This is a genomic window from Streptomyces sp. NPDC056479, from assembly GCF_042795335.1.
Classification (GTDB): Bacteria; Actinomycetota; Actinomycetes; order Streptomycetales; family Streptomycetaceae; genus Streptomyces.
Genome location: NZ_JBHTRZ010000013.1, coordinates 248,704 through 330,006 on the forward strand (window position 1 = coordinate 248,704; position 81,303 = coordinate 330,006).

66 protein-coding genes (1 of these 66 only partly in view) are annotated in these 81,303 nt (G+C 71.1%); 47 read left to right on the forward strand and 19 right to left on the reverse strand.

Annotated elements, in window-relative coordinates; genetic code table 11:
• The 4 genes from ACFQ6S_RS40540 to ACFQ6S_RS40555 all read left to right on the forward strand — a co-directional run.
• Nucleotides 1–1,864, forward strand: the 3' portion of a protein-coding gene (locus tag ACFQ6S_RS40540) for a HAMP domain-containing protein (protein ID WP_383420816.1). It extends 404 nt beyond the left edge of the window; 1,864 of the gene's 2,268 nt are visible here — the last part of the coding sequence; its start codon lies off the left edge, out of view; it ends in the stop codon at nt 1,862–1,864.
• 6 nt (nt 1,865–1,870) lie between these two features.
• Nucleotides 1,871–3,574 (forward strand): poly-gamma-glutamate synthase PgsB, encoded by a 1,704-nt coding sequence (gene pgsB, locus ACFQ6S_RS40545; protein ID WP_383420683.1) that lies wholly within the window; start codon nt 1,871–1,873, stop codon nt 3,572–3,574.
• Nucleotides 3,575–3,692: 118 nt separating this feature from the next.
• On the forward strand, nt 3,693–4,175 hold the full coding sequence (locus ACFQ6S_RS40550) for a poly-gamma-glutamate biosynthesis protein PgsC/CapC (protein WP_383420685.1): 483 nt from the start codon (nt 3,693–3,695) through the stop codon (nt 4,173–4,175).
• A gap of 17 nt (nt 4,176–4,192) precedes the next feature.
• The gene (locus tag ACFQ6S_RS40555; protein ID WP_383420687.1) at nt 4,193–5,266 is read left to right on the forward strand and encodes a C40 family peptidase; all 1,074 of its coding nucleotides are present in this window, start codon (nt 4,193–4,195) and stop codon (nt 5,264–5,266) included.
• Between the two features lie 39 nt (nt 5,267–5,305).
• On the opposite strand, the gene ACFQ6S_RS40560 is transcribed toward ACFQ6S_RS40555, so the two are convergent.
• The gene (locus ACFQ6S_RS40560; RefSeq protein ID WP_383420689.1) at nt 5,306–6,190 is read right to left on the reverse strand and encodes a hypothetical protein; all 885 of its coding nucleotides are present in this window, start codon (nt 6,188–6,190) and stop codon (nt 5,306–5,308) included.
• A gap of 500 nt (nt 6,191–6,690) precedes the next feature.
• Between ACFQ6S_RS40560 and rplM the strand changes: the two genes are divergently transcribed.
• The 4 genes from rplM (at nt 6,691) to ACFQ6S_RS40580 (ending at nt 9,993) form a co-directional block, all read left to right on the forward strand.
• The gene (gene rplM, locus ACFQ6S_RS40565) at nt 6,691–7,134 is read left to right on the forward strand and encodes a 50S ribosomal protein L13 (protein ID WP_030046395.1); all 444 of its coding nucleotides are present in this window, start codon (nt 6,691–6,693) and stop codon (nt 7,132–7,134) included.
• A 42-nt stretch (nt 7,135–7,176) separates the two neighbouring features.
• Complete coding sequence (gene rpsI, locus ACFQ6S_RS40570) at nt 7,177–7,698, forward strand: 30S ribosomal protein S9 (RefSeq protein ID WP_030950653.1); 522 nt, start codon at nt 7,177–7,179, stop codon at nt 7,696–7,698.
• Nucleotides 7,699–7,933: 235 nt separating this feature from the next.
• The gene (glmM, locus tag ACFQ6S_RS40575) at nt 7,934–9,292 is read left to right on the forward strand and encodes a phosphoglucosamine mutase (RefSeq protein ID WP_383420692.1); all 1,359 of its coding nucleotides are present in this window, start codon (nt 7,934–7,936) and stop codon (nt 9,290–9,292) included.
• A gap of 173 nt (nt 9,293–9,465) precedes the next feature.
• On the forward strand, nt 9,466–9,993 hold the full coding sequence (locus tag ACFQ6S_RS40580) for a hypothetical protein (protein ID WP_383420694.1): 528 nt from the start codon (nt 9,466–9,468) through the stop codon (nt 9,991–9,993).
• On the opposite strand, the gene ACFQ6S_RS40585 is transcribed toward ACFQ6S_RS40580, so the two are convergent.
• Nucleotides 9,990–10,937: a DUF389 domain-containing protein gene (locus ACFQ6S_RS40585; RefSeq protein ID WP_383420696.1), complete on the reverse strand. Its 948-nt coding sequence runs from the start codon at nt 10,935–10,937 to the stop codon at nt 9,990–9,992. The genes ACFQ6S_RS40580 and ACFQ6S_RS40585 overlap by 4 nt on opposite strands.
• A 31-nt stretch (nt 10,938–10,968) precedes the next feature.
• A complete protein-coding gene (gene coaA, locus ACFQ6S_RS40590) occupies nt 10,969–11,958 on the reverse strand; it encodes a type I pantothenate kinase (RefSeq protein WP_383420698.1) in 990 nt (329 codons plus the stop codon).
• A gap of 169 nt (nt 11,959–12,127) precedes the next feature.
• Here coaA and ACFQ6S_RS40595 point away from each other — a divergent pair, with 169 nt between their 5' ends.
• The 3 genes from ACFQ6S_RS40595 (at nt 12,128) to glmS (ending at nt 15,911) form a co-directional block, all read left to right on the forward strand.
• The gene (locus ACFQ6S_RS40595; protein WP_383420700.1) at nt 12,128–13,141 is read left to right on the forward strand and encodes an ATP-binding cassette domain-containing protein; all 1,014 of its coding nucleotides are present in this window, start codon (nt 12,128–12,130) and stop codon (nt 13,139–13,141) included.
• The gene (locus ACFQ6S_RS40600) at nt 13,138–13,947 is read left to right on the forward strand and encodes an ABC transporter permease (RefSeq protein WP_383420702.1); all 810 of its coding nucleotides are present in this window, start codon (nt 13,138–13,140) and stop codon (nt 13,945–13,947) included. Before ACFQ6S_RS40595 ends, ACFQ6S_RS40600 begins: the two co-directional genes overlap by 4 nt.
• A gap of 116 nt (nt 13,948–14,063) precedes the next feature.
• Nucleotides 14,064–15,911, forward strand: a complete 1,848-nt coding sequence (gene glmS, locus ACFQ6S_RS40605) for a glutamine--fructose-6-phosphate transaminase (isomerizing) (RefSeq protein ID WP_383420704.1) — start codon at nt 14,064–14,066, stop codon at nt 15,909–15,911.
• Nucleotides 15,912–15,918: 7 nt separating this feature from the next.
• Here glmS and ACFQ6S_RS40610 read toward each other — a convergent pair whose 3' ends face one another.
• The 3 genes from ACFQ6S_RS40610 to ACFQ6S_RS40620 form a co-directional block, all read right to left on the reverse strand.
• On the reverse strand, nt 15,919–17,127 hold the full coding sequence (locus ACFQ6S_RS40610; protein WP_383420706.1) for an FAD-dependent monooxygenase: 1,209 nt from the start codon (nt 17,125–17,127) through the stop codon (nt 15,919–15,921).
• A 107-nt stretch (nt 17,128–17,234) separates the two neighbouring features.
• Entirely contained in the window at nt 17,235–18,671 is a 1,437-nt protein-coding gene (locus tag ACFQ6S_RS40615) for an NAD(P)H-hydrate dehydratase (RefSeq protein ID WP_383420708.1), read from the reverse strand.
• 83 nt (nt 18,672–18,754) lie between these two features.
• Nucleotides 18,755–19,126 carry a holo-ACP synthase gene (locus tag ACFQ6S_RS40620; protein ID WP_383420710.1) on the reverse strand — a complete coding sequence of 124 codons (372 nt, stop codon included), beginning with the start codon at nt 19,124–19,126 and terminating at the stop codon, nt 18,755–18,757.
• A 99-nt stretch (nt 19,127–19,225) separates the two neighbouring features.
• Here ACFQ6S_RS40620 and ACFQ6S_RS40625 point away from each other — a divergent pair, with 99 nt between their 5' ends.
• From ACFQ6S_RS40625 to ACFQ6S_RS40645, 5 genes are all read left to right on the forward strand, one after another.
• On the forward strand, nt 19,226–20,122 hold the full coding sequence (locus ACFQ6S_RS40625; protein ID WP_383420712.1) for a L,D-transpeptidase family protein: 897 nt from the start codon (nt 19,226–19,228) through the stop codon (nt 20,120–20,122).
• Between the two features lie 70 nt (nt 20,123–20,192).
• A complete protein-coding gene (alr, locus tag ACFQ6S_RS40630) occupies nt 20,193–21,359 on the forward strand; it encodes an alanine racemase (RefSeq protein ID WP_383420714.1) in 1,167 nt (388 codons plus the stop codon).
• A 240-nt stretch (nt 21,360–21,599) separates the two neighbouring features.
• Entirely contained in the window at nt 21,600–22,841 is a 1,242-nt protein-coding gene (locus tag ACFQ6S_RS40635) for an alpha/beta fold hydrolase (protein ID WP_383420716.1), read from the forward strand.
• Nucleotides 22,807–23,319: a tRNA (adenosine(37)-N6)-threonylcarbamoyltransferase complex ATPase subunit type 1 TsaE gene (gene tsaE / locus ACFQ6S_RS40640; protein WP_383420718.1), complete on the forward strand. Its 513-nt coding sequence runs from the start codon at nt 22,807–22,809 to the stop codon at nt 23,317–23,319. Before ACFQ6S_RS40635 ends, tsaE begins: the two co-directional genes overlap by 35 nt.
• Nucleotides 23,320–23,497: 178 nt before the next feature.
• Nucleotides 23,498–23,671 carry a hypothetical protein gene (locus ACFQ6S_RS40645; protein WP_383420720.1) on the forward strand — a complete coding sequence of 58 codons (174 nt, stop codon included), beginning with the start codon at nt 23,498–23,500 and terminating at the stop codon, nt 23,669–23,671.
• A gap of 104 nt (nt 23,672–23,775) precedes the next feature.
• Here ACFQ6S_RS40645 and ACFQ6S_RS40650 read toward each other — a convergent pair whose 3' ends face one another.
• Nucleotides 23,776–24,336: a hypothetical protein gene (locus ACFQ6S_RS40650; protein WP_383420722.1), complete on the reverse strand. Its 561-nt coding sequence runs from the start codon at nt 24,334–24,336 to the stop codon at nt 23,776–23,778.
• Nucleotides 24,337–24,450: 114 nt separating this feature from the next.
• On the opposite strand from ACFQ6S_RS40650, the gene tsaB reads away from it, so the two are divergent.
• Genes tsaB through ACFQ6S_RS40670 form a run of 4 tightly spaced genes read left to right on the forward strand, consistent with a single transcriptional unit; the run spans nt 24,451 to nt 27,029 of the window.
• The gene (gene tsaB / locus ACFQ6S_RS40655; RefSeq protein WP_383420724.1) at nt 24,451–25,107 is read left to right on the forward strand and encodes a tRNA (adenosine(37)-N6)-threonylcarbamoyltransferase complex dimerization subunit type 1 TsaB; all 657 of its coding nucleotides are present in this window, start codon (nt 24,451–24,453) and stop codon (nt 25,105–25,107) included.
• Between the two features lie 50 nt (nt 25,108–25,157).
• Nucleotides 25,158–25,631: a ribosomal protein S18-alanine N-acetyltransferase gene (gene rimI, locus ACFQ6S_RS40660; RefSeq protein ID WP_383420818.1), complete on the forward strand. Its 474-nt coding sequence runs from the start codon at nt 25,158–25,160 to the stop codon at nt 25,629–25,631.
• The gene (gene tsaD, locus ACFQ6S_RS40665) at nt 25,624–26,763 is read left to right on the forward strand and encodes a tRNA (adenosine(37)-N6)-threonylcarbamoyltransferase complex transferase subunit TsaD (protein WP_383420726.1); all 1,140 of its coding nucleotides are present in this window, start codon (nt 25,624–25,626) and stop codon (nt 26,761–26,763) included. The genes rimI and tsaD overlap by 8 nt, the downstream gene beginning before the upstream one ends.
• Nucleotides 26,760–27,029, forward strand: coding sequence for a hypothetical protein (locus ACFQ6S_RS40670; protein ID WP_383420728.1), 270 nt, complete (start codon nt 26,760–26,762; stop codon nt 27,027–27,029). Before tsaD ends, ACFQ6S_RS40670 begins: the two co-directional genes overlap by 4 nt.
• Before the next feature lie 35 nt (nt 27,030–27,064).
• Here the strand turns inward: ACFQ6S_RS40670 and ACFQ6S_RS40675 are convergent, their stop codons facing one another.
• On the reverse strand, nt 27,065–29,395 hold the full coding sequence (locus ACFQ6S_RS40675; RefSeq protein WP_383420729.1) for a glycoside hydrolase family 3 N-terminal domain-containing protein: 2,331 nt from the start codon (nt 29,393–29,395) through the stop codon (nt 27,065–27,067).
• A 121-nt stretch (nt 29,396–29,516) separates the two neighbouring features.
• Between ACFQ6S_RS40675 and ACFQ6S_RS40680 the strand changes: the two genes are divergently transcribed.
• From ACFQ6S_RS40680 to ACFQ6S_RS40695, 4 genes are all read left to right on the forward strand, one after another.
• Entirely contained in the window at nt 29,517–30,587 is a 1,071-nt protein-coding gene (locus ACFQ6S_RS40680) for a LacI family DNA-binding transcriptional regulator (RefSeq protein WP_383420731.1), read from the forward strand.
• A 232-nt stretch (nt 30,588–30,819) separates the two neighbouring features.
• Complete coding sequence (locus ACFQ6S_RS40685) at nt 30,820–31,878, forward strand: LCP family protein (RefSeq protein ID WP_383420733.1); 1,059 nt, start codon at nt 30,820–30,822, stop codon at nt 31,876–31,878.
• 110 nt (nt 31,879–31,988) lie between these two features.
• Nucleotides 31,989–32,345: a YciI family protein gene (locus ACFQ6S_RS40690; protein WP_383420735.1), complete on the forward strand. Its 357-nt coding sequence runs from the start codon at nt 31,989–31,991 to the stop codon at nt 32,343–32,345.
• Nucleotides 32,346–32,391: 46 nt separating this feature from the next.
• Nucleotides 32,392–33,702, forward strand: coding sequence for an RNA polymerase sigma factor (locus ACFQ6S_RS40695; RefSeq protein ID WP_383420737.1), 1,311 nt, complete (start codon nt 32,392–32,394; stop codon nt 33,700–33,702).
• Here ACFQ6S_RS40695 and ACFQ6S_RS40700 read toward each other — a convergent pair whose 3' ends face one another.
• Nucleotides 33,703–34,914, reverse strand: coding sequence for a methyltransferase domain-containing protein (locus ACFQ6S_RS40700; RefSeq protein WP_383420819.1), 1,212 nt, complete (start codon nt 34,912–34,914; stop codon nt 33,703–33,705).
• A 138-nt stretch (nt 34,915–35,052) separates the two neighbouring features.
• On the opposite strand from ACFQ6S_RS40700, the gene ACFQ6S_RS40705 reads away from it, so the two are divergent.
• The 4 genes from ACFQ6S_RS40705 (at nt 35,053) to groL (ending at nt 39,231) form a co-directional block, all read left to right on the forward strand.
• Nucleotides 35,053–36,075, forward strand: coding sequence for a polysaccharide deacetylase family protein (locus ACFQ6S_RS40705; protein ID WP_383420739.1), 1,023 nt, complete (start codon nt 35,053–35,055; stop codon nt 36,073–36,075).
• On the forward strand, nt 36,072–36,896 hold the full coding sequence (locus tag ACFQ6S_RS40710; RefSeq protein ID WP_383420741.1) for a polysaccharide deacetylase family protein: 825 nt from the start codon (nt 36,072–36,074) through the stop codon (nt 36,894–36,896). Before ACFQ6S_RS40705 ends, ACFQ6S_RS40710 begins: the two co-directional genes overlap by 4 nt.
• Nucleotides 36,897–37,178: 282 nt before the next feature.
• Entirely contained in the window at nt 37,179–37,487 is a 309-nt protein-coding gene (gene groES, locus ACFQ6S_RS40715; protein ID WP_003998759.1) for a co-chaperone GroES, read from the forward strand.
• A 121-nt stretch (nt 37,488–37,608) separates the two neighbouring features.
• Nucleotides 37,609–39,231 carry a chaperonin GroEL gene (gene groL / locus ACFQ6S_RS40720; RefSeq protein WP_383420743.1) on the forward strand — a complete coding sequence of 541 codons (1,623 nt, stop codon included), beginning with the start codon at nt 37,609–37,611 and terminating at the stop codon, nt 39,229–39,231.
• A gap of 72 nt (nt 39,232–39,303) precedes the next feature.
• Here groL and ACFQ6S_RS40725 read toward each other — a convergent pair whose 3' ends face one another.
• A complete protein-coding gene (locus ACFQ6S_RS40725) occupies nt 39,304–39,996 on the reverse strand; it encodes an ester cyclase (protein ID WP_383420745.1) in 693 nt (230 codons plus the stop codon).
• 97 nt (nt 39,997–40,093) lie between these two features.
• On the opposite strand from ACFQ6S_RS40725, the gene ACFQ6S_RS40730 reads away from it, so the two are divergent.
• Nucleotides 40,094–43,726 carry a hypothetical protein gene (locus ACFQ6S_RS40730; RefSeq protein ID WP_383420747.1) on the forward strand — a complete coding sequence of 1,211 codons (3,633 nt, stop codon included), beginning with the start codon at nt 40,094–40,096 and terminating at the stop codon, nt 43,724–43,726.
• Here the strand turns inward: ACFQ6S_RS40730 and ACFQ6S_RS40735 are convergent.
• Both ACFQ6S_RS40735 and ACFQ6S_RS40740 read right to left on the reverse strand, forming a co-directional pair.
• Nucleotides 43,689–44,462: an SDR family NAD(P)-dependent oxidoreductase gene (locus tag ACFQ6S_RS40735; RefSeq protein ID WP_383420749.1), complete on the reverse strand. Its 774-nt coding sequence runs from the start codon at nt 44,460–44,462 to the stop codon at nt 43,689–43,691. The two genes, ACFQ6S_RS40730 and ACFQ6S_RS40735, sit on opposite strands and share 38 nt — an antisense overlap.
• 122 nt (nt 44,463–44,584) lie before the next feature.
• Nucleotides 44,585–45,253, reverse strand: coding sequence for an MOSC domain-containing protein (locus ACFQ6S_RS40740; protein ID WP_383420751.1), 669 nt, complete (start codon nt 45,251–45,253; stop codon nt 44,585–44,587).
• An 80-nt stretch (nt 45,254–45,333) separates the two neighbouring features.
• On the opposite strand from ACFQ6S_RS40740, the gene ACFQ6S_RS40745 reads away from it, so the two are divergent.
• Nucleotides 45,334–46,230 (forward strand): LysR family transcriptional regulator, encoded by an 897-nt coding sequence (locus ACFQ6S_RS40745; RefSeq protein ID WP_383420753.1) that lies wholly within the window; start codon nt 45,334–45,336, stop codon nt 46,228–46,230.
• A 53-nt stretch (nt 46,231–46,283) separates the two neighbouring features.
• Here ACFQ6S_RS40745 and ACFQ6S_RS40750 read toward each other — a convergent pair whose 3' ends face one another.
• Nucleotides 46,284–46,613, reverse strand: a complete 330-nt coding sequence (locus ACFQ6S_RS40750) for a WhiB family transcriptional regulator (protein WP_370263259.1) — start codon at nt 46,611–46,613, stop codon at nt 46,284–46,286.
• A 381-nt stretch (nt 46,614–46,994) separates the two neighbouring features.
• Here ACFQ6S_RS40750 and ACFQ6S_RS40755 point away from each other — a divergent pair, with 381 nt between their 5' ends.
• The 4 genes from ACFQ6S_RS40755 to ACFQ6S_RS40770 all read left to right on the forward strand — a co-directional run bounded on the left by ACFQ6S_RS40755 (nt 46,995) and on the right by ACFQ6S_RS40770 (nt 51,390).
• Entirely contained in the window at nt 46,995–47,606 is a 612-nt protein-coding gene (locus tag ACFQ6S_RS40755) for a response regulator transcription factor (protein ID WP_003948568.1), read from the forward strand.
• Nucleotides 47,607–47,911: 305 nt separating this feature from the next.
• The gene (locus ACFQ6S_RS40760; protein WP_030946246.1) at nt 47,912–48,499 is read left to right on the forward strand and encodes a sigma-70 family RNA polymerase sigma factor; all 588 of its coding nucleotides are present in this window, start codon (nt 47,912–47,914) and stop codon (nt 48,497–48,499) included.
• A 153-nt stretch (nt 48,500–48,652) separates the two neighbouring features.
• A complete protein-coding gene (gene guaB / locus ACFQ6S_RS40765; protein WP_383420756.1) occupies nt 48,653–50,161 on the forward strand; it encodes an IMP dehydrogenase in 1,509 nt (502 codons plus the stop codon).
• A 104-nt stretch (nt 50,162–50,265) separates the two neighbouring features.
• Nucleotides 50,266–51,390 (forward strand): GuaB3 family IMP dehydrogenase-related protein, encoded by a 1,125-nt coding sequence (locus tag ACFQ6S_RS40770; RefSeq protein WP_383420758.1) that lies wholly within the window; start codon nt 50,266–50,268, stop codon nt 51,388–51,390.
• A 549-nt stretch (nt 51,391–51,939) separates the two neighbouring features.
• On the opposite strand, the gene ACFQ6S_RS40775 is transcribed toward ACFQ6S_RS40770, so the two are convergent.
• Nucleotides 51,940–53,148, reverse strand: coding sequence for a nucleotide sugar dehydrogenase (locus ACFQ6S_RS40775; protein ID WP_383420760.1), 1,209 nt, complete (start codon nt 53,146–53,148; stop codon nt 51,940–51,942).
• A gap of 263 nt (nt 53,149–53,411) precedes the next feature.
• Here ACFQ6S_RS40775 and ACFQ6S_RS40780 point away from each other — a divergent pair, with 263 nt between their 5' ends.
• A complete protein-coding gene (locus ACFQ6S_RS40780; RefSeq protein WP_383420761.1) occupies nt 53,412–55,118 on the forward strand; it encodes a glycerol-3-phosphate dehydrogenase/oxidase in 1,707 nt (568 codons plus the stop codon).
• A gap of 123 nt (nt 55,119–55,241) precedes the next feature.
• Here the strand turns inward: ACFQ6S_RS40780 and ACFQ6S_RS40785 are convergent, their stop codons facing one another.
• Nucleotides 55,242–56,342: a serine hydrolase domain-containing protein gene (locus tag ACFQ6S_RS40785; protein ID WP_383420762.1), complete on the reverse strand. Its 1,101-nt coding sequence runs from the start codon at nt 56,340–56,342 to the stop codon at nt 55,242–55,244.
• 193 nt (nt 56,343–56,535) lie between these two features.
• Between ACFQ6S_RS40785 and ACFQ6S_RS40790 the strand changes: the two genes are divergently transcribed.
• The 8 genes from ACFQ6S_RS40790 to ACFQ6S_RS40825 all read left to right on the forward strand — a co-directional run bounded on the left by ACFQ6S_RS40790 (nt 56,536) and on the right by ACFQ6S_RS40825 (nt 71,750).
• Complete coding sequence (locus ACFQ6S_RS40790; protein WP_383420764.1) at nt 56,536–58,659, forward strand: protein kinase; 2,124 nt, start codon at nt 56,536–56,538, stop codon at nt 58,657–58,659.
• Nucleotides 58,660–58,844: 185 nt separating this feature from the next.
• Nucleotides 58,845–61,493: a protein kinase gene (locus ACFQ6S_RS40795; RefSeq protein ID WP_383420766.1), complete on the forward strand. Its 2,649-nt coding sequence runs from the start codon at nt 58,845–58,847 to the stop codon at nt 61,491–61,493.
• A 152-nt stretch (nt 61,494–61,645) separates the two neighbouring features.
• On the forward strand, nt 61,646–63,325 hold the full coding sequence (locus tag ACFQ6S_RS40800; protein ID WP_383420768.1) for a serine/threonine-protein kinase: 1,680 nt from the start codon (nt 61,646–61,648) through the stop codon (nt 63,323–63,325).
• Nucleotides 63,326–63,431: 106 nt separating this feature from the next.
• Nucleotides 63,432–64,643 carry a serine/threonine-protein kinase gene (locus ACFQ6S_RS40805; protein WP_383420770.1) on the forward strand — a complete coding sequence of 404 codons (1,212 nt, stop codon included), beginning with the start codon at nt 63,432–63,434 and terminating at the stop codon, nt 64,641–64,643.
• Nucleotides 64,644–64,735: 92 nt separating this feature from the next.
• Nucleotides 64,736–66,406: a serine/threonine-protein kinase gene (locus ACFQ6S_RS40810; protein WP_383420772.1), complete on the forward strand. Its 1,671-nt coding sequence runs from the start codon at nt 64,736–64,738 to the stop codon at nt 66,404–66,406.
• A gap of 38 nt (nt 66,407–66,444) precedes the next feature.
• A complete protein-coding gene (locus ACFQ6S_RS40815) occupies nt 66,445–68,196 on the forward strand; it encodes a serine/threonine-protein kinase (protein WP_383420774.1) in 1,752 nt (583 codons plus the stop codon).
• A 136-nt stretch (nt 68,197–68,332) separates the two neighbouring features.
• The gene (locus tag ACFQ6S_RS40820; protein ID WP_383420776.1) at nt 68,333–69,946 is read left to right on the forward strand and encodes a succinic semialdehyde dehydrogenase; all 1,614 of its coding nucleotides are present in this window, start codon (nt 68,333–68,335) and stop codon (nt 69,944–69,946) included.
• Between the two features lie 28 nt (nt 69,947–69,974).
• Nucleotides 69,975–71,750, forward strand: coding sequence for a GMC family oxidoreductase N-terminal domain-containing protein (locus tag ACFQ6S_RS40825; RefSeq protein WP_383420778.1), 1,776 nt, complete (start codon nt 69,975–69,977; stop codon nt 71,748–71,750).
• A 96-nt stretch (nt 71,751–71,846) separates the two neighbouring features.
• Here the strand turns inward: ACFQ6S_RS40825 and ACFQ6S_RS40830 are convergent, their stop codons facing one another.
• Entirely contained in the window at nt 71,847–72,887 is a 1,041-nt protein-coding gene (locus ACFQ6S_RS40830) for an LPXTG cell wall anchor domain-containing protein (protein WP_383420780.1), read from the reverse strand.
• 243 nt (nt 72,888–73,130) lie between these two features.
• Here ACFQ6S_RS40830 and ACFQ6S_RS40835 point away from each other — a divergent pair, with 243 nt between their 5' ends.
• On the forward strand, nt 73,131–74,282 hold the full coding sequence (locus tag ACFQ6S_RS40835) for a hypothetical protein (RefSeq protein WP_383420782.1): 1,152 nt from the start codon (nt 73,131–73,133) through the stop codon (nt 74,280–74,282).
• 610 nt (nt 74,283–74,892) lie between these two features.
• Here the strand turns inward: ACFQ6S_RS40835 and ACFQ6S_RS40840 are convergent.
• Nucleotides 74,893–75,180, reverse strand: coding sequence for a chorismate mutase (locus ACFQ6S_RS40840; protein ID WP_383420784.1), 288 nt, complete (start codon nt 75,178–75,180; stop codon nt 74,893–74,895).
• A 316-nt stretch (nt 75,181–75,496) separates the two neighbouring features.
• Between ACFQ6S_RS40840 and guaA the strand changes: the two genes are divergently transcribed.
• Nucleotides 75,497–77,074, forward strand: a complete 1,578-nt coding sequence (guaA, locus tag ACFQ6S_RS40845) for a glutamine-hydrolyzing GMP synthase (RefSeq protein WP_383420786.1) — start codon at nt 75,497–75,499, stop codon at nt 77,072–77,074.
• A 21-nt stretch (nt 77,075–77,095) separates the two neighbouring features.
• Here the strand turns inward: guaA and ACFQ6S_RS40850 are convergent, their stop codons facing one another.
• The gene (locus tag ACFQ6S_RS40850; protein ID WP_383420788.1) at nt 77,096–77,569 is read right to left on the reverse strand and encodes a pyridoxamine 5'-phosphate oxidase family protein; all 474 of its coding nucleotides are present in this window, start codon (nt 77,567–77,569) and stop codon (nt 77,096–77,098) included.
• A 153-nt stretch (nt 77,570–77,722) separates the two neighbouring features.
• Between ACFQ6S_RS40850 and ACFQ6S_RS40855 the strand changes: the two genes are divergently transcribed.
• Complete coding sequence (locus tag ACFQ6S_RS40855) at nt 77,723–78,529, forward strand: class II aldolase/adducin family protein (protein ID WP_383420790.1); 807 nt, start codon at nt 77,723–77,725, stop codon at nt 78,527–78,529.
• Nucleotides 78,530–78,557: 28 nt separating this feature from the next.
• On the opposite strand, the gene ACFQ6S_RS40860 is transcribed toward ACFQ6S_RS40855, so the two are convergent.
• Nucleotides 78,558–79,442: a DUF4429 domain-containing protein gene (locus tag ACFQ6S_RS40860; RefSeq protein WP_383420792.1), complete on the reverse strand. Its 885-nt coding sequence runs from the start codon at nt 79,440–79,442 to the stop codon at nt 78,558–78,560.
• A 402-nt stretch (nt 79,443–79,844) separates the two neighbouring features.
• On the opposite strand from ACFQ6S_RS40860, the gene ACFQ6S_RS40865 reads away from it, so the two are divergent.
• The gene (locus ACFQ6S_RS40865) at nt 79,845–81,125 is read left to right on the forward strand and encodes a hypothetical protein (RefSeq protein WP_383420794.1); all 1,281 of its coding nucleotides are present in this window, start codon (nt 79,845–79,847) and stop codon (nt 81,123–81,125) included.
• Nucleotides 81,126–81,303: the final 178 nt, after the last annotated feature.

Below are 81,303 nucleotides of genomic sequence, written 5' to 3' on the forward strand. Positions count from 1 at the left end.
CCGCATGGTGCGCCTGGAGACCGGTGACGTACGGCTGATGACGATGGCCCTGCTGGACTGGAAGGACCGTCCGCAGCAGCTGCTCATCGCCTCCAACAGCCTCTCCGTGCCCGCCATCAACCTGGGCCCGTTCCGCGCGATGGCGGTCGTGGCCCGGGGCGGCGAGGTCCTCGCCACGGCCGGGTTCGAGCAGGCCGAGGCGCTGAACTCGGACGCGGAGCGCAGCGAGCTCTCCTTCCTGTCGAAGCAGATGACCCGGCTGTCCGAGCGGGCGGCGAAGGAGACCGAGCAGGACCCGGTCAGCGCCAGGGAGCCCGGCTCCCGCGGCTACCCGGGCGTCAGCGGGACCCTGCTCGGCGAGGCCTACAACGGCCGTATCGCCACCGCCGGATACGCCTCCCTCGCCTCCGCCGACCCGGAGCAGCGCCAGAGCGTCGGCGCGGGCCTCGGCCTGACGGTCGTGGCCATGCTGCCCGTGGTGCAGGAACACGCCGTCGGGCAGGAGCGGGAGCTGTACGGACTGGTGGCGGCGGGTGTCCTGGTGGTGTTCGGGCTGCTGGCGGCGGCCCTGCTGTGGATGGCGGTGCAGCGGCCCCTGCTGACGCTGTTCCTGGAGTCCCGCAGGCTCGCCCGCGGCGACCTGACCCGCCCCGTCGCCGTGCCCCGCTGGGGCGAGGCCGCCCGCGTGGGTGCCGCCCTGGAGCGGCTGCGCGGGCAGCTGTCCGGCGGGGGAGCGGAGTCCCGCTCCGGCGACGGCACCGGCCGCAGGGCCCGGCTCGGGCTGCGGGTGCCGCTGGCGCTGACCGCCGTACTGCTGTTGCTGTGGTGTGTGCCGGTCGGTCTGCTGCTCAACCGCACGGATGCCTCGGTGAGCGTGCCCAGCACCATGGTCAACGACCAGCGCGACCGCACCGACCTCGTCGCCGACCGGGTCCGCCGGGCCCTCAACGAGGCCCAGGCCGACCTCGTCTCTCTCACCGGGCTGATCGACGTGGACGATCCCGACGCCACCACGGGCGTGCTCGACGACGCCCTGCGCAAGCACTCCCGCTACGGCTCCCTGTACGTCGTCGACCAGGGCGGCGACGTCGTCGCCCGCGCCGGCAACGAGCCGAGCGCCGACTGGAGCGCGGACGAGAAGGCAGGGGAGCATGGCGCGTCGCTCATCCGGGTGTCCGGTGAGGGCGGCAAGAAGCCGGTGATCCAGGCCGGGGCCGCCGTACCGGAGCACAAGGGCATGACGCTCGTCGGCGAGGTACGCGTGGAGTTCCTCAACTCCCTCCTCGACCGGCCCGGCCTCGGCGAGGTCCGCGTGGTCGACACCAAGGTCAGGACCATCGCCGGCAGCGACGGCTTCCTCGCCTTCGAGGATCTGCCGCGTGAGTCGCTCACCGACCTCGTGCGGGCGGGCGGCGTCCACGTCGGCGCCGGTCCGGTGGAGAACGGGCTGCTCATCCGCGAGGGACGCTCGGTCACGGTCGCCGCGGCGGCGCCCTTCTCCGGCGGAGGTGTGGCGGCCGACGTCGGCTGGACCGTGATCAGCTGGCAGAACGCCAAGCACTTCGAGATCGCGCCGTACGAGCGCGAGGACCGCAGTGTGCTCGCCGGGATGCTCGGGCTCGCGCTGATCGTGGTCTGCCTGGGCTGGATCCATCTGGTCGTGGTCCGGCCGCTGCGCGCCCTCGCGAGCAGCGCCGAGAAGCTGGCCGACGGCGACCTCAAGACCGTGCTGTACCCCCGCTATCACGACGAGGTGGGGGCCGTCGTCCGCAGCCTCGAACTGGTCCGCCAGCAGTTGCAGGCCCGCAGGCAGAACCAGGCGCGCCGCAGCGCCGAGCCCCGGCTCGGCGCCGGAGGAAGGTGACCGGCCGTGCTCTACCTCTACTTCGTGCTGCTGATCGGCGGGGTGTTCCTGCTGATCGCCGGCATCATCGAACAGCGCAGGCACTACGCCGCCCTGCACATGATCCCCTCCCGGGTGCTGGTCAACGGCATCCGCGGCAAGTCCTCCATCACCCGGCTGTGCGCGGGTGCCCTGCGCGGCGGTGACCTGGTGACCGTGGCCAAGACGACGGGCACCGCCGCGCGCTTCATCCATCCGGACGCGACGGAGGAGCCGGTCTACCGCAAGTTCGGCATCGCCAACGTCGTGGAGCAGATCGGCATCGTCCGCCGGGCCGCCACCTACCGTCCCGACGCCCTCGTCATCGAGTGCATGGCGGTCATGCCGGCCCTCCAGGAGGTCAACCAGAGCAAGCTGATCCGCTCGACGATCGGCGTGCTGTGCAACGTCCGTGAGGACCACCTCGCCGAGATGGGCCCGACCCTGGACGACGTGGCCCGCTCGCTGTGCCGCTCGATGCCGGAGGACGGCATCTGCGTCACGGCGGAGAAGGAGCGCTTCCACATCCTCCAGGAGGAGGCGGACGCCCGTAACTGCAAGTTGATCTACGCCGATCCGGAGACGGTCAGCGACGAGGAGCTGCGCGGCTTCAGCTGGTTCACCTTCAAGGAGAACGTCGCCATCGCGCTGGTCGTGGCCGACCTGCTCGGCATCGAGCGCAAGGTCGCGCTGCAGGGCATGTACGACGCCCCGCCGGACCCGGGTGTGCTCTCCGTGGAGAAGTACGTCGCCCCCGACGGCAAGCGGCTCGCCTTCGCCAACGTGTTCGCGGCCAACGACCCCGAGTCGACGCTGATGAACATCAACCAGCTGCTCGACCTCGGCGCGATCCGCCGCCCCCTGAACGTCGTGATCAACTGCCGCCCGGACCGGGTGGAGCGCAACGGGCAGATGGGCGAGATCATCCCCGATCTGCAGCCGGACAACGTCTTCGTCATCGGCCACCCGTCCAAGAGCGCCATCGACGCCATCCCCGCCGAGTGGCGCGACCGCGCGGTCGACCTGGGCGGTGAGCGCCGCGCGGCGGACGAGTTCATGCCGACCCTGCTCGGCCGGATGTCCGACGGCTCCTCCCTGGTCGCCATCGGCAACATCCACGGACAGGGCGAGGAACTCCTCGAATACCTGGCCGAGCTCCCGGCCGACGAGAGCGAGGCGGAGGAGGCGGGGCAGCCGGCCGCCGCCGCACCGCACCAGCCGCAGCGCCTGGACCCGTACGCCTCGTACCCCACCGCCTACGAGGAGCGGTACCAGGCCTCGCAGACCCAGGAGATCCCGGTGATCACCATTCCGGCCCCGCCGGCGGGGCGGTACGCCGAGGCACCGGGCGCGTATGCCGCGGCCGCGCCGGGCGGGGAGCACGGGGCGCAGTCGTACGGCCAGGGCCAGTACCCCGGGCAGAGCGGGCAGTACGGCCAGGGCCGGCCGCACGACCCAGGGCCGTCGTACGCGTCCGGCGGGCCGCAGGGCTCGGGGCAGGAGCCGTACGAGGGCGGGAACCCGGAGGTCTCGGCCTGGTTCCGCACCGCGCGTCAGCCCTCGCCCGGGCCCGGTCAGGAGCAGCCGTACGGCGCAGGACCCGTGCCGCAGCCGTACGACGACGATCCCTTCGGCCGGCCGCACCGGCGGCCGGCGGACGACGACGGAGGTGGCGACCCGTCGCGCGCATGACACCCGTCCCGCGCCCGGCGCCCGTTCCGTGCCCGGCATCCGCGGGGTGGGCGGCCCTCGTCCGCAGGCCGCCGCCCGTTCCGCCCCTGAACCCGCACCCCTTCGTCCGGAGACCCCGTTGACCACCGCCGCCCTGACCCCCGAGATGGCTGCCCTCGGCATCGCCATAGGCCTGTTCTTCTCGCTGCTCTGCTATCTCACGACCAACCTGTCGCCCGGCGGCATGATCACCCCCGGCTGGCTCGCGCTCACCCTCATCGAGGACCTGCAGCGCGCGGTCATGGTCGTGGGTGTCACCGCCCTGACCTACGGCGGCACCAAGATCATGCAGCGGCTGGTGATCCTTTACGGCAAGCGGCTGTTCGCCGCGGTGGTGCTGCTGGGCGTGCTGCTGCAGGCCACGGTGATGATCGTGCTCTCGCTCGAGTTCCCGCTGCTGTACGGCAACCAGACGCTCGGCTTCATCGTGCCGGGCCTGATCGCCTACCAGATGGTCCGCCAGCCCAAGGGGGCCACGCTGCTGGCCACGGGCACCGTCTCCCTCATGGCCTACATCGTCGTCGCCGCCGGCCTGCTGCTCGGCGTCATGCCGACCGTCTGAGAACCGAGGAGCAAACGATGGCAGGGAAGAAGAAGTCGCGGCCCGTCGTCACGGGCCTGGTGCTGCTGGCACTCGTCGGCACCTCCGGCTACCTCACCGTGGAACTGCGCAAGCAGGACGAACAGGGTGTCACCGAGGTGCGCAACGTCGGCGTCCTGGAGGGCGGCCGCACCGGCGCCTCGGCGGACACCGGGAAGGAGACCTGGTCCCGGCTGGAGAACCCGGCGCGGTCCGTGCTGCGCGGGGCCGACGGCCAGATCAAGGCCACGTTCACGGACGGGGCGCGTACCGCGACCCTGGTCGGGCCGGCCCGCACCTTCCAGGAGCCGACCTCGACCGCGTCCAAGGTCAGCACGACGGACTGGGTGCGGCTGATGCCGGAGCCCTGGGCCAAGGGCGCGGAGCAGAAGAAGTGGTTCAAGGACTGGTACGCCGAGTTCAAGGACAGCAAGAAGGACGACATCTTCGCGTTCGCCTTCCAGTACGTGGCGGGCGCACCGGTGAAGAAGGACGCGCAGGGCACCGTCTACGCCGGTGACGCGAACTTCGGTCCGCTGAACACGACCGGGGCCGAGGGCGGCGACCTGCGCCTGGAGCAGTCCGACTTCTACGACTACCTCGGGGTGCAGTACCCGTTCCGGGACGGCGTCGTCGGGCAGCCGGAGGGCCTCAAGGCCCGTTCGATCGACTGCTCGGGCTTCATGCGCATGGTGCTGGGCTACCGGGCCCGCTACCCCCTGATGTCCTCGGACACCTCCGGCGACGGACTGCCCCGCACCGCCAACGGCATGGCCCGCTCCAAGCAGGGCGTCGACATCCTGCCGCTCGCCGGGATCTCGGCGAAGGACCGGCCCTCCGCCATCGACCAGCTGCAGCCGGGCGATCTCGTCTTCTTCAAGCTCGACACCCGCACCGGCGAGCGGCTCGACCATGTCGGCATGGTCCTCGGCCATGACACCGAGGGGCACCTGATCTTCGTGTCGAGCCGCGAGGAGGTCAACGGGCCCACCATCGGCGACGTCGGCGGAGTGTCCCGGCTCGACGGCAACGGGTACTACGCGAAGACGCTGCGCAGCGCGAAGCGGTTGTGAGCGGACGGCCGGCGACGGACGGGTCGCCGGCCGTCGCCGCTACTCGTTGGCGGCCGCGGAGGCCTGCGCCTCGCCGCGCCTGCGGATCTGGCGGAAGGTGAACTCCGCCAGGTCGTCGCCGGCCTGGAAGGCCTTGGTGTCCTTGTCCGTCATGTCCCGGCCGTTGGTGAAGCCGGTGATGGTGAAGTAGGCGTAACGGCCGTAGGAGTTGGAGGTCGAGCGGCAGACGGCCGACGTGCAGAAGTCCTTGACGCCCTTGCCCGAGAGGGACCTGACGATGTCCTTCTTGGTGTTGACCTGGCTCTTTACCTTGGCGGCCTGTGCCTCGGAGTCGAAGACGGCGACCCCGACCGTCACAGCGATGCCGTCCTTGAGGTAGGTGACGCGCAGGAAACGGGTGCAGTCGTTGGTGGTGAGGATCTTCGGGAGGCCGCCCTTGGTGACCGCGGAGCAGTTCTTCGTGTCGTCCGTCGGGCCCTTCTTGTACACCGTCTCGCCCATGGTCAGCTGCGTCCCCGGGAAGAGGATCTGAGCGCCGAGCGGGGCGGTGTCCTTGCTCTTGCTGGAGATGAAGTCCTTCGGGTCCAGCGGCGGCGGAGCACTCGTCGGCTCGAACGACGGCGCCGCGGCGGACTCGCCCGGCAGATCCGCCGTAGCGGGCAGGGTCGAAGCCGGCTTGTTGGCCTCGGAGTTGCCGTCGTTCGCCGACACCACGGCCACGGCCACGGCGGCACCGATGGCGACGGTGGCCAGCGCGCCGCCGCCGATGAACAGCAGCCGGCGCCGCTTGTTGCGGCTCTCGGATGCCTCGGCGAGAGCGGCCCAGTCCGGGGTCCCGTCGGCGCCGTCGTTCCACGGCTGCTGGGAATGCGGTGTCCAGGGATCCCACTGGGACTGGGGTCCCCCCTGCTGCCCATAGCTCATGGGGCGCATCTTAGACGGAGCTGAGGCGTGCCGGTCCGCCCCAAGAGGCGCACGGGCACCTGGCGTTCACACGCTGAGCGCGCGCAAAAGCGACATCTCTGGGTGGTTGGTACGACGTGCCATGTGGCATCTGTGGGCGATGCAGGGGTCGTGCCGGGGTCCTCGCGGTGCGGCGGCGCGTCTTCGGCGCGCCTTCAAGGGTGCGGTCACGTTGTGTGGTATGGCGATTACGATGGCGCGACTGCTGCCGGGAGCCCGTAAAATCGGGGTTGCCCAGCGGTAGCCGTCCCGTTTTGACCCAGCCACGGCGCCGCAGGTATCCTGCATGTTCGTTGTGTATTGGCTTGCTCATTCTCACGGGACGGGCCCTTACACCGGTCCACCGGGCCGATGACCAGCAACCCCACGTACGCGGTATGCGTCGCCGCAGTGGCTCAGGCTGTCGTGATCGTTTCGGTGACCTTGTCAGGACCATTCACTCGAAGCGAAGGCTACGAACCGTGCGTACGTACAGCCCCAAGCCCGGCGATGTGACGCGCCAGTGGCACGTCATTGACGCTCAGGACGTCGTCCTGGGCCGTCTCGCCAGCACCGCCGCCTCCATCCTGCGGGGCAAGCACAAGCCGATCTACGCGCCCCACGTCGACACCGGTGACTTCGTCATCATCATCAACGCCGACAAGGTGCACCTCTCCGGCAACAAGCGGACCCAGAAGATGGCGTACCGCCACTCCGGCTACCCGGGTGGTCTGCGCTCCGTCCGTTACGACGAGCTGCTCGACAAGAACCCCGAGAAGGCCATCGAGAAGGCCGTCAAGGGCATGCTCCCCAAGAACACGCTGGGCCGTCAGATGCTCTCGAAGCTGAAGGTCTACAAGGGTGACCAGCACCCGCACGGCGCGCAGCAGCCGCAGCCGTACGAGATCACCCAGGTCGCGCAGTAAGTCCGGCCACCCCCTAAGACTGAAGAGAATCTGAGGAGAATCGTGGCCGAGACCACCGTTGAGCAGCCGGTCGAAGAGACTGAGCTTGTCGACATCGACAGCTACACCACCGAGTCCGAGGTCCCCGTCGAGGGCGAGTACACCTCGGAGTCGCTCGCTTCCCGGTTCGGCGAGCCGCAGCCGGCCGCCGGCCTGGGCCGTCGCAAGAACGCCATCGCCCGCGTCCGGATCGTTCCGGGCACCGGCAAGTGGAAGATCAACGGTCGCACCCTTGAGGACTACTTCCCCAACAAGGTGCACCAGCAGGAAGTCAACGAGCCCTTCAAGGTGCTCGAGCTCGAGGGCCGTTACGACGTCATCGCCCGCATCGCCGGTGGCGGTGTCTCCGGCCAGGCCGGTGCGCTCCGTCTCGGTGTCGCCCGCGCGCTGAACGAGGCCGACGTCGACAACAACCGCGGCCCGCTGAAGAAGGCCGGCTTCCTCAAGCGCGACGACCGTGCGGTCGAGCGCAAGAAGGCCGGTCTCAAGAAGGCCCGCAAGGCCCCGCAGTACAGCAAGCGCTAAGCGCAAGCTGCCTCTGCACGTACTCCGGTACTCCGAACGCCCCGGCGGCACGCCACAGTGCCGCCGGGGCGTTCGTCTTATCACCGGGCTCGGGCGTATAACGGCACAAGACGTTCAAAGGCTTGTGTGATCCGATGCCCAGGCATGGAATGCCTGGAAGCGGCTGCCCTCGGCGGTGTGCGATACAGCGAGCGCCGGCTCCGCTTCCGGAATTGAAGTTTCCTCAGGAGGACAAGTGGGACGACTCTTCGGCACGGACGGCGTGCGTGGTGTCGCCAACGCGGATCTGACGGCCGAGATGGCGCTCGGTCTGTCCGTGGCGGCGGCGCACGTACTGGCCGAGGCGGGCACCTTCGCGGGCCACCGGCCGAAAGCGGTGGTCGGGCGGGACCCGCGCGCGTCCGGGGAGTTCCTGGAGGCCGCCGTGGTCGCGGGCCTCGCCAGCGCCGGCGTGGACGTCCTGCGCGTCGGTGTGCTGCCGACGCCGGCGGTGGCGTTCCTCACGGGCGCGCTCGGCGCCGACCTCGGTGTCATGCTCTCCGCCAGCCACAACGCCATGCCCGACAACGGCATCAAGTTCTTCGCCCGCGGCGGCCACAAGCTCGCCGACGAGCTGGAGGACAAGATCGAGGCCGTGTACGAGTCGCACCGCCACGGTGAGCCGTGGGAGCGGCCGACCGGCGCGGGCGTCGGACGGGTGCGGTCGTACGACGAGGGGTTCGAGGAGTACGTCGGCCATCTCCTCGGCGTATTGCCCAACCGGCTGGACGGGCTGAAGATCGTCCTCGACGAGGCGCACGGCGCCGCGGCGGGCGTCTCGCCGGAGGCGTTCACCCGGGCCGGGGCGGAGATCGTCACCATCGGTGCCGAGCCGGACGGGCTCAACATCAACGACGGCTGCGGGTCCACGCATCTGGACAAGCTGAAGGCCGCCGTCCGCGAGCACGGGGCCGACTTCGGCGTCGCGCACGACGGTGACGCCGACCGTTGCCTCGCCGTGGACCACACCGGCGACGAGGTGGACGGCGACCAGATCCTCGCCGTGCTCGCGCTCGCGATGCGGGAGCGGTCCGCCCTGCGGTCCGAGACCGTCGTGGCGACCGTGATGTCGAACCTCGGCTTCAAGCTGGCGATGGAGCGCGAGGGGCTGAAGCTGGTGCAGACCTCCGTCGGCGACCGGTATGTGCTGGAGGAGATGAAGGAGCACGGCTACGCCCTCGGCGGCGAGCAGTCCGGGCACGTCATCATCCTCGATCACGCGACGACCGGTGACGGCACGCTGACCGGGCTCCTGCTGGCGGCGCGGGTCGCGCAGACCGGTCGTACGCTGCGGGACCTCGCCGCCGTGATGGAGCGGCTGCCGCAGGTGCTGATCAATGTGCCCGACGTGGACAGGTCGCGGGTGAAGACGTCGGCGGAGCTCGCGGCGGCGGTCACGGACGCGGAGCGGGAACTCGGCTCCACGGGGCGGGTGTTGCTGCGGCCGTCCGGTACCGAGCCGTTGGTGCGGGTGATGGTCGAGGCGGCGGACATCGAACAGGCCCGGTCGGTGGCCGGACGGCTGGCCGATGTCGTGAAGTCGGCGCTGGGTTAGTTCCGGGGGCGCCGGGGCAGGTCTGGGCCGCCCCGGCGCGCAGTTCCGGGCCGCCGCTCTGGCGGCGCAACAAAGAGTGCGCATCCGGTAACGGGTTGTTTCACTTTCGTCGAGGGGGGTCTGCCCCGGCGGTATGCCTGGCGCTCCGCCTGGACGAAAGTGAGAGACACAGCATGAAGATCGTCAGCAGCACCCTGACGCGAGCGGTCGGTCCGGCCCTGGCCGCCGGTCTCGTCGTCACCGCGCTCGCCACCCCCGCGGCGGCCCAGACCCCCGGTTCCACCGCTCTCCGGATTTTCGGCAACGTCATCCTCAGCGCGCGTGCCAACGCGGTGAACGTCGTGACGGCCAGTGTCGCTGGGAGCAACATCCGGCTCACGGACACCTCGGGCGTCGCGGCGGGACCGGGTTGTCGTCAGGTGAACCCCACCACCGTCGACTGCCCCCTCCCTGCCACCCAGCTCGCGATCGGGCTGGGTGACCTGGGCGACAGCTTCAACGGGCAGGGCCTTTCGGTCCGCACCGTCGTCGATGCCGGTACGGGCGCCGACACCGTGAGGACCGGCAGCGGCAACGACACGATCGGCGTGAACGACGGTACGTCCGGCGACACGGTGACCTGTAACGGCGGCACCGACACGGTGTTCCGCGACGCCGGTGACACGATCCCCGTGGGCGCGGCCTGCGAGAGGGTCTTCTAGAGGCGGCCCGTCCTGGCCGTACGCTCGCGCTGCCTGGCCCACAGCCCCTTCTGGGCCAGCAGCGTGAGCGTGCCGGCCAGGACGATGCCCAGCAGGTTCAGCAGCAGCTGTCCGGTGGATCCCCAGGTCTGTTCGGTGTCGCCGTAGCTGAGGGCCACGGCCGCGTTGGCGGCGGCCGGGACCGTCGTGACGGAGATGGCGACGCCCACCAGGGCGCCGGACTTGGCGGAGGTCAGGGAGAGGGTGCCCGCGATGCCTGCCAGGACCGCCACGATGAACGAGAAGGCGTCGGGGGCGTAGACGAAGGCGGTGTTGGGCCGGTCGCCCTTCAGCTGATCCTCCGAGAAGAGATCCAGCGCCTCCATGAACCAGCTGAAGCCGACCGTCACCGCCATGGCGACGGCGAATCCGGCGATCAGCGCGATCAGCGAGCGCAGGGCGAGACGCGGATGGCGCTGCACCAGCGCCGTACTGAGCCCGGCCAGCGGCCCGAACTCCGGCCCTACGGCCATGGCGCCCACGATCAGGACCGCGTTGTCGAGCACGACACCGCAGGCCGCGATCATCGTGGCCAGCGTGAGGAAGGCGACGTAGGTGACGGAGAGGGTCGACTCCTCGTGCGTGGCGTCGGCGAGGTGCTCCCACAGCACCGCGTCCGCGCCCTCGCCCGGCGCTTCCTCCTCGGCCTTGTCGGCCCGCTTGGACAGCGACAGATCGATGTTCTCCACGGCGATCGATCCGCTCTTGTCGAGGTCCAACCGCCGCAGCGCGCCGATGAGTTCGTCACCCGCCTCGCGCGCCACGTCGCACAGGACGACGTCCCCGGACGGGTTGCGGGCGGCGCCCGGCAGTACGACCAGGTGTGTGGTGCCGACCGTCCGCTCGATGAGGCGGATCACCTCTTCGGTCCGGTCGGCCGGGGTGATCAGGCGCAGGTGCAGCATGACGCCTTTCTAACAGGCGCGCGTTACGGCCCTACAGCTTGCGCAGACTCAGCCGCTGCACCTTGTGGTCCGGGCCCTTGCGTACGACGAGGGTGGCCCGGCCGCGGGTGGGGGCGATGTTCTCCACCAGGTTGGGCTTGTTGATGGTCCGCCACATCGTGCGCGCGTAGTCGAGGGCCTCCTCCTCGGACACCTGGGTGTACTTGCGGAAGTACGAGGAGGGCTTCTGGAAGGCGGTCTCGCGCAGTCGCTTGAAACGGTTGAGGTACCAGCGCTCGATGTCCTCGGTGCGGGCGTCGACGTACACGCTGAAGTCGAAGTAGTCGGCGAGGCCGACCCGGGTGCGGCCGTCCTTGCCGGGGAGGGCGGGCTGCAGGACGTTCAGCCCCTCGACGATCAGGATGTCGGGCCGGCGGACGGTGAGTCGCTGGTCCGGGACGATGTCGTAGATCAGGTGGGAGTAGACGGGGGCGGTGACCTCGTCCTTGCCCGCCTTGATGTCGGCGACGAAGCGGGTGAGGGCTCGGCGGTCGAACGACTCGGGGAATCCCTTCCGCGACATCAGGCCGCGGGCCTGGAGCTCCTTGGTGGGCAGCAGGAAGCCGTCCGTGGTGACCAGCTCCACGCGCGGGTGCTCGGGCCAGCGGGAGAGCAGGGCCTGGAGGAGCCGGGCGACCGTGGACTTTCCTACGGCGACGGAACCGGCGACCCCTATGACGAACGGGGTGCCGGACTGGGAGCCCTGTTCGCCGAGGAAGGTGTTCAGCGCCCCTCTGAGGCCGTCGGTGGCGCCGACGTAGAGGTTGAGCAGGCGGGAGAGCGGGAGATAGATGTCCCGCACCTCGTCGAGGTCGATGACATCGCCGAGACCGCGCAGCTTCTCGACCTCCTCCGCGGTGAGCGGCAGCGGGGTCTTGTCGCGCAGCGCGCTCCACTCCGAACGGGTGAGGTCGACGTAGGGAGTCGCCTCCGGCCGCTGCCGGTGGGCGCTCCGGGGGATCGAGGAGACCGGAGAGATCACAGTCCATTGTTACGGGAGTACGAACGGACGGCGGGGTGGGATCCGTCACGCGGCCGCGATTTCCGGGCGAACCCGGACTAGGTGGGGAATGTCAGTGGCGTGCGTCACAGTTGTGGGAGAGGTGGACCCGGGCCGGGTCCATAACCCCGAGGGGTGACAGGGGTGACCCATGACGACGTATGCGATAGAGGCGGAAGGCCTGGTCAAGCGGTTCAAGGACACCGAGGCGCTGGCCGGGGTCGATCTGGGGGCCCGCAGGGGCTCGGTGCTGGGGCTGCTGGGCCCCAACGGCGCCGGGAAGACGACTGCGGTGCGGATCTTCGCCACGCTGCTCCAGCCCGACGGGGGCAGCGCCCGGGTGGCCGGCCATGACGTGGTCCGGGAGGCCGGGGTCGTACGGTCCATGGTGGGCCTGACCGGGCAGTACGCGGCGGTGGACGAGAACCTCACCGGCACCGAGAATCTGCTGCTCATCGGGCGCCTGCTGGGGTTGCCTCGACGGGAGGCGAAGGCGCGTGCGGCGGAGCTGCTGGAGCGCTTCCAGCTGGCGGACGCGGCCGGGCGGGCCGCGAAGACCTTCTCCGGAGGCATGCGCAGGCGTCTGGACCTCGCGGCCAGTCTGGTCGGACGGCCCAGCATCCTCTTCCTCGACGAGCCGACCACCGGCCTGGACCCGAACAGCCGAGGTGAGCTGTGGGACCTGCTGCGGGGCCTGGTCGCGGACGGTGCGACGGCCCTGCTGACCACGCAGTATCTGAACGAGGCCGATGTGCTCGCCGACGACATCGTGGTGATCGACAAGGGGCGGGTGATCGCCGAAGGCACCCCGGACCAGCTGAAGTCGCAGGTGGGCGGGCAGGTGCTGGAGCTGCGGCCGGTGCTGGGGCAGGACCTGGCGAGGGCGCATCAGCTGGTGGCCGGGGCTGCGGGGGCGGAGGCCCGTATCGAGGGCGAGATGGTCACCGCGCCGGTGAAGGACCCCGAGCTGATGCCGGCGGTCGTGCGAACGCTGGACCGGGAGGGGATAGCGGTGGGCGAGCTGGCCCTGCGGCGCTCGTCGCTGGACGAGGTGTTCCTGGCCCTGACCGGGCACCGTGCCGAGCCCGGCGAGCCGGAGGGGGACGGTGGGGCGGCCGTACGGGAGGACGAGGGTGAGCTGGAGAAGGCGGTGAGCGGGTCATGACCGCCACGAGCATCAGTGTGCCGATCACCAGGTCGGGGCGGGTGCGGCCGCTGGACGGGATGCGGCAGACCTTCACGATGGCTTGGCGAAGCCTGGTGGCGGTCAAGCACAACCCTCTCGAACTGGTCGACTACAGCATCACGCCCATCATGTTCGTGTTCCTCTTCACGTTCGTCCTGGGCGGGCAGATGGCCGGATCGCCGGAGGCGTATCTGAAGTACGCGCTGCCCGGGATCATCGTGCAGAACACGCTGTTCATGACGATGTACACGGCGATGGCCCTGAACACCGACCTCACCAAGGGCGTCTTCGACCGCCTGCGCAGCCTGCCGATCGCCCGCTCGGCCCCGCTCATCGGCCGCATCACCGCGGACCTCGCCAAGCATGTCTGGGCACTGGTGCTGATGATCGGCCTGGGGCTGCTGCTCGGCTTCCGGATCACCGGCGGGCTGGACGGGTTCCTGCTCGGGACGCTGCTGGTGGTGGTGTTCGCTGCCGCGGTGTCTTGGGGGGCGGTGCTGATCGGGATGCTGGCGGGGGACGCGGAGAAGGTGCAGGCCTTCGCCTTCACCATCATCTTCCCGATCACCTTCACCAGCAGCGCGTTCGTCCAGGTGGACACCATGCCGGGGTGGTTGCAGGCATGGAGCGACGTGAATCCGGTGACGCATCTCTCCGATGCCTTCCGGGGGTTGCTGCTGGGCGGTGCTGTGGCCGAGCCGGTGTTGTGGTCGTTGGTCTGGGCTGTGGGGATCGCGGTGGTGTTCTATCCGTTGGCCATGCGGGCCTATCGGGCAAAGACGTGAGGGGTGCGGTCGCCCGGGAACGGGGTCCGTCGGGGCGTTCGTACTGCCGTGGGAATTTCCGAAATCGGGCACGCTGCGGCCCTTTTGGGCGCCGTTTCAGTCGTAGGCTGCCGCGCATGTGTGGAATCGTGGGATACGTGGGGGCGCAGTCGGCGCTTGAGATCGTCACCGCCGGGCTGAAGCGGCTGGAGTACCGGGGGTATGACTCGGCGGGGGTCGCCGTCCTCGCGGATGGGGGACTCGCGGCCGCCAAGAAGGCCGGGAAGCTCGTCAATCTCGAGAAGGAGCTGACCGAGCGGCCGCTGCCGACGGGGAACACCGGGATCGGGCACACGAGGTGGGCCACTCATGGTGGGCCCACCGACGCCAACGCCCATCCGCATCTCGACAACGCCGGACGCGTCGCCGTCGTGCACAACGGGATCATCGAGAACTTCGCCGCTCTGCGGGCCGAGTTGGAGGAGCGGGGGCATGAACTCGGCTCCGAGACGGACACCGAGGTCGTCGCGCATCTGCTCGCCGAGGAGTTCTCGGGCTGTGCCGATCTCGCCGAGGCCATGCGGCTCGTGTGCCGGCGGCTGGAGGGGGCCTTCACGCTTGTTGCCGTGCACGCGGATGAACCCGACGTCGTGGTCGGGGCGCGGCGGAACTCGCCGCTCGTGGTGGGCGTGGGGGAAGGGGAGGCCTTTCTCGCCTCTGACGTCTCCGCGTTCATCGACCACACGCGGTCGGCGGTCGAGTTGGGGCAGGACCAGGTCGTCGAGTTGCGACGGGACGGGGTGACCGTCACCGGGTTCGACGGGCGGCCGGCGGATGTGCGGTCGTACCGCGTCGACTGGGACGCCGCCGCCGCGGAGAAGGGCGGTTACGACTACTTCATGCTCAAGGAGATCGCCGAGCAGCCCAAGGCGGTCGCCGACACCTTGCTGGGGCGCATCGACGCCGCCGGCTCCCTGACCCTGGACGAGGTCCGGATCAGCGCCTCCGAGCTGCGGGAGGTCGACAAAGTCGTCATCGTCGCCTGCGGTACGGCCTTTCACGCCGGGCTGATCGCCAAGTACGCCATCGAGCACTGGACTCGGATCCCGTGTGAGGTGGAGCTGGCGAGCGAGTTCCGGTACCGGGATCCGATCCTCGACCAGCAGACCCTCGTCATCGCCATCTCCCAGTCCGGGGAGACCATGGACACCCTCATGGCCCTGCGGCACGCCCGCGAGCAGGGCGCCAAGGTGCTGGCGATCTGCAACACCAACGGGTCCACCATTCCGCGTGAGTCGGACGCCGTGCTCTACACGCATGCCGGGCCGGAGGTCGCCGTTGCGTCCACCAAGGCGTTTCTGACCCAGCTCGTCGCCTGCTATCTCGTCGCGCTCTATCTGGGGCAGGTACGGGGCACCAAGTGGGGGGACGAGATCCATGTCGTCGTCCGGGATCTGTCGCACATCGGCAGTGACGTCGAGCGGGTCCTGGAGACCATGGAGCCCGTTCGGGCGCTGGCGCGGTCGCTCGCCCACAAGAACACGGTGCTCTTCCTCGGGCGGCATGTGGGATATCCCGTCGCCCTTGAGGGTGCTCTCAAGCTCAAGGAACTCGCCTATATGCATGCCGAGGGGTTCGCGGCGGGCGAGTTGAAGCATGGGCCCATCGCTCTCATCGAGGACGATCTGCCGGTGGTCGTCGTGGTGCCTTCGCCTCGGGGGCGGTCCGTTCTGCACGACAAGATCGTGTCCAACATGCAGGAGATCCGGGCGCGTGGGGCGCGGACCATCGTGATCGCGGAGGAGGGGGACGAGGCGGTGGTGCCGTACGCCGATCACCTGATCCGGATTCCGGCGACCCCGACCCTGCTCCAGCCCATGGTGGCCACGGTGCCGCTGCAGGTCTTCGCGTGTGAGCTGGCCACGGCCCGGGGGAACGAGGTGGATCAGCCTCGGAACCTGGCCAAGTCGGTGACGGTGGAGTAGGCGCGCTTCACGTTGTCGAGGACGGCCGCGAAGGCGAAGGCTCCGGCCGGTCGTCCGGCGCCTCCTCCCTCCACGTCGGCGCTTGCGGCATGAACCTGTGCTCCGCCGCATGGGCTGCCATGCGGGCGTTGCGGGCCTCTGCCTCCGGGCCGTCCGGGAGGTGGAACTCGGTGCCCGCCTGTGCGGAGCGGGACTGCATGCCGCTCGCGGTCGCCAGGCGGCGGTGGACGTAGGCGTCGAGGGCTTCGGGGACGGCGTCCGCCGCAGCGTTCCGTAACGCGTCGCCCAGCACCGCCGCGTCCAGGATCGCCTGGGCCGCACCCTGCGCCTGGAACGGGACCATCGCGTGGGCGCTGTCGCCCAGGAGGGTGACGCGTCCGACGTTCCAGTGGGCGAGGGGCGTGCGGGTGTAGATGCCGTAGCGGAAGACCCGGCCCGCGCGTTCGAGGACGGTGCGGACCCTGGGGTCCCAGCCGGTGAACGCGCGGAGCGGCTCGCCAGGGTCCGCCTGCGCCGTCCACGACTCCTGTGTGGCCGCTCCCGTGCTGAAGACGGCCACCACGTTGAGCAGTTCGCCGCGCCGCACCCAGTAGTGGACGAAGTGGCGGTCCGGGCCGAGCCAGGCGGCCAGCGGAGGGAGACCCAGATCGGCCACCTCGTCGGCGGGGAGCAGGGCCCGGTACGCGGCCGTACCCGAGAACACCGCCTCGTCCTTGCCGAAGAGCCACTGCCGGGCCGAGGAGCGGATGCCGTCGGCGGCCACCACCAGGTCGGCCTCCCAGCGCTCGCCCGTCGCCGTCGTCACCCGGGCCGAGTCGGTGTCCTGGTCGACGGCGACGACCGTCGTGTTCAGGCGAACCGCCTCCGGCGGCACCGCGGCGGCCAGTGCGCCGTGCAGATCCGCCCGGTGGATCACCAGGTACGGCGCCCCGAACTCCTCCTCCGCCTCGCGGCCCAGCGCGTAACGGCAGATCTCCGAGCCGTCCGACCAGGTGTGGAAGCTGACGTGGGCCGGGTGGGCGGCCTGTGCGGACACCTGGTCCAGTACGCCCAGGCGGCGCAGCTCCCTGGTGGCGTTGGGGGCGAGCTGGATGCCGGCGCCGATCTCCGAGAAGCGTTGTGCCTGCTCGAGCAGCGTCACGTCGACACCCGCCCGGCGCAGGCTCAGCGTCGCCGCCAGTCCGCCGATTCCCGCTCCCACGACGATCGCTCGCATCCCACGACCTCACTTCGCCGGACCTGCCCGCCGATTCACGTCCTGGTGCCGCTGGTCAACCTCGCGGAGGCGGCCGCGTCGGTCAACCCGTGCTCACCCGGCTCCGGTCACCCCCGCACGTCCCGCCAAGCCTCCGGAATACCCTCCGCCACGTCATGCGCCCCCACCGGGGCCCCGTCCGCCGCGAACCTCGCCGACAGTCCGTGGAGATACGCCGCCACGCTCGCCGCGTCCACCGGTGTGAGCCCGGCCGCCAGCAGCGATCCCGCCAGGCCCGACAGCACGTCGCCGCTGCCGGCCGTGGCCAGCCAGCCGGTTCCGGTCGGGTTCACCCGTACGGGCCCGGCGCCGCCCGCATCCGCGATCAGCGTCGTCGACCCCTTCAACAGCACCGTCGCCGCGTACCGCCCCGCCAACTCCCGTACCGAAGCCAGCCGAGCCCCCTCGACCTCCTCCCGGGAGACACCGAGCAACGCGGCCGCCTCCCCGGCGTGCGGGGTCATCAGGGTCGGTGCCGTACGGGCCCGTACCGCATCCGCGTCCGCCAGCCGCAGCCCGTCCGCGTCCAGCAGCACCGGTACGTCCGTCGCCAGCACCTCCGCCACCGTCGCCGCGTCGTCACCGGCGCCCGGGCCGACCACCCAGGACTGCACGCGCCCCGCCTTCTTCGGTCCCCCGTCCGACACCAGCGTCTCGGGGAACCGGGCGATCACCGCGTCCCCGGCCGGACCGACGTACCGTACGGCCCCGGCCCCGCCCCGCAGTGCGCCCGCCACAGCCAGTACGGCGGCGCCCGGGTACCTCGACGATCCCGCCGCGATGCCCACGACCCCACGCCGGTACTTGTCCGTCTCCGCGGCCGGGAGGGGCAACAGCGCCGCCACGTCCGCGTGTTGCAGTGCCTGCAGCTCCACCGCGTCGTTCGGCAGCGCCAGTCCGATGTCCACCAGCCGCACCACCCCGGCGTACTCCCGCGCCGGATCGATCAGCAGGCCCGGCTTGTGGGTGCCGAAGGTGACCGTGAGGTCGGCGCGCACCGCCGTGCCGCGCACCTCGCCCGTGTCCACGTCCACGCCGCTCGGCAGGTCCACGGCGACCACGGCGGCCCTCGACCGCGCCGCCGCGTCGGCCAGGGGTGCGGCTTCCGGGCGTAGACCGCCCTTGCCGCCGATGCCGACGATTCCGTCCAGGACCAGATCCGCGCGTTCGATCAACTCCTCGGCCGCGCCGATGCCGACGGAGCGGCCGCCCGCGCGACGCAGTGCCGAAAGGCCCTCGGCGTGCGCTCGCTCCGGCGACAGCAGCACCGCCGTGACTCCCGCTCCGCGCCGGGCCAGCCGGGCACCGGCGTACAGGGCGTCGCCGCCGTTGTCGCCGCTGCCGACCAGCAGCACGACCCGGCTGCCGTACACCCGGCCCAGCAGATCCGCGCAGGCAGCGGCGAGTCCGGCCGCCGCCCGCTGCATCAGCGTCCCGTCCGGAAGCCGTGCCATCAGCTCTCGTTCGGCCGCCCTTACCGTCTCCACGCTGTACGCAGTCCGCATGCGATCGAGTCTCCCGCACGGAGCGGGGCGCGTCGCCTTCATCGGCCAGTTGTCGCTGCACTACGGCTCCTCGCCGCCGTGGCTCAGCCCTCCGCCACCACCACCGCCGAAGCCACCCCGGCGTCATGGCTCAGCGACACATGCCAGGACCGGACGCCGAGTTCGGCCGCCCGGGCCGCCACCGTCCCCGTCACCCGCAGGCGTGGCTGGCCGCTGTCCTCCACGCACACCTCGGCGTCGGTCCAGAGCAGGCCCGCCGGTGCGCCCAGCGCCTTCGCCAGGGCCTCCTTCGCGGCGAAGCGGGCGGCGAGCGAGGCGATGCCCCGGCGGTCGCCGCTGGGCAGCAGCAACTCGCGCTCCAGGAAGAGCCGTTCGGCCAGTCCGGGTGTGCGCGCCAGCGCCGCTTCGAATCTGTCGATCTCGGCCACGTCGATGCCGACCCCGATGATGCTCATGCCGTGCACCCTATGGGTCCCCGAAAGATGCTCCTCAAAAGAGTGACCCCCGCCGCGCGGCGTCCCCGCGCGGGCGGACCCTCACGCTTCCCTGTGCGCATGATCAGCGGACGTATCGCATGCGGGAGCATCGCCGTGCTGCTCGCCGGGGCCACCCTGTTGCCCCTCGGCAGCGCATCGGCGGACTCCGCCGACCCCGTACCCCCGGTGCCCGGGCCCGAGGCGCAGCTCCTCCCCGGAATCCCCCTGAACCTGCTCCCGTTCCGGCAGATGGACACGCCCGACCAGGCGTTGCCGCCGAAGGTGTACACACCCAGCGACGAGGAGGAGGCCGTCGAGCCGCAGGACGCGCCGAAGGGGGCGGACGACCTCGTCGAGTACGTCGACCCCATGGACTCCTTCGGGGACGTGAAGTGCAGCGAGGAGACGGGACTGCGGCAGCGGGAGGTCGAGAAGTGGCTGAAGCGGCGGGTGGACGGTGAGCAGTCGACCGGCGACTGCCGGGCCATCCGCACCTTCCAGAAGAAGTACAGGATCAGGCCCGCCATCGGGTACGCCGGGCCGGTGACCTGGGCCACCATGCAGCTGGCCTCGGCGAGCGAGAACCCCAACGCCGCCAAGAAGTGCCCGGTGCGGGAGTACCGGGTCGCCTGCGTCGATCTCGACCGGCAGATTTCCTGGGTGCAGGTGGGGAAGAAGGTCGTGTACGGGCCCGTGCACATCCGCAGCGGGCGGGCGGGGTACGGCACCCGGAACGGATGGCACCGCATCTACTGGCGGCACAAGAACCATGTGTCGTCGCTCTACAACAGCCCCATGCCCTACTCCCAGTTCTTCAGCGGGGGCCAGGCCTTCCACGGCATCTACGGCAACGTCTTCACCGGCGTCGGCTCCATGGGCTGCGTCAATCTGCGCATCGGCGACGCCCGAAGGCTGTGGGGGCTGCTGAAGAAGAACGACCGGGTGTTCGTGTGGGGGCACAAGCCGCCGGCCTAGGAACCCGTCGCCCATGGGAGGGGTCCGGCTCGGCTGCGTTGTCGGACCCCTCTGAGAGACTGGGGGCGCGATGACAGAGACAACAGCCCTGCGGACCGCGCCCCTGCGAGCCCGCGCCGAGATCGATCTGGCCGCCCTGCGGGCCAATGTGCGGACCCTGCGCGCCCTCGCGCCGGGCGCGGCCCTGATGGCCGTCGTGAAGTCGGACGCGTACGGCCACGGGGCGGTGCCCTGTGCCCGCGCGGCCGTCGAGGCGGGCGCCGACTGGCTGGGCACGGCCACGCCGGAAGAGGCCCTCGTACTGCGGGCCGCCGGGCTGCGCGACACGCGCATCATGTGCTGGCTGTGGACGCCGGGCGGGCCCTGGCGGGAGGCCATCGAGGCCGACCTCGACGTCTCCGTCAGCGGGATGTGGGCCCTGCGGGAGGTCACCGAGGCCGCCCGGCAGGCCGGCGCCCCCGCCCGCGTGCAGCTCAAGGCCGACACCGGACTGGGACGCAACGGCTGCCAGCCGGGTGCGGACTGGGCCGAGCTGGTCCGCGAAGCCCTGCGGGCCGAGGCCGACGGGCTGCTCCGGGTCACCGGGCTCTGGTCGCACTTCGCCTGCGCCGACGAGCCCGGCCATCCCTCCATCGCCGCCCAGCTCGACCTCTTCCACGAGATGGTGTCGTACGCCGAGGAGCAGGGCGTGCGGCCCGAGGTGCGGCACATCGCCAACTCGCCCGCCACGCTCACCCTCCCGGAGAGCCACTTCGACCTGGTGCGCACGGGCATCGCGACCTACGGCATCTCGCCCAGCCCCGAGCTCGGCAGCCCCGCCGACTTCGGGCTGCGGCCGGTGATGACGCTCTCGGCGTCCCTGGCGCTGGTCAAGCACGTGCCGGGGGGCCACGGCGTCAGCTACGGCCACACGTACCTCACCCCGGGCGAGACCACCCTCGGCCTGGTCCCGCTCGGCTACGCCGACGGCATCCCGCGGCATGCCTCCGGCGCGGGACCCGTGCTGGTCGGCGGCAAGTGGCGGACGGTCGCGGGGCGGATCGCGATGGACCAGTTCGTCGTCGACCTGGGCGGGGACGAGCCCGAGGCGGGTGCCGAAGCCGTGCTGTTCGGGCCCGGCGACCGCGGTGAGCCCACCGCCGAGGACTGGGCGCAGGCCGCCGGGACCATCGCCTACGAAGTCGTCACGCGGATCGGAACGCGCGTTCCACGCGTCTACAGGAATGTGTCCGAGTGATGTGCCCATCGGATGCGTACGTGTGACGCACCCATGTGATGCGTCTTCGTGATGCGGCTATGTGACGCGGGCAATGTGATGGGTCCGTCCGAATGCGGTTATGTGAATGAGGAACGAGAGGGGTAACCCGTTCCGGGCATCAGACCGGGACATGGGGCATCCAACCAACACGGGGCATCCGACCGACGGACCCGGCATCACATCGACAGACCGGCAATACCAGGCGAAGAGGAGCGGTACGTGAGCGAGAGCAGCGCGGAGGCCGTCGCGGCCGTCGCCTCCGCCACGGGGGCGGCCGCGAACTGGCGCAGGGCCACCGGCATCGCCGGTGCGGCGATAGGCGTGATCGCGGCGGGCGCGGCCGCCGGCGTCGCCATAGAGCGGATGACGGTGGGCCGCGGCATGCGGCAGAAGGCCAGGCTCGCCCTCGACTCGGCGGGACCCTACGGCTCGCTGCGCGGCACGCCTGGCAGGGCGCAGGCCGACGACGGCACCGAGCTGTACTACGAGGTCGACGACATCGACCCCGAGGCCGCCCCCACCCTCACGCCGCGCCGGCGACGGCTCTTCGGGCGCAAGGCACCCGCCCCGGTCACCGTCGTCTTCAGCCACGGCTACTGCCTCAGCCAGGACTCCTGGCACTTCCAGCGCGCCGCGCTCCGGGGCGTCGTGCGCACCGTGCACTGGGACCAGCGCAGCCACGGCCGCTCGGCGCGCGGCGTCGCCCAGACGCAGGAGGGCAAGCACGTCGACATCGAGCAGCTCGGGCGTGACCTGAAGGCCGTCATCGACGCGGCCGCGCCCGAGGGGCCGCTCGTGCTGGTCGGACACTCCATGGGCGGCATGACGATCATGGCACTGGCCGACCAGTACCCCGAGCTGATCCGCGACCGGGTCGTCGCCACCGCCTTCGTCGGTACGTCGTCCGGGAAGCTCGGCGAGGTCAACTTCGGGCTGCCCGTCGCCGGGGTGAACGCGGTGCGGCGGGTGCTGCCGGGCGTGCTCCGGGCGCTGGGCCAGCGGGCCGACTGGGTGGAGAAGGGGCGCCGGGCCACCGCCGACCTGTTCGCCGGGATCATCAAGCGCTACTCGTTCTCGTCACGGGACGTCGACCCGGCCGTCGCCCGGTTCGCCGAGCGGATGATCGAGGGGACGCCGATCGACGTGGTCGCGGAGTTCTACCCGGCCTTCGCCGACCACGACAAGACCGAGGCGCTCGCCCTCTTCACCGACATGCCGGTGCTCGTCCTGGCCGGCGTGGGCGACCTCGTCACCCCCAGTGAGCACAGTGAGGCCATCGCCGACCTGCTGCCGGAGGCCGAGCTGGTCCTGGTGCCGGACGCCGGGCACCTGGTGATGCTGGAGCACCCGGAAGTGGTCACCGACCGTATGGCCGACCTGCTCACCCGGGCGGGCGCCGTGCCCGCAGGGGCTACGGTTAGTGGCTATGGAAGCACCAGCAGCACCGCACAACGCGGGTGACCTTCAGCTGACCGTCACTTCTCCCGACCAGATGCGGGAGCTGGGCCGCCGACTCGCCAAGCTGCTGCGCGCCGGCGACCTTCTGATGCTGAGCGGGGAGCTCGGCGCGGGCAAGACGACGCTGACGCGCGGGCTCGGCGAGGGGATGGGGGTCAGGGGAGCGGTCACGTCCCCGACCTTCGTGATCGCCCGGGTGCACCCGTCCCTCGGCGACGGTCCGCCGCTCGTCCACGTCGACGCCTACCGGCTGTCCGGCGGCCTGGACGAGATGGAGGATCTCGACCTGGATGTCTCGCTGCCCGAGTCGGTGATCGTCGTGGAGTGGGGCGAGGGCAAGGTCGAGGACCTGACCGAGGAACGGCTCCAGGTCGTCATCCACCGGGCCGTCGGCGACACGACGGACGAGGTGCGGCATGTGACGGTGACCGGGCTCGGGGAGCGCTGGGCGACGGTGGATCTGAGCGTGCTGTCGGCGTGAGCGGGCGGGCCGGGTCCGGATGAGTGCCTGGTCCGGCGAGTGTGGCCCGAGCCTCATGAACATTCCGACAAGACGTCGGCAAGATATTGCGTTCCTGGTCTTGTGCGTGGTCACATGGTACCCAGTTCGTAGTTAGGTGTACCTAACTACGTCCGCCCCCGGCCCCCAGGAGGCGTCCATGCCGGCATCGGAGAACAAGGTCCAGCAGCGGCCACAGGTGGTTGCCGGGGTGTCCATGCGCGACCTGCTGGCCGCCGGCGCCGCGGCGAACGTGATCTCCACTCCGCCCCGCGTCCCCGACGCGCAGACGCCCCGGTCGTCCGCCGACCACGGCAGGCGCGAGGCGGCATAGGCGCTGCGCAGGCAGTGCCGGGTCGTGCTGCCGCTGTCTGAGGCGTCGGCATGGCCGATCACGAGATTCCCACGCCCCTCGGGGGCGTTGCCGAACCCGTCCGCTCAGCGGATCACGACCACTGCCCGTCCGATCGTCGCGAAGTCCCACATCGCGTTGCCGTCCGCCTGGGATTCCCGGATGCCGCCCGTCCGCAAGGTCGGGTTGGGGTCGGGAAGCGGTGACGCGCTCTTGACGGCCGCGCTGAAGCCGATGGTCACGTTGTCCATGGTCGCGAAGCGGACGACATGCTCGATGGGGGCGCCGTCGGTGCCGGTGACCGCGTTGGAGCGGGAGGTGACCGCGTAGACGCCCGTGGGCGGGTCGACCGATCCGGGGGTGACGCGGAACGTCCGCTTGACCTTGCCGGCCTCGTCGACCAGCCACACCCGGTCGTCGTCCACGGAGTACACGACCCGCTGCCCCGCACCGGAACCGGCCGGCAGCGCGTCCGGCTCCTTCTTGTCGCGGGGCACCTTGGACATACTCACGTCGAGTGATCCGGCGGCGCGCGGCCTGCTCAGCTCGGCCGGGACGGTCGCCGAGGCCCGGAAGGCGAGGAAGCCGACGGTCGCGAGGGCGAGTGCGGTGAGCCCCGCGACAATTCCGGAGCTGCTTGCTGCCACCGTCGCCCACCTCACCGTTCGCGTCATATGTGGTGATCCAGCCCGACCGTAGCAGCCGGTGACCGGCGCACCGGGGCGGCGCTTCCCGAGCCGTGAGCGCCGTAGGCTGTTTGCGTGCTCTTGCTCGCTCTGGATACCGCCACCCCCGCCGTCACCGTCGCGCTGCACGACGGTACGGACGTCATCGCCTCGTCGAGCCAGGTGGACGCGCGCCGGCACGGCGAGCTGCTGCTGCCGGCCGTCGACCGCGTCCTCGCCGAGGCCGGTGTGAAGCTCGACGCCGTCACCGGCATCGTCGTAGGCATCGGACCCGGCCCGTACACCGGGCTGCGCGTCGGTCTGATGACCGCCGACACCTTCGGGCTCGTCCTCGGCGTCCCCGTGCACGGCCTGTGCACGCTGGACGGCCTCGCCTACGCCGCCGACATCGAGAAGGGCCCCTTCGTCGTCGCGACCGACGCCCGGCGCAAGGAGGTCTACTGGGCGCGGTACGCCGACTCCCGCACCCGCCTGACCGAGCCGGCCGTCGACCGGCCCGCCGACATCGCCGACCAGGTCGCCGGACTGCCCGCCGTCGGAGCGGGCGCGCTGCTGTACCCCGACACCTTCCCCAGCGCCCACGAGCCGGAGCATGTGTCGGCCGCGGCGCTCGCGGGTCTGGCCGCCGAGAAGCTGGCGGCGGGCGAGGAACTCCCCACGCCCCGGCCGCTGTACCTGCGCCGGCCCGACGCCCAGGTCCCCAAGAACTACAAGGTGGTCACCCCCAAGTGACCGAACCCGTGACTCCTTCCGCCGCTCCCTGCGGCCCCCCGCTGCGCGAGATGCGCTGGTGGGACATCGACCGCGTGCTGGAGCTGGAGAAGGAACTGTTCCCCGAGGACGCCTGGTCCCGGGGCATGTTCTGGTCCGAGCTGGCCCATGCGCGCGGATCGGAGGCGACCCGGCGCTATGTCGTCGCCGAGGGGCCCGAACGGGTCGTGGGCTACGCCGGCCTCGCCTCCGCCGGGGACCTCGCCGACATTCAGACCATCGCCGTCGCCCGCGACCACTGGGGCACCGGGCTCGGCGGGCGTCTGCTCACCGAACTGCTGCGCGCCGCGACCGACTTCGAGTGCGCCGAAGTGATGCTGGAGTGCCGTGTGGACAACGTCCGCGCTCAGAAGCTCTACGAACGCTTCGGCTTCGAGGCCATCGGCTTCAGACGCGGCTACTACCAGCCGGGGAACGTGGACGCCCTGGTGATGCGACTGACCGCCCCCGAAAACTCCGTACAAGGAACCGAGATCAATGGCTGACTCGCGCGACGTTCCCCTCGTCCTTGGCATCGAGACCTCCTGTGACGAGACCGGCGTCGGCATCGTCCGCGGCACCACCCTGCTCGCCGACGCCATCGCCTCCAGCGTCGACGAGCACGCCCGCTTCGGCGGTGTCGTGCCGGAGGTCGCCTCACGGGCGCATCTGGAGGCGATGGTCCCGACCATCGACCGCGCGCTGAAGGAGGCCGGGGTGAGCGCCCGCGACCTGGACGGCATCGCGGTGACCGCCGGTCCGGGCCTGGCGGGCGCGCTGCTGGTCGGCGTGTCGGCGGCGAAGGCGTACGCCTACGCGCTGGGCAAGCCGCTCTACGGCGTCAACCACCTGGCCTCCCACATCTGCGTGGACCAGCTGGAGCACGGCGCGCTGCCCGAGCCGACGATGGCGCTGCTGGTGAGCGGCGGCCACTCCTCGCTGCTGCTGGCGACCGACATCACCTCGGACGTACGGCCACTCGGCGCGACCATCGACGACGCGGCCGGCGAGGCCTTCGACAAGATCGCCCGGGTGCTGAACCTCGGCTTCCCAGGCGGCCCGGTCATCGACCGCTACGCCCGCGAGGGCGACCCGAACGCGATCGCCTTCCCACGCGGACTGACGGGCCCGCGCGACCCGGCGTACGACTTCTCGTTCTCGGGGCTCAAGACGGCGGTCGCCCGCTGGATCGAGGCCAAGCGGGCGGCGGGGGAGGAGGTGCCGGTGCGTGACGTTTCGGCCTCCTTCCAGGAGGCGGTCGTCGACGTGCTGACCCGCAAGGCCGTACGGGCCTGCAAGGACGAGGGCGTCGACCACCTGATGATCGGCGGCGGGGTGGCCGCCAACTCCCGGCTGCGCGCGATGGCGCAGGAGCGGTGCGAGGCGGCCGGCATCCGACTGCGGGTGCCGCGGCCGAAGTTGTGCACGGACAACGGCGCGATGGTCGCGGCGCTGGGCGCGGAGATGGTGGCGCGCAACCGTGCCGCGTCGAGCTGGGACCTGTCGGCCGACTCGTCGCTGCCGGTGACGGATCCGCATGTGCCGGGGGACTTCGGCGATGAGGGTCACGGGCAGCACGGCCACGGTCATGACCACGACCATGTGCACGAGGTCAGCAAGGAGAACCTCTACTCGTGACGGTCGCGCTGATGTGGGAGGCGCGGGCGAATCCGGGCCAGGGGGAGGAACTGCTCGCGTGGGCTCGGCGGCAGAAACTGTCCGCCCGGCCCCTGCGCCGCGAGACCTTCCGGGCCCCCGAGGACCGGGTCCTCGTCATCACCTGGTGGGATGCGGACCTCCACACCGAGCTGCCCGAACTTCCCGAGCCGGACGGGGGGTTGGTGACTCGGGCGGTGCATCGGTGGCGGTTCGAGTCCGCGGGGCTCGAGGTGGCTGAGGCGTGAGGCGTGGAGGACGCGACGCCGTCCCGGCGGCCGAGTCAGGCCGGCGTCGAGACCTCCGCCTCACACCGCAACCGGCGGTCCGGTCCCAGCTCCCGTACGGGGCCGGTGAGTTCCATTCGCGCCGTGTGCCGTACGTCGGTGCTGGATGCCGCCAGACGCAACTCCAACAGGCCCGGTTCGACCACCCTTCGCCCCGAACGATCGGTGAACGACGACAGATCCGCATGAAACCGGAAGGTCACCCGGCCCGCCTCGCCCGGTGCCAACTCCACCCGCTGGTACCCGATCAACCGCACATCCGGCCGCGTGACCGACGCCACCGGATCGTGCAGGTACAGCTGGACGACATCCGCGCCCGCCCGGTCCCCCGTGTTGCGGACGGTGAGCGAGAGGTCGTATGTGCCGTCGGTCGGGATCTCTGAGGCCGTGCCCCGGAAGTCCTCCCACGCGAACGACGTGTACGACCCCCCGTGCCCGAAGGCGTACAGCGGTGTCGGATCGAGGTTGCTGACCTCCCCCGCCAACCCCAGCGGCGGCTGGAGGTACGTCCACGGCTGCCCCCCGGGCTCCCGAGGCACGCTCACCGGCAACCGTCCCGACGGATTCACGCGCCCGGACAGTACGCCCGCCACCGCCGGCCCGCCCTCCTCCCCAGGGAAGAAGGCCTGGACGACCGCTCCCAGCCGGCCCTCCCAGCGGCCCAGCGCATACGGACGGCCGGTCAGCAGGACCAGCACCACCGGGACGCCCGTCGCCACCAGCGCGTCCAGCAGTTCGGCCTGTACTCCGGGCAGCCGCAGGTCCGTCACATCGCAGCCCTCGCCCGAGGTGCCGCGCCCGAACAGGCCCGCCCTGTCGCCCAGGACCGTCAGGCATACATCCGCTTCCGACGCCCGTGCCACCGCCTCCTCGAAGCCCGCCGTGTCCGGGTCGGCGACCCCGCAGCCCTCCGCGAACGTCACCTTGGCGTCGGGGAGTTCGGTGCGCAGGGCCTCCAGGAGGGTCGGGATGTCGATGCCCATCGGCACCTCGGGGTGGTGCGTGAGGACGTGGGACGGGAAGGAGTAGCAGCCGAGCATGGCGAGGGCGTCCGCCGCGCGTGGGCCCACCACCGCGATACGGGCGTCGGGCGGTAGCGGCAGCAGCCCGTCCGGGTTGTCCAGCAGCACCACCGACTCCTCGGCCACGCGGCGGGCCAGCGCCCGGTTCTCGGGGGAGTCGAGGTCGATGTGCGAGGCCGTCGGCTCCGGGGTCCAGTCCTCGTCCAGCAGACCCAGCTCGCACTTCTGGAGCAGCACCCTGCGGGCCGCCCGGTCCACCAGTTCCTCCGGGACCTCGCCCACTCGGATGGCTTCGACCAGCGGTTTCCCGTAGCACTTCAGCGTCGGGAGCTCTACGTCGATGCCCGCCGCCAGCGCCACGTGCGCGGCCTCGCCCGGGCTGCCCGCCACCCGGTGCAGGGTCTGGAGGAAGCCGATGCCGAAGTAGTCGGCGACCACCGTGCCCGTGAAGCCCCATTCCGAGCGCAGGAGTTCGGTCAGCAGTCCCGGGTCCGCCGACGCCGGCACCCCGTCCGTCTCGTTGTACGCCGCCATCACCGACCGCGCCCCGCCCTCGCGCAGCGCCATCTCGAAGGGAGGGAACGTCACGTCCGCGAGCTCCCGGACACCCGCCCGCACCGGTGCGAGGTTCCGTGCGCCCGCCGACGAGGCGTACCCGGCGAAGTGCTTGAGCGTCGCGATGACTCCGGCCGACTCCAGACCCCGGACGTAGGCCGTGCCGATCGTGCCGGTCAGGTACGGGTCCTCGCCGATGGTCTCCTCGACCCGGCCCCAGCGCGGATCGCGTACGACGTCCAGGACCGGCGCGAGGCCCTGGTGGACGCCGACCGAGCGCAGGTCACGGCCGATGTGCCGGGCCATCTCCTCGATGAGCGGGGGGTCGAAGGAGGCTCCCCAGGCCAGCGGTACGGGGTACGCCGTGGCCTGCCAGGCCGTGAAGCCGGCCAGGCACTCCTCGTGGGCCACCGCGGGGATGCCGAAGCGGCCCGCCTCGGCGATACGGCGCTGGGCGCGGGTCAGTGCCTGCGCCCCGAGCGCCGGGTCCACGGGGGCGGTGCCGAAGGAGCGGGTGAGCTGGCCGAGGCCGTGGGTGATCAGCTCGGCCCATTCCTCGGCGGAGTGGTCGGCGCCCATGTCGTGCTGGTGCGGGGCGACTCCCTCGGCCCGTGCCTCGCCGTCCGTGGCGGCGCCCACCCATACGCCGTACAACTGGGCGGTCTTCTCCTGAAGGGTCATCCGGGAGAGGAGGTCGTCGACGCGGGCGGCGGCGGGCAGAGCGGGGTCGCGCCAGGGGGCGGTGGTCATGAAACTCCTGTCGGGGCGATGGCCCACTCGCGAATGTTTCGTTAGTCACCTCGAATGTTCCGGAACCTAGGTCTGGTGAGAAGGGTTCGTCAAGAGGTCGCGCAGGGATACGATCGCCGCCATGACAGCCCGTGAGCCCGCTGAAACCCGGACGACCACGACGACGACCGGCCGGTCCGCGCAGACCGCGACGCTCGCCGAGATCGCCCGCGAGGCCGGAGTGTCCGCGCCGACTGTTTCGAAGGTCCTCAACGGACGTGCCGACGTCGCCCCGGCCACCCGCACCCGCGTCGAGGAACTGCTGCGCGCCCACGGCTACCGCCGACGGCGGGCCGAGGCGAGCCGCTCCCCTCTCATCGACCTGGTCTTCCACGAGCTGGAGAGCGCGTGGGCGATGGAGGTCATCCGGGGTGTGGAGAACGTCGCCCGCGACGCCGGGCTGAGCGTGGTGCTGAGCGAGAGCGCCGGGCGGCTGACCCCGGGCAGGACATGGGCCGACCAGGTCGCCGCCCGCCGCCCGCACGGCGTCATCCTCGTGCTGTCCGGCCTCGACGAGTCCCAGCGCGCCCTGCTCACCAGCCGCTCGATCCCGTTCGTGGTGATGGACCCGGCGGGCGACCCGGGCGCGGACGTGCCGTCGATCGGGGCGACCAACTGGCAGGGCGGGCTGGCCGCCACCAGGCATCTGGTCGAGCTGGGGCACCGCAGGATCGGCGCGATCACCGGGCCGTCCCGCATGATGTGCAGCCGCGCCCGCATCGACGGCTACCGCGCCGCCCTGGAGACGGGCGGACTCCCGGTCGATCATGACCTGATCCGGCCCGGCGACTTCCACCACGAGACCGGTTACCGGCAGGGCCTGGAGCTGCTGCGCCGCCCGGACCGGCCGACCGCCGTCTTCGCCGGCAACGACCTCCAGGCGCTCGGGCTGTACGAGGCCGCGCGCGAGCTGGGGCTGCGGATCCCGGAGGACCTGAGCGTGGTCGGCTTCGACGATCTGCCCATCGCCCGCTGGGTGGGGCCGCCGCTGACGACCGTACGGCAGCCGCTGACGGAGATGGCCGAGGCCGCGGCGAAGCTGGTCCTCGACCTCGCGCGGGAGGAGGGGACGCCGGTGGCGACGCGGGTGGAGCTGGCGACGAGCCTTGTGGTGCGCAGCAGCACGGGTGAGCCGCCGGCGGTTCGGCAGTAGCGGCCTGTTGCTGTATCGACGGGTGTTTCGCGGTGCCCTCGCACGTCACCGAAGTCAGTCGGTTGCCCGGCCGAAACTTTCGGCAACAGGGCGGTTCCCGACGGCGGTTCGGCGGCGCTCGGCTTCAACGGGTCCTGGAGCGGGACCGGTTCGGCCCGGAAGTCTGAGAATTTCCGAAGAAAAGCGGCTCTGGCATCCCTGCCCGTAATAAATCGGACGTACGTTCCTGCCCATGACGGGACTTGGCGCGAACGGGCGGGAAACGGACGGGGACGACGGCAGACACCTGGGCCGGCGGTCGACAGCGCTCAAGACCGTCGGCCTCCTCCTCACCGGCCTGCTGGCCCTGGCCGTCGCCGCGGCGGGCTGGGCCTACTGGCACCTCAACGACAACATCAAGAGCGTCGACATCGACAGCGCGCTCGGCGACAACCGTCCGCCGAGGGCGATGACGACCCCGTCCCCCTCGGCGTCCCCGCTTCCCACCGGGTCCCTCAACATCCTGGTCCTCGGCTCGGACTCGCGCAGCGGCGAGGAGAACCAGGAGCTCGGCGGCGGCAGCAGCACCGGCGCCCGCTCCGACACCGCGATGGTGGTCCACATCGACGCCGGCCGCACGCGGGCCACGGTCGTCAGCATCCCGCGCGACACCCTGGTCACCCGGCCGTCCTGCCCGCTGCCGTCGGGCGGGTCGACCGAGGTGTCGTACAACTCCATGTTCAACAGCGCGTACGCGACCGGCGGCCCCGTCTGCGCGGTGAAGACCGTCGAATCGATCACGAACATCCGCATGGACCACTACATCGAGATCGACTTCTCCGGCTTCGCGAACCTTGTGGACACGCTGGGCGGCGTCACCGTCACCACGGACGAGGACATCGACGACGAGGACAGCCACCTGACCCTGGACGCGGGCACGCATCACCTGGACGGCGCGCAGGCGCTGGCCCTCGCCCGCACCCGGCACGGCATAGGCGACGGCAGCGACCTCGGCCGGATCGGCCTCCAGCAGACGCTGGTGAAGGCCCTTCTGGACCAGATCTCGGCCACCTCTCTCCTCACCGATCCCACCAAGCTCTACCGGGTCGCCGACGCGGTGACGGCCGGCCTGACCACCGACACCGGCCTGGACTCCCTGACCGAGCTGGTGAGCCTCGGCCGCAGCCTGAGCGGCCTGTCGTCGGAAGCGGTGCGGACGGTCACGATGCCGGTCGTACCGGCCGCGTCGGACCGCAACCGGGTGGTGGCGCAGGAGCCGGAGGCGGGGGAGCTGTGGGAGTCGTTGCGGTGAGAAAAAGATCTTCGAAGAAGTTCGGCGAGCGTGTCGATCCGGCGGTCCGCCGATCGACGCAGGGGTGAGAGGCCGGGAAGAACCCGGCCCCACGCACACGAGGAGCCACCATGCCCCGCTACCTGTCGCTCGTGAAGGTCGACGAGTCCACCGCGCCCGCCGAGGGCCCGAGCCCCGAGATGATGCAGCGGATGGGCGAGCTGCTGGAAGAGATCACCAAGGCCGGCGTCATGCTCGACACGGCCGGACTGACGCCGTCCGCGCAGGGCAGCCGCGTGCACTGGGAGGGCGGCGGCATCTCCGTCACCGACGGCCCCTTCACCGAGTCCAAGGAGGTCATCGGCGGCTACGCACTCATGCAGTGCAAGGACATGGCCGAGGCCGTGGAGTGGACCAAGCGGTTCGTCAAGGTGCACGGCGAGGAGTGGACGGTGACCTGCGAGGTGCGGGAGATCGCCGAGGGCTGAGCCGGTTCCTTGGCTCCGTAGCCGCAGGGGTGTCTGATGGTGGGCTGTGGAACCACAGCCCCAGCCCACCGCAGCCACCGGCCGTACCCCCGCAGCCGTCGGCCGCGCCCCCGCCGACACGGCCGCGACCGTCGAGACCGTCTTCCGTATCGAGTCCCCGCGCGTCATCGCCGCCGTCACCCGCATGGTCCGCGACGTCGGCATCGCCGAGGAGCTCGCGCAGGACGCGCTGGTCGCCGCGCTGGAGCAGTGGCCGCGCGACGGCGTGCCGGACAACCCCGGCGCCTGGCTCATGGCCGCCGCCAAGCACCGCGCCGTCGATCTGATCCGCCGCCGCGAGAACTACGCCCGCAAGCTGGCCGAGATCGGCCGCGACCTGGAGACGACGGCACCCCCCGAGGAACCCTCCGACCCCGACGACATCGACGACGACCTGCTCCGCCTGGTCTTCACCACCTGCCACCCGGTGCTGTCGCCGGAGGCCCGCATCGCCCTCACCCTCCGTCTCCTCGGCGGCCTGACCACCCCGGAGATCGCCCGAGCCTTCCTGGTCCCGGAGCCGACGGTCGCCCAGCGCATCGTCCGCGCCAAGCGCACCCTCGCCACCAGGAACGTCGCCTTCGAGGTGCCGTACGGCCCCGACCGCGAGGCCCGCCTCGGCTCCGTCCTCGACGTCATCTACCTGATCTTCAACGAGGGGTACGCCGCCACGGCCGGCGACGACTGGCTGCGCCCGGGGCTGTGCGAGGACGCGCTGCGGCTGGCCCGCGTGCTGGCGGGGCTGATGCCGAAGGAGCCGGAGGTGCACGCCCTGACGTCCCTCCTGGAGTTCCAGGCGTCCCGCGCGGCGGCCCGCACCAGCCCGTCCGGCACACCGATCCTGCTCAAGGACCAGAACCGCAGCCGCTGGAACCGCATGCTCATCGCCCGCGGCATCACGGCCCTGTCCCGCGCCGACGCCGCGGCCACGGGCGCCCCCGGCCCGTACGCCCTCCAGGCCGCCATCGCCGCCTGCCACGCGCATGCGTACACCTACGAGGAGACCGACTGGAAGACCATCGCCACCCTCTACGGCCTCCTCGCCGTCCGGTCCCCCTCCCCGGTCGTCGAGCTGAACCGCGCGGTCGCCGTGTCGATGACCGAGGGCCCGGAGCCGGCCCTGGAGATCGTCGACGCCATCGCCGCCGAACCGGTGCTGCGGGACTACCACTTGCTGCCCAGCGTCCGCGGCGACCTGCTGCTGCGTCTCGGCCGTACGGCTCAGGCACGGGCGGAGTTCGAGCGCGCGGCGACCCTGACGCGGAACGAGCCGGAGCGGGAGATGCTGCTCAGGCGGGCGGCGGACGCCGGGGCATGACTACGCGGGCCGTCCGACCAGCATCGTCGGCGCCCCCGCCACCCGGGTCAGGAAGACCGTCGCCGCGTTCGGCCCCTGCGGCTTGACCTTCTTGCGCAGTTCCTCCGGCTCGACTGCCGACCCTCGCTTCTTCACGGTCAGGATCCCGACCTCCCGCTCTCGCAGCAATGCCTTCAACTTCTTCACGTTGAAGGGGAGTTGGTCGGTGATCTCGTACGCCGTCGCGTAGGGCGTGGGCCGCAGCTCGTCCGCCGTCACGTAGGCGATGGTCGCGTCGACGAGCCCCCCGGCCAGCTGGTCGGCGACCTCGGCGACCAGATGGGCGCGGATGACGGCGCCGTCGGGCTCGTACAAGTACCGTCCGACGGGACGGACTTCGGGGTCGGGCAGGCCGCGGGAGAGCAGGGGGCGCGGGCCCGGCAGCAGGGTGGCGCGGATCGTCCCGGGAGCGGTGCCGAACCACAGCACCGCCTCCTTCACGTCCCCGCCGTCCGAGATCCACTCGGCCTCGGTGTCGTCGGGGATCGCCTCGTGGGGGATGCCGGGCGCGATCTTCAGTGCGGCGTGCGGCGCCTTGCGTGCCGCCTCGACGGCCCAGGACAGCGGCGGTGAGTACGCCTCGGGGTCGAAGATCCGACCGCGGCCGCCGCGCCGGGCGGGGTCGACGAACACGGCGTCGTAACCGCTGGTGTCCACCTCGGTGACGTCCGCCTCCCGTACCTCGATGAGGTCGGCGAGCCCGAGGCCCTCGGCGTTCGCCCGTGCCGCCGCCACCGTCGCCGGATCCCGGTCCACCGCCAGCACCCGGATCCCGGCCCGCGCGAGCGCGATGGCGTCGCCCCCGATCCCGCAGCACAGGTCGGCGACCGAGCCGATACCCAGCTCCTTCATCCGCCCGGCCCGGTACGCCGCCACACTCGCGCGCGTCGACTGCTCGACCCCGTTCGGCGTGAAGAACATCCGCCCCGCGTCCGCCGCCCCGAACTTCGCCACCGCCCGCTGCCGCAGCCGCGCCTGCCCGAGGGCCGCCGACACCAGCTCGGCGGGGTGCTCGCGGCGCAGCCGGGTGGCGACGGCGAGTTCGTCGGCGGGGTCGGTGTCGCGAACGGAGTCGAGGAGGGCGCGGCCCTCGGGGGTGAGGAGGGAGGCGAGGGCGGCGAGGTGGTCGTTCACCGGGTCATTGTCGGCCAGACGGCGTACCGCCCGCTCGATGGGCAAGCGCGGCGCACCGCCCGCGCACCGCTGGCCGCGCGGCCCGTCGCCCACCCTGTGGGCCAGTCGGTGGATGGTCCGCCCGCTGCCGCGGTGTCGGCACGGGTTCGGGGCGGGAGCCTGCCAAGATCCGGCTCCATGCAACTAGTAGTACAAAATGACAAAAGTCCCCGAAATGGGGCAGCGGTCGTAAAGCGCGGTCAGTGGACGGCCCGGCGTTCACGCGTCCGCGGTGTCATCGCCGTGCTTGCCCTGGCCGCCGTCGCCTCCGGCTGTGCGCAGCCCGGCGCGGTGGGGGGCGCGGGCCGATCGGGGGCCGGAGACGGATCCGAGGCCGCGGGTCCCAGCGCCGACGCGAGCCGGCAGCCCCTCAAGGCGCCGCCCGCCGCGGCCACTGCGGACCCGCAGGCCAAGAAGCTCCAGTCCGCCCGGGAGGCGCACGCCGCGCGGGTCGCCGCCGCCCGCCGCTGGCGTCTGGACAGGGTCCCGCTCGCGGCGCCGCCCGCCCCTGCCGAGAAGGTGAAGATCACCACCCGCGACGGCTTCGAGGTCGACGGGCACGAGGAGCTCGGCCTCCCGCCCGTGTTCACCACCGTCCCGACCACACATCGGGTCGTCTTCCTCACCATCGACGACGGCGCCGAGAAGGACCCGACGTTCCTGCGGATGATGAACGATCTGCAGCTGCCGTACACCGCCTTCCTCAGCGACTACCTGATCAAGGACGACTACCGCTACTTCCGGCGGATGCAGCGCGAGGGCGTGGCCCTGAACAACCACACCCTCCACCACCGCTACCTCCCGGCCCTCTCCTACCGCGGGCAGCAGCAGGAGATCTGCGGCATGCAGGAGGTCGTCGAGGAGCAGTACGGCAGGCGCCCGCTGCTCTTCCGGCCGCCCTACGGCAACTACGACCGGAACACCCTGCGCGCCGCGAAGTCCTGTGGCATCGAGTACGTCCCGCTGTGGAACGAGGAGGTGTTCGTCGACCACTGGGAGTACCGCGAGTGGGACCGGAAGATCCGACCGGGTGACATCGTGCTCAGTCATTTCCGGGGCAGGGAGGACTGGAAGGGCACAATGCCCGACATGATCCGCCGGTTCCTGGACAAGGTGACGGCCGAGGGCTACGCGGTGGCCCGGCTGGAGGACTACCTGTGAGGTCGGCGCCGGGGGCGCGGGCGCTCGCCGCCGTGGTCCTGGCGTCCGCTCTGCTCGCCGGGTGCGGTGGCGCGGTGGGTTCGGCCGACCCGCGCGGAGGGCCGGCCGAGCATGCGGCACGGTCGGCGAAGAACCCGACGTACACGGCACGGCCGTACCGTCACTGGGGCCTGACCGCCCCGCTGCCCGTGCCCCCGTCGCCGCCCGTCCGCGGACAGCCGCGGCCGGCCGGCGACCCGCTGCCCGTCGTCCACCGCGTCCGCACGCACCACAAGGTCGTCTTCCTCACCTACGACGACGGCGCCGAGAAGGACCCGCGCTTCGTCGACATGGTCCGTGAGCTACGGCTGCCGGTCAGCATGTTCCTCACGGACAGCGTGGTCGGCCCGGGCTACGGCCACTTCGCGCGCCTGCGCGCGGTCGGCGCGTCGATCCAGAACCACACCCTCGACCACGCCGCCCTGCGCGGTCTGCCGTACGCCGGCCAGCGCGCCGAGATCTGCGGCCAGCAGAACAAGCTCCGCGCCCGCTTCGGCATCCTCCCCCGCCTCTTCCGCCCGCCCTACGGCAGGTACGACACCACCACGCTCCGCGCGGCGGCCGACTGCGGCGTGACGGCGGTCGTGCTGTGGCGGGCGGCGATGGAGGGCGACGGCGAACTGACGTACGCGAAGGGGCCCGTCCGGCTGAGCGCCGGCGACATCGTGTCCGTCCCTTCGGGGGAGCCGGCCGGGCTGACGCTGCGAGAACGGACGACGAGGCTGCTCCGGGAGATCCAGGGGCGGGGGCTGACGGTGGGCCGGTTGGAGGACTACATCTGAGGGCCAGGCGTCCGAGGGATCCTTCAGGCGGCCACGGCAACACCGGTCACCGTCAGCGCCGCTCACCGTCAGCGCCGGTCACCCGAACGCGGCTCGGCCCGCGCCGCGAATTAGCAGTCCGCTTGACCGAGTGCTAATCGCGGTCATAGTCTCGGCTCTGGCACTCCCCACTGGAGAGTGCCAACACGCGACGGGCAGGTCCGGCACCCGCGACGACGGATCCACCTGGTCGCCACCTCAGACAGTTAACCCCGTGAGATCTCCGAAGGGGGAGGTCGGATCGTGACGACCACCAGCTCCAAGGTTGCCATCAAGCCGCTCGAGGACCGCATCGTGGTCCAGCCGCTCGACGCCGAGCAGACCACCGCCTCTGGCCTGGTCATCCCGGACACCGCCAAGGAGAAGCCCCAGGAGGGCGTCGTCCTGGCCGTGGGCCCGGGCCGCTTCGAGAACGGCGAGCGCCTGCCGCTCGACGTCAAGACCGGCGACATCGTGCTGTACAGCAAGTACGGCGGCACCGAGGTGAAGTACAACGGCGAGGAGTACCTCGTCCTCTCGGCTCGCGACGTGCTCGCGATCATCGAGAAGTAAGCACCACCTCAGAGTTTTTCCAGCTGCGCCCCTGGCCCCCCGCGACCACTTAAAGAAGCCGGGCGCCCGGGGCGCAGCGTCTTTTTTGAGAACCCACAGATTCGAGAGGGCTCCCGCTGTCATGGCGAAGATCCTGAAGTTCGACGAGGACGCCCGTCGCGCCCTCGAGCGCGGCGTCAACAAGCTGGCCGACACGGTCAAGGTGACGATCGGCCCCAAGGGCCGCAACGTCGTCATCGACAAGAAGTTCGGCGCGCCCACCATCACCAACGACGGTGTCACGATCGCCCGTGAGGTCGAGATCGAGGACCCGTACGAGAACCTCGGCGCCCAGCTGGTGAAGGAGGTGGCGACCAAGACCAACGACATCGCTGGTGACGGCACCACCACCGCCACCGTGCTGGCCCAGGCGCTGGTCCGCGAGGGCCTGAAGAACGTCGCCGCGGGTGCCTCCCCGGCCGCGCTCAAGAAGGGCATCGACGCGGCCGTGGCCGCCGTCTCCGAGGACCTCCTGGCCTCCGCCCGTCCGATCGACGAGAAGTCCGACATCGCCGCCGTGGCCGCGCTGTCCGCCCAGGACCAGCAGGTCGGCGAGCTCATCGCCGAGGCGATGGACAAGGTCGGCAAGGACGGTGTCATCACCGTCGAGGAGTCCAACACCTTCGGTCTGGAGCTGGACTTCACCGAGGGCATGGCCTTCGACAAGGGCTACCTGTCGCCGTACTTCGTGACGGACCAGGAGCGCATGGAGGCCGTCCTGGAGGACCCCTACATCCTCATCAACCAGGGCAAGATCTCCTCCATCCAGGACCTGCTGCCGCTGCTCGAGAAGGTCATCCAGTCGGGTGCCTCCAAGCCGCTGCTGATCATCGCCGAGGACGTCGACGGCGAGGCCCTGTCGACCCTGGTCGTCAACAAGATCCGCGGCACCTTCAACGCGGTCGCGGTCAAGGCCCCCGGCTTCGGTGACCGCCGCAAGGCGATGCTGCAGGACCTCGCGGTCCTCACCGGCGCCACGGTCATCTCCGAGGAGGTCGGCCTCAAGCTCGACCAGGCCGACCTGGACGTGCTGGGCAGCGCCCGCCGCGTCACCGTCACCAAGGACGACACCACGGTCGTCGACGGCGCCGGCGACTCCGCCGACGTCACGGGCCGCGTCGCCCAGATCAAGGCCGAGATCGAGAACACGGACTCCGACTGGGACCGCGAGAAGCTCCAGGAGCGCCTCGCGAAGCTGGCCGGCGGCGTGTGCGTGATCAAGGTCGGCGCCGCCACCGAGGTGGAGCTGAAGGAGAAGAAGCACCGTCTGGAGGACGCCATCTCCGCGACCCGCGCCGCGGTCGAGGAGGGCATCGTCTCCGGTGGTGGCTCCGCTCTGGTCCACGCCGTCAAGGTCCTCGAGGGCAACCTCGACAAGACCGGCGACGAGGCCACCGGTGTCTCCGTGGTCCGCAAGGCCGCCGTCGAGCCGCTGCGCTGGATCGCCGAGAACGCCGGCCTCGAGGGCTACGTCATCGTCTCCAAGGTGGCCGAGCTCGAGAAGGGCAACGGCTACAACGCCGCGACCGGCGAGTACGGCGACCTGGTCAAGGCCGGCGTCATCGACCCGGTCAAGGTCACCCGCTCCGCCCTGGAGAACGCCGCCTCCATCGCCTCCCTGCTCCTGACGACCGAGACCCTGGTCGTCGAGAAGAAGGAAGAGGAGGAGCCGGCGGCCGGCCACGGTCACGGCCACGCGCACTGAGCCCCAGCGCTCGCAGAAGGCCCCGGTCCCCGCACCTGTGTGCGGGGACCGGGGCCTTCCCCTTCGCGGGCTTCACCGACCGAGTACCCCCAGTTGCTCCAGCAGACCCGCCCGGTCGTAGAGCCAGTGGCCCTCGCAGATCCTGCCGCCCCGGAACCGCTGCCAGGTCATGCCCTGCATGGTCACGTCCTGCCCGGTCGCGGGAATCCCGAGAAACTCCCCCTTGTGCCGCGCGGCCCACGTCCACCGCGTACACACCTGGTCGCCCTGGGCCAGCTGATCGTCGATCCGGAACACGAAATCGAAGGCGGCCCGCCAGTCCGCGTACTGCTCCCGCAGCCCCTCGACACCCTGCACCGGCTCCGGATACGACGGATCGTGATCCACGTAGTCGGCGGTGACATGCTCCCCGATCCGCTCCGGCGCCATCGTCCCCATGTTCCCGAAGAAGGCCCGCGCGGCCAGCACATTCAGCTGCTCGTCCCGCACGACGTCGAGATCGGTGAAGGTCGGCGCCTCGTCGCAGAGCGCGACCATCTCCTGAAAGATCCGATCGGTCTCGGGCAGATTCGAATTCCGCATCGCGTCCTCGTACGACGGAAACTCCACGATCTCGACGAAGTGCGCCGAGTCGGCCCGATCCTTCCCGACCAGATCGTGCGTCGCCGTCCGTTTCCCCTTGGTCTGCTCGACCCAGCTGTCCATCAGCCGGTTCATCTCCTCGAAGCGGCTGGTCCTGCAGTCGATGAGCTGTACGAAGGTCATGACGCCGTCGCCTCCCGGTGCCCTGGGTGCGGCTGGACAGCTCCATTCTCCTCGCGGGTGGGCGGCTGTGCCTGTCGGGCTTTGGCATCATGACGGGATGCGAGCGCGGGGGAGCCGGTCCGTCTCGGCGGGCGGCGACATCGGGGTGGCCGTCACGGGCGACGACAACCAGATCGTGCTGGCGCCCGCCGTGCGCTCGGCGTACTGGGAGCAGGTCCGCCGTATCGCCCCTTTCGAACTCGTCGACCGCGACCGCGAGTTGGACGACCTCGCCGCCTTCTGCACCGCCGAGTCCGGGCCGTCGTACGTCTGGTGGCGGGCGGCGGCGTGGGCGGGCAAGACGGCCCTGATGTCGTGGTTCGCGCTGCACCCGCCGCATGGCGTGCGGATCGTGCCCTTCTTCGTGACGGCTCGGCTGGGGGCACAGAACGACGTGGTGGCGTACGTGGATGTCGTGCTGGAGCAGCTGGCGGAGCTGGTGGGTGAGGGCATCCCCGGCTATCTGACGGAGGCGACCCGGGAAGCCCATCTGCTGCGCATGTACCGGGAGGCGGCGGAAGTCTGTGCCCAGCGGGGCGAACGGCTGGTCCTGATCGTCGACGGCCTGGACGAGGACCGTGGCGTCACCACCGGTTCGGAGGCGCACAGCATCGCCAGTCTGCTGCCCGCACGGCCCGAGCACGGGATGCGGGTTGTCGTGGCGAGCCGGCTGAACCCACCGCTCCCGGGTGATGTGGCGCAGGGTCATCCGCTGTGGTGCGCCGAGGCCGTACGGCCACTGAGCCTGTCCCCGCGGGCCGAGGTGATCCGGGCCGAGGCGGAACGTGAGCTGAAGTGTCTGATCGAGACCGGAGGACTCGAGTACGACCTGCTGGCATTGGTGACGGCTGCGGGCGGAGGCCTTGCGGCCGCCGATCTGTCCGCACTTACCGGCAGCAGCGCCTTCCGGGTCCAGGATGTCCTGCGCACCCGGGCGGGGCGGACGTTCGGCATCCGGGCGAGCGTCTACCTGCTGGGTCACGAGGAGCTGCAGTCCCAGGCCGAGGAGATGCTCGGTGCCGCCGAGCTGGACCGGTACCGGGCCCGGTTGCACGCGTGGGCGGACGACTGGCGGGAGCGCGGGTGGCCGGACGCGACCCCGGAGTACCTGTTGCGCGGGTACTTCTCCATGGTGCGGGCGACCGACGATCTGCCCCGGATGATGCGGTGCGCCCTGGACACCGTCCGCCACGAGCGGATGCTGGACGTGACCGGTGGCGACGCCGCGGCGCTCGACGAGATCCGTACGACACAGGAGGTCACGGTCGACGTGGCCGAGCGAGGGCGGGGCGGCGACCTGCTGGCCGCGTTACGGCTCGCCATGCACCGTGACGAACTCGCGGGGCGCAGTGCCCGTATCTCCGAGGTGGTTCCGGAGGCATGGGCGGTGCTGGGCAAGGTGAACCGCGCGGAGGCCCTCGCCTACAGCCTGACCGACCCCGAGAGCAGGGCCGCGGTCCTCATGGCGATCGCGGGCAGGCTCGCGGACGCGGGCGATCCGGAACGCGCACGGACCCTGCTGACCGACGCCCGGACAGCCGTGCGCCGGGTGCGCAGGACGCAGGACCGTGACCGTATGACGCGGCGGCTGTGTCTCGCCCTGGTCGCCATCGACGAGTGCGGCCGGGCGGCCGACCTCCTGGGCTCGGTCCCGCCCGCGCACACGCAGGACGTGTTGGTGCGGCTGGTGGCCAAGCACCTCGCCGGGGACCGCTTCGCCTCGGCGCGTGCGGCCGCCGACCGCATCATCGATCCGGCGCGGAGGGCCTTGGCCTTCGCGGCCCTGGCGGCGGCCCGGTTCGGAGCCGGCGCCGCCGAGGATGCCGAGGCGGTCCTGCGGGCGGGCGGCCCGGAAGCCAGGGCGCTGGCACTGGTCTCGTTGTCCCGAACCCGTGAGCCGGCGGAGTCCGGCCGTCTCCTCGACGAGGCGGTCGAGACGGCCGGCGAGCTGAAGTCGCCGTGGGGAGTGGTGGAGGCGCTCGTCGAGGCGGGCGAACTCCAGCGTGCGGCGATCCTCGCCACCCGGGTCCGGAACACGGGCGGCGGCACCGCGGCATCCGTCCGCGATCGAGACCGGGCATGGGCGACGCTGGCCCGAGCCGACGCGGAGCACGAGGAGTTGCGCCGCGCGGAGTCGTGGCTCACCAGGATGGCGGATCCGACGCTCAGGGAGGCTGTCGCAGCCGACCTGGCCGCGGAGCTCGTACGCCGGGGAAAGCTGGAGCAGGCCGACCGGCTGGTGGAGGAGGTGGACGGAGACCGGCAGCTGGAGTGGGCACAGGCACGCGTCGCCGGTGCGCTCGCGGAGGCGGGAGACTTTGCGCGGGCCGCCGAGAGAGGCGGCGGTCTCTTCCACGAAGAGGCTCGCTCCCATCTCCTGGTCGCGCTGGCGGATGCGGGAGCATGCCTCGGCAGAATGGAGGAAGCCGAGGCGTTGATACGGGAGTTGGCGGACTTCCCCTTCTCGTCCGAGGCGATGGCCAGGGTGGCGCTGACCCTCGCGCTCCGCGGTCGCGCGGCCGAGAGCGAGCAGATCCTCTGCGATCTGGAGGAGGAGGCGCGCAGCGCGGTCCTGGTGCCGGGTGACCTGTTCAAGCTGGCCGACGCGCTGAAGGCGCTGGCCGACGCCGGACACACCGCCGAGGCGGCCGCCGTCGTGGCCTCCGAGCCCCCGATGCTCGCCCATCTGGAGGCGCTCGTCTGGCCCGACGACGAACTCGGAATGGACCTGTATCTCATGGCCGGGTGCGAAGTGCTGGCCGGCGCGGGGGCGTTCCAGCGGCTGGAGGCGATGCTCGAAGGCGCTCCGGATCACCTGTTGATCCTGTTCCCCCTCGTGGAGGCGCTGGCCGGCGGCGGACAGATCGAGCGGGCCCGCGCGTTACTGGCCGGCGGCCCGAGCGAGAGCGGCCGTAAGTGCATCCTCGCCGCGGTTGCCCGCGGGCTTGTACTCAAGGGTGACGACGCGGCCGCCCTGGAGGCCGTGTCGGGCATCGCAAACGTCGACGAACAGATCTCGGCCCTCGCGCGGTTGGCCCTCACGGCCCAGTCTGTCGGCCGATGCGGCGACGCGGAGCTACTGCTCGGCGCTGCGGCCGATCTGGCGGACCAGGTGTGTGGCCCCGAGGTGTGGTCGCCGACGACACCGCTGGTCGAGGCGCTGGTCGCGCTCGGGCAGGTGGACGCCGCTCGGCTCAGGCTCGCCACCGCGGTGTCCCACGCGGACATCACTCAGGACGAGTTGCCGTCGTGCGCGCGGCTTCTGGCCTTCGTCGGCCGGCACGATGAGGCCGAAGCCCTCGTGGACGGGATCGAGGACGCCGCTGTCCGGGTCAGGGCACGGGCCGAAGTGGGCGAGGTGCTCGCCGAGGCCGGGGCGTACGACCGGGCCGAACGGCTCGCGCGCGGGCTCCTTCCGCTGGAGCGCGAGACCGGCAGGGTCCTCGGAAAGATCGCGTGCCACGCCGACGAGCCCAGAGCGCGCAGGCTGCTCTTCGCGGCGCTCCACCACATCTCGTGGACCCAGGTGCTGCCCGCCCTGCTGCGTCTGGAGCCCCGGGCGGTGCCCCTCGTCGTGGAGGCCCTGCGCGGCCCGGTAGCCGTGGAGAGCACGAGCAACGCCACATGGAGGAGCCCGCTGGGCCCGGAGCGCCCTACTGCGGCCCGTACTTCCGCCCAGTCCGCGAACTGATCCCCCCAAGCATCCCCCGAGGCACCAACTTCGCCGCCCCCAACAGCACCTTGTACCGAGGATCCGGAATCGACAGCGACTTCCCCCGCGCCAGATCCCCGAGCGCCGCCGCCACCAGCTTGTCCGCGTCCAGCCACATCCACCCCGGAATGTTGTCCGTGCCCATTCCGGCCCGCTCATGGAACTCGGTCCGCACGAATCCCGGGCACAGCGCCATCAGCCGCACCCCGCTCCCGGCCAGATCCCGCGCCGCTCCCTGCGTGAACTGCACCACCCACGCCTTGGACGCGCCGTATGTCCCGCGCGGTACGAAGGCCGCCACGGACGCGACGTTCACGACGCCGCCGCGGCCCCGCTCCCGCATCGCCTCGGCCGCCGCGGACGTCAGGCGCAGTACGGCCTCGCAGTGCACCTTGAGCATCTTGAGCTCGTCGGCCATGGAGACGTCGAGGTAGCGGCTCTTGTTGCCGAAGCCGGCGTTGTTGATCAGCAGTTCGACGGGGTTCCTGCGGTCGCCGAGGCGGGCGGCGACCGTCTCGATGCCGGTGTCCTCGGCGAGGTCCGCGGTGAGCACCTCGGCCTCGATGCCGTGCCGGTCGTGCAGTTCGGTCGCCTGTTCGCGCAGCCGCTTGGTGTCCCGGGCCACCAGGACGAGGTCGTGCCCGTCGGCGGCCAGCCGCCGCGCGAAGGCGGCGCCGATACCCGCGGTCGATCCCGTAATCAATGCCGTTGTCATGGCGCAAGATTAGTGACCTGGACTGCGTGCATCCGTTTACTGCACAGCCCCTCCCGATCGGTGAAGTTCGGGCGAAGACCGGTGCGGTGAGCGCTCGTCGGGCGTCGTGAAATGAGGCTCCGTCAGCTCCGGTGCTGGGCCACGTACTTGTGCGCCGCCTCCAGTGACTCCGGGTGCAGCGCCGCACCCGCCGCCAACAGCCTCGGCAGCAGCGCCCGGTCCGTGGTGACCGCCCGGAACTGAAGCGCCACCGTCACGTCGTGGTCCGGCCGGTGGATGATCTCCAGCGCGTCGCCCGCCCGAATCTCGCCCGGTTCGATCACCCGCAGATAGGCGCCCGGCGCGGCCTTCGCCGTGAACCGCTTCACCCACTGCTTCTCACCCAGATGACTCTGGAAGGTACGACAGGGGATCCGGCCGCACGTCACCTCCAGCACCACCGCGGACCCGATCCGCCAGCGCTCGCCGATCAGGGCGCCGGACACGTCGAGGCCGGAGGTCGTGAGGTTCTCGCCGAAGCCGCCGTTCGCCAGCGGCCGCCCGAGCTCGCGCTCCCAGTCGTCGAGGTCCTCACGCGCCACCGCGTACACGGCCTGGTCGTCGCCGCCGTGATGACGCAGGCTGCACACCTCGTCCCCGGCGACGCCGCTTCCCGCGATCCCCTTGGGCCCGGGCGCCGCCACCCGCACCGGCCCGTCGACCGGCTGCTTGTCTATCCCGGTCACACCCTCGGGGTGGTCGGTGTACGGCACCGACTTCCGGCGGCCCAGGTTCACGGACAGAAGCTTCATGACCGCACGGTAGGCGATCGGCAGTCAAAGCGTCCATGCATTATCCGACGCCGTATCCAAGGTTCGCTTATGCTCGACGTGTGATCGAGGCTCGTCATCTCCGTGTGCTGCGCGCCGTCGCCGCCAGTGGCTCCTTCTCCGCGGCGGGGCGCGAACTGGGCTGCACCCAGCCCGCCGTCAGCCAGCAGATGAAGGCCCTGGAGGCATCGGTCGGCACCCCCCTGCTGGTCCGCAGCGGGCGCGAGATGCGGCTGACCCAGGCCGGTGAGGCGCTGGTGCGGCACGCGGCCGGGATTCTGTCCGGGCTCACCGCCGCCGAGGAGGAGGTCGCCGCCATCGCCGGGCTGCGGGCCGGGCGCGTACGGCTCGTCTCCTTTCCCAGCGGCAGCTCCGCCCTCGTCCCGACCGCCCTCGCCGCCCTGCGCGCCGCGCATCCCGGCACCCGGGTCTCCCTGGAGGAGGCCGAGCCGCCGAAATCCGTCGAGCTGCTGCGCGAGGGTGACTGCGATGTGGCGCTCGCGTTCCGTTACGAGGGTGCGGCGCAGGAGGGGGAGTGGGACGACCTCGTCGTACGCCCCCTGCTGACGGACCGTCTCGTCGGCCTCGTACCGGAACGGCACCGGCTGGCCCGCGCCGGGTCCGTCGCCATCGGGGAACTCGCGTCCGAGCCCTGGATCGCCGGATGCCCGCGCTGCCGGGGCCAGCTGGTCGAGGTGTGTGAGAGCGCCGGCTTCACGCCCCGCATCGACTTCGCCACCGACGACTATCCGGCGGTCGTCGGCCTGGTGGGCGCCGGCCTCGGCGTGGCCGTCCTGCCTCAGCTGGCCGTCGAGTCCGTACGGCCGCGAGGGGCGCGCATGCTGACGCTGGAACCGGCCGTCCGCCGGGAGATCGTCGCGCTCACCCTGCCCGACCTGGCGCAGGTGCCGGCCGTCGCGGCGACGCTGGAGCAACTTGCGCGGGCCGCGGCCCGCTAGCGGCGCAGAAGGAAGGGCACGCATGCGCGTGCCCTGATTGCAGAAACGTTCCTTCAGGTGTGCGGACCGGCCTCGCCGCTGGTTGTCGACGCCGACACCAGCCGGTTGCGCGCCCGCCCCATGAGCTCCTCGCGCTCGTCCTCGGTCAAGCCGCCCCAGACGCCGTACGGTTCGCGTACCGCCAGCGCGTGTGCCGCGCACTGCGCGCGCACCGGGCACCTCATGCAGACCTCCTTGGCCGAGTTCTCTCGAGCGCTCCGAGCCGCACCGCGCTCGCCCTCCGGATGAAAGAAGAGCGAGCTGTCCACCCCGCGACATGCAGCCAGCAGCTGCCAGTCCCACAGGTCCGCGTTCGGTCCGGGAAGGCGGGAGAAATCTGCCATTGCGTGACCCCTTGTAGCCGTTCTAGGCGGATACGGTGTCTACGACCGTACATCTACGATCTAAGGAGATGAAAATATGACTCATTGCGAATCTAGCCCCAAACGCCATGAAACGGGAAGAAAAAGGGCTGAATGGGGCATGGGTTGTGGTGAAACATTGCGGGTCCGTCGTGCATGTCTGCCTCGTGTCCGTCCCCTCACGTAGAGTGCCGAAGACGGCGCATGCCCCCGTAACTCTTTCGAGTGACCGTCGTTGAGAGGGCGGAGGCGGTTGAAGGAACAAGCGCTCGGGCAGGCGTCCGAGACGGTCGACCGCACAGGTGACGATTTCGTACCAGCCTGGAGGCTCAAGGTGACGTGCATCAGCTGCGGAGGGCGGCCATGACATCCGTCCTCGTCTGCGACGACTCCCCGCTTGCCCGAGAGGCGCTCCGCCGCGCGGTGGCAACCGTGCCCGGCGTCGAGCGTGTGACGACGGCGGCCAACGGCGAGGAAGTCCTCCGCCGCTGGGGCGCCGACCGCTCGGACCTGATCCTGATGGACGTACGCATGCCCGGACTGGGCGGCGTCGAGACTGTGCGGCGGCTGCTGTCCGCCGACCCCGGTGCGCGCATCATCATGCTCACCGTCGCCGAGGACCTGGACGGCGTGGCCCTCGCGGTCGCCGCCGGTGCCCGCGGCTATCTGCACAAGGACGCCTCGCGCGCGGAGCTGCGCGCCACCGTCACGCAGGCCCTCGCCGACCCCACCTGGCGGCTGGCCCCGCGGCGGCTGCGCTCCGCCGAGATGGGCGCGGCGCCCACCCTCACCGCGCGTGAGATCCAGGTCCTGGAGGGCATGAGCCACGGCCGCTCGAACGCCGAGATCGGCCGTGAGCTGTTCCTCTCCGAGGACACGGTCAAGACACACGCCCGGCGGCTGTTCAAGAAGCTCGGCGCCTCGGACCGCGCGCACGCGGTGGCGCTCGGCTTCCGGTGGGGCCTGGTTCGTTAAGCGCCCCACCGTGGGTGCCGCGTTGTGTCGTCTGGCAGCCGCGGGTTCATCGTGGCTGGTCGCGCAGCTCCCCGCGCCCCTTCGGGGGCGCGGCTGCGGGATCGGTCGATCGGTCCTGTCGGTGCCCGATGCTCGTTTCGCCGCGGATGCCGCATCCTTGAGATGTGGAGTCTCTCGGGGACGAGTCGGTCGAGCGGAAGGGAAGGGCGCAAGGGATGAGTTCCGGCGCACCTGCTCATAACGCTTCGGTGCACAACAACGGACGCGATGCCACGGACCGTACGGCCGCAAGGCACCATGGACCGATGCGCGACGACGAGGCGGCCAAAGCCGCAGGGGCGATCGGTGCACTCGTCCACCGCGCCGTGGACGGGGACGAGCAGGCCACGCACGATCTGCTCGCGCATGTCCACCCCCTGGCCCTGCGCTACTGCCGCACCAGGCTGTCCCGCCTCCCGGGCGACGCCCGGCACTTCGTCGAGGACCTCGCCCAAGAGGTCTGCGTCGCCGTCCTGCTCGCGCTGCCGCGCTACAAGGACACCGGCCGCCCCTTCGAGGCGTTCGTCTTCGCCATCGCCGCGCACAAGGTCGCGGACCTGCAGCGGGCGGCGATGCGGCACCCGGGTTCCACCGCGGTCCCGTCCGACGAGATGCCGGAACGCCCGGACGACTCCCTCGGCCCGGAGGAGCGCGCGCTGCTCAGCAGCGACGCCGAGTGGGCCAAGAAACTGCTGGCCAACCTGCCCGAGAACCAGCGCGAACTGTTGCTGCTGAGGATCGCGGTGGGGTTGACGGCAGAGGAGACGGGACAGATGTTGGGAATGTCACCCGGAGCGGTACGGGTGGCCCAGCACCGGGCGCTGAGCAGGTTGCGGGCGCTCGCCGAGCAGTAGTGCTCCCTTGCGCGCACCGCAAATGAACCGTCCTCACCTCGGTTCCGTACGAACATACGAAGCCCTCGGCCACCCAGAACCGTGGAATTTGCAACCCATGCTTCCCGTTAGCATGGACATCCGCACCGATCAAGGCCATTTGGGGAAGGTGTCATGACTGCCAACGTCGACGGAGTGCCCGGCAAATTCGCGACTCTCGGGCTGACCTACGACGACGTGCTGCTGCTGCCGGGCTCGTCGGACATGGCACCCGACGAGATCGACACCGCCTCGTACGTCTCCAAGAACGTGCGGGTGAACATCCCGCTCCTGTCCGCCGCCATGGACAAGGTCACCGAGTCGCGCATGGCGATCGCGATGGCCCGCCAGGGCGGCGTCGGCGTACTGCACCGCAACCTCTCCATCGAGGACCAGGCCAACCAGGTCGACCTGGTGAAGCGCTCCGAGTCCGGCATGGTCACCGACCCGATCACGATCCACCCGGACGCCACGCTCGCCGAGGCCGACGCGCTGTGCGGCCGGTTCCGCATCAGCGGTGTCCCGGTCACCGACCCCGCCGGCAAGCTGCTCGGCATCGTCACCAACCGTGACATGGCCTTCGAGAGCGACCGGGCGCGCCGGGTGCGCGAGGTAATGACGCCCATGCCGCTGGTCACCGGCAAGGTCGGCATCACCGGCGTCGAGGCCATGGAGCTGCTGCGCAAGCACAAGATCGAGAAGCTTCCGCTGGTCGACGACCAGGGTGTTCTCAAGGGCCTGATCACGGTCAAGGACTTCGTCAAGGCCGAGAAGTACCCGAACGCCGCGAAGGACTCCGAGGGCCGTCTGCTCGTCGGTGCCGCGGTCGGTGTCGCCGGTGACTCCTTCGAGCGCGCCCAGGCGCTGATCGAGGCGGGCGTCGACTTCATCGTCGTGGACACCGCGCACGGCCACTCCCGCCTGGTCGGCGACATGGTCGCCAAGATCAAGTCGAACTCGTCCGGCGTCGACGTCATCGGCGGCAACATCGCCACGAGGGACGGTGCCCAGGCGCTGATCGACTCCGGCGTCGACGGCATCAAGGTCGGCGTCGGCCCCGGCTCCATCTGTACGACCCGCGTCGTCGCCGGCATCGGCGTCCCGCAGGTCACGGCCATCTACGAGGCCTCGCTCGCCGCCAAGGCGGCCGGCATCCCGGTCATCGGCGACGGTGGCCTGCAGTACTCCGGCGACATCGCCAAGGCGCTCGTCGCGGGCGCCGACACCGTCATGCTCGGCTCGCTGCTCGCGGGCTGCGAGGAGTCCCCGGGCGAGCTGCTGTTCATCAACGGCAAGCAGTTCAAGTCGTACCGGGGCATGGGTTCGCTCGGCGCCATGCAGTCCCGCGGCGACCGCAAGTCGTTCTCCAAGGACCGCTACTTCCAGGAGGGCGTCGCCTCCGACGAGCAGCTGGTCCCCGAGGGCATCGAGGGCCAGGTGCCCTACCGCGGCCCGCTGCACTCGGTCGTCCACCAGCTGGTCGGCGGTCTGCGCCAGTCGATGTTCTACGTCGGCGGCAGGACGGTTCCCCAGCTGCAGGACAAGGGCCAGTTCGTGCGGATCACGTCGGCGGGCCTGAAGGAGAGCCACCCGCACGACATCCAGATGACGGTCGAGGCACCGAACTACAGCCGTAGCAAGTAGACGTCAGGCTTCCCGAGGGCGGCCCCGGAACCTCCGGGGCCGCCCTTGTCGTACCCGTCGGCGATACTGGAAGACGCTGAACGCATCAGGGAAAGGCCACAGACGTGACTGAGATCGAGATCGGGCGCGGCAAGCGCGGCCGGCGGGCGTACGCCTTCGACGACATCGCCGTCGTCCCCAGCCGCCGTACGCGGGACCCGAAGGAGGTCTCGATCGCCTGGCAGATCGACGCCTACCGCTTCGAGCTGCCCTTCCTGGCCGCTCCCATGGACTCGGTCGTCTCCCCGGCCACCGCGATCCGCATCGGCGAGCTCGGCGGCCTCGGCGTGCTGAACCTCGAGGGCCTGTGGACGCGCTACGAGGACCCGCAGCCCCTGCTCGACGAGATCGCCGAGCTGCCCACGGAGGCCGCCACGCGCCGTCTCCAGGAGGTCTACGCCGCTCCCATCAAGGAGGAGCTGATCGGGCAGCGCATCAAGGAGGTGCGCGACTCGGGCGTGGTCACGGCCGCCGCGCTCTCCCCGCAGCGCACGGCCCAGTTCTCCAAGGCGGTCGTCGACGCCGGCGTGGACATCTTCGTCATCCGGGGCACCACTGTCTCGGCGGAGCACGTCTCCGGTTCGCACGAGCCGCTGAACCTGAAGCAGTTCATCTATGAGCTCGACGTCCCGGTGATCGTCGGCGGCTGCGCGACGTACACCGCCGCCCTGCACCTGATGCGCACCGGCGCGGCGGGCGTCCTGGTCGGCTTCGGCGGCGGCGCCGCGCACACCACACGGAACGTGCTGGGCATCCGCGTCCCGATGGCCACGGCGGTCGCGGATGTGGCGGCGGCCCGCCGTGACTACATGGACGAGTCCGGCGGCCGGTATGTGCACGTGATCGCCGACGGCGGCGTCGGCTGGTCCGGCGACCTGCCCAAGGCCATCGCCTGCGGCGCCGACGCGGTGATGATGGGCTCCCCGCTGGCCCGCGCCACGGACGCGCCCGGCAAGGGCCACCACTGGGGCATGGAGGCCGTGAACGAGGAGCTGCCGCGCGGCAAGAAGGTCGACCTGGGCACGGTCGGCACTATCGAGGAGGTACTGACGGGGCCGTCGCACACGCCGGACGGCTCGATGAACTTCTTCGGTGCGCTGCGGCGGGCGATGGCCACGACCGGGTACAGCGAGCTGAAGGAGTTCCAGCGGGTCGAGGTGACGGTCGCGGACTCGCAGCACATGCGGTAGCCATCCCATCGGCGTTTGCGAAGGGCCGGTCACTCCGGGTGGGGTGACCGGCCCTTTTCTGTGCCCAAGTGGGCTTGGGTGGGGGCGCGTTGTGCCGGAAGGGGCGCGTGGTTGCGTTTGGGGCGAATGTGGGCTGAACGGGTGAAGTGAGTCGCTAGTGTCACTGATCGGCGACCCCTTCTCTTGGGGCGCCCCCTTCCAAGGAGATGTTCCGGACCCCGGCCCTCGGGGCCCGGCCCGAGCTCCAGACGGACCGCCTACCGGGTCTATGGGCGGCATCGTGGAAGGGGGCGCGCCCATGGGCCGTCACCGCAAGCCCACCCGCTGGGATCGCACTTGGCTTCGGCTGGTGAAGTTCCGGAGGAGGTGCATCTTGTGGTACTACGGACGGTGAGCGGCCGCCCCTATAAGAGTTAGGGGCGGACACCCGTAATCCGTTCGGAGCCCATCGCAGTACCCTCTGCGGTGGGCTCCACCTGTTCCACACGGTACCGGCGCAGCATGCCCCACGCCACCAACCCCGGCGGCTCACACCCCACGCGCCCCTCTTCACAACCGATGCGCCGCCCCCGTAGGCGCCGCCCCCCGCGTGTCGAGCAGCAGCTGCGCCTTCACCGACAGTCCCTGCAGGTCATATGTCCGATGCTGCTGAAGCAGGATCGTGAGGTCGGCCTCCGCGACCGCCTCGTACAGCGCGTCCGCGCGCGGTACCGGCCGGTCCAGGACGCCCCAGGACGCGACGTAGGGGTCGTGGTAGCTGATGGAGGCGCCCAGCTCCAGCAGGCGGATGGCGACCTCCTGGGCGGGCGTGGACTGCTGGTCGGCGAGGTCGGGCTTGTAGGTGACGCCGAGCAGGAGGATGCGGGCGCCGCGCACGGACTTGCCGTGCTCGTTGAGGAGGGTCGCGGCGCGCTGGATGACGTAGCGGGGCATCTGGCTGTTGACCTGCTGGGCCAGCTCGACCATGCGCAGGGTGCGGCCGGCGGGGCCGGTGAGGTCCTGCGGGACCGCGTGGCCGCCGACGCCGGGGCCGGGGCGGAAGGCATGGAAGCCGAACGGCTTGGTCTCCGCGCAGCGGATGACGTCCCAGAGGTCGACGCCCAAGTCGTGGCAGACGACGGCCATTTCGTTGACGAGGGCGATGTTGACGTGCCGGAAGTTGGTCTCCAGCACCTGCACCGTCTCGGCCTCGCGCGGGCCACGCGCGCGTACCACCTTGTCGGTGAGACGCCCGTAGAAGGCGGCCGCCGACTCGGTGCACGCGGGGGTGAGGCCGCCGATCACCTTGGGAGTGTTGGCGGGCGTGAAGTGACGGTTGCCGGGGTCGACGCGGCTGGGGGAGTAGGCCAGGTGGAAATCGCGTCCTGCGCGCATTCCGGAGCCCTCTTCGAGCAGCGGGCGCAGGACGTTCTCGGTGGTGCCCGGGGGGACGGGCGACTCCAGGATGACGGTGGTGTGCTGGCGCAGCTGTGCGGCCAGGGTGTGGGCGGCCGCCTCCAGCTGGCTCAGGTCGAGCCCGCCGTCCGCGCCGCGCGGGGTGGGCGGGCAGATGACGGCGGTGCGTACCCGGCCCAGGTCGGCCGGGTTGGTGGCGTGCCGGAAACCCCCCGAGAGCATCCGGCGCAGCTCGGCGGGACTGAGGGAGCCGGCCTCGGGCCCGGTCCGGTAGCCGATCGTGGCGATGCCGGCGGCGACCGCGGCCTTGGCCAGGGGCAGGCCGTACGGGCCTAGTCCGATGACGGCGAGATCTGCGGGCATGGCGTGGGCCGTCCTTCCCAATAACCGAAGCGGGACAGGTGCGCAACCCCTGTGGACAGGACGAGGGAGCGCAATGTCAGACTAGGAGTAAATATGACCGATTTGCTGCATTGAATGATCGCGTTTCCGGGAGTGTTGTCCACAGGCTGGGAGCGCGTGGTGGCTGAAGTCGGGCAACGCGGTCAGAATTTTGGGCATAGGGGGTACGAAGCGGGCTTCGCCCGACGGGTGCGGCCTACGCGACCGATGAGCGGGAGGCAGCGGTGAGGACAGCGACACTGGGGCCGGCGGAGCGCGCCGAGTCACTGGCGGCAATGGCCGAGCGCGAGCTGGACCTACTGGTCGTGGGCGGTGGCGTCGTGGGCGCCGGCACCGCACTCGACGCGGTGACCCGCGGACTGTCCACCGGCCTGGTCGAGGCCCGCGACTGGGCGTCGGGCACCTCCAGCAGGTCCAGCAAGCTGGTCCATGGCGGTCTGCGGTATCTGGAGATGCTCGACTTCGTGCTGGTGAGAGAGGCCCTCAAGGAGCGCGGGCTGCTGCTGGAGCGGCTCGCACCGCATCTGGTGAAGCCGGTGCCGTTCCTGTACCCGCTTCGGCACAAGGGCTGGGAGCGTCTGTACGCCGGTGCGGGCGTCGCGCTCTACGACGCGATGTCGATGGCCCGCGGTCATGGGCGGGGCCTGCCCCTGCACCGCCATCTGACCCGCCGTCATGCCCTGCGCGTCGCACCCGCCCTGAGGAAGGACGCGCTGGTCGGCGCGCTGCAGTACTACGACGCCCAGATGGACGACGCCCGCTATGTGGCCACCCTCGTGCGCACGGCGGCGGCCTACGGCGCGAAGGTCGCCAACCGCGCGCGCGTGACCTCGTTCCTGCGCGAGGGCGAGCGGGTCGTCGGGGCCCGGGTGCGGGACGTCGAGGGGGGCGGGGAGTACGAGGTCCGCGCCAAACAGATCGTCAACGCGACCGGTGTGTGGACCGACGACACCCAGTCGATGGTGGGGGAGCGCGGGCAGTTCCACGTGCGCGCCTCCAAGGGCATCCACCTGGTCGTGCCCAAGGACCGCATCCACTCCACGTCGGGGCTGATCCTGCGCACCGAGAAGTCGGTGCTGTTCGTCATCCCCTGGGGCCGGCACTGGATCGTCGGCACCACCGATACCGACTGGGACCTCGACAAGGCCCACCCGGCCGCGTCCAGCGCGGACATCGACTACCTGCTGGAACATGTGAACTCGGTGCTCGCGGTGCCGCTCACCCGGGACGACGTGGAGGGCGTGTTCGCGGGACTGCGGCCCCTGCTCGCCGGCGAGTCGGACGCCACCAGCAAGCTCTCGCGCGAGCACACCGTGGCCCACCCCGTGCCCGGACTCGTCGTCGTGGCCGGCGGCAAGTACACGACGTACCGGGTGATGGCCAAGGACGCGGTGGACGCGGCGGTGCACGGGCTCGACATGCGGGTCGCCGAGTGCGTGACGGAGGACATCCCGCTGCTGGGCGCGGAGGGCTACCGGGCGCTGTGGAACGCGCGGGCGCGGATCGCGGCGCGGACGGGCATTCATGTGGTGCGCGTGGAGCACCTGTTGAACCGGTACGGGGCACTCACGGAGGAGCTGATCGAGCTCATCGCCGAGAACCCCTCGCTGGGCCGGCCCCTGCAGTCCGCCGACGACTATCTGCGCGCCGAGATCGTGTACGCCGCCTCGCACGAGGGGGCACGCCATCTGGACGACGTGCTGACGCGGCGCACACGTATCTCCATCGAGACCTTCGACCGGGGCCAGCGGTGCGCGCGCGAGGCGGCCGAGCTGATGGCGCCGGTGCTGGGCTGGGACAAGGACCACATCGAGCGCGAGATCGAGCACTACCAGAAGCGGGTGGAGGCCGAGCGGGAGTCGCAGCGACAGCCGGACGACCTGACGGCGGACGCGGCGCGGTTGGGGGCGCCGGACATCGTGCCGCTGTAGTCCTGCCGAGCCTCGACCGCGTGGAGTCCTGGCCCGGGAGGTGGGCGCCGAGCGTGTCGACCTGGGCGAACATCACCCGAACGGGTGATCGGAGTCGGGATCTCTGCTCGAACCCTGGGCGTTCTACTTGGTGCGAGGGCAGAACTCGGCGGCGAGCAGCCGGGGCTCCAGGCCGGGATCTGCGATCGCCGTCGTGTTCACCCGGAAGGTCAGGACACGACGACCGCCGACGGTGGCCGCGGAGCGCACGTAGCTGCCGGAGATGCGCCCGTTGTGCCCCCATACGACGGTGCCGCAGCGCAGTTTCACGGGGAAGAGCCCCATGCCGTACGAGCCGTGTGCGGCACGGGTGTCGAGCATCTCGCGCAGCCCGCGCGGGGGCAGCAGTCGGCCGCCCAGCAGCGCGGCGTAGAAGCGGTCGAGGTCGGCGAGCGTGGTCACCAACTCGCCGGCCGCGCCGGCCACCCGCGGATCGAGTTCGGTGACATCGGTCCCGTCGGTGGCGTAGGCACGGCCGTGCGGATCGGGAAGAGAGGTGCGGGATCCAGGGAAGGAGGTGCCCGTCAGACGCAGCGGAGCGATGATGCGCCGTTCGGCCTCGGCGGCGTACGAGTGGCCGGTGACCTGCTCGATCACCAGGCCGAGGAGCACGTAGTCGGTGTTGGAGTAGGAGTAGCTGCCAGGGTCGGCAGGAGGGTGGGTGAGCGCGGTACGGACGGCTTGAAGCGGAGTGACGGGCACGGTGCCGTCTGTCGCGGCGGTGAAGTCGTACAGGCCGCTGGTGTGGGTCAGCAGGGAACGAAGGGTCAGCGCGCGCCCGTCGTTGCCCGCCCCGCGCACCAGGCCGGGCAGGTGCCGCTCCACCGGGTCGGACAGCGACAGCCGTCGCTCGGCGGCCAATTGCAGGACGACCGTCGCGATGAACGTCTTCGTCACACTGCCGGCGCGGAAGTGGTCGGTGCGGGCGATGCCTTGGCCTGCCCGGACGTAACGGAGGCCGCCGTCCTCGCGGGTGAGCAGGGCCGCGGCGGGAGCCCTGCCCCGGGTGACGAGCCGTGCGAGGAGGGCGTCCGTCGCCGGGGGCCCGGAGGTCGACGAGGCGGTGAGCACCGACGATGCGGTCGGGGACAGTTCCAGAAGCGCCGGCGCGAGCAGGCAGAGAAGGGTCAGGAGGACAGGGACGGCCGGCAGTGCCCGCGGCAGTGGTGTCGTCCGTCGCGCCACGCGGGTGCCTCCCCTCATCCCGGCTCATCATGCCGGGCGGCGGAACGCGCGGTTCATCGGGGCTAGGGCGGATCCGGACCCGGCGTTCGGCCCGTGCGGCCCGGTGGCGGGGCGAGAGGCACCCTGGGCGTTGGGCACTTGTCGGGTGAGAGACAATGGAGGCTCTGTCAGGGCGGGTTGTATGAGGGGACGCATGTCGGAGCCGGAGCGGGCGGGGACATCTCGTCAGGACACTCGTCAGGACGACCGTGAGCGTCTCCTCGCGGGGCGGTACCGGCTGGGCGGAGTCCTCGGCCGGGGCGGCATGGGCACGGTGTGGCGTGCCGTCGACGAGACGCTGGGGCGGACCGTCGCCGTCAAGGAGCTGAGGTTCCCGTCGAACATCGACGAGGAGGAGAAGCGGCGGCTGATCACGCGAACCCTGCGTGAGGCCAAGGCGATCGCGCGGATCCGCAACAACAGCGCGGTGACGGTGTTCGACGTGGTCGACGAGGACGACCGGCCGTGGATCGTGATGGAGCTCGTCGAGGGCAAGTCGCTCGCCGAGGTCATCCGGGAGGACGGCCTGCTCGAGCCCAAGCGGGCGGCCGAGGTGGGGCTGGCCGTGCTCGACGTGCTGCGCTCCGCGCACCGCGAGGGCATCCTGCACCGCGACGTGAAGCCGTCGAACGTCCTGCTGGAGTCCGACACCGAGCGGGTCGTGCTCACCGACTTCGGCATCGCCCAGGTCGAGGGCGACCCGTCCATCACCTCGACCGGCATGCTGGTCGGCGCGCCCTCCTACATCTCCCCGGAGCGGGCCCGCGGGCACAAGCCGGGCCGCGCGGCCGACCTGTGGTCGCTGGGCGGGTTGTTGTACGCGTCGGTCGAAGGTGTGCCGCCGTACGACAAGGGCTCCGCCATCGCCACGCTCACGGCGGTGATGACCGAGCCGCTGGAGGAGCCGAAGAACGCGGGGCCGCTGAAGGACGTCATCTACGGCCTGCTCACCAAGGACCCCGAGAAGCGGCTCGACGACGCCGGTGCCCGGGCGATGCTCAACGCCGTCATTCACGCGCCCGAGCCCAAGTCCGAGCCGGAGCCGGCGGACGCGACGAAGGTCGTGCCGCTGCCGCCGCAGCCCGGCGCGCCCGCGGAGAAGGGGCGTTCCGGGTCCGGAGGCAAGCGGGGTGAGGAGGCCGGGGAGCGGTTGCGCGGGGCGCTGCGTTCCGTGCGGAAGGCCGCCGTGGGTGCGGGGGCGGCCGGGGCGGCCGCCGGTCGTACCAAGTCCGTGAGTGAGAAGGACGATTCGGGGTCCGGCGGTGCGGCGGCCAAGTCGTCCGCCGAAGCGGGCGCAGCCGGAGCTTCGTCGGGGGCCGGGGCTTCGGGGCGGGGCTCCGGAGCCGGGAGCGGCGGTGTGGCCGCGGGTTCCGCGGCGAGTGCCGACGACAAGGCGGGCGCCGGCGCCGGTGAGCGGGATGCGACGGGCGGGAACGGGCAGGATGCGGGGCGGAGTTCGGGCTGGCCCGTGATGCCGCCGCCGGATCTGCCGGCGCGGCCCGTGCCGAGGGCGCCGCTGACCGATGTGGTGCCGAGGCGGACACTGGTGATCATCGCGGTGGTCGTGGCGCTGGCCGTGATCGGCGTGGTGCTGGCCATCGCGCTCCGCAGCGGCGATGACTCGACGGGTGCGGCGAGCGGAGGCGGGGCCAAGACCTCGGCCGAGGCGAGCGGCAGTGCCGACACCAAGAAGGACGGAAGCGGCGGTACCCGTACGGACGGTGACACCTCCGCGACGGGCGGCTCCGGGTCGGGGTCCGGTTCCGGCGCGGAGGGCAAGACGCCGAGCGCCGGGGCGAGCGCGACCGGGGGCAGCGGTGCGGAGGCGGGGTCCGGTGGCGACAGCGGGGCCGCCTCGACCCACAAGGGCGGCCAGGGGTACACGATCGGGCTGCCCGACGGGTGGAAGTTCCAGTCCACGGGGTCGGCGGGGGACCGGTTCACCGGGCCCGACGGGCAGAAGCTGCTCGTCGCCTGGACGTCCACGCCGCAGGACGACCCGGTCGCGGACTGGAAGAACCAGGAGCAGTACATGCAGCGCTCGCAGTACGAGCGCATCCGCATAGAGCAGGTGGACTACCGCGACTGGAACGCGGCCGACTGGGAGTTCACCTATGTCGAGGGCGGCACGAAGTACCGGACGATCGACCGTGGGTTCGTCGTGGACGACAGCCGCGGGTACGCGCTGATGTACTCCGCGAAGGCCTCCGGTTGGGACAGCGAGCTCCGCAAGGACACCTGGAAGACACTGACCGGTTCGTTCAAGCCGAAGTCGTGAAGTGAGCCGTTGCGGGTTTGGGCTCGTGACGGCGGGGATTGAGCCGTGAGATACGGCAAGCCCTCTTTGCGGGTTGCCTCCGGCACGTATCGTGAATGCCTGCGGACCGTGCGCATCCAGACGTGCGTCCGGAACGCGACGCAAGGCGAACGGAATTGACCAACCGGGCTGCCGGGGGAGGCAACGTGGACGACTATGCGGGTCGGGTGCTCGCCGACCGCTACCGCCTGCCGCTGCCGCCCTCCGACGAGTACGAACTCACCGAGACCCGCGCCTTCGACACCTACAGCGGTCAGGAAGTCCTGGTCCGGCAGGTGCCGTTGCCGGAGGTGGTCGAGGCCGAGGTGCTCGACGCCGAGGGGCTGCCCGACGGTTTCACCGCGCGGGACACCAGGGAGCGCGGGGCAGGGCGCGGGCCCTCGGCGCGTTCGAGTACGCGCCGGCCCAGTGACCCCGCCGTACGGCGGGCGGTCGAGGCGGCGCAGGCCGCGGCGCGGATCCCCGACCATCCACGGCTGGACCAGGTCTTCGACGTGTTCGCCGAGGGCGGCTCGTTGTGGATAGTGAGCGAGTTGGTGGCCGCGCGCCCGCTGGCCGCGCTGCTCGCCGAGCAGCCGTTGACGCCGTATCGGGCGGCCGAGGTCGCCTCCGACGTCCTGATGGCGCTGCGAGTGCTGCACGCGCACGGCTGGGTTCACCGGAACATCACCGCCCGCACGGTCCTCGTCTGCGACGACGGCCGGGTCATGCTGACCGGCCTCGCCGTCGGGGCCGCGGAGGAGGCGCTGTGCGGGTATGACCCGGTGCCGGTCGAGGACGGTGACGGGGGTGGCGGGGCGGCGGCCTTCGACGCCGGGCCCCCGGCTCCGGGTGGAGGCCCCGACGGTGTCGGTGGTTCGGATCCCGAGGCCGCTCGGCGGGCGGCGATCGAGGCGCGGACGGCCGGTGGCCTGCCGGTGCCCGCGGGCGACGCGGACAAGGGCGCGGGAGCCCCGGGGGCGGAACCGCGCGGAGCCGTGGAGACCGGCGGAGACATCAGGGCGGCGCGGGCGGGAGCCATCGCCGCGTATCGGGCGGGTGCGCGTGCCGCGGCCCGAGTGCAGGAGAGCGGGCAGAACGCACGCGTCGCGCTGCCGGGCGTCCGGCCGGCGCCCGGAGGCGGCCCCGTGCCCCAGGCCAACGGTGCCGCGCAACAGCCGTACGCCTCCGGTGACGGCCCCAGGACGCCCCCCGGGCAGATAGCCGACCCGTACGGCGTGCAGGCCACGTCCTGGCACGGCGCCGCGCCTCGTGGCGGGGTCGGCGGCACCCCGGTCGAGGAGGGCCGCGACCGCGCGGCACTGCCCCCCGCCGACCCTGCCGTCGGCGGTATCCCGGCGCTCGGACGCGGGGCGTCCCCGGCGGTCGGTTCCTCCGCTCAGGGCATCGCCGGTTTCCCCGACCACGGTGTCCCGGCTACCGGCGCCGGAGGCTTCCCCGCGCCCGGGGCCACAGGCTCCCCGGCCGCCGACACCCCGTCGAACCCGACCCGTTGGAACGACCTCGTCACCAGCACCCCCACCCGCCGGGGCCCCGCCACCGCGCTCGCCGCGGAGCGGGCCCGGCATGCGCGGATGGCCGTCGTCGGGCCTGTCACCGAGCGGTGGGCGCCGGAGCAGGCCGGGCCCGTGCACGAGAACTGGCAGCTCGCCGCGCCGATCGGACCCGCGACCGACCTCTGGGCGCTGGGGGCGCTGCTCTACCGGGCCGTGCAGGGACACGCGCCGTATCCGGAGGAGTCGACGGCCGAGTTGGTGCAGATGGTGTGCGCGGAGCCGCCCGCGTACGCCGAGGAGTGCGGGCCGCTCAGGCCGGTCGTGGAGTCGTTGCTGCGTCAGGACCCCACCGAGCGCCTCGACTTCGAGGAGCTCAGGGGATGGCTGCGCTCGCTGGTGCGGTCCGCGCCGGAGCCGGAGGCCGGTGCGCATGTCGTCGCCACCCCGCCCGTCGACCCCAACCGGCTGCCGATCGTCCGGCGCCGGGGCGAGCTGGTGCGCCGGCGGCGGGCCGGGCTGCCCGCCCACCACGGGCGGCACAAGCGGGCCAAGCAGGAGGCGCGTTCGCCGAGACGACTCGGCCGTACGTTGCTGGTGCTGGTGCTGCTCGGACTGGCCTCGGCGATCGCGTACGCCATGCTGTTCATGCCGAAGGCCGACCAGGGTGACGGCGCCACGGCCGACGCCGATCGCACCGGTGCCGCGGGCCAGGCCGATCAGGCGGAGCCCGAGCAGTCCGCCGAGGCGAGCAGTGAACCTCGGCCCGACCAGACCTCGCCTGAGTCCGGCAACAGCCCCTCGGAGTCGGCCGGTTCCACCGAGACACAGACCAACGGCCCAGAGGTGCCCGACGGTTTCACCCTGCGCAAGGACGCGGCCGGCTTCCAGGTGGCCGTGGCCAACGGATGGAACCGCACCTCGGAGAACGGGCGAGGACAGGTCGTGTACTCGCACGGTGACTTCGACCTCGTTCTCGTGCCGGGCCGGGACACCGCCGAGCAGTACGGCGATGACCCGATGGTCTACCAGCGGGAGCACGAGCGGGAGTTGCAGCCGTACCGCGACTCCAGCTGGGCCTCCTCCGGCGGGCTGAAGACCATTCAGGTCGGTGAGCGGGTCATGGCCGAGGGGCAGTTCACCTGGACCGACGACCAGGGGCGCGACCTGTTCGTACGCAATCTCGCGATCCTGGCCGACGGTCGGTACCACGTGGTGCAGATGCGCGGTCCGGGCGCCGAGCGGGACGAGGTGACGCGGCTGTTCGAGCAGGCGTCGGCGACGTATCAGGTCACCGGATGACTCCGGCCGCGGACACAGGGTGATGGTTGCTTCGAAATGCCGAAAGCGACAACCATCACAGTGCGGTCTCCTTGGCACCCCCGTGGTTCCGGTCGCGTCGGCCGGTCCTTAACCTGACCCTGTCAAGAGCATTGCGGGGCAACGTGAATCAGATGCAGGGCCAGCTCGTTTCGGGCCGCTACCGGCTCGCCGACGCGATCGGCAGCGGCGGTATGGGCCGTGTCTGGCGTGCGCACGACGAGGTGCTCCATCGAGCGGTCGCGATCAAGGAATTGACCGCCGCGCTCTATGTCTCCGAGAGCGATCAGGAACGGCTGCTCGCGCGCACTCGCGCCGAGGCCCGCGCCGCCGCCCGGATCAACCACTCGGCCGTCGTCACCGTGCACGACGTGCTGGAGCACGACGGCCGGCCGTGGATCGTGATGGAGCTGGTCGAGGGGCACTCGCTGGCCGACGCGGTCAAGGAGCGTGGACGGGTCGAGCCGTCCGAGGCCGCCCGGATCGGCCTGTGGGTGCTGCGGGCGCTGCGCGCCGCGCACTCCGCCGGGGTCCTGCACCGTGACATCAAGCCCGGCAACGTCCTGCTCTCCGCCGAGGACGGCCGCGTCCTGCTCACCGACTTCGGCATCGCCCAGATCGAGGGCGACACCACCATCACCCGCACCGGCGAGGTCGTCGGCTCGGTCGACTACCTCGCCCCCGAGCGTGTCCGCGGCCATGACCCGGGCCCCGCCTCCGACCTGTGGGCGCTCGGCGCGACGCTGTACACGGCCGTGGAGGGCCGCTCGCCCTTCCGTCGCACCTCGCCGCTGACCACCATGCAGGCGGTCGTGGACGAGGAGCCCACCGAGCTGCAGCACGCCGGAGCGCTCGCGCCCGTCATCACCGCCCTGCTGCGCAAGGATCCGGCCACCCGGCCCGGCGCGGCAGAGGCCGAGCAGATGCTGGCCGAGGCGGCGGAGGGGCGCAGGCCGAGCGCGGCGCAGGTGTACGTGCCGACCCAGCACAACCGGTACGTGCCGGAGGCGCGCACCGGGTCCGGGTACGCCGGGGCGCCCACGCCCACGGGGGCGCAGACGGCGGCGACCGGCACGCCGTACCCCCCGATGAACGGTCCGACGACGATCGGCCGGCCGTACGACACGGCAGGCACCGGCGGTACGCCCGCCCCGCCGCCCCGCAAGCGCCGTCGTCTGCGCACGCTCGCCCTCGTCGTCGCACTGGCCGCGATCATCGGCGGGGGCACCGCGGTGGTGCTGCAGAAATGGGGGCCGCAGGAAGGCGGCGGCGGCACCTCGGTCTCCTCCTCGCCCGACCCCACGGTGGACGAATCGCCGCGCCCGGCGGGCGGCGTTCCGGCGTCCTGGGTCCGCTATGAGGACCCGCTCGGCTTCAGCCTCTATCTGCCCAAGGGCTGGCAGCGGGAGGTGGTCGGCCCGGAGATCGACGGGCTCCAGCAGGTCGACTACACGCCCGACGGCGGCGAGCACTTCGTCCGGATCGCCGTCGACACCTCGCCCGACTTCGCGAACGCCTACGACCACATGGCGGACCTGGAAGACCAGTTGGGACGGAAGCTGGTCGACTACTCGACCGTGTCCCTGAAGCAGAACCTCTACCGCGACCGCGATGGCGCCCTGTGGGAGTACACGTGGAACGCGCTGGCCAAGGACACCCCCTTCCCCGGGCCGCGCCACGCGATCGACCAGGCGTACATCGACCGGGACGGCACGGAGTACGCGATCTACATGTCCACGCCCGAGGCGGACTGGACAGCCACGCGCAAGCAGTACACGTCGGTGCTCAAGGGCTGGCAGGCGAGCGGCTCCTGACGTCCCGTACGGGTCCTCCTGACGCTTTTGAAGTCGTTTGCTCCTTTGCATAGTTGGCCGATCGGCGCCCCGGAGTCGGCGCATCCGGTGGGGCATGATGGGGCCCATGGGGACCGAGGGCGCCAATTTCCGTGTGATCGCGGGGCGTTACCGCCTCGAGGCGACGCTCGGTCGCGGCGGCATGGGTGTCGTCTGGCGGGCCACCGACCAGTTGCTCGGGCGCAGGGTGGCCGTCAAGGAGCTCCCCCTCGACGATTCGCTCTCCGCGGCCGAGGCCCGGCACCAGCGCGAACGGACGTTGCGCGAGGCCCAGGCGGTGGCACAGCTCAGCCATCCGCACGTCCTCGTCGTCCACGACGTGGTCGAGGACGAGGAACGCCCTTACATCGTCATGGAGTTGATCAATGGCGACTCCCTCGCCGACCGGATCGCGACGCACGGCCCGGTGGACGCGCGGGAGGCCGCCCGTATCGGCGCCGACCTGCTGAGCGCGCTGCGCACGGCCCACGCGTCCGGCGTGCTGCACCGTGACATCAAACCGGCCAACGTCCTCATCGAGAACGGCACCGACCGCGTCGTCCTCACCGACTTCGGCATCGCCCAGGTTCCCGGCACCCCCACGCTCACCGAGTCCGGCTCCTTCGTCGGCTCGCCCGAGTACACCGCGCCCGAGCGGATGGCCGGCGCCGGGACCGGCCCCGCCTCCGACCTGTGGTCGGTGGGGGCGCTGCTGTGTGCGGCGCTGAGCGGTGAATCGCCGTTCCGGCGGGATTCGTTGAGCGGCGTCGTGCTCGCCGTGGTGTCCGACGAGATACGTCCGCCCGCTCAGGCGGCACCGATCCTGCCCGTCGTCCAGGGGCTGCTGGAGCGGGATCCGGGGCTGCGGCTGGAGGCGATGGACGCGGAGCGGATGCTGCGGGAGTTCCTGGAGACGGGGATCGACCTCGTGCCGAAACGGTTCAGCAGGGCGGAGCGCCCGTACTCGCCCCGGAGCGTGCTGGCCACCGTCGTGCTGGTCGCCGCGATGGCGGTGGTGGGGGTGTCGGCGGCGGCGCTGCTGGTGAAGGGGGGTGGGGACGGGGGTGTGGTGCCGACGAGTTCGGCGCCGGAGAGTTCGGTGAGCTCCTCCAGCGCTCCCAGCCGGTCTCCATCTCCCAGCAGATCTTCGTCCTCCAGTCAGTCTTCGTCCTCCACCGGGTCGCCGTCCTCCAGTCGATCTCCCTCCCTCAGCCGGTCCCCCTCTCCGGCCAGCCCTTCCTCCCCCAACCCGTCGCCCTCATCGAGCACTTCGGTCCCTGAACCCACCAACCCTGAATAAAGGGGAGATAAGCGGCGACCTGAGTCACGGGTCTGTGACCGGAAAGGGTTCCCGCTGGATGCCGAAGCCCTCGCCGCGATATGGATGGAGCCATGAGCAGCAACGGGGGAGCCCCTTATCGGTCCGACGAGCCGACGAGTTTCGAACTGCAACCGCCGCAGTCGAACCCGTCCGCGCACGTCCCGCACCCGGACAATCCGTATGCGACGCCCGCCGGATCCGTACCGCAGCAGACGGCGCCCGCCCAGTCCGCCGCGCCCGCTCCACCCACCCCCGACCCCGGCACCGGACGTCTGGTCGTCGACCGCTACCGGCTGCTCGCCAAGCTCGGGCACGGCGGCATGGGCACGGTCTGGCGGGCCAAGGACGAGACGGTGGACCGTGAGGTCGCCGTCAAGGAGCCCCGCGTCCCGGATCACCTTCCCGAACGTGAACGCGCCAACGCCTACGAGCGGATGCGCCGCGAGGCCCGCGCCGCGGCCAGGCTCGATCACCCGGCGGTCGTGAACGTGCATGACGTTGCAGTCGTGGACGGCCGGCCGTGGATCGTGATGGAGCTGGTGCAGGGCCGTTCGCTGGGCGACGCGCTGCAGGAGGGCACGCTCGGCGCCCGCGACGCGGCGAGAATCGGCCTCGAAGTGCTCGGCGCGCTGGAGGCCGCGCACGCGGCGGGCATCCTGCACCGTGACGTGAAGCCGGACAACGTCCTCCTCGGCCGCCATGACCGCGTCGTCCTCACCGACTTCGGTATCGCCCAGATCGAGGGCGAGACCAATCTGACCGACACCGGCGGCTTCGTCGGCTCGCCCGAGTACATCGCGCCCGAGCGGGTGCTGGGTCAGCGCCCGGGACCGGCGAGCGACCTGTGGTCCCTGGGCGTCGTGCTGTACGCGGCGACCGAGGGCGTCTCGCCGTTCCGCCGAAGCAACACCCCGGCGACCCTCCAGTCGGTCCTCAACGCCGTGCCCGCACCGCCCGCCTCCGCGCAGGGCCCGCTCGCCGAGGCCATCAACGGCCTGCTGCAGAAGGACCCGGCGCGCCGCCCGAACGCCGCGCAGACGCGAGCCCTGCTGGAACAGGCGGCCAATCCGCCGACGCCGGCGACCACGCAGGTCGTACGGATACCCGAGGGCGTCCAGGGCGGCATCCGACTGGGGCGCAAGGCGTTGCTCGGGATCGGCGCGGCTGTCGTCGCCGGGGCGGTGGCGGCATATCTGGTGATCGCCGACCCGTTCGCGGGGTCGCTGCCGGACGGCTGGACGAAGCGGGTACACCCGAAGCTGGGAGTGACGCTGCAGGTGCCCGCGACCTACCAGGTCGGCAGGCCGGACGCCGATGACACGGAGAAGAACTGGGTCACCTACTCCGACTGGAGCGGCAGCGTCTGGATCAGGGTGAGGCTGGCCAGGAAGTCCGAGGACACCTCGAACGAGATCAAGAACTCCGCCGCGGCCGAGATGTACGCCGACAACGAGGAGTTCAAGGAGCAGGGCAGCTACGACCTCGCCATGCCCAAGGGCCCCGACACGGACCCGGAGCAGACCACGTACCAGGGCAGGCAGTCGGCGGAGAACACGATCACGTACGACACCAACGACACCGAGAACCCTCGCCCCCGCGAGCTGAAGCTCTTCTACTACAAGACCTCGGCCGGCGACATGTACAAGGTGACGATCAGCTACCCCGGCAAGGGAGACTTCACCGACCGGGGACGTGAGGTGGCGCGCACGACCATCGCGAACCTGGACATCGGCAAGCTCTGAACTGGCGAAGTCCCCACCTCGCAGGGTAGGCATGGGACATGAGCGATGACGGTGGCGGCACCGGACCCAACGGGCGTGTGATCGGCGGGCGTTACCGCCTGGTCGAGCGCATCGGCTCCGGAGGGATGGGCACCGTCTGGCGGGCGCTCGATGAACTGGTGGACCGTGAAGTCGCCGTCAAGCAGCCGAGGCTGCCGGGCGACCCGGAGGACGCCGGTCATCAGCGGGCCTCCCATCGGCTCCATCGTGAGGCCCGCGCCGCCGCCCGGGTGGACCATCCCGCCGCCGTCTCCATCCATGACGTCGTCGTGGAGGACGGACTGCCCTGGATCGTCATGGAGCTGGTCCGCGGCGAGTCCCTGCACGAGGTCCTCCAGCGCGGCCCGGTGGAGGCGTCCGAGGCCGCCCGCATCGGCCTCGCCGTCCTCGGCGCCCTGCGTGCCGCGCACGCGGTCGGCATCGTCCACCGTGACGTCAAGCCCGCCAACGTGCTGCTCGGCGCCCATCGCCGGGTCGTACTCACCGACTTCGGCATCGCCCACATCCAGGGCGAGGAATCCCTCACGGTCAGCGGCGAGTTCATCGGCTCGCTGGAGTTCATCGCACCCGAGCGGATGTCCGGCCGGGGCGCCGGCCCCGCCTCCGACCTGTGGTCCCTGGGCGTGCTCCTGTACGCCGCCGTGGAGGGCTGGTCGCCCTTTCGCCGTACGACCCTGGAGTCCACGCTCGCCGCGATCCTCGCCGCCGATCCGCCCGAGCCCAAGCAGGCGGGGCCGCTGGGGTCGCTGATCGTGCGGCTGCTGGAGAAGGACCCCGACCTGCGGCCCGGTGCCGAGGAGGTCGGTGCGGCGCTGGAGGCGGTGGCGGAGGGTTGGCCGGCGCCGGCGCTCTCCGGCGGGTCGGCGGTGACGGGGCCGCAGGACGCTTCCGGGTTACGGGAGTTCGCGGAGGACTCGGGGACGGTACGGCTGGGGCAGGGGGCGGCGTCCGAAGCGCCGGGCGAGCCGAAGTCGGACCATGAGCACGGGTCCGAACCGGCCACGGGCGCGACTTCCGAACCAGCCACCGGTGGGACTCCCGAACCCGCCACGGGAGCGAGTCCCGAACCGCCAACCGTCTCGACGACCCCCACGAAACCCCAGCGCCGCTCCCGGCTGCTCCGCCCCGCCCCCGTCGCCGCGCTCGCCGTCCTCCTCGTGGCCGGTACCTGGTTCACCACCTCCCGCGTCCTCGCCGACAAGGGCGACGAGGTCAAGGAGATGAACCCGGTCTACACCTCGGCCCCCCTGGCCCCCGGGTCCACGCCGGCCTCCACCGCCACCACCCCCACCGCCCCCAAGTGGATCGCGCATCGCGAGAAGGACATGGACGCAGTCCTCTCCCTCCCGCCCGAGTACAAGGAGGCCGCGCGGGAGGGCAGCGCCGCCGACCCGCCCCGGCTGGTCGTCTACGACATCGGCCTCGTCCAGGTCCGCCTCACCCAGTGGGACAAGGCACCCCGCCCGCTGCTGGACCAGGCACAGGAGGCGCACGACACCTGGGACAGCTACAACCACGACGCGAGCACCCAGGCCACCCGCACCACCTTCAAGGGCTATGACGCGGTCCTTTCCGACACCACCTACGACATGGAGGAGTCCCCGAGCCGCGTCATGCAGCTGATCGTCGTCACCGGTGACGACCGCATGTACGAGCTGCGCGTCGACATGCCCAAGGGCACGCCCACGGAGAAGAAGGGGACGGCGGTCTTCAAGGGCGCCCGTGACCGACTTGAGATCGGACCGGACTGACCGTCACCCGATCTCCGTTGGCAACGGCCTGATCAGCGCGTTTGTTGCCAGTGGACACTGGCACCATGTGAGCACTCCGTGAATCCGCGTTACCGACGGGTACACAAAGCCTCCGCTCCGGCATACTCTGCGCCTCATGACGGACGCGCAGGCCCCGGCCAAGACCGGCACCAACCCTCTCGCCCCCGCCCCGCAGGGCGCCCGTACCGCTGCCGACGTGGTCACCCCCGAGCTGGTGGCCCAGCTCACCAAGGGCGTGGTCGGTTCCGGCCGGACCGCGAACCACACGCCGTTCACCGGCGAGAAGCTGGCCGACCTGCCGGAGTCGACGCCCGAGGACGTGGCGAAGGCCTTCGAGTCGGCCCGCAAGGCTCAGGCCGTCTGGGCGCAGGTCCCGGTGCGGCAGCGCGCCGCGGTCCTGCTCCGCTTCCACGACCTGGTGCTGGAACGGCAGGCCGAGGTCCTCGACCTCATCCAGCTGGAGACCGGCAAGGCCCGTCTGCACGCGCACGAAGAGGTGCAGGCCGTCGCCGTCGCGGCCCGTCACTACGGCCGTAAGGCGCCCGCCTACCTCAAGCCCAAGCGGCACGCGGGCGCCGTGCCCACGCTCACCCGCGTCACCGAACTGCGTCACCCGCGCGGTGTCGTCGGCCAGATCGCCCCCTGGAACTACCCGCTGGAGCTGTCCGTCGGTGACGCGCTCCCGGCATTCGTCGCGGGCAACGCGGTCGTGATGAAGCCCGACACGGAGACCTGCCTCACGGCGCTGTGGGCGCGCGACCTGCTGATCGAGTCCGGACTGCCCGCCGACGTCTTCCAGGTCGTCCTCGGCGAGGGCCCGGTCGTCGGCCCCGAGGTCGTCAAGCACGCCGACTACGTCTCCTTCACCGGCTCCACCAACACCGGCCGCCAGGTCGCGCAGGGCGCCGCCGCCCGGCTGGTCGGCGTCTCCCTCGAACTGGGTGGCAAGAACGCCATGCTGGTCCTTGAGGACGCCGACGTGGAGAAGGCCGCCGCGGGCGCCGTCCGCGCCTGCTTCTCCTCCGCCGGTCAACTGTGCATCTCCATCGAGCGGTTGTACGTCCACGAGTCGATCGCCGATGCCTTCGTCGAGCGCTTCGCCGCCCGCACCAAGGCGATGCGGCTCGGCACGTCCCTGGCGTACGGCGCCGACATGGGCTCCCTGGTCGGCGAGCGGCAGCTGGAGACGGTCACCCGGCATGTGGAGGAGGCCGTCGCGAAGGGCGCCAAGCTCGTCGCGGGCGGCACGGCCCGCCCGGACATCGGCCCGTACTTCTTCGAGCCGACGATCCTCGACGGTGTCGAGCCGGCGATGACCGTCTGCTCCGAGGAGACCTTCGGCCCGGTCGTCTCCATCTACCGTTTCAAGACCGAGGACGAGGCGGTCGAGCACGCCAACTCCACGCCGTACGGCCTCAACTCGTCGGTCTGGACGAAGGACGGCGGCCGTGGCCGCGCGGTCGCCGCCCGACTGCGCACCGGCACGGTCAACGTCAACGAGGGCTACGCCCCCGCGTACGGCAGCGTCCAGTCGCCCATGGGCGGCATGAAGGACTCCGGCCTCGGCCGCCGGCACGGCTCCGAGGGCATCCTCAAGTACACGGAGGCCCAGACGGTCGCGCAGCAGCGACTGCTGCCGATGGCGCCGTCGCTGGGCATGGACGACGAGAAGTACGCCCAGTTCATGAGCCGCAGTCTGAGGCTGATGAAGACCTTGCGGTTCAAGTAGAAACACCCGTTCTCAACGAGGAGAGCATGTGCCACAGGACACCTATGACTACGACGTGATCGTCGTCGGATCGGGCTTCGGCGGCTCCGTCACGGCCCTTCGTCTCACCGAGAAGGGCTACCGCGTAGGTGTCCTGGAAGCCGGCCGCCGCTGGACCCGCGAAACCCTCCCCAAGAACTCCTGGGACCTCAAGAACTACCTGTGGGCACCCAAGTTCGGCATGTACGGCATCCAGCGCATCCACCTGCTGGGCAACGTCATGGTGCTGGCGGGCGCCGGCGTCGGCGGCGGCTCCCTCAACTACGCCAACACCCTCTACGTACCGCCGAAGGCCTTCTTCGACGACCCGCAGTGGCGTGACATCACGGACTGGCAGGAGGAGCTGAAGCCGTACTACGACCAGGCCCAGCGCATGCTCGGCGTACGGCTCAACCCGACGATGACCCCGTCCGACGTCCATCTGAAGGCGGCGGCCGAGCGGATGGGCGTCGGCGACAGCTTCCACATGGCGCCGGTCGGCGTGTTCTTCGGGGACGGCAAGGACGCCGAGGGGGAGGCGAAGGCCGAACCGGGCAAGGAGATCGCCGATCCCTACTTCGGCGGGGCCGGCCCGGCGCGCAAGGCGTGCACGGAGTGCGGTGAGTGCATGACGGGCTGCCGGCACGGCGCGAAGAACACGCTGAACGAGAACTACCTCTACCTGGCCGAGAAGGCGGGCGCGGTCGTCCACCCCCTGACCACGGTCGTCTCGATCACCGACGACTCGCAGGGCGGCTACGCGGTGGCCACCCTGCCGACGGACCGCAAGAAGGGCGGGGACCGGCTGTTCACGGCCCGCCGGGTGGTGGTCGCGGCCGGTACCTACGGCACCCAGACCCTCCTGCACCGGATGAAGGCCGGCGGCCAGCTGCCGCACCTCTCCCCGAAGCTGGGCGAGCTGACCCGCACCAACTCCGAGGCCCTGGTCGGCGCGCAGACCGACAACCGGCGCTACCGCCGGGCCACGGGCGAGCCGAAGGTCGACTTCACGCGCGGAGTCGCCATCACGTCCTCGATCCACCCGGACGAGAACACCCACATCGAGCCGGTCCGCTACGGCAAGGGCTCCAACTCGATGGGCGGCCTGTCGATCCTCCAGGTCCCCTATGCGGAGGGCTCCTCGCGGGTCGCGGGCTGGCTGGCGAACGCGGTCCGGCACCCCATGATGCTGCTGCGCTCCCTGTCCAACCGCCGCTGGTCGGAGCGGACCATCATCGGCCTGGTGATGCAGTCGCTGGACAACTCGCTGACGACGTATCTGAAACCGGACGGCGTCGGCAAGGGCCTGCTGACGGCACGGCAGGGCCACGGGGCCCCCAACCCCAAGCAGATCAAGGCCGCTTCGGAGGCCGCGTCGGTCATAGCCGCCGACATCAACGGCTTCGCCGGCTCCAACGTCGGCGAACTCATGGGCACCCCGCTCACCGCGCATTTCCTCGGCGGCTGCCCGATCGGCGACTCGCCCGAGACCGGCGTGATCGACCCGTACCACCGGCTGTACGGCCACCCCGGGATCTCGGTCGTCGACGGGGCGGCGGTGTCGGCCAACCTGGGCGTGAACCCGTCCCTGACGATCACGGCACAGGCCGAGCGGGCGATGTCGTACTGGCCCAACAAGGGCGAGGCCGACCCGCGTCCGGCGGCGGGAGCGGCGTACGAACGTCTGAAGCCGGTCGAGCCGCAGTCGCCGGTGGTGCCGGCGGAGGCGTTCGGGGCCTTGAAGCTGCCGTTCCTTGGGATGCCGGCGATGCCGCCGAAGAAGTAGGCACGCGGCCGAACGACCGGACCGAACACAGAGAAGGACCTGCGCCCCCCTCCGAGCGCAGGTCCTTCTCTTTCTTGCGTGTAGCTCTGCTGAGGCTTAGGCCTCGGCACCGACCCTGCGGCGCTTCATCGCGAACACGACGCCGGCACCGGCGACGATGGCGATACCACCGACGGTGCCGAGAATCGGCAGGTTGGAGCTGGAGCCGGTCTCGGCGAGGCTGCCGGTGACGTCGACCTCGTTGACGTCGGAGATGGGCTGCTGGCCGCCGGTCTGCGGCTTGGCGTCCTCCGGGTCACCCGGGTCGGAGCCCGCGGCGAGGATGTCGAAGAAGTAGACCCAGCCGTTCGGGTCGTCGGCGAGCCAGCAACCGTCGGCGTCCGAGTACTGCGCGAAGCCGCCGGTGAGACCGATGGCGTCGGGCACCTTGCCGCTGACGCTCAGCCGCAGCTTGAACGACGTGGACTGACCGGCGTCGAGTCCGAACGCGGTGAAGGTCGCGCCCTCACCGGCGGCGTCGGCGAGGGTCTGCCAGGTGCCGGCCTGCTTGTCGAAGACCTGGACCTTGATGTCGCCGGAGTAGTCCTCGGCGTCCCAGCCGACCGCGGCGACGCCGATCATCGGCTTGATGTTCTTGATGGCCTCGTCGCCGGAGTTGGACACGTCGAACGAGAAGTTGGTCCAGCCGCTGCCCGCGACGACCGTCTCGGGCAGGCCCGACAGACCGCTGTGCAGGTCGGCGCTGAGACCGACCTCCTCCTCGTCCGCGTCCTCGCAGAAGTCGACCTCCTCCGGGGCGCTCTCGCTCGCGCTCGGCGAGGGGGAGGTGGAGGCGGCCGGGCTGCTGTCCTCGGCGGCCGGGGTGGACTCGTCGGCGGCCGGGGTGCTCTCGTCCGCGGCGGGGGTGCTCTCGTCCGCGGCCGGCGTGCTGTCCTCGGCGGCCGGGGTCGACTCGTCGGCGGCGGGCGTGCTGTCCTCGGCCGCGGGGGTGGTGTCCTCGGCGGCAGGCGTGCTCTCCGACACCGTCGGCGTCGCAGTCTCGTCGTCCGTGGCGAACGCGGCCGGCGCGGACAGCAGCGCGATCGGCGCTATGACAGCCGTCGTGGCTGCGGCGGCCAGTGCGCGGCGAAGCTTCATGAAGACCTCGAAAGTCCGGAGTGCTGCGACACCGCAGCACGCGCTATAGGGAGGCCTCCGCGTGTGGGGCGCGGGTGTGGCCGTTGTTTCGCAGGGTTGGATCGGTGACGGCTGTGAATGGTTGTGCCTTCACTAACAGATTTTTTATGTGCGCTGCGTCACATGGGCGATGATCCGTTCGGTGGCTACGAACTGACGTACGCTCAGCGGCCGACAGCCCCCTGAGAGGAAGCGCACACCGCCGTGACCGACAAGCCGTCCGAAGGGCACAGACCGGAGCCCGAGGGCTCGTCCATACCGGACGAGGCATGGGAGAAGTTCGTCCAGGACGCCGCGCGCGACCGGGACTCCGTACCGAAGGAACCGTCCGCACGGGCCCGGATGGTCACCGAGCGCCTTCGGCAGCAGGACGCCCGGGGCGAGACGCCCGAAGGATGGCGAACCGGCCCCGCCTGGCAGGAGATGAACGGGCGGGCCGCCCGGCGCCGTCGCCGGTGGGCGATCGTCGGAGTACCTCTCGCCGTCGCCGTTGCCGTCGTGGCGCTGCGGCCCTCGCTGATTCCCGGCGATCCGTTCGGCACGGCCACCGCGTCGCCGAAGGGCGCGGCCGCGTCGCCTCTCCCGGCGGAGACCACCGCCCCGACGGCCGCGCCCGGCGCGGCCGATCCCGCGATCCCCACCAGGGCCAGGCCGTTCGCCGGCTCGCCGGCCGAACGCTGGGCCGAGGGCGAGGCCGGCATCGCACTGCCCAAGGCCACCCAGGTCGGCTCGCTGTCCAAGGGACAGGTGGAGCAGGCACTGCAACAGACCAGAAAGCTCCTGGTCGACGCCAACCTCGACCCGGCCACTCTGCGCGGCGAACGGCCGGAAACCGCCCTCGGTGTCATCGAGCCCCGCCAGACGGAGCTGCTCGATCTGCTGACCACCGCGCTGCGCAAGCCGGACAAGGACCACGATCCCCTGTGGATGTTCAGCCGCTTCGACCCCGCCGAAGTACGGCTCGCCGGTGATGCCGTCAAGACGCGCGGGCGCATGACGTTCAAGGCGGGTGAGCATGCCTCCGTCGTCGTGCACGCCGACTACACCTTCGTCTACCCACTGGCCCGCGAGGGTTCGACCGAGGTGGCCCGCACGATCATCCGCCGGGTTCTCGACGTGGAACTCTCCGACCCGGCCAAGTACCAGGTCACTCCGGGGAAGATCACCGTCCAGCGCTACGACCAGGAGATCGGCAACTCGGCCTGCTCCGTGTACGACGGATATCTGCACCCGGAGTTCGACTCGTCGATGCCCACCGGCGCACCCGCCACCGGTCCGACGACCGACCCGTACGACCGCAGCAAGGACATCGACGCGGACCGGGTGGAGGGGTGCGGCACCGTCTCCCGCACTTGACGCATGGGGCGCCCGGACAGGAGAAGGGCCCCGCAGGACGGAGCCGCGGGGCCCTTCTTTGGTCAGCACCGACGTCAGGGCAGCGTCGGTGCCTGGGAGCGGCGCCGGGGGGTTGCGCCGCTGGTCCTGTTGCCGCGTTCCGTCTCTGCGGACGCGCGGCGGGCAACGTATGGTCTCGACCTCTGGCAGTGCGGCGACGCACGACCGGACCGAGGCAAGATGGGTGTCCGGGGCGGGACTTGAGCCGGTCAGGCGTGGGACGACAGCGCCTGCGGCCGTGGGACTTGGGGCTTTTCTACGCATCGTGCTGGACGGGCGCGGCCACCGCAACCGTTCGACCCGGCCTTGTACTCCCTCTTACCCTTCCGCCGGCCGGCCCCGGGCGTCCCCGGAGCCGACCGTTCTCTTGGGTGACCGGGCTGCTGTCCCCTGCCGTCCGGTCACTTTCCTGGAGCGAGGTCCCACGGCGCACGGTGTGATCCGTCCGCCTCATCGCTCCAAGCGAGCCACGCGTGGTTCTTCGGGCCCGCCCCTGGCTGGCACGGACACCGGTACCAACGAAGCGGTGCGGGAGGCGTCACGCGCCGTACGAGTGAGAGGGGTGCCGAACTCAGATGCGACCGCGGCACAGTTCGAGCAGCGTCATGGCGAGAGGCGTGCCCGGCTTGCCCAGCGCCTCGCTGTAGTGGTGGAGGATCTCCATCTCGCGGGAGAGGTTCACCCGCCGGCCGCCCGAGGTGATCCGCGCCTCCTGGATCACCGCCGAGACGGCCATACGTTCCTGGATCAGGCCGATGATCCGGTCGTCGAGTGCGTCGATGCGTTCACGGGCGCCGGTGATCACGTCGGCGGCCTCGGGGGTGTGGGCGCCGGTCTGCTCGGCGGTGGTGGCGGTCATGCGGGGCTCCTGTAAGGGGTGGGGTGCCCCGGTGCGACAGGACCCGGAAACGCCAGACGCCCCGGGCCTTGTCGGCCCGGGGCGCCTGGGAAGTCGCTTGTCAGTTGCTCAAGCAGCACGACCATGGCAGCCGGCGGGCCGGGTGCCATAGGTAAAGAGGAAGGTCGCGTACGTGAGCATGGGGTCAGTATGCCGTGCCGTCCCGGGGTGTCCAAGCCGGTTCGCATCCTGAGACGGGGCTTGCCCCGGAGGGGGTCCCGCGGATCCCGGTAGACTCGGCCCCACACACACCTCGCTCACCGCCGGAAGGCAACCCGTGTCATCAGCGAACCCCGCAGCCGCCCCCGACACCGTCCTGGTCGTCGACTTCGGTGCGCAGTACGCCCAGCTCATCGCCCGTCGCGTCCGCGAGGCCCGGGTCTACAGCGAGATCGTGCCGAGCACCACGCCGGTCGCCGAGATGCTCGCCAAGAACCCGGCGGCGATCATCCTCTCCGGCGGCCCCTCGTCCGTGTACGAGACGGGCGCCCCCCAGCTGGACCGCGCCCTCTTCGAGGCCGGCGTCCCCGTCTTCGGCATGTGCTACGGCTTCCAGCTCATGGCCCAGAGCCTGGGCGGCACGGTCGACAACACCGGCTCCCGCGAGTACGGCCGTACCGATCTCCACGTCTCGAAGTCGTCCTCCACCCTGTTCGAGGGCACCCCGGCCGAGCAGCACGTGTGGATGTCGCACGGCGACGCCTGCTCCGCCGCCCCCGAGGGCTTCACGGTGACGGCCTCCACGGACGTCGTCCCGGTCGCCGCCTTCGAGAACGACGAGCAGAAGCTGTACGGCGTCCAGTACCACCCCGAGGTCATGCACTCCACGCACGGCCAGCAGGTGCTGGAGCACTTCCTGTACCGGGGCGCGGGCCTGAAGCCGGACTGGACCACCGGCAACGTCATCGAGGAGCAGGTCGCGGCCATCCGCGAGCAGGTCGGCGACAAGCGCGCCATCTGCGGGCTGTCCGGCGGCGTGGACTCCGCGGTCGCGGCGGCGCTGGTCCAGAAGGCCATCGGCTCCCAGCTGACCTGCGTGTATGTCGACCACGGTCTGATGCGCAAGGGCGAGACCGAGCAGGTCGAGAAGGACTTCGTGGCCGCGACCGGCGTACAGCTGAAGGTCGTGGACGCCGAGGAGCGGTTCCTCAAGGCGCTGGCCGGGGTCTCCGACCCCGAGGAGAAGCGGAAGATCATCGGCCGCGAGTTCATCCGGGTCTTCGAGCAGGCCCAGGCCGAGATCATCGCGGACGAGGGCCCGGCGGTGGAGTTCCTGGTGCAGGGCACGCTGTACCCGGACGTGGTCGAGTCCGGTGGCGGCACCGGCACGGCGAACATCAAGTCCCACCACAACGTGGGCGGTCTGCCGGAAGACCTCGAGTTCCAGCTGATCGAGCCGCTGCGCAAGCTGTTCAAGGACGAGGTGCGGATGGTCGGCCAGGAGCTCGGGCTCCCGGACGAGATCGTCCAGCGCCAGCCGTTCCCGGGCCCGGGCCTGGGCATCCGTATCGTCGGCGACGTGACCAAGGAGCGGCTCGACCTTCTGCGTGAGGCCGACGCCATCGCCCGCGAGGAGCTCACGGCGGCCGGCCTCGACCGGGACATCTGGCAGTGCCCTGTGGTGCTGCTCGCGGACGTCCGCAGCGTGGGCGTGCAGGGCGACGGCCGGACCTACGGCCACCCGATCGTCCTGCGCCCGGTCTCGTCCGAGGACGCGATGACCGCCGACTGGTCGCGGCTGCCGTACGAGGTGCTGGCGAAGATCTCGACCCGGATCACCAACGAGGTGCGGGACGTCAACCGAGTCGTCCTCGACGTGACCTCGAAGCCGCCGGGGACGATCGAGTGGGAGTAGGCCCCATGGGCCTTACGGGCCCTAGGAGCGCTTGACCGTGCGCAGGGGCTTGCCGGGCTTCCAGCTCTGGACGACCAGGTACTTGTCGTCCTCGACATAGGTCCTGACGACCTCGGTCAGCTCGGTACGGAAGAGGTGGAACGGCTCCGGCGGTTCCACCTCTTCCGTGTACGCGGCCTTCACCTTCCGATCCTCGACCTCGATCGCCCGCCCGGAGATCCGCACATCGCCGCCGCCCATGGACTGGCCCTCCCCGGGGTTCGCCTGGAGCGCGAAGCGCGGGTCGCGGCGCAGGTCGAGGGCCTTGAGCGAGTTCGGCATCATGCCGAGCCACAGCTCGCCGTTCAGGAAGCGGACCTCCAGGCCGGTGGTGCGCGGGGAGCCGTCCTTGCGGAGGGTCGCGAGGATGTGGTGGGTGAAGGCGCCGAAGCGTTCCTCGGCGGTGCGGGCGAGGTCCGGTTCCGCCTCGGTGAAGGAGGCCCAGTTCACTGTCATACGGTGAGTGTCGCGCCGATACCCGACATCTGCTGTCTGGTTTCCACCGCCCGTAGAACGCCGTCCGGGCGGGATCTTTACAGAACAGCTCTGTTCTCCTGCGCTGACCGACGGTAACTTCCGCCCCGTAAGCAACCCAGTGCTGGAGGACATATGCACGGGACGCCCCTCGGGCCCACTCCGCCCTCGCCGCTGCCGACCGACCGGCTGCGGTTCGCGATGCCGCCGATGCACGAGTCCCTCGACGACGAGCGCCGGCATCGCAAGGAACGGCTGGCGGGCGCGCTGCGGATCTTCGGGCGGCTCGGATTCGAGGACGGGGTCTCCGGGCACATCACCGCGCGCGACCCCGAGTTCAGCGACTGCTTCTGGGTCAATCCGTTCGGGATGCCGTTCAAGCACGTCACGGTCAGCGACCTGGTTCTCGCCAACTCCGAGGGGCAGGTGATCGAGGGCCGCTATCACGTCAACCAGGCCGCCTTCACCGTCCACTCCCAGGTCCACGCCGCCCGCCCGGACGTCGTCGCGGTCGCCCACTGCCACTCGGTGCACGGGCGCGCGCTCGCGGCACTGGGGGAGCTGCTCGACCCGATCACCCAGGAGAGCTGCGCCTTCTACGAGGACCACGCCCTCTACGACGCCTACTCGGGGGTCGCCGTGGACGCCCTGGAGGGCCGCCGCATCGCGTCCGCGCTCGGCTCCCGCAAGGCCCTCGTCCTGCGCAACCACGGGCTGCTGACCGTCGGAGACTCGGTGGACGCCGCGGCCTGGTGGTTCCTGTCGATGGAGCGGTCCAGCCAGGTGCAGCTGACCGCCAGAGCGGCGGGACGCCCGGTGCTGATCGAGCATCGGCAGGCGGTGGCCACGCGGGAGCAGTTGGGCGGGGATCTGGTGGCGTGGATCAACTATCAGCCGATGTGGCAGGACGTGAGTCGGAGCGAGCCGGATCTGCTGAGCTAGTGAGGCGGCGGGGCGGCGGGGTCGGTGATCAGAAACCGCGCAGGACGACCGCCTTCGTCATCGCGAACTCCTCGTCCGTGAGTACGCCGTCCCTGTGCAGCTCGCCCAGCTCCCGCAGTCTGCGCAGCAGTACGTCGTGGTGGTCGGCCGGGGGCGGGACGGATGCCGCCGGCAGGGGGCGGTCGGAGTAGTCGACGCCGGTGCGGGTGGAGGGGTGCGGCAGGCGGGCGGTGACGGCCGTGGCCACCAGGGCCGTGAGCAGGTCGCGGCGGGTGCTGCCCCACAGGTCCAGGGCGTACGGGTCCTTCTCCGGCGGCAGCTTGGAGAACACCGTCTCGCGGGTCACGAAGCGCAGGAAGCCGTCCTCGTGGCCGGAGTTGGGCAGCCACTCGACCTGGACGAGGTCGCCCACGTTGATGATCCGCGGGCCCGTCGCCCGCTTGACCCGGTCGGAGGTGTCGGACCAGTCGATCCGCACCTGGGTGCCGTCGAAGGAGACCATGCCGTCGGAGGAGCGGACGGAGACCGGGACCGGGGGGCCGGGGAGGAGGTAGGTCTTGGTCGCCTCCTTGGGGATCTGGTCCAGGAGCAGCGCCTGGCGGATCTCCTCGGCGACGTACTCGGCGACTCCCGCACGGTCGACGTCCACCGCCAGCCGGTACGGGTCCGCCGCCTCGGGCAGCCGGCCACCGGTCGCGTGCAGCAGAGGGTCGGCGCCCTCGCGCAGCCGTATGCGCAGCCGTCCGCGCTTGCGTTCGGGCTCGAAGACGATGCTCGCCACGGCTTCGAGGGGTACGGCGATCTCTCCGTACGTCTGCCGGAACAGCGGCACGGAGCGGTGGAGTCCCGGCGTGATCCGGACCGTTGTGCCGTCGAAGGCCCAGGTCCCGTCGCGCTGGATGATCTCGGCCATGGGGAAATTCTCGCAGCCGGGTCAACACGGTCGCCCTCCGATCACCCGCGCCGCGCGGCCCTGCCGACCGTGGAGCGGCTGGTGTACGGCACAATTCGCTGTCGTCGTACGGGAGTTGTGGGTGGCTCGGACGGTGGCCGAAAACGGTGGTGGTCGGTATGTGAGACCCGGGTGCCGGTGGTGGGGCTGTGGGCTATAAGGCGGTGTGGCCGTGTGGTCGGGTGCCTGTGTGTTCCGGTGATCGTGGGGTCGGGTGACTGTGTGGTCGGATGGCCGCGTTGTCGGGTGGCCGTGCGGTCGGGTGGCCGTGCGGTCGCCGTGAGGGTTGTCGGGGCCTGAAGGGTGTGGAGCTCTGAAGGCCGTGGGGTCGGTTGCGAGGTTTGAGGAAGGCGGGCGTCGGTCGTGGCGGTGCAGGAGGCTGGGCAGGGCGGCGCGGTCGCGGGCGCTCATGGGGGTGGCTGCACCTGTGGGGACTGTCCGCACGGGGCGCGTGCGGGGCATCGGCGGGCGGTTGCCGCATTCCTGCTGAAGCGGGACGAGTTCGCGGCCGGGCAGGGCCTCCCGGCGGCGGTGGCCCACTCGGCGTCGGCCTCTCGGCAGTGGGTCTCCGAGGAGTTGACGCAGTCGGCGGAACTCGTCGCCGAGCGGGGGCGGGCCGAGGGCGAGGCGTGGCTCGCACGGCTGTGGTGGCGTACGGCGTGCGTGGTCTGGGGACTGGTCGTGGCGCTGCTGCTGGTGCAGGCGCTCACGGCGATCGGCGCCGGATGGACCGCCGCGCGTACCGCCGGGCTGGTGGCGGCGGTCGTCACGGCCGGGGCGCTCACCGCGGCGTCGTGGTTCCACCGGGCGCGCGGTGGCGTGCTGGCGCCGGTCATAGGGGAGGACAACCGGCTGTCCACCTCGCGGGCCGTGGCCGGGGCGTGGGTGCTGTTCGTGGCGTACGCCGTGCTGGTGCTGGTGGGGCGGTTGGCCGCGGCGTCCGGGCACGCGGAGCGCGATGCGCTGATCGCCGGGCTTGAGCTGGGGCGGGGGGCCGGTGTGGTGACCGTGCTCGCCGTGGTGTGTGCGATCGCTGTACTGGTCCGGCGGGTGGTCGGGGTGCGGGTGCTCGGGCAGCGGCTGCAGAAGGTCCGGGCGCATCGGCCTCGGGCGGCGGATCTGCTGACGGATGACGCGGGGCGGGGGACGTTCGCCGACATTCAGTACGTCGTGATCGGCGGGGTCGCGCTGCTGTTCGCGGCGGTGCGGTTGGGGCGGCGGCCGGATCAGTTGCCGGATCTGCCGTGGGGGTTGGCGGTGGTGGTGCTGGTCTCTTCGGCGACGTATCTGGCGGGGAAGTACGCGGAGGGGGGTCGGCCGGTGATTCTCTCGGTGGTGCGGGCGCGGGAGGCCGGGGATCTGGATGCGCCGATCCGTACGGGGGACGACATCGAGATCCGGGGGGCCGGGTTCGTGCCGCCCGGGGCGCAGGGGGCGGACGGGTTGTCGCGGATGGTGGTGCGGGTGGGGGCGGTGCATGTGCATGTGCCGTTGGTGCCGGTGGCCGGGGGGTTCAGCAATCCGACGGATGCGGTGCTGACGGTGCCGGTTCCGGTGGAGGTGGAGCCGGGGCGGGTGGAGGTGCAGGTGGTTACTGCGGCGGGGGTGGAGACCAATCGGTATGTCATTGATGTGACCGAGTGACGGGTGCCTCCGGGGGTTGGGCTGTCGATGCCTGCGGCGGCCCGCTTTGGTGAGTGGGGGTGCGGGTAGCGCCTGCGGTGTGGGGGTGGGTCGGGGCCGTGCCGGGGGGTGTCCGTCCTCGGTCGGGCGGTTGCCGTCGGGCAGAGAGGTGCTCTTCGTTGACGCCCGCCGCTGCGGG

Coding starts and splice junctions, on each gene's coding strand:
- tsaD (WP_383420726.1), top strand. CDS start 25,624: ATGGCTGACTCGCGCGACGTTCCCCTCGTCCTTGGCATCGAGACCTCC.
- ACFQ6S_RS40820 (WP_383420776.1), top strand. CDS start 68,333: ATGACGGACGCGCAGGCCCCGGCCAAGACCGGCACCAACCCTCTCGCC.
- ACFQ6S_RS40775 (WP_383420760.1), bottom strand. CDS start 53,148: ATGCCCGCAGATCTCGCCGTCATCGGACTAGGCCCGTACGGCCTGCCC.
- ACFQ6S_RS40840 (WP_383420784.1), bottom strand. CDS start 75,180: ATGACCGCCACCACCGCCGAGCAGACCGGCGCCCACACCCCCGAGGCC.
- glmS (WP_383420704.1), top strand. CDS start 14,064: ATGTGTGGAATCGTGGGATACGTGGGGGCGCAGTCGGCGCTTGAGATC.
- ACFQ6S_RS40755 (WP_003948568.1), top strand. CDS start 46,995: ATGACATCCGTCCTCGTCTGCGACGACTCCCCGCTTGCCCGAGAGGCG.
- ACFQ6S_RS40600 (WP_383420702.1), top strand. CDS start 13,138: ATGACCGCCACGAGCATCAGTGTGCCGATCACCAGGTCGGGGCGGGTG.
- ACFQ6S_RS40830 (WP_383420780.1), bottom strand. CDS start 72,887: ATGAAGCTTCGCCGCGCACTGGCCGCCGCAGCCACGACGGCTGTCATA.
- ACFQ6S_RS40790 (WP_383420764.1), top strand. CDS start 56,536: ATGTCGGAGCCGGAGCGGGCGGGGACATCTCGTCAGGACACTCGTCAG.
- ACFQ6S_RS40585 (WP_383420696.1), bottom strand. CDS start 10,937: ATGCTGCACCTGCGCCTGATCACCCCGGCCGACCGGACCGAAGAGGTG.
- tsaE (WP_383420718.1), top strand. CDS start 22,807: ATGGAAGCACCAGCAGCACCGCACAACGCGGGTGACCTTCAGCTGACC.
- ACFQ6S_RS40805 (WP_383420770.1), top strand. CDS start 63,432: ATGGGGACCGAGGGCGCCAATTTCCGTGTGATCGCGGGGCGTTACCGC.
- ACFQ6S_RS40855 (WP_383420790.1), top strand. CDS start 77,723: ATGCACGGGACGCCCCTCGGGCCCACTCCGCCCTCGCCGCTGCCGACC.
- ACFQ6S_RS40760 (WP_030946246.1), top strand. CDS start 47,912: ATGCGCGACGACGAGGCGGCCAAAGCCGCAGGGGCGATCGGTGCACTC.
- ACFQ6S_RS40740 (WP_383420751.1), bottom strand. CDS start 45,253: ATGAAGCTTCTGTCCGTGAACCTGGGCCGCCGGAAGTCGGTGCCGTAC.
- ACFQ6S_RS40685 (WP_383420733.1), top strand. CDS start 30,820: ATGACGGGACTTGGCGCGAACGGGCGGGAAACGGACGGGGACGACGGC.
- ACFQ6S_RS40750 (WP_370263259.1), bottom strand. CDS start 46,613: ATGGCAGATTTCTCCCGCCTTCCCGGACCGAACGCGGACCTGTGGGAC.
- ACFQ6S_RS40725 (WP_383420745.1), bottom strand. CDS start 39,996: ATGACCTTCGTACAGCTCATCGACTGCAGGACCAGCCGCTTCGAGGAG.
- ACFQ6S_RS40815 (WP_383420774.1), top strand. CDS start 66,445: ATGAGCGATGACGGTGGCGGCACCGGACCCAACGGGCGTGTGATCGGC.
- ACFQ6S_RS40555 (WP_383420687.1), top strand. CDS start 4,193: ATGGCAGGGAAGAAGAAGTCGCGGCCCGTCGTCACGGGCCTGGTGCTG.
- guaB (WP_383420756.1), top strand. CDS start 48,653: ATGACTGCCAACGTCGACGGAGTGCCCGGCAAATTCGCGACTCTCGGG.
- ACFQ6S_RS40595 (WP_383420700.1), top strand. CDS start 12,128: ATGACGACGTATGCGATAGAGGCGGAAGGCCTGGTCAAGCGGTTCAAG.
- rimI (WP_383420818.1), top strand. CDS start 25,158: ATGCGCTGGTGGGACATCGACCGCGTGCTGGAGCTGGAGAAGGAACTG.
- ACFQ6S_RS40620 (WP_383420710.1), bottom strand. CDS start 19,126: ATGAGCATCATCGGGGTCGGCATCGACGTGGCCGAGATCGACAGATTC.
- ACFQ6S_RS40735 (WP_383420749.1), bottom strand. CDS start 44,462: ATGACAACGGCATTGATTACGGGATCGACCGCGGGTATCGGCGCCGCC.
- groL (WP_383420743.1), top strand. CDS start 37,609: ATGGCGAAGATCCTGAAGTTCGACGAGGACGCCCGTCGCGCCCTCGAG.
- ACFQ6S_RS40680 (WP_383420731.1), top strand. CDS start 29,517: ATGACAGCCCGTGAGCCCGCTGAAACCCGGACGACCACGACGACGACC.
- ACFQ6S_RS40690 (WP_383420735.1), top strand. CDS start 31,989: ATGCCCCGCTACCTGTCGCTCGTGAAGGTCGACGAGTCCACCGCGCCC.
- ACFQ6S_RS40800 (WP_383420768.1), top strand. CDS start 61,646: ATGCAGGGCCAGCTCGTTTCGGGCCGCTACCGGCTCGCCGACGCGATC.
- ACFQ6S_RS40705 (WP_383420739.1), top strand. CDS start 35,053: ATGCAACTAGTAGTACAAAATGACAAAAGTCCCCGAAATGGGGCAGCG.
- ACFQ6S_RS40810 (WP_383420772.1), top strand. CDS start 64,736: ATGAGCAGCAACGGGGGAGCCCCTTATCGGTCCGACGAGCCGACGAGT.
- ACFQ6S_RS40615 (WP_383420708.1), bottom strand. CDS start 18,671: ATGCGGACTGCGTACAGCGTGGAGACGGTAAGGGCGGCCGAACGAGAG.
- ACFQ6S_RS40645 (WP_383420720.1), top strand. CDS start 23,498: ATGCCGGCATCGGAGAACAAGGTCCAGCAGCGGCCACAGGTGGTTGCC.
- ACFQ6S_RS40580 (WP_383420694.1), top strand. CDS start 9,466: ATGAAGATCGTCAGCAGCACCCTGACGCGAGCGGTCGGTCCGGCCCTG.
- ACFQ6S_RS40560 (WP_383420689.1), bottom strand. CDS start 6,190: ATGAGCTATGGGCAGCAGGGGGGACCCCAGTCCCAGTGGGATCCCTGG.
- ACFQ6S_RS40610 (WP_383420706.1), bottom strand. CDS start 17,127: ATGCGAGCGATCGTCGTGGGAGCGGGAATCGGCGGACTGGCGGCGACG.
- ACFQ6S_RS40625 (WP_383420712.1), top strand. CDS start 19,226: ATGATCAGCGGACGTATCGCATGCGGGAGCATCGCCGTGCTGCTCGCC.
- ACFQ6S_RS40730 (WP_383420747.1), top strand. CDS start 40,094: ATGCGAGCGCGGGGGAGCCGGTCCGTCTCGGCGGGCGGCGACATCGGG.
- ACFQ6S_RS40860 (WP_383420792.1), bottom strand. CDS start 79,442: ATGGCCGAGATCATCCAGCGCGACGGGACCTGGGCCTTCGACGGCACA.
- ACFQ6S_RS40850 (WP_383420788.1), bottom strand. CDS start 77,569: ATGACAGTGAACTGGGCCTCCTTCACCGAGGCGGAACCGGACCTCGCC.
- ACFQ6S_RS40675 (WP_383420729.1), bottom strand. CDS start 29,395: ATGACCACCGCCCCCTGGCGCGACCCCGCTCTGCCCGCCGCCGCCCGC.
- alr (WP_383420714.1), top strand. CDS start 20,193: ATGACAGAGACAACAGCCCTGCGGACCGCGCCCCTGCGAGCCCGCGCC.